102 protein-coding genes, 4 tRNA genes and 1 riboswitch (1 of these 107 running past the window's edge) are annotated in these 112166 nt (G+C 68.1%); of the genes, 51 read left to right on the forward strand and 55 right to left on the reverse strand.

Translation table 11 applies throughout. From position 1 onward, the window contains the following. Positions 1 to 399: 399 nt before the first annotated feature. Positions 400 to 2076: an amidohydrolase gene (locus LHP98_RS10725; RefSeq protein WP_227252538.1), complete on the reverse strand. Its 1677-nt coding sequence runs from the start codon at positions 2074 to 2076 to the stop codon at positions 400 to 402. Between the two features lie 57 nt (positions 2077 to 2133). Then, positions 2134 to 3111 carry an agmatinase gene (locus LHP98_RS10730; protein WP_227252539.1) on the reverse strand — a complete coding sequence of 326 codons (978 nt, stop codon included), beginning with the start codon at positions 3109 to 3111 and terminating at the stop codon, positions 2134 to 2136. Positions 3112 to 3296: 185 nt separating this feature from the next. Here LHP98_RS10730 and LHP98_RS10735 point away from each other — a divergent pair, with 185 nt between their 5' ends. After that, the gene (locus LHP98_RS10735; RefSeq protein WP_227252540.1) at positions 3297 to 3677 is read left to right on the forward strand and encodes a bactofilin family protein; all 381 of its coding nucleotides are present in this window, start codon (positions 3297 to 3299) and stop codon (positions 3675 to 3677) included. A 10-nt stretch (positions 3678 to 3687) separates the two neighbouring features. Here LHP98_RS10735 and LHP98_RS10740 read toward each other — a convergent pair whose 3' ends face one another. Further along, on the reverse strand, positions 3688 to 4113 hold the full coding sequence (locus tag LHP98_RS10740; protein ID WP_227252928.1) for a PaaI family thioesterase: 426 nt from the start codon (positions 4111 to 4113) through the stop codon (positions 3688 to 3690). Between the two features lie 61 nt (positions 4114 to 4174). Between LHP98_RS10740 and LHP98_RS10745 the strand changes: the two genes are divergently transcribed. Continuing rightward, positions 4175 to 4966 (forward strand): enoyl-CoA hydratase, encoded by a 792-nt coding sequence (locus LHP98_RS10745; protein WP_227252541.1) that lies wholly within the window; start codon positions 4175 to 4177, stop codon positions 4964 to 4966. 74 nt (positions 4967 to 5040) lie between these two features. On the opposite strand, the gene LHP98_RS10750 is transcribed toward LHP98_RS10745, so the two are convergent. After that, positions 5041 to 5205, reverse strand: a complete 165-nt coding sequence (locus LHP98_RS10750) for a hypothetical protein (protein ID WP_227252542.1) — start codon at positions 5203 to 5205, stop codon at positions 5041 to 5043. A 174-nt stretch (positions 5206 to 5379) separates the two neighbouring features. Next, positions 5380 to 5628: a hypothetical protein gene (locus LHP98_RS10755; RefSeq protein WP_227252543.1), complete on the reverse strand. Its 249-nt coding sequence runs from the start codon at positions 5626 to 5628 to the stop codon at positions 5380 to 5382. A 205-nt stretch (positions 5629 to 5833) separates the two neighbouring features. On the opposite strand from LHP98_RS10755, the gene LHP98_RS10760 reads away from it, so the two are divergent. Further along, the gene (locus tag LHP98_RS10760) at positions 5834 to 6010 is read left to right on the forward strand and encodes a hypothetical protein (RefSeq protein WP_227252544.1); all 177 of its coding nucleotides are present in this window, start codon (positions 5834 to 5836) and stop codon (positions 6008 to 6010) included. Here LHP98_RS10760 and LHP98_RS10765 read toward each other — a convergent pair. The 12 genes from LHP98_RS10765 to LHP98_RS10820 form a co-directional block, all read right to left on the reverse strand. After that, positions 6007 to 7194: an MFS transporter gene (locus LHP98_RS10765; protein WP_227252545.1), complete on the reverse strand. Its 1188-nt coding sequence runs from the start codon at positions 7192 to 7194 to the stop codon at positions 6007 to 6009. The genes LHP98_RS10760 and LHP98_RS10765 overlap by 4 nt on opposite strands. Further along, positions 7191 to 8669, reverse strand: a complete 1479-nt coding sequence (locus LHP98_RS10770; RefSeq protein WP_227252546.1) for a carboxypeptidase M32 — start codon at positions 8667 to 8669, stop codon at positions 7191 to 7193. The genes LHP98_RS10765 and LHP98_RS10770 overlap by 4 nt, the downstream gene beginning before the upstream one ends. Continuing rightward, the gene (gene ctaA, locus LHP98_RS10775; RefSeq protein WP_227252547.1) at positions 8670 to 9857 is read right to left on the reverse strand and encodes a heme A synthase; all 1188 of its coding nucleotides are present in this window, start codon (positions 9855 to 9857) and stop codon (positions 8670 to 8672) included. A gap of 83 nt (positions 9858 to 9940) precedes the next feature. Beyond that, positions 9941 to 11179: a lytic murein transglycosylase gene (locus tag LHP98_RS10780; RefSeq protein ID WP_227252548.1), complete on the reverse strand. Its 1239-nt coding sequence runs from the start codon at positions 11177 to 11179 to the stop codon at positions 9941 to 9943. Between the two features lie 82 nt (positions 11180 to 11261). Then, complete coding sequence (gene mraY / locus LHP98_RS10785) at positions 11262 to 12344, reverse strand: phospho-N-acetylmuramoyl-pentapeptide-transferase (RefSeq protein ID WP_227252549.1); 1083 nt, start codon at positions 12342 to 12344, stop codon at positions 11262 to 11264. Beyond that, positions 12345 to 13787 (reverse strand): UDP-N-acetylmuramoyl-tripeptide--D-alanyl-D-alanine ligase, encoded by a 1443-nt coding sequence (locus LHP98_RS10790; RefSeq protein ID WP_227252929.1) that lies wholly within the window; start codon positions 13785 to 13787, stop codon positions 12345 to 12347. Then, positions 13784 to 15262 (reverse strand): UDP-N-acetylmuramoyl-L-alanyl-D-glutamate--2,6-diaminopimelate ligase, encoded by a 1479-nt coding sequence (locus LHP98_RS10795; RefSeq protein ID WP_227252550.1) that lies wholly within the window; start codon positions 15260 to 15262, stop codon positions 13784 to 13786. Before LHP98_RS10795 ends, LHP98_RS10790 begins: the two co-directional genes overlap by 4 nt. 13 nt (positions 15263 to 15275) lie before the next feature. Further along, positions 15276 to 17066, reverse strand: a complete 1791-nt coding sequence (locus tag LHP98_RS10800; protein WP_227252551.1) for a peptidoglycan D,D-transpeptidase FtsI family protein — start codon at positions 17064 to 17066, stop codon at positions 15276 to 15278. A gap of 1 nt (position 17067) precedes the next feature. Beyond that, entirely contained in the window at positions 17068 to 17466 is a 399-nt protein-coding gene (locus LHP98_RS10805) for a cell division protein FtsL (RefSeq protein ID WP_227252552.1), read from the reverse strand. Beyond that, complete coding sequence (rsmH, locus tag LHP98_RS10810; RefSeq protein WP_227252930.1) at positions 17466 to 18464, reverse strand: 16S rRNA (cytosine(1402)-N(4))-methyltransferase RsmH; 999 nt, start codon at positions 18462 to 18464, stop codon at positions 17466 to 17468. Before rsmH ends, LHP98_RS10805 begins: the two co-directional genes overlap by 1 nt. A gap of 4 nt (positions 18465 to 18468) precedes the next feature. After that, complete coding sequence (locus LHP98_RS10815) at positions 18469 to 18981, reverse strand: division/cell wall cluster transcriptional repressor MraZ (protein WP_227252553.1); 513 nt, start codon at positions 18979 to 18981, stop codon at positions 18469 to 18471. 631 nt (positions 18982 to 19612) lie between these two features. Next, the gene (locus LHP98_RS10820; RefSeq protein ID WP_227252554.1) at positions 19613 to 20686 is read right to left on the reverse strand and encodes an Mrp/NBP35 family ATP-binding protein; all 1074 of its coding nucleotides are present in this window, start codon (positions 20684 to 20686) and stop codon (positions 19613 to 19615) included. Between the two features lie 143 nt (positions 20687 to 20829). Here LHP98_RS10820 and LHP98_RS10825 point away from each other — a divergent pair, with 143 nt between their 5' ends. Further along, positions 20830 to 21138 (forward strand): DUF1127 domain-containing protein, encoded by a 309-nt coding sequence (locus tag LHP98_RS10825; RefSeq protein WP_227252555.1) that lies wholly within the window; start codon positions 20830 to 20832, stop codon positions 21136 to 21138. Between the two features lie 480 nt (positions 21139 to 21618). Beyond that, positions 21619 to 22770, forward strand: a complete 1152-nt coding sequence (locus tag LHP98_RS10830) for a benzoate/H(+) symporter BenE family transporter (protein ID WP_227252556.1) — start codon at positions 21619 to 21621, stop codon at positions 22768 to 22770. On the opposite strand, the gene LHP98_RS10835 is transcribed toward LHP98_RS10830, so the two are convergent. Then, the gene (locus LHP98_RS10835) at positions 22767 to 25283 is read right to left on the reverse strand and encodes an ATP-dependent helicase (protein WP_227252557.1); all 2517 of its coding nucleotides are present in this window, start codon (positions 25281 to 25283) and stop codon (positions 22767 to 22769) included. The two genes, LHP98_RS10830 and LHP98_RS10835, sit on opposite strands and share 4 nt — an antisense overlap. Before the next feature lie 154 nt (positions 25284 to 25437). On the opposite strand from LHP98_RS10835, the gene LHP98_RS10840 reads away from it, so the two are divergent. Next, positions 25438 to 25974 carry a hypothetical protein gene (locus LHP98_RS10840; RefSeq protein WP_227252558.1) on the forward strand — a complete coding sequence of 179 codons (537 nt, stop codon included), beginning with the start codon at positions 25438 to 25440 and terminating at the stop codon, positions 25972 to 25974. 152 nt (positions 25975 to 26126) lie between these two features. After that, positions 26127 to 29567 carry a pyruvate carboxylase gene (locus LHP98_RS10845; protein WP_227252559.1) on the forward strand — a complete coding sequence of 1147 codons (3441 nt, stop codon included), beginning with the start codon at positions 26127 to 26129 and terminating at the stop codon, positions 29565 to 29567. Positions 29568 to 29614: 47 nt separating this feature from the next. On the opposite strand, the gene LHP98_RS10850 is transcribed toward LHP98_RS10845, so the two are convergent. Then, positions 29615 to 30136, reverse strand: a complete 522-nt coding sequence (locus tag LHP98_RS10850; protein ID WP_227252560.1) for a PhnA domain-containing protein — start codon at positions 30134 to 30136, stop codon at positions 29615 to 29617. Between the two features lie 164 nt (positions 30137 to 30300). Between LHP98_RS10850 and LHP98_RS10855 the strand changes: the two genes are divergently transcribed. The 3 genes from LHP98_RS10855 (at position 30301) to hisH (ending at position 31717) form a co-directional block, all read left to right on the forward strand. Continuing rightward, a tRNA-Gly gene (locus tag LHP98_RS10855) sits at positions 30301 to 30375 on the forward strand. Between the two features lie 116 nt (positions 30376 to 30491). Then, the gene (gene hisB / locus LHP98_RS10860; RefSeq protein ID WP_227252561.1) at positions 30492 to 31079 is read left to right on the forward strand and encodes an imidazoleglycerol-phosphate dehydratase HisB; all 588 of its coding nucleotides are present in this window, start codon (positions 30492 to 30494) and stop codon (positions 31077 to 31079) included. After that, positions 31076 to 31717: an imidazole glycerol phosphate synthase subunit HisH gene (hisH, locus tag LHP98_RS10865; protein WP_227252562.1), complete on the forward strand. Its 642-nt coding sequence runs from the start codon at positions 31076 to 31078 to the stop codon at positions 31715 to 31717. The genes hisB and hisH overlap by 4 nt, the downstream gene beginning before the upstream one ends. A 165-nt stretch (positions 31718 to 31882) precedes the next feature. Here the strand turns inward: hisH and LHP98_RS10870 are convergent, their stop codons facing one another. From LHP98_RS10870 to LHP98_RS10880, 3 genes are all read right to left on the reverse strand, one after another. After that, entirely contained in the window at positions 31883 to 32290 is a 408-nt protein-coding gene (locus tag LHP98_RS10870; protein ID WP_227252563.1) for a VOC family protein, read from the reverse strand. Positions 32291 to 32322: 32 nt separating this feature from the next. Further along, positions 32323 to 32547, reverse strand: coding sequence for an Ada metal-binding domain-containing protein (locus LHP98_RS10875; protein ID WP_227252564.1), 225 nt, complete (start codon positions 32545 to 32547; stop codon positions 32323 to 32325). 72 nt (positions 32548 to 32619) lie between these two features. Further along, positions 32620 to 33006, reverse strand: coding sequence for a DUF2147 domain-containing protein (locus LHP98_RS10880; protein WP_227252565.1), 387 nt, complete (start codon positions 33004 to 33006; stop codon positions 32620 to 32622). Positions 33007 to 33144: 138 nt separating this feature from the next. On the opposite strand from LHP98_RS10880, the gene hisA reads away from it, so the two are divergent. After that, complete coding sequence (gene hisA / locus LHP98_RS10885; RefSeq protein ID WP_227252566.1) at positions 33145 to 33861, forward strand: 1-(5-phosphoribosyl)-5-[(5-phosphoribosylamino)methylideneamino]imidazole-4-carboxamide isomerase; 717 nt, start codon at positions 33145 to 33147, stop codon at positions 33859 to 33861. Between the two features lie 4 nt (positions 33862 to 33865). Here the strand turns inward: hisA and LHP98_RS10890 are convergent, their stop codons facing one another. Beyond that, positions 33866 to 34741, reverse strand: coding sequence for a hypothetical protein (locus tag LHP98_RS10890; RefSeq protein WP_227252567.1), 876 nt, complete (start codon positions 34739 to 34741; stop codon positions 33866 to 33868). A gap of 128 nt (positions 34742 to 34869) precedes the next feature. Here LHP98_RS10890 and hisF point away from each other — a divergent pair, with 128 nt between their 5' ends. The 5 genes from hisF to LHP98_RS10915 all read left to right on the forward strand — a co-directional run bounded on the left by hisF (position 34870) and on the right by LHP98_RS10915 (position 38256). After that, positions 34870 to 35631 carry an imidazole glycerol phosphate synthase subunit HisF gene (gene hisF / locus LHP98_RS10895; RefSeq protein ID WP_227252568.1) on the forward strand — a complete coding sequence of 254 codons (762 nt, stop codon included), beginning with the start codon at positions 34870 to 34872 and terminating at the stop codon, positions 35629 to 35631. Continuing rightward, a complete protein-coding gene (locus LHP98_RS10900) occupies positions 35628 to 35945 on the forward strand; it encodes a phosphoribosyl-ATP diphosphatase (protein WP_227252569.1) in 318 nt (105 codons plus the stop codon). Before hisF ends, LHP98_RS10900 begins: the two co-directional genes overlap by 4 nt. A gap of 123 nt (positions 35946 to 36068) precedes the next feature. Next, entirely contained in the window at positions 36069 to 36497 is a 429-nt protein-coding gene (locus LHP98_RS10905) for a hypothetical protein (protein ID WP_227252570.1), read from the forward strand. A 37-nt stretch (positions 36498 to 36534) separates the two neighbouring features. Beyond that, positions 36535 to 37929: a DUF692 domain-containing protein gene (locus LHP98_RS10910; RefSeq protein ID WP_227252571.1), complete on the forward strand. Its 1395-nt coding sequence runs from the start codon at positions 36535 to 36537 to the stop codon at positions 37927 to 37929. A 33-nt stretch (positions 37930 to 37962) separates the two neighbouring features. Further along, positions 37963 to 38256 (forward strand): DUF6958 family protein, encoded by a 294-nt coding sequence (locus tag LHP98_RS10915; protein WP_227252572.1) that lies wholly within the window; start codon positions 37963 to 37965, stop codon positions 38254 to 38256. An 8-nt stretch (positions 38257 to 38264) separates the two neighbouring features. Here LHP98_RS10915 and LHP98_RS10920 read toward each other — a convergent pair whose 3' ends face one another. Together LHP98_RS10920 and rlmB are read right to left on the reverse strand one after the other, a co-directional pair. Next, positions 38265 to 38684 (reverse strand): CoA-binding protein, encoded by a 420-nt coding sequence (locus LHP98_RS10920; protein WP_227252573.1) that lies wholly within the window; start codon positions 38682 to 38684, stop codon positions 38265 to 38267. A gap of 167 nt (positions 38685 to 38851) precedes the next feature. Next, positions 38852 to 39628: a 23S rRNA (guanosine(2251)-2'-O)-methyltransferase RlmB gene (gene rlmB / locus LHP98_RS10925; RefSeq protein ID WP_227252574.1), complete on the reverse strand. Its 777-nt coding sequence runs from the start codon at positions 39626 to 39628 to the stop codon at positions 38852 to 38854. Positions 39629 to 39774: 146 nt separating this feature from the next. Between rlmB and LHP98_RS10930 the strand changes: the two genes are divergently transcribed. The 4 genes from LHP98_RS10930 (at position 39775) to LHP98_RS10945 (ending at position 42021) form a co-directional block, all read left to right on the forward strand. Continuing rightward, a tRNA-Tyr gene (locus tag LHP98_RS10930) sits at positions 39775 to 39858 on the forward strand. A 136-nt stretch (positions 39859 to 39994) separates the two neighbouring features. After that, positions 39995 to 40783 carry a dimethylarginine dimethylaminohydrolase family protein gene (locus LHP98_RS10935; RefSeq protein WP_227252575.1) on the forward strand — a complete coding sequence of 263 codons (789 nt, stop codon included), beginning with the start codon at positions 39995 to 39997 and terminating at the stop codon, positions 40781 to 40783. A gap of 28 nt (positions 40784 to 40811) precedes the next feature. Continuing rightward, positions 40812 to 41795 (forward strand): hypothetical protein, encoded by a 984-nt coding sequence (locus LHP98_RS10940; protein WP_227252576.1) that lies wholly within the window; start codon positions 40812 to 40814, stop codon positions 41793 to 41795. 82 nt (positions 41796 to 41877) lie between these two features. Next, positions 41878 to 42021, forward strand: a complete 144-nt coding sequence (locus LHP98_RS10945) for a hypothetical protein (protein ID WP_227252577.1) — start codon at positions 41878 to 41880, stop codon at positions 42019 to 42021. 18 nt (positions 42022 to 42039) lie between these two features. On the opposite strand, the gene LHP98_RS10950 is transcribed toward LHP98_RS10945, so the two are convergent. Continuing rightward, positions 42040 to 42639 (reverse strand): LysE family translocator, encoded by a 600-nt coding sequence (locus LHP98_RS10950; protein WP_227252578.1) that lies wholly within the window; start codon positions 42637 to 42639, stop codon positions 42040 to 42042. A gap of 299 nt (positions 42640 to 42938) precedes the next feature. Between LHP98_RS10950 and LHP98_RS10955 the strand changes: the two genes are divergently transcribed. Then, positions 42939 to 44228, forward strand: coding sequence for an O-acetylhomoserine aminocarboxypropyltransferase/cysteine synthase family protein (locus LHP98_RS10955; RefSeq protein WP_227252579.1), 1290 nt, complete (start codon positions 42939 to 42941; stop codon positions 44226 to 44228). 4 nt (positions 44229 to 44232) lie between these two features. Here LHP98_RS10955 and LHP98_RS10960 read toward each other — a convergent pair whose 3' ends face one another. The 3 genes from LHP98_RS10960 to LHP98_RS10970 form a co-directional block, all read right to left on the reverse strand. Then, positions 44233 to 45063: a hypothetical protein gene (locus LHP98_RS10960; protein WP_227252580.1), complete on the reverse strand. Its 831-nt coding sequence runs from the start codon at positions 45061 to 45063 to the stop codon at positions 44233 to 44235. Then, entirely contained in the window at positions 45063 to 46247 is a 1185-nt protein-coding gene (locus LHP98_RS10965; protein WP_227252581.1) for a hypothetical protein, read from the reverse strand. The genes LHP98_RS10960 and LHP98_RS10965 overlap by 1 nt, the downstream gene beginning before the upstream one ends. Positions 46248 to 46356: 109 nt before the next feature. Continuing rightward, complete coding sequence (locus tag LHP98_RS10970; RefSeq protein ID WP_227252582.1) at positions 46357 to 47073, reverse strand: SIMPL domain-containing protein; 717 nt, start codon at positions 47071 to 47073, stop codon at positions 46357 to 46359. 173 nt (positions 47074 to 47246) lie between these two features. Between LHP98_RS10970 and LHP98_RS10975 the strand changes: the two genes are divergently transcribed. Both LHP98_RS10975 and LHP98_RS10980 read left to right on the forward strand, forming a co-directional pair. Then, a complete protein-coding gene (locus tag LHP98_RS10975; RefSeq protein ID WP_227252583.1) occupies positions 47247 to 50345 on the forward strand; it encodes a hypothetical protein in 3099 nt (1032 codons plus the stop codon). 131 nt (positions 50346 to 50476) lie between these two features. Beyond that, on the forward strand, positions 50477 to 52492 hold the full coding sequence (locus tag LHP98_RS10980) for a cation:proton antiporter (RefSeq protein ID WP_227252584.1): 2016 nt from the start codon (positions 50477 to 50479) through the stop codon (positions 52490 to 52492). Here the strand turns inward: LHP98_RS10980 and LHP98_RS10985 are convergent. The 3 genes from LHP98_RS10985 to metZ form a co-directional block, all read right to left on the reverse strand. Then, the gene (locus LHP98_RS10985; protein WP_227252585.1) at positions 52410 to 53858 is read right to left on the reverse strand and encodes a TrkH family potassium uptake protein; all 1449 of its coding nucleotides are present in this window, start codon (positions 53856 to 53858) and stop codon (positions 52410 to 52412) included. The two genes, LHP98_RS10980 and LHP98_RS10985, sit on opposite strands and share 83 nt — an antisense overlap. A gap of 47 nt (positions 53859 to 53905) precedes the next feature. Beyond that, positions 53906 to 54997: a GTP cyclohydrolase FolE2 gene (folE2, locus tag LHP98_RS10990; RefSeq protein WP_227252586.1), complete on the reverse strand. Its 1092-nt coding sequence runs from the start codon at positions 54995 to 54997 to the stop codon at positions 53906 to 53908. Between the two features lie 151 nt (positions 54998 to 55148). After that, positions 55149 to 56330 carry an O-succinylhomoserine sulfhydrylase gene (gene metZ, locus LHP98_RS10995; protein WP_227252587.1) on the reverse strand — a complete coding sequence of 394 codons (1182 nt, stop codon included), beginning with the start codon at positions 56328 to 56330 and terminating at the stop codon, positions 55149 to 55151. A 46-nt stretch (positions 56331 to 56376) separates the two neighbouring features. Further along, positions 56377 to 56454, reverse strand: a riboswitch (SAM riboswitch). Between the two features lie 126 nt (positions 56455 to 56580). On the opposite strand from metZ, the gene LHP98_RS11000 reads away from it, so the two are divergent. After that, positions 56581 to 57948: a tetratricopeptide repeat protein gene (locus tag LHP98_RS11000; RefSeq protein ID WP_227252588.1), complete on the forward strand. Its 1368-nt coding sequence runs from the start codon at positions 56581 to 56583 to the stop codon at positions 57946 to 57948. Between the two features lie 36 nt (positions 57949 to 57984). On the opposite strand, the gene LHP98_RS11005 is transcribed toward LHP98_RS11000, so the two are convergent. The 6 genes from LHP98_RS11005 to LHP98_RS11030 all read right to left on the reverse strand — a co-directional run bounded on the left by LHP98_RS11005 (position 57985) and on the right by LHP98_RS11030 (position 63055). Further along, positions 57985 to 58623 (reverse strand): hypothetical protein, encoded by a 639-nt coding sequence (locus LHP98_RS11005; RefSeq protein WP_227252589.1) that lies wholly within the window; start codon positions 58621 to 58623, stop codon positions 57985 to 57987. Between the two features lie 93 nt (positions 58624 to 58716). Further along, positions 58717 to 59343 carry an inner membrane-spanning protein YciB gene (locus LHP98_RS11010; protein ID WP_227252590.1) on the reverse strand — a complete coding sequence of 209 codons (627 nt, stop codon included), beginning with the start codon at positions 59341 to 59343 and terminating at the stop codon, positions 58717 to 58719. A gap of 3 nt (positions 59344 to 59346) precedes the next feature. Then, positions 59347 to 60246, reverse strand: a complete 900-nt coding sequence (locus LHP98_RS11015) for an EamA family transporter (RefSeq protein WP_227252591.1) — start codon at positions 60244 to 60246, stop codon at positions 59347 to 59349. Further along, positions 60243 to 61190, reverse strand: coding sequence for a hypothetical protein (locus tag LHP98_RS11020; RefSeq protein WP_227252592.1), 948 nt, complete (start codon positions 61188 to 61190; stop codon positions 60243 to 60245). The genes LHP98_RS11015 and LHP98_RS11020 overlap by 4 nt, the downstream gene beginning before the upstream one ends. Continuing rightward, on the reverse strand, positions 61187 to 62383 hold the full coding sequence (gene ftsY / locus LHP98_RS11025) for a signal recognition particle-docking protein FtsY (RefSeq protein ID WP_227252593.1): 1197 nt from the start codon (positions 62381 to 62383) through the stop codon (positions 61187 to 61189). Before ftsY ends, LHP98_RS11020 begins: the two co-directional genes overlap by 4 nt. 51 nt (positions 62384 to 62434) lie before the next feature. Then, positions 62435 to 63055 carry a lysoplasmalogenase gene (locus LHP98_RS11030; protein ID WP_227252594.1) on the reverse strand — a complete coding sequence of 207 codons (621 nt, stop codon included), beginning with the start codon at positions 63053 to 63055 and terminating at the stop codon, positions 62435 to 62437. Between the two features lie 214 nt (positions 63056 to 63269). Here LHP98_RS11030 and LHP98_RS11035 point away from each other — a divergent pair, with 214 nt between their 5' ends. The 3 genes from LHP98_RS11035 to LHP98_RS11045 are packed head-to-tail and all read left to right on the forward strand — an operon-like array spanning position 63270 to position 65332. After that, complete coding sequence (locus LHP98_RS11035) at positions 63270 to 64460, forward strand: alkane 1-monooxygenase (protein WP_227252595.1); 1191 nt, start codon at positions 63270 to 63272, stop codon at positions 64458 to 64460. A gap of 57 nt (positions 64461 to 64517) precedes the next feature. Then, the gene (locus LHP98_RS11040; RefSeq protein ID WP_227252596.1) at positions 64518 to 64922 is read left to right on the forward strand and encodes a hypothetical protein; all 405 of its coding nucleotides are present in this window, start codon (positions 64518 to 64520) and stop codon (positions 64920 to 64922) included. Then, positions 64922 to 65332, forward strand: a complete 411-nt coding sequence (locus tag LHP98_RS11045) for a hypothetical protein (protein ID WP_227252597.1) — start codon at positions 64922 to 64924, stop codon at positions 65330 to 65332. The genes LHP98_RS11040 and LHP98_RS11045 overlap by 1 nt, the downstream gene beginning before the upstream one ends. Positions 65333 to 65403: 71 nt before the next feature. On the opposite strand, the gene xseA is transcribed toward LHP98_RS11045, so the two are convergent. The 3 genes from xseA to LHP98_RS11060 all read right to left on the reverse strand — a co-directional run bounded on the left by xseA (position 65404) and on the right by LHP98_RS11060 (position 67846). Then, complete coding sequence (xseA, locus tag LHP98_RS11050; RefSeq protein ID WP_227252598.1) at positions 65404 to 66981, reverse strand: exodeoxyribonuclease VII large subunit; 1578 nt, start codon at positions 66979 to 66981, stop codon at positions 65404 to 65406. 46 nt (positions 66982 to 67027) lie between these two features. After that, entirely contained in the window at positions 67028 to 67417 is a 390-nt protein-coding gene (locus LHP98_RS11055) for a peptidoglycan-binding domain-containing protein (protein WP_227252599.1), read from the reverse strand. Positions 67418 to 67525: 108 nt separating this feature from the next. Then, positions 67526 to 67846 (reverse strand): hypothetical protein, encoded by a 321-nt coding sequence (locus LHP98_RS11060; protein ID WP_227252600.1) that lies wholly within the window; start codon positions 67844 to 67846, stop codon positions 67526 to 67528. 80 nt (positions 67847 to 67926) lie between these two features. Here LHP98_RS11060 and purD point away from each other — a divergent pair, with 80 nt between their 5' ends. Beyond that, the gene (gene purD, locus LHP98_RS11065; RefSeq protein WP_227252601.1) at positions 67927 to 69189 is read left to right on the forward strand and encodes a phosphoribosylamine--glycine ligase; all 1263 of its coding nucleotides are present in this window, start codon (positions 67927 to 67929) and stop codon (positions 69187 to 69189) included. Between the two features lie 10 nt (positions 69190 to 69199). Here the strand turns inward: purD and LHP98_RS11070 are convergent, their stop codons facing one another. Continuing rightward, the gene (locus LHP98_RS11070) at positions 69200 to 69775 is read right to left on the reverse strand and encodes a flavin reductase family protein (protein ID WP_227252602.1); all 576 of its coding nucleotides are present in this window, start codon (positions 69773 to 69775) and stop codon (positions 69200 to 69202) included. A 78-nt stretch (positions 69776 to 69853) separates the two neighbouring features. On the opposite strand from LHP98_RS11070, the gene LHP98_RS11075 reads away from it, so the two are divergent. Next, entirely contained in the window at positions 69854 to 70342 is a 489-nt protein-coding gene (locus LHP98_RS11075; protein ID WP_227252603.1) for a GNAT family N-acetyltransferase, read from the forward strand. A 38-nt stretch (positions 70343 to 70380) separates the two neighbouring features. Next, entirely contained in the window at positions 70381 to 71151 is a 771-nt protein-coding gene (locus LHP98_RS11080; protein ID WP_227252604.1) for an EcsC family protein, read from the forward strand. 455 nt (positions 71152 to 71606) lie between these two features. On the opposite strand, the gene LHP98_RS11085 is transcribed toward LHP98_RS11080, so the two are convergent. Together LHP98_RS11085 and ptsP are read right to left on the reverse strand one after the other, a co-directional pair. Beyond that, positions 71607 to 71807 (reverse strand): hypothetical protein, encoded by a 201-nt coding sequence (locus tag LHP98_RS11085; RefSeq protein ID WP_227252605.1) that lies wholly within the window; start codon positions 71805 to 71807, stop codon positions 71607 to 71609. A gap of 567 nt (positions 71808 to 72374) precedes the next feature. Next, positions 72375 to 74618, reverse strand: coding sequence for a phosphoenolpyruvate--protein phosphotransferase (ptsP, locus tag LHP98_RS11090; protein ID WP_227252606.1), 2244 nt, complete (start codon positions 74616 to 74618; stop codon positions 72375 to 72377). A 243-nt stretch (positions 74619 to 74861) separates the two neighbouring features. On the opposite strand from ptsP, the gene LHP98_RS11095 reads away from it, so the two are divergent. After that, a complete protein-coding gene (locus LHP98_RS11095) occupies positions 74862 to 75254 on the forward strand; it encodes a GFA family protein (RefSeq protein WP_227252607.1) in 393 nt (130 codons plus the stop codon). Positions 75255 to 75260: 6 nt separating this feature from the next. On the opposite strand, the gene LHP98_RS11100 is transcribed toward LHP98_RS11095, so the two are convergent. Further along, a complete protein-coding gene (locus LHP98_RS11100) occupies positions 75261 to 76517 on the reverse strand; it encodes an aspartate kinase (protein WP_227252608.1) in 1257 nt (418 codons plus the stop codon). 302 nt (positions 76518 to 76819) lie between these two features. Between LHP98_RS11100 and LHP98_RS11105 the strand changes: the two genes are divergently transcribed. From LHP98_RS11105 to LHP98_RS11115, 3 genes are all read left to right on the forward strand, one after another. Next, entirely contained in the window at positions 76820 to 77452 is a 633-nt protein-coding gene (locus tag LHP98_RS11105) for a helix-turn-helix transcriptional regulator (protein ID WP_227252609.1), read from the forward strand. A 439-nt stretch (positions 77453 to 77891) separates the two neighbouring features. Then, entirely contained in the window at positions 77892 to 78773 is an 882-nt protein-coding gene (locus LHP98_RS11110) for a hypothetical protein (protein ID WP_227252610.1), read from the forward strand. A 113-nt stretch (positions 78774 to 78886) separates the two neighbouring features. Then, positions 78887 to 79858 (forward strand): PQQ-like beta-propeller repeat protein, encoded by a 972-nt coding sequence (locus tag LHP98_RS11115; protein ID WP_227252611.1) that lies wholly within the window; start codon positions 78887 to 78889, stop codon positions 79856 to 79858. 50 nt (positions 79859 to 79908) lie between these two features. Here LHP98_RS11115 and LHP98_RS11120 read toward each other — a convergent pair. Then, positions 79909 to 79996: transfer RNA gene (locus LHP98_RS11120), tRNA-Ser, on the reverse strand. A gap of 304 nt (positions 79997 to 80300) precedes the next feature. Here LHP98_RS11120 and LHP98_RS11125 point away from each other — a divergent pair. From LHP98_RS11125 to LHP98_RS11155, 7 genes are all read left to right on the forward strand, one after another. Beyond that, positions 80301 to 81272, forward strand: coding sequence for an SPOR domain-containing protein (locus LHP98_RS11125; protein ID WP_227252612.1), 972 nt, complete (start codon positions 80301 to 80303; stop codon positions 81270 to 81272). Positions 81273 to 81277: 5 nt separating this feature from the next. Next, on the forward strand, positions 81278 to 82447 hold the full coding sequence (locus LHP98_RS11130) for a D-alanyl-D-alanine carboxypeptidase family protein (RefSeq protein ID WP_227252613.1): 1170 nt from the start codon (positions 81278 to 81280) through the stop codon (positions 82445 to 82447). Between the two features lie 3 nt (positions 82448 to 82450). Continuing rightward, positions 82451 to 83071 (forward strand): dTMP kinase, encoded by a 621-nt coding sequence (tmk, locus tag LHP98_RS11135; RefSeq protein ID WP_227252614.1) that lies wholly within the window; start codon positions 82451 to 82453, stop codon positions 83069 to 83071. A 224-nt stretch (positions 83072 to 83295) separates the two neighbouring features. Beyond that, positions 83296 to 84423 (forward strand): DNA polymerase III subunit delta', encoded by a 1128-nt coding sequence (locus tag LHP98_RS11140; protein WP_227252615.1) that lies wholly within the window; start codon positions 83296 to 83298, stop codon positions 84421 to 84423. A gap of 4 nt (positions 84424 to 84427) precedes the next feature. Beyond that, complete coding sequence (locus LHP98_RS11145) at positions 84428 to 85249, forward strand: TatD family hydrolase (protein WP_227252616.1); 822 nt, start codon at positions 84428 to 84430, stop codon at positions 85247 to 85249. Position 85250: 1 nt separating this feature from the next. After that, positions 85251 to 86054, forward strand: coding sequence for an MBL fold metallo-hydrolase (locus LHP98_RS11150; protein ID WP_227252617.1), 804 nt, complete (start codon positions 85251 to 85253; stop codon positions 86052 to 86054). After that, positions 86051 to 86989 carry an AEC family transporter gene (locus LHP98_RS11155; protein WP_227252618.1) on the forward strand — a complete coding sequence of 313 codons (939 nt, stop codon included), beginning with the start codon at positions 86051 to 86053 and terminating at the stop codon, positions 86987 to 86989. The genes LHP98_RS11150 and LHP98_RS11155 overlap by 4 nt, the downstream gene beginning before the upstream one ends. Before the next feature lie 97 nt (positions 86990 to 87086). Here LHP98_RS11155 and LHP98_RS11160 read toward each other — a convergent pair whose 3' ends face one another. From LHP98_RS11160 to LHP98_RS11190, 7 genes are all read right to left on the reverse strand, one after another. Continuing rightward, positions 87087 to 88058, reverse strand: coding sequence for an ABC transporter permease (locus tag LHP98_RS11160; RefSeq protein ID WP_227252619.1), 972 nt, complete (start codon positions 88056 to 88058; stop codon positions 87087 to 87089). A gap of 13 nt (positions 88059 to 88071) precedes the next feature. Further along, entirely contained in the window at positions 88072 to 89325 is a 1254-nt protein-coding gene (locus LHP98_RS11165; RefSeq protein ID WP_227252620.1) for an ABC transporter permease, read from the reverse strand. 60 nt (positions 89326 to 89385) lie between these two features. Beyond that, positions 89386 to 90453, reverse strand: a complete 1068-nt coding sequence (locus LHP98_RS11170) for an ABC transporter substrate-binding protein (RefSeq protein ID WP_227252621.1) — start codon at positions 90451 to 90453, stop codon at positions 89386 to 89388. Positions 90454 to 90518: 65 nt separating this feature from the next. Further along, entirely contained in the window at positions 90519 to 91619 is a 1101-nt protein-coding gene (locus LHP98_RS11175; RefSeq protein WP_227252622.1) for an ABC transporter ATP-binding protein, read from the reverse strand. Positions 91620 to 91799: 180 nt separating this feature from the next. Further along, positions 91800 to 98180, reverse strand: coding sequence for a Hint domain-containing protein (locus LHP98_RS11180; protein WP_227252623.1), 6381 nt, complete (start codon positions 98178 to 98180; stop codon positions 91800 to 91802). A gap of 316 nt (positions 98181 to 98496) precedes the next feature. Continuing rightward, positions 98497 to 98583, reverse strand: a tRNA-Leu gene (locus LHP98_RS11185). Positions 98584 to 98675: 92 nt separating this feature from the next. Then, entirely contained in the window at positions 98676 to 100424 is a 1749-nt protein-coding gene (locus tag LHP98_RS11190) for a peptidoglycan-binding domain-containing protein (RefSeq protein WP_227252624.1), read from the reverse strand. Between the two features lie 102 nt (positions 100425 to 100526). On the opposite strand from LHP98_RS11190, the gene lipB reads away from it, so the two are divergent. The 4 genes from lipB (at position 100527) to LHP98_RS11210 (ending at position 104199) form a co-directional block, all read left to right on the forward strand. Next, complete coding sequence (gene lipB, locus LHP98_RS11195) at positions 100527 to 101201, forward strand: lipoyl(octanoyl) transferase LipB (protein WP_227252931.1); 675 nt, start codon at positions 100527 to 100529, stop codon at positions 101199 to 101201. 131 nt (positions 101202 to 101332) lie between these two features. Continuing rightward, positions 101333 to 101746, forward strand: a complete 414-nt coding sequence (locus tag LHP98_RS11200; RefSeq protein WP_227252625.1) for a c-type cytochrome — start codon at positions 101333 to 101335, stop codon at positions 101744 to 101746. A gap of 206 nt (positions 101747 to 101952) precedes the next feature. Further along, complete coding sequence (gene ctaD / locus LHP98_RS11205; RefSeq protein ID WP_227252626.1) at positions 101953 to 103623, forward strand: cytochrome c oxidase subunit I; 1671 nt, start codon at positions 101953 to 101955, stop codon at positions 103621 to 103623. A gap of 90 nt (positions 103624 to 103713) precedes the next feature. Continuing rightward, complete coding sequence (locus LHP98_RS11210) at positions 103714 to 104199, forward strand: DUF2244 domain-containing protein (RefSeq protein ID WP_227252627.1); 486 nt, start codon at positions 103714 to 103716, stop codon at positions 104197 to 104199. 16 nt (positions 104200 to 104215) lie between these two features. Here the strand turns inward: LHP98_RS11210 and LHP98_RS11215 are convergent, their stop codons facing one another. Beyond that, positions 104216 to 104674: a GatB/YqeY domain-containing protein gene (locus tag LHP98_RS11215; RefSeq protein WP_227252628.1), complete on the reverse strand. Its 459-nt coding sequence runs from the start codon at positions 104672 to 104674 to the stop codon at positions 104216 to 104218. A 175-nt stretch (positions 104675 to 104849) separates the two neighbouring features. On the opposite strand from LHP98_RS11215, the gene carA reads away from it, so the two are divergent. Together carA and LHP98_RS11225 are read left to right on the forward strand one after the other, a co-directional pair. After that, the gene (carA, locus tag LHP98_RS11220) at positions 104850 to 106004 is read left to right on the forward strand and encodes a glutamine-hydrolyzing carbamoyl-phosphate synthase small subunit (protein ID WP_227252629.1); all 1155 of its coding nucleotides are present in this window, start codon (positions 104850 to 104852) and stop codon (positions 106002 to 106004) included. A gap of 261 nt (positions 106005 to 106265) precedes the next feature. Continuing rightward, positions 106266 to 107963 carry a glycosyltransferase gene (locus tag LHP98_RS11225; RefSeq protein ID WP_264473763.1) on the forward strand — a complete coding sequence of 566 codons (1698 nt, stop codon included), beginning with the start codon at positions 106266 to 106268 and terminating at the stop codon, positions 107961 to 107963. 84 nt (positions 107964 to 108047) lie between these two features. Here the strand turns inward: LHP98_RS11225 and LHP98_RS11230 are convergent, their stop codons facing one another. Then, on the reverse strand, positions 108048 to 108683 hold the full coding sequence (locus LHP98_RS11230; protein ID WP_227252932.1) for a GntR family transcriptional regulator: 636 nt from the start codon (positions 108681 to 108683) through the stop codon (positions 108048 to 108050). A 99-nt stretch (positions 108684 to 108782) separates the two neighbouring features. Here LHP98_RS11230 and LHP98_RS11235 point away from each other — a divergent pair, with 99 nt between their 5' ends. From LHP98_RS11235 to LHP98_RS11250, 4 genes are all read left to right on the forward strand, one after another. Further along, on the forward strand, positions 108783 to 109433 hold the full coding sequence (locus LHP98_RS11235; protein ID WP_227252631.1) for a pyrimidine 5'-nucleotidase: 651 nt from the start codon (positions 108783 to 108785) through the stop codon (positions 109431 to 109433). Positions 109434 to 109561: 128 nt separating this feature from the next. Next, a complete protein-coding gene (locus tag LHP98_RS11240; RefSeq protein ID WP_227252632.1) occupies positions 109562 to 109777 on the forward strand; it encodes a hypothetical protein in 216 nt (71 codons plus the stop codon). 87 nt (positions 109778 to 109864) lie between these two features. Next, a complete protein-coding gene (locus tag LHP98_RS11245; RefSeq protein ID WP_227252633.1) occupies positions 109865 to 111064 on the forward strand; it encodes a UbiH/UbiF family hydroxylase in 1200 nt (399 codons plus the stop codon). Positions 111065 to 111131: 67 nt separating this feature from the next. Next, positions 111132 to 112166 carry the 5' portion of an aldehyde dehydrogenase family protein gene (locus LHP98_RS11250; RefSeq protein ID WP_227252634.1) on the forward strand. The gene runs 339 nt beyond the window's last position, so only the first 1035 of its 1374 coding nucleotides appear in the window; its start codon is at positions 111132 to 111134; the stop codon falls past the right edge of the window.

Below are 112166 nucleotides of genomic sequence, written 5' to 3' on the forward strand. Positions count from 1 at the left end.
ACAAGACAGTGAAGCTGACACCTAGATCATCGGAACCGAAATCCCTACTAGGCCGATATGCGCGTTAGACGCCGATGCGCCCAAACCGCCCGCATATCCCTTCATTTCATAGCAATGTCAAAGAGCGTGGACACAAAACAAGCAGCACGCTGAAACTTCCAGCGTAACCACCGCCTTGCCTCCGGATCTTGTCTGCGAGGGTCTTCGCCTTCGCTTCCGCAACGTTCGAAACCGCGTTTCCGCGCTGCCGTCCGCTTCGGTGAGGGGCTATTTACGTCTGCCTGCCGAAGCCCGCAAGAGGAAAATCGTTCCGTGTGACGATTTTTTGTCAGACCCCCCGTTTTCCAGCGGTTTCCAGCCTCCGCTGCCCTGCTCAGGGCAACGGAGCCTGTGGAAAAGTCAGGCGAATCCCGGCGCTTGGTGGGTGACCCGGCCGCCAGCGACAGTCAGGGCGATTCCCGTCGCCCCGATTCCCATCGGCGCAATCGACTCGAGGTCGCCGTCGACCAGCACCAAGTCGGCGGCCAGCCCAGGTTTCAGCGTGCCGGTCAGGTGGTCCAGGTGCGCGGCCCAGGCCCCTCCGGCCGTATAGGCGTGCAGCGTCTCCATCAACCCCACCCGTTCGTCCGGACAACCCGCGAAGGGCACCCGCGTCAGCGCGGCCTGGATGCCCCGCATCACGTTGACGTCCGTCACCGGCCAGTCTGACGCATAGGCCAGCGGCGCGCCGGCGTCGGCCAGCGTCTTCCACAGATAGGCGTCCTTCCACCTGTCGCGATGAAACACCGTCTCCATCGTCGACATCGGGAATTCCATCGCGCCGGGCGGGTGCGGCGGCTGCACGCTGGCGGTGATGCCCAGCGCCCCCAGCCGCGGCACGTCGGCCCGGTCGATCAGTTCGATATGCTCGATCCGGTGGCGGCTGTCGCGCGGCCCGTTGGCCCGGCGCGCGGCCTCGTAGCCGTCGATGGTCACACGAACCGCCCCGTCGCCGATGGCATGGACGGCGATCTGCAACCCCCTCCGGTCGATCTCGATGCAGATCTCCTTGAACCGCTCGGGCGGAAACAGCGGCTCGCCCCGCTCGCTGGTCCCCGGATAATCGTTCAGCATATAGGCCGTGCGGCTGTCCACCACCCCGTCCTGGAACATCTTGACGAAGCCCGAGCGCACCCAGTCGCCGGTGAACTCGGCCGCCATGGCGCTGGCGCGCGACAGTTCCGACAGCGGCATCTGCGGCTTCATGTGGAAGGGCACCACGACACGCGCGGTCAGCCGGCCCTCTTCCTCCATCTCTTTCAGCAGCGCGCAGGTGTAACGGTTGCCGTCCATGTTCACCATGCTGGTGATGCCATGGCGCGCGCAATGCGCCAGCCCCGCCGCGATCTTGTCCTTGTCGGCCGCGCGCGTTGCAGCGTCGGGCCAGGGCTCCGGCTCGCCCCCGGTGGCGATGCCCAGCTGCAGATGCGCCTCGCCGCCCAGGGCGAGGACCGGCCCGAAGGCCTCGAACTCGCGCAATTCGCCGGTGGCTGTGCCGTCGTCGCCCATCACCACCACATGCCCCGGCGGCGTCTCTGCGCCATGCAGAATCCCCGCCGCTGCCAGCGCCGCCGTATTGGCCCAGACCGTGTGATGGTCAGGGGCCGTCATGGCAATCGGCCGGTCGGCAATCACCGCGTCCAGATCGTGCCGCGTCACCGGATGGTCCAGGATTTCATACGAAGCCCCCTGCGCCAGCAGGATCGGCCGGCCCGGGTTGGCCGCCGCATAGCCTGCAAAGGCCGCCTTCAAGGCCTCGATCCCTTGCACTTCACCCAGTTGCAGTTGCGCCAGCTCCAGCCCGCCCAGCACAAGATGCAGATGGCTTTCCACGAACCCCGGCAGCAGCGTCCGCCCGCTGGCGTCGATCACCCTGCACCCCGGCCCCGCCAGCGCCGCCACCTCGGCCGCCGACCCCACCGCCAGAATGCGCCCGCCCGCCACCGCCACCGCCTCGGCCCTGGGCCGCTCGGGGTCCATGGTCAGAACCCTGGCATTGCTGATGATCAGAACCGGCCGCACGTCATCTTCCTGCATTTCATCTGTCTCCAAATATCCCGCGGGGGTCCGGGGGCGCGAAGCCCCCGGCGACCCTCACCGCTGCGCGACCTGCTCGGCCATCACGCAAAGCATCTCGAACATCAGGCTGATGCCCAGCCAGGCCGTCCCGCCCGAAGGATCGAAGGGCGGCGAGACCTCGACCAGGTCCGCCCCGACCACGTCCAGCCCCCGCAACCCCCGCGCCACCTGCAACGCCTGCCAGGAGTTCGGCCCGCCCACCTCGGGCGTGCCCGTCCCCGGCGCAAAGGTCGGGTCGACGAAGTCGATGTCATAGGTCACGTAGACCGGCCCCAAGCCGACGATCTCGCGCGCTTCCGCCATCACGTCCTCGGCCCCGCGGGCATGGAATTCCGCAATCGGAATGATCCGGATGCCGTTGGCGGCCGCGAAATCCCAGTCCTCGCGCCCGTAGGCCGTGCCGCGGATGCCGATCAGGCAGTAGCGCTTGGGGTCCACCAGTCCCTCTTCCACGGCGCGGCGGAAGGGCGTGCCGTGGTTGTACCGCGAGGTGCCGAAATAGATGTCATTCAGGTCGGTGTGGCTGTCGAACTGGATCAGGCCCACCGGCCCCGGACTTGGCCGCGCCCTCGCCACCGCCCGCAGGATCGGCAGGCTGCACAGATGGTCCCCGCCCGCCGTCAGCGGCCGCACCCCGGCCGCCACCACGCGGGCATAAAACGCCTCCATCCGCGCCATCGAATCCATCAGATCGGCCGGGTTCGGCGCCACGTCGCCCAGGTCGGCACAGCGCGCCAGATCGAACGGCGCCACCCAGGTCGCCCCGTTCACCGCCCGGATCATCGTCGACAGATCGCGCAACTGCCGGGGTCCGTGCCGCGGCCCCGGCCGGTTGGTCGTGCCGCCGTCCCAAGGCGCGCCGATCAGGCCGATCTGCACCTCGGCAAAACGCGGATGATCGAAGGTCACATGCGGCAGCCGCATGAACGTCGGCACCCCCGCGAATCGTGGCAGGTCAAAGCCCGAAACCGGCCTGAAGAACGCTTCCGACATCCGGGCCTCCTGTCCAACGGCGCGATTCGAGCGTCATAGAACCACCCCGTCCACGGCCTGTCAGGCCCGCCTGCGACATCGCAGAGCGGGTTTTCCGCCGGCAGGGCCTCCGGACACTCGCCTCCCCCTTGACCGCCGCCCGCCGATTTCACCTTATCAGGGCAAGCCAGACAGGGATTGCCCAGATGTTCTCCAAGACCGCCGATCCGACCGCTGCGCCGCCGCCGTCGCCGCGCCCCACGTCCGGAACGAACGCCAGCCGATCCGTCCTTGGCACCGACCTGCGGATCACCGGCGAGATCAGCGCAGCCGGCACCATCGAGATCTTTGGCGAGATCGACGGCAACCTGACCGCCGACACGCTGATGGTGGGCCAGGAGGGGCGAATCTCCGGCTCGGTCACCGCGCAGGCAGTCGAGGTCAAGGGCCGGCTCGACGGCAAGGTCGACAGCGGCAGCTTCACCATGCGCTCGACCGCCCAGGTGGCGGCGGATGTGGTCTACACCACGCTGGTCATCGAAAGCGGCGCCCATATCGAGGGCCGGTTCTCGCGTCCCAAGGTCTGATGGCCCGGCATCAGCCGCGGGTCGGCGGAATCGAATAGGTCAGGCTGGCCCGCGCGACGGGTTCGGCGTGGCCCTCGCTGACGATCATCGCGTCGCCCACCGCAAGCGCGCGGCCCAGCTTCAGCAGCCGCGCTTCGGCCATCAGGTCATAGCCCGCAGACGGCTTGCGCATGAAGTCGATGGCGCAGTTCGTGGTCACCGCCAGCGCCACCGGGCCGATGCGGCTGAGAATCGCCAGGTACATCGCCACATCGGCCAGCGCGAACATCGACGGGCCGCTGACCGTGCCGCCCGGGCGCAGGTGCCGCTCGGCCACCTTCAGGCGCACGCGCACCCCCTGCTGATCGGCCCGTTCCACCGCGAAATCTGCCGCCACTTGCCCGAAATCGCGCTTGAGGAACACCTCCAGCGCGCGCGCATCCATCCTCAGTTCCACCAAGGCGCTTCCCCTTGCCGCGTCCCGCCCCTACCCTGCCGCGAAGCCAAGGGGGGACGCAATGACCGAGCCGCTGATCCTGCGCACCGACGATGCGGGTGTCGCCACGCTGACGCTGAACGCGCCGGCAAGCCTGAACGCGCTGTCCGATGCCATGCTTGCCGCGCTGGCCGATGCCTTCACGGAGCTGGCGCGCGACGCCGCCACCCGCGTGGTCATCCTGAGGGGGGCGGGGCGGGCGTTCTGCGCCGGCCATCACCTGAAAGAAATGCAGGCTGCCCGCGCTGCCGCCGACAAGGGCGCGGCCTATTTCGCCGACCTCTTTGCCCGCTGCGCCGCGGTGATGCAGGCCATCCCGGCCCTGCCGCAACCGGTCATCGCGCAGGTCCACGGGCTGGCCGCTGCCGCCGGATGCCAGCTTGCCGCCTCCTGCGATCTGGTCACCGCCGCCTCGGATGCACGATTCGGGGTGAACGGGATCAACATCGGCCTGTTCTGCTCGACACCGATGGTCGCGCTCACCCGCAAGGTGGCCTCCGGCGTGGCCTTCGAGATGCTGACGACGGGCGAATTCCTCCCGGCCGGGCGCGCGCGCGAGGTGGGCCTGGTGAACCGCGTCGCCCCGCCGGATGAGTTGGACCAGGTCACCCAGGAGCTTGCCCGCACCCTGGCGGCCAAGCTGACCGCCGCCGTCCGGATCGGCAAGCGGGCCTTCTACGACCAGCTTGGCCTGCCGCTTGACCTGGCCTATGCCCGCGCCGGCGCTGCGATCGTCGAGAACATTCTCTGGCGCGACACCGAAGAAGGCATTGCGGCCTTTCTGGAGAAGCGCGCGCCGGACTGGCACACGTAGTGCGGCAAGGGGGCTGCACCGACCCCGGGGTCACAGGGGCCGGGCAAACCTTGCCCGGCCATCATCGTCACATGTCACTCGGCCGGCACCGCAGCCGCCGCCGCCAGCTTCTCGCGCTCGCGCCGCGCGCGGGAGTCGCGCAGCAGGCGCTCGGTCTGCCGCATGTTCACATAGGCGAAGGCCATGACGAACCCGAGCGTTCCGAGGGCCAGGATCATCTTCAGAGTGATTACAGACATCAGTCAGCTCCCTTGGAGGAATGGTTGATCGTGCAAGGTTTACGCGGGCATTGAAAAAACGGATCATCTGCGATTCAAGATTTTTGCAGGCCAGCACCTGACCCCGCCGGCCACTCTGGCCGGACCGAGCCAACGCTTTGAAGCGACTTCAAGAAGCGACAGAAACGACAGGCGTCAGTTGACCACCAGGATGACCAGCAGCAGGAATGCCAGCATCCCGACCACCCCCGCCTGCGCAAAGACCAGGCTGAGGAGGAACAGAGCAGCCAGCGTCGCCAGCACCACCCCTGCCTGCTCGCGCGGGGCAAGCGCCGCAATCCACGCCTCGACCTCTTCCGCCTTGTGGCGGCGCGTTATGCCGGCGATCAGTGCACTGGCCACGCGCCGTGCGCTGCGTCCCATGGCATTCAGCGGGCTGCCCATCCTTGCTCCTCGTGTCGGCCTGTTTACAGCCGGTAGATATTGCAGAACTTCGCGTCGAGATAGTCAAGCAGCGGTTCGGCCGTCGGTTCGAACCCGCAGGCCAGCGCGATAAGCCCGCGCCGGGTCATCTGCGCCGTCCCGCTGCACTGTCTTGCGCAGACACATGGTCGCGGGCGAGGGGCCACCGCCGGCCGTCCGATCGTCCATGTCCGGCAGGTCCGCCGGCCACATCGGCAAGCGCGCTTTCCGTGACCAGCCAGGCGAAAAGCCTGACCAGTCCTATTCCCGGGCCAGGCGGGTGATGCAGGAGAACATGCTCTGGGACGACACCACCGAAGGCGCCGTGGCCTTGCTCGAAAAGCGCAAGCCCGACCGGGCCTAGCGGCGCGCCAGCAGCCAGACTGCCAGCGCCAGCCCGGCCAGGGCCATCGCCAGGCAGGCAGCATAGACCAGCCCCGGCCCGCCCGCGGTCAACAGCGCCGCGCCAACCGAGGGCGCCGCCGCCGCCGCCAGGATCGGCGCCACCGCCACCGCGCCGGATACCGCGCCAAAGCCGGTCCGCCCCAGCACTTCGGCAATCAGCACCGGCCGCAGGATCGAGACCAGCCCGATCCCCGCCCCCTGCACCACGGCAAAGGCAAAGATCAGCGGCATCGCCAGCCCGGCCAGCCACAGCAGCGCCCCCGCCACGACGATTGCCGCCAGCGAGGCGCGCGTCGCCTGCGCGGTGCTGACCCGCGGGCCGGCCAGCAGCAGCGCCAGCCGCCCCGCCACCTGCGCCGGGCCGATGCAGGCCGCGGCCAAAGCGGCCAGCCCCGCCCCCGCGCCGCGGTCGACAAACAGCGGCAGGACATAGGTGATCAGCACGCCATGGTTCAGGTAGATCAGCCCGAAGGCCGCCGCGATCATCCAGAACTCGGGCCGCCGCATCGCCGCCCGCGCCGCCCCCGGCGGGTCGGGCGGCAGGCCCAACCCGGCAGCGCGCGCCTTGCCGCGCAACCGGCGGACCGCCAGTGCGTTCACCGGTACAACGCCGACCAGGATGATCGCGGCAAAGACCACCAGCGCCCCCTTCCCGCCCAGCGCCTGCCCCAGGGCATGGCCCAGCGGAAAGGCCAGCGTCCCGGCGAACCCCGCCACCAGCGTGACGCGGGTGATCGCCGCCCGCGCGCCGGTGCCCAGCCGCCGGGTCAGGAAGGCAAAGCAGGTCTCGTAGAGGCACCCCGCCTGCCCCAGACCGATCACCGCCCAGGCCGCTAGCCACCCCAGCGGCCCGCCCGCCATCCCCAGCGCCGCCACGCCCGCCGCTGTGACGGCCGCGGACCAGACCAGTACCTCGCCGCCCAGGCCCCGGTCGACGAGCCGCCCGGACAGGGGCGTCAGCGCCGCCATCACCACGAAGGCCAGCGTCGGCCCCGCCGCCAGTTGCGCCTTGGTCCAGCCGGTCTCGGCCTCAAGCGCCGGCAGCAGCGCAGGGAAGGCATAGTAGCTGCCGGCGTAGACCAGCGTCTGGCCCAACGCCAGCAGCCAGACCGCCGCCGCATCGTCGCTGGCTGACGCCGTCACACGCCGTAGATCCCGCCGAACTTGGCCTCGAGGTACTCCAGCAGCGGCCCGGGAGACGGTTCGAACCCGCAAGCCTGCTCGATCACCTCGCGCGGGGCCATCAGCGCGCCGTGCCGCTGCACCTTTTCGCGCAGCCATTCGGTCGCCGGCGAGGGGTCGCCCCTGGCCATCCGGTCGTCCAGATCCGGCAGGTCGGCCCGCAGCGCCTTGTGCAGGCAGCCGGCATAGACATTGCCCAGAGTGTAGGTCGGGAAGTAGCCGAACAGGCCCACCGACCAATGCACATCCTGCAGCATCCCGTGGCTGGGCCGGTCCACCGCCACGCCGAAATCGGCCAGGAACCGGTCGTTCCACGCCGCCTCAAGATCGGCCACCTCCAGCGCGCCCCGCATCAGCGCGCGCTCCAGATCGAACCGCATCATGATGTGCAGGTTGTAATGCACTTCATCCGCCTCGGTGCGGATGAACCCCGGCCGCACCCGGTTCACCGCGCCGTAGAACCCTTCGGCCGAGCCGATGCCGAAAGCGCCGAAGCGGTCGCGCATCTCGGCATAAAGCCAGCCGGTGAAGGCGGCGCTGCGGCCCAACTGGTTTTCGTAGATCCGGCTCTGGCTTTCATGCACCCCCATCGACACGCCCTGGCCGATTGGCGTCAGCAGATAGTCGGGATCGACGGACTGTTCATAGGCGGCGTGGCCGACCTCGTGGATGGTGGAATAGAGGCAGTTGAACGGGTCGGATTCCGACACCCGCGTGGTGATCCGCACATCCTGCCCAGACCCTGACGAGAACGGATGCACCGCGATGTCGATCCGCCCGCGGCTGAAGTCATAGCCGAAGGCGGCGGCCACATCTCGCGACAGGCGCAACTGCGCCTCGGCGCCGAAACTGCCGTCAAGTGCCACCGGCTGCCGGGCCGCCCCCAGCAGCCGCGCGCGCAAGGCCACCAGCCGCGGCCGCATCGCATCGAACATCGCCGCAATGTCGGCGCCGGTCATGCCCGGCTCATAATCATCCACCAACGCGTCATAGGCGTCGCCGCCCTGCGCCAGTGCGGCCCCCTCCTCGCGCTTCAGCCTTATCACCTCGGCCAGCGTGGGCAGGAAGGCCGCCACGTCATCGGCCGCCCGCGCCTCGGCCCAGATGCCCTGCGCCACGCTGGTCACCCGGGCGATTTCCTGCGCCAGTTCGGCCGGCACCTTGGTCGCACGGCTGTGCGCCCGCGCCACCCGCGCCACCTGCGCCTTGGCGACGGCGCCCTCAGGCTGGACCGCGTCCAGCCATTCGGCCACCCGCTCGTCAGTGCGGCGGCTGTGCAGCACGCCCTCCATCGCCGCCATCTCCTCGCCGCGTTGCAGGGCGGCGCCGCGCGGCATCACGGTTTCCTGGTCCCAGCTCAGTCGGCCGGCGACCGACTCCAGCGCCGCCGTTTCGCGCGCATGCGCCAGCAGCGCCTCATAGGCATCGTTCCGCATCTATGCCGTCCCTTTCCGGATCGACCCCGCCACGGGGAATTTCGCCAGATGCCGGGCCCGCAGGATCAGCACCCAAAGGACCACCGCGCCGATCTGGTGGGTGATCGCCACATGCAGCTGCGCCGCGGTCAGCACCGCCATGATGCCCAGGCCGACCTGCGCCAGCAGCATCAGCAGAACCATGTGGAAGGCGAACCGCGTCTGGCCATGCGCCGACTTGCGGCCCATCGCCCAGGCCACGATGCCGAAGACGAACAGCAGATAGCCCGCCATGCGGTGCAGGAACTGCACCAGGCCGGGATTTTCAAAGAACGCATGCCAGGCCGCCTTGGTGCCGCCCTGCCCGTCCGGGACGTAGAAGGCATCGGCGGGAAAGAAGCTGTCGCCCATCAGCGGCCAGGTCGGAAAAGCGCGGCCGGCGTCGATGCCGGCGACCAGTGCGCCCAGCAGGATCTGCAGGAAGGCAAAGTGCATCAGCCCGGTCGCCAGCCCGGCCAGCTTCGCCTCGCGCCCGCGCCGGGCGGTCATCAACTCGGCCTCGCTGCGGCCCAGCAGCAGGACATAGGTCGCCAGCAGACCCAGGATTGCAAAGCCGAGGCCAAGATGGATCGCCAGCCGGTAGGAGGCCACATCAACCATGTCCCCGGTCAGACCGGAGCGGACCATCCACCAGCCAACCGCACCCTGAACGCCGCCAAGAAGGCCGACGCCCAGCAGCCGCCCGGTCCAGCCGGTCGGAATCGAGCGCCGCACCAGAAACCACAGGAACCCCACCGCCCAGACCAGCCCGATCAGCCGGCCCAACTGCCTGTGCCCCCATTCCCACCAGTAGATCGTCTTGAACTCTTCTATGGAAATCAGGCTGTTCTGCAGCGCGAATTCCGGCGTCGCCTTGTACTTATCGAACTCTGCCGTCCAATCGGCCTCGCTCAACGGCGGCACCACGCCGGTCACCGGCTTCCATTCGGTGATCGACAGCCCGCTGTCGGTCAGCCGGGTCAGCCCGCCGACCAGGATCATCGCCGCGACCAGCACGAACAGCACCATCAGCCAGCGCCGGATCGCCCCGCGCGCGCCCTTCGGGCGGCTGTCGATCAGCCCGCCGCCACCCGGTCCCGCCTTCACCGGCTTCGGCGGCGGCGGCGTCTGGTCCGAGACCTCTTCGAAGATGCTGCGTTTCTGGGCCATGCCGCCCCCCTGTTCGTTCGGCCCGGACACTAGGCCCCCGGTCCGGCCCCTTCAAGGCCCTGCGGCAAGTGGCCCATCGCCGGTCAGCGCCGCAGCAGGGCCAGCAAGGCGGGCGTAGCGGTCCCGGTCATCGGCAGGCCCCGGCTGGCCTCGAAGGCCTCGATGGCGGCCTTGGTCTTGGCCCCCATCACTCCGTCGCTGCCGCCGGTGTCATGGCCTTTCGCCGTCAGCAGGCGCTGGATCTCTTGCCGGTCGGCCTTGGTCAGGCCGCTGGCATCGGGGCCAAAGTTGCCCCGGATCGCCTCGCCGCCACGAATCCGGTCGCTCAGGTGGCCGACGCCGATGGCGTAGTTCTCGGCGTTGTTGTAGCGCAGGATGACGGCGAAGTTGCGGGTCAGCAGGAAGGCCGGGCTGCCCAGACCCCCCGGCGCAACGATACTGCCGCTTGCCATACGTTCGCCAGACGCGGGCCGTACGCCAAGCATACGCCAGTCGTCGGCCGATTTCGCCTTGCCGCGGCCCAGCAGACCGGTCGGAAAGCCGGCCGGCAGGGTGACCTCCATCCCCCAGGGCAGGCCCTTCTGCCAGCCGGATTTTGCCACGTAGTTGGCGGTCGAGGCCAGCGCGTCCGAGGGGTCCTCCGACCAGATGTCGCGCCGCCCGTCGCCCGTCCAGTCGGCGGCATAGGCCAGGTAAGCGGTTGGAATGAATTGCGTATGCCCCATGGCGCCGGCCCAGCTGCCGGTCATCCGGTCAGCCGCGATGTCGCCGTTCTGGATGATCTTCAAGGCCGCCGTAAGCTGGCTTTCGAAGAACTCCGCCCGCCGCCCGTCAAACGCCAGGGTGGCCAGCGCCGAGATCACCGGCACATTGCCCCGGCGCGTGCCGAAGTAGGACTCCATCCCCCAAAACGCAGCAATGACATGGGCTTCCACCCCGTACCGTGCCTCGATCTGAGCCAGCAGCCCGCCCAGCGAGGCGAATTTCTGCCGTCCCATCGCCACCCGCTCGTCCGAGGCGGCGATGGACAGGTAGTCCTCCAGCGTGCGCTTGAACTCGGTCTGGTTCCGATCCTTTTCAACCACTTGCGGCAGGAACCCCGCCCCGCGGAAAGCCGCGTCCATGGTGCTGCGGGAAATCCCCCGCCCCGCCGCCCGGTCACGATAGGCCGCGACCCAGGCGTCGAACGCCGGGTTCGGCACCGGCCGCGGCGGAGCCGCCTCGCCGCCCGCGCCGCGCGCACCCCCGCCCGACCCGCCGCCGATGCAGCCCGAAAGCAGCGCCCCCAGCGCCGTCAGCCCCAATGTCCGCCGTGTGATCATCTGCCCGCCCGCCCGTGTTCTGGTCTTGCCTGCGGCCAGACTAGACCAGGACACCTGCCGGTCAAACCCCGGCCACGCCCGGTCAGCGGAGTTTCAGCGTGGCCAGGCCGACCATCGCCAGGATCAGCGAGATGATCCAGAACCGGATCACGATCTGAGGTTCGGCCCAGCCCTTCTTTTCAAAGTGATGGTGGATCGGCGCCATCAGGAAGATGCGCTTCTTGGTGGCCTTGTAGTACAGCACCTGGATGATCACCGACAGCGCCTCGACCACGAACAGCCCGCCGACGATCGCCAGCACGATCTCGTGCTTGGTGCAGACCGCCATCGCGCCCAGTGCGCCGCCCAGCGCCAGCGATCCGGTGTCGCCCATGAACACTGCCGCCGGGGGGGCGTTGTACCACAGGAACCCCAGCCCCGCGCCGAACAGACCTGCGGCGAAGATCACCAGTTCCGAGGTTCCGGGCACGTAGTGAACGTCGAGATACTGGGTGAAGTCCACCCGGCCCACCGCATAGGCGATCACCCCCAGCGTGCCGCAGGCGATCATCACCGGCATGATCGCCAGCCCATCCAGTCCGTCGGTCAGGTTCACCGCATTCGCCGCGCCGACGATGACGACCATGCCGAAGGGCACGAAGAAGACACCCAGGTTCAGCAGCGCGTCCTTGAAGAACGGAAAGGCCAGCTGGTTGGTCAGATCATCGGGGTGAAACATCGCGGCGGCATAGGTTGCCAGACCTGCGATCAGCAGCCCAAGCAGGAAACGCACCCGTGACGAGACCCCCTTGGTGTTCTGCTTGGTCACCTTGGCGTAGTCGTCAGCGAAACCGATCAGCCCGAAGGCCAGCGTCACCAGCACCACGATCCAGACATAGACATTGTCCAGCCGCGCCCACATCAGCGTCGAGACGAGCAGCGCCGACAGGATCAGCAGGCCCCCCATGGTTGGCGTGCCCGCCTTGGCGAAATGGCTTTGCGGCCCATCGTCACGGATCGGCTGGCCCTTGCCCTGCTTTCTGCGCAGAAGGTTGATCAGCGGCCGGCCGAACAGGAACCCGAAGACCAGCGCGGTGACGAAGGCGCCGCCCGCCCGGAAGGTGATGTAGCGAAACAGGTTGAAGACGTCGCCGCCATCTGAAAATCCGGTCAGCCAATACAGCATTCACTCGGTCCCTTCTGCCGTCGGCGCGGCTTGGCCCATTTTGCGCAGGGCGTCAACGACCAGACTGACCTTCGACCCCTTCGATCCCTTGACCAGCACGATATCCCCCGCGTCGAACAGGCTGCGGGCACGGGCCGCCAGTTCCGGCGCGGTCTCGACCCAGTCGCCCCTTTGCGCCCGCGGCAGCACCTGCCACAGGTTCTTCATCCGCGGGCCGACGCAATGGATGATCGACACCGCCGCCAGCCCCGGATGTCGGGCGATGTCCAGGTGCATCGCGGTTTCGTCCGGACCCAGTTCCAGCATGTCTCCCAGGATGGCGATGCGCCGCCCGTTGCCCACCCGCCCGATGCCGTCGGTGGGCCGGGCGGCGATCAGCACCTCCAGCGCTGCCGCCATCGAGGCGGGGTTGGCGTTGAAGGCATCGTCGATCAGGTCGAAGAAGGTCTCTTCGACCGGGTCCAGCAGGATGCGCTCGCGCGTGCCGCGCCCGGCGGGCGGCACCCAGCGGCCGATGTCGTGCGCGGCGATCATGGGATCGGCGCCCAGCGCCTCGGCCGCTGCCAGGGCGCCCAGCGCATTCATCGCGAAATGCCGGCCCGGCGAAGACACCTTGACCAGGAACGGCAGCCCGCCGCGACGGGCTTGGATGACGGTGGTGTCATCGACGATGCGCGCCTCGATCAGCCGATAGTCGGCCGCCTCGGCCGCGCCGAACAGCACCATGCGGGCGCCGCCAGAGCGGGCGCGGTCCACGATCAGGTGTGTGACCGGCAGGTCGGCATTGACCACCGCCACGCCGCCCGGTTCCAGCCCGTCGAAGATCGCGGCCTTTTCCGCCGCGATGCCTTCCAGGCTGTCGAAGGCCTCAAGATGCGCGGCGGCCACCGTGGTGATCATCGCCACATTCGGCCGCGCCAGCCGCGACAACGGCGCAATCTCGCCGGGGTGGTTCATGCCGATCTCGATCACCGCGAAGTCGGTGTCGACCGGCATCCGCGCCAGCGTCAGCGGCACGCCCCAGTGGTTGTTGTAGCTGGCCTCGGCGGCATGCACCCGGCCCTGGCCGGCGAGGACTGCCCGCAGCATTTCCTTGGTCGAGGTCTTGCCGACCGAGCCGGTGACGCCGACCACCCGCGCCCCGGTCCGCGCCCGACCCGCCGCGCCCAGCCGCGCAAGCGCGGCCAGAACATCGTCAACGATCAGCAGTGGTGCATCCGCGGCCAGGCCTTCAGGCACGCGGGATACCATCGCCGCCGCCGCGCCCTTTGCCAGCGCCTGCGCCACGAAATCGTGCCCGTCGCGCACGTCGGCCAGCGCGACGAACAGATCGCCCGGTTGCAGGCTGCGGGTGTCGATCGACACGCCCTGCGCCTCCCACGCGCGCGTGCTGCGCCCACCGGTTGCCTTTGCGGCCTCGTCCGAGGTCCAGAGCGCCATCAGATCACCCCATCCAGTGCCGCCACCGCGATAGAGGCCTGTTCGACGTCATCGAAGGGGAAAATGTCGCCCTTGATCACCTGCCCGGTTTCATGCCCCTTGCCGGCAATCAGCAGGGCATCGCCCGGCTGCAAGGCATCGACCGCCCGCAGGATGGCCTCGGCGCGGTCGCCCACCTCGTTCGCCTCCGGGCAGGCCGCGAGAATGGCCTTGCGGATATCCCCGGGGTCTTCGCTGCGCGGGTTGTCGTCGGTGACATACAGCACATCGGCATGGGCCTTCGCCGCCGCGCCCATCAGGGGGCGCTTGGTGCGGTCGCGGTCGCCGCCGGCGCCGAAGACGATGATGATGCGGCCCATCACATGTGGCCGCAGGGCGCGAAGTGCGGTCTCGATGGCGTCGGGCGTATGAGCGTAGTCGACGAACACGCTGGCCCCGTTCGCCCGCGTCGCCGCCCGTTCCATCCGGCCGCGCACGCCGGTCAGCCGGGGCAGCACCGCCAGCACTGCCTCAGGGTCATCACCGGCGGCGATGGCCAGCCCGGCCGCGACGGCCACGTTCTCGGCCTGGAAGGCACCGATCAGGCCAAGCCGGGTCTGTACCGCCCGGCCCTGCCACAGATAGCGCACCTCCTGCCCGGTCGCATCGGGTCGGATGCCGCCGATCTGCAGGTCGGCGCCCGGCCCTTTGCCAACGGTCAGCACCCGCAGGCCCCGGTCCAGCGCCAGTTCGGCCACGTCCGAGCCCTTGGCGCCGTCAAGGTTCACCACCGCCACCCCGTCCTCGGGCAAGAGCCGGGTGAACAGCCCCGCCTTGGCGGCGAAGTAGGCCTCCATGGTGTGGTGGTAATCCAGATGGTCCTGCGTCAGGTTGGTGAAGCCGGCTGCGCGCAGCCGCACCCCTTCCAGCCGGCGCTGGTCCAGCCCGTGCGAGCTTGCCTCCATCGCCGCGTGCGTCACCCCTGCCGCCGCCGCCTCGGCCAGCATCTTGTGCAGCGTCACCGGGTCGGGTGTGGTGTGCGATGATGGCGCGGACCAGGCGCCTTCGACGCCGGTGGTGCCGATGTTGATCGCCGGATGCCCCAACTCGGCCCAGATCTGCCGGGAGAAGGTGGCGACCGAGGTCTTGCCGTTCGTCCCGGTGACCGCGACCATGGTTTCAGGCTGTGCCCCGAACCACAGCGCCGCAGCATAGGCCAGCGCCTCGCGCGGGTCGTCGGCGACGACCAGCGCCACCGACGACAGCACCAGCGCCTCGGCGGCGATCACCGCCCCCGTCGCGTCGGTGAGGATCGCCGCCGCGCCGGCCTGCAGGGCCTGCGGGATGAAGTCGGCGCCGTGCCGCGCGCTGCCCGGCAGCGCCGCAAACAACACCCCGGGGCGCACGGCGCGGCTATCTGCGGTGACCCCCGACAGCACCGGATCGCGCCGGTCGCGCGCCTTCAGCCCCAGTTCCGAAAGCCGCTTGCCCTGCGCCATGTTTCGCCCCCGCTCAGTTCTCGGCGGCTGTTAGCGTAGTTCCGGCGACGGGTTCAACCTTGGGCCGCAGCCCCAGCAACGGTGCCACCCGCCGGATCATCTCGGCCGCAACCGGGACCGAGGTCCAGCCCGCGGTCCGCCGCACCGGCGAGATCATCGTGTTGATCGGCTCGTCCAGCGTCACGATCAGCACATAGCGCGGCGCACTGGCGGGGAACATCGCGGCGAAGGTGTTGATCACCTTGTCCTTGTAATAGCCGCCCGACTTCTTGGGCTTGTCGGCGGTGCCGGTCTTTCCGGCCACCTCGTAACCCTCGACCTCGGCAAAGGACGCCGTGCCGTCGGTGACCACGCGGCGCAGCATCTTGCGGGCCTCGGCCGCCACGTCCTCGGACAACACCCGCACCCCCTTCGCCGCCCCTTCCCGCTTCAGCAGCGTCGGTTTGAGGTAGATGCCGCCATTGGCGATGGCCGCATAGGCAGCGGCAAGGTGCATCGGACTGGCCGACATCCCGTGACCATAGGCGGTGGTAATGGTCACGATCTCGGGCCAGCGCTTGGGGATCAGCGGTTTCGCCCCCGGCGCTTCGATCAGTTCCAGTGCGGTCGGTTCGAAGAAACCCATGGATTTCAGGAAGGCCTGCTGCCGCAAAGGGCCGATCATCAGGGCGATATGCGCCGTGCCCACGTTCGAACTCTTGGCGATCACGTCGGTGACCGACAGCAGCGGGCCGTAGTTCTTGCCTTCGAATTCCTTGATCTTGTGCTTGCCCCAGATCATTGGCGCATTGGCATCGACCATGGTGTCCGGGTTCACCAGGCCCAGCTCCATTGCCTGCGCGACGGCAAAGATCTTGAAGGTCGAGCCCAACTCGTAGACCCCCTGAACCGCCCGGTTGAACAAGGGGCTGTCGCCCGCTTCGGCATCCTTGTCGATCAGCGGCGAGGGCCGGTCGTTCGGATCGAACGTCGGGGCCGAGGCCATGGCGACGATCTCGCCGGTCTGCACGTTCATCAGGATGGCCGCGCCGCCCTTGGCGTTCATCATGCCGATGCCGGCGGCCAGCACCTCTTCGACCGTCGCCTGCACCGACAGGTCGATCGAAAGCTGCAGCGGCGCGCCCGCCTGGGCCGGATCGCGCAGGCGCGCGTCCATCGCCTTTTCCACCCCGGCGGTGCCGATCACCTCGGCCGAATGCACGCCCTCGGCGCCGAAGGAATAGCCCCCCAGCACATGCGCGGCGAGGCTGCCGTTGGGATAAAGCCGCATTTCGCGCGGGCCGAACAGCAGGCCGGGATCGCCGATTTCATGCACCAGCTGCATCTGTTCGGGCGACAGCACCTTTCGCACCCAGACAAAGCTGCGGCCGTCGGTGAACCGCCGCTCCAGCGCGGCGGCGTCAAGGTCGGGGAAGATTTCCGCCAGTTTCGCCGCGGTGCCCTTGGGGTCCACCATGTCCTTCGGATGGGCGTAAAGCGCATGCGTGGTCATGTTGGTGGCCAGGATGCGTCCTTCGCGGTCCACGATGTCGGCCCGCTGCGCAACGATTTCGGCGCCCGGCGCGCTGGCCACCGGTTCAACCGGGACCGAGGCCGCAAGGTGGCCCATCCGCACGCCGATGGTCAGATAGGCACAGCCGAAGGCCACAGCCAGCAGCGCCAACCGAGACGAGGCGCGGCCCTGGGTCTTTTCGCGCAGGGCTTCGTGGCGCTGCGCAAGGTTCTCGCGCTCGATCAGGTCGGGGCTCTCGCCGCGCTGGCGCGCCAGCAGGATCCGGGTCAGCGGGCGAAGCGGCGTGCGCATGTCAGAGACCCTCTTCCGGGGCATCGGGGACAGCGACCGGCGAAGCGGCGGCGCCGGCCGCAGCGTCGATCTCACCCTGCACCTGGACCGGCCCGGTGATCGCGGGGATTTCCGGCACCGGATAGGCCACCTGGTCGGCGGCGACGAACTGGCCCGGCTCCATCGGCAACAGGCCAAGGCGGTCGAAGTTCAGCGTGGTCAACTCGCGCAGCCGGTCGGGGCGGTTCAGGTAGGCCCATTCCGCGCGTTGCACCGAGAGCGCCTCGCGCAGGTCGGCGATTTCGGCCTGCAACCCGCGCACCTCGCGCAGGGCGGCCTGGGTGGCGTAATTCTCGCGGTAGGCCCAGAAACCCAGGGCGATCACGGCCAGGAAGGCAACGACGTAGAGGACCGAGCGCATCAGAAGCGTCCTTTCCGGAGAATCTCGGGCAGGCCCAGAGCGGCGGGCGGCAGGGCCAGCGGCGGCGCGTCGGTTCGTTCGCCCACCCGCAGCTTGGCCGACCGCGACCGCGGGTTGCGCGCCACCTCGTCGGGGTCGGCCGCAATGGCCTTGCGGTTGACGAGCCGAAACCGAGGCTGCACCGCCCCCCGAGCCGGGGCGTAGCGGTTTGCCTCCGGCTCGGCGCCGGACGCCAACTGGAAGAACCGTTTCACGATGCGGTCCTCAAGGCTGTGGAAGGTGACGACCGCCAGTTTTCCGCCAGGCTTCAGGATGCGTTCGGCGGCAGCCAGACCCTGGGCAAGTTCCTCGAATTCCGTGTTCACGGCGATGCGCAGCGCCTGGAAACTGCGCGTCGCGGGATGGCTGTCGCCGGGCTTCGGCCGCGGCAGGCAACGCGCGACGATCTCGGCCAGCCGCAGGGTGGTGGCAATCGGCGCATCGGCCCGCGCGGCGACGAGGGCCCGCGCGATCCGGCGCGAGGCGCGTTCCTCGCCATAGTGATACAGGATGTCGGCCAGCACCTCTTCGGGCGCCGTGTTCACCAGATCGGCCGCAGACGGCCCGTCCTGCCCCATCCGCATGTCCAGCGGCCCGTCCTTCTGGAACGAGAAGCCGCGCTCGGGCCGGTCCAACTGCATCGACGACACGCCCAGGTCCAGCACCACGCCATCGACCGGCTCGCCGGCCAGGGTGTCGAGGTCGGAAAACGTGCCGGTCTTCAGCGTGATCGCGGGGAAATCCGGCAGCCAGGCCGCCGCCAGCTTCTGCGCCAGCGGGTCGCGGTCGATGCCGATCACCCGGTCGGCGCCTGCCGCCAGCAGGCCGCGCGCATACCCCCCGGCGCCAAAGGTGCCATCAATCCAAAGGCCCCGCACGGGGGCCACGGCAGCAATCAGCGGAGTCAAGAGAACCGGGATGTGAGGGTCGGGCGCGGGCAGCACGTCGCGGGGTTGCATCACATCAGCCGCCCCTTGCCGAGCGTCCGACCAACGCCAGCGGATCGACGTCCTCGTCCTCGTCATCCGCATCCGCCGCCAGTTCGGCATCATAAACCTTGCGGGAATACAGCCGGAAACGGTTCGTCACCCCGGCAAAGGCCGCCTCGGCGCTGCCCAGGTCGCCGTCCGTGAGCCCGATCTTCTCGCGCACCTTGGGCGGCAGGACGATGCGCCCGTCAGGTTCCAGTTCCACCATGATGGACCGGCTTATCAACTCGCGCTCGGCCCGCATGCGCGCCTTCGAGCCCAGTTCCATGGCGGCGATCTGGTCGGCCAGATCATCCGCGCCGCGCTTGGAATAGCCTTCGACGAAGCTGCGGTTGCGGCCGCCATAGACCAGATAGACGTGGGGTTGTTCCTTGTCGGCCCGGGGCTTGTCGTCGGCATCGAGGATGCGGCGAAAGGCGGCCGGGATCGAGACCCGGGCCTTGGCATCTACCTTCTGGTAGAATTCGCCTCTGAATGCCTCTGCCATGCGCCTTGCGGCCTTCTGTCTGCCCCGGATTTCGTGATTTCACCCGCGCGAAATAAAATGGGCGGATCGGGTTGCTGCCACTACCCGATCCGCCGCTGTCCCATCGCTGGGCGTCCAGCTACGCGCGCCACCTGGGGGAGATGTCTGCTCGCTCGCGCGCCGGATCTCTGTCGTCCGATGAAAGGGGCTGCCTGTATGAACTGCCTTAGTTCGCCTTGTTCGGGGTCTTGCGCCGCCCCTGGCGTCTTGTCTTGCCCGCTTCATCTTCCGTGAGAAAGGGATGACATGGGAACACATGGGCTGGCAAGGGAAAAATTGGGAGAATAGCCCCGACATGTTGTGCAATCGGGTGCCGCAAAGCAGCATCTTGTGCAGATTGAGGCGGAGTGATCGCTATAGATTGGGAAATCTGAAACCGCTTCGCCTAGATATAGTGGCGACGCTGGGAGAACCGAAATTCCCATGGCATCCCGAATTTTTCGAGGGATCCGCGGTTGAAACGGCCAAATGCGGAAAGATCAGCCCAGGAACGCCTGGAATCGAGCCGCAGGCGGCCGGGAATCCTGCCCTAACCCACGCATTCCCAGAGCTTGTGATTCGCTTCCGGCGCCAGGACGGCCCCCGGGGTCGCTCAGGCCATTCCGCCGTCGATCAGCCGATGCGCCAGCCGCGCATAGGCCTCGGAGTTCGGGCCTTCGCCGGCGGCGATGGGGGTGCCGGCGTCGCCAGCTTCGCGCACTTCCAGCGACAGCGGCAATTCGCCCAGGAACGGCAGGTCCAGCCGCGCCGCCTCGGCCGCCACGCCGCCGTGGCCGAAGATATGCGCCTCGTGCCCGCAATTGGGGCAGATGTAGGTGGACATGTTCTCGATCAGGCCCAGGACCGGCGTGTTCAGCTTGGCGAACATGTCGATGGCCTTTCGGGCATCCAGTAGCGCCACGTCCTGCGGCGTGGAGACGATCAGCGCCCCGGTCAACTGGGTGCGCTGGCACAGCGTCAGTTGCACATCGCCGGTGCCGGGCGGCAGATCGACGATCAGAATGTCCAGCGTGCCCCAGTTCACCTGGCCGATCAGTTGCTGGAGCGCGCCCATCAGCATCGGGCCGCGCCAGATCACCGCCTCGTCCTCTTTCAGCATCAGGCCCAGCGACATCATCTTCACGCCATGCGCCTGGGGCGGCTGGATGGTCTGGCCATCCGCGCTCATCGGCCTTGTGGTGACGCCCATCATCTTGGCCTGGCTTGGCCCCAGGATGTCGGCGTCCAGAAGGCCCACCTTCCGCCCTGCCCGCGCCAGCGCCACGGCCAGATTCGAGGACACCGTGGACTTGCCCACCCCGCCCTTGCCGCTGGCCACCGCGATGATCTTCGCCACACCCGACACCTTTTGCGGCCCGCCCTGTTGCGGCGTCGGGTGGCCACCGATCTTGATGTTGGGCGGCGGCGCCTTGGCGGCCGGGCCATGCGCCGTCGTCACGATCTGCACCAGGGTCACGCCGGGCAAGGCCTTCAGCGCCTGCTCTGCAGCGGCCTCGACCGGGGCCAGGGCGCGGGCCTCCTCGGGCGTCGCCGCCTCGATCACGAAGCGCACCGTGCCGGCCTCGACCGTCAGCGCACGAATCAGGTCGCGCGACACCAGAGTGCCCCCGCCGGGCGCCGCGATGCCTGCCAGAACCCCGGTGACCATATCGCGCGTGACCGTCATGCGTTCCTCCGCCGCCCATGCATCGGGCCAGACTCGTCATTCTTTCGGCAAAGGGCAAGGCGGCATTGACCAAGAGATCAATAATTCAGCAAAGATGCTGAAAATATTAACGTTTCCGTAACGCGCAGCCATGCGGCCGCTGCATGGCGGCATTGCTTTCCCCAGCCATTGTGCAGGTGCAGCAATTGCCCCATCTTTCTCTCGACAGCGCGGCAGAACGCTGCCCCGATGGTTTCAGAGGCATGAGTCAGATGGCATACGTCCTGTCCACACGTTCGACTGAACGCCCGTCCGGGCTGTTTGCAGCCCTTGGTGCAGCCTTGGCACGCCGCCGCGTCTATTCCCGGACGCTGGCCGAGCTGAGCAATCTGTCCGATCGCGATCTCGCCGAACTGGGCATCTCGCGGCTGTCGATCGCCGATGTGGCCCGCGAGGCCGCCTACGGCAAATAGGGTTTCTTGCTCGGGCCCCACTCCTCCTCCCTCGGGGTCCATGGCAAACGCGGCGTCGTCTCTCCTCCTCCCTGACGACGCCGCACTTTCTTCCGGGCCTTCTTGCCCGAACACGTTCGGCGGCCCTCTCCTCCTCCCTTGGGCATCCGGAACCAGCGGCGGCGCCTCTCCTCCTCCCTTGGCGCCGCCGCGCTCCTCTTCGGCCCCACGGGGCCAGACGGTTTCGACGGTTCCCGCTCTTCCTCCCTTGGGAACCGGCGAAGCAGGCGGCGGCAGCCACTCATTCTCGCTTGGCAGCCGCCGCGCCTTTGCCTTCCGGACCAATGCGGTTCGAACGTCTTCGGTGGCCCTCTCCTCCTCCCTCGGGCCTCCGGAAACCGCGGCGGCGCCTCTCCTCCTCCCTGGCGCCGCCGCACCCCTCCCCCCCCTTGCCCTTGGCCTTGCGTCCCCCGATAGTCGCCGCCCGGAAGGGCAGGTGACATGCGGGCTTCGCTGATTTCCGCGGCCGTGGTGGCCGCGCTGGTGGGCTACGGCTCGACCATCGCGCTGGTGCTGTCGGCCGCAGCGGCGGTGGGGGCGACGCCGTCGCAGACCGCCAGCTGGGTGCTGGCGATCAGCCTTGCCAAGGCCGCAGGCTCGGCTTTCCTGTCCTTTTGGCACCGGGTGCCGGTGGTGCTGGCCTGGTCCACCCCCGGCGCCGCGCTGATCGCGGCAACCTCCGGCATCGGCATGGCGCAAGCTGTGGGCGCCTTCGTGGTGACCGGCCTTCTGATCGCCCTGACCGGTGCCCTCAGACCCCTCGGCCGCGCCGTCGCATTGATCCCCGATGGCATCGCAGGCGGCATGCTGGCCGGGGTGCTGCTTCCGTTCTGCCTGAAAGGCGCGGGCGCCGCGCAGGCCGCCCCGGTGCTGGTCCTGCCGATGGTCGCCGTCTTCGCGCTGGTGCGGCTGGTGAACCCGGCCCTGGCCGTGCTGTCTGCGCTGGCGCTGGGCCTGGCGCTTTCCTTCACGCTAGGCGAGGCCATCTGGCCCGCCCTCACCCTGCCCCTGCCGCGGCTTGAGTTCATCGCGCCCGCCTTCGACGCCGGCACGATGATCGGCCTGGCGCTGCCGCTGTACCTGGTCACCATGGCGTCACAGAACCTGCCCGGCTTTGCCACCCTGCGCGCCGCGGGGTATGAGCCGCCGGTGCAATCCGCCCTGGGCGTGACCGGGGGGCTGTCGGCCATCTCGGCGCTGTTCGGCGCCCACACCACCAGCATGGCCGCCATCACGGCAGCGATCTGCCTGGGGCCCGACGTGCACCCCGACCGCGACCAGCGCTGGAAGGTCGGCCTTGCCTATGCCGGGGTCTGGGTGGCCCTGGGCCTGTTCAGTCCGGCGATCCTTGCCCTGCTGGGCGCCTTGCCGGCCGAGGTGATGCTGGCGCTGGTCGCGCTTGCCCTGCTGGGCGCGCTGACCGGCGCCCTGACCACCGGCTATGTGGTGCCCGAGCAGCGCTTTGCGGCCTCGCTGACGCTGGTCATCACCGCTGCGGGCGCGCCCTTCCTGGGCATCGGCGCGGCGTTCTGGGGGCTGGTGGCGGGACTGGGGCTTTTCGCGCTGGAGCGGGCCTGGGCGACGCGCCGCTAGAACGGGATCTCGTCGCCGATGTCGGCCGGCATCACGAAGCGGGCGACGATCTTCTTCTCGCCCGCCTTGTCAAAGAGGATGTCCAGCTTGTCACCCTCGATCCCGGTCACCCGGCCATAGCCGAATTTCACATGAAAGACCCGCTCGCCCACTGTGTAGGAGCTTTCCGCTTCAAGGTCGATCGTGACGTTCCTCGCCTCGCGCGGCTGGCTCACGGGGCGCATCCCCTGCCGTTCCTGCAACCGCCGCCAGCCGGGGCTGTTGTAGACATCGGCCTTGGTTGCCCGGTCTTCCAGGCTTGAGCCGAAGGACGCTGCCGCCGCGCCATAGCCGCCGCCCATCAGGCCGGGCGGGGTCAGCACCTCGACATGCGCCGCGGGCAGCTCGTCGATGAAACGGCTGGGCATCTGGCTTTGCCATTGCCCATAGACCCGCCGGTTCGAGGCAAAGGATATCGTGCACAGCTCTTCCGCCCGGGTGATGCCGACATAGGCCAGCCGGCGTTCCTCTTCGATGCCCTTCAGGCCGCTTTCGTCCATGCTGCGCTGGCTGGGGAACAACCCGTCCTCCCAGCCCGGCAGGAAGACCACCGGGAATTCCAGCCCTTTCGCCGCATGTAGCGTCATGATGGAAACCTTCTCGGCCGCGTCCTCGCTGTCGTTGTCCATGATCAGCGCGACGTGCTCCAGGAACCCCTGCAGGCTGTCGAACTGCTCCAGCGCCTTGACCAGTTCCTTGAGGTTCTCCAGCCGGCCCTCGGCCTCGGGCGTCCTGTCGTTCTGCCACATCGAGACATAGCCCGACTCCTCAAGGATCACCTCGGCCAGCCGCACATGGCTGAGGTCGGTCGCGGAAGCGGTGTCGGGGTAAAGCGGCTCGATCACCGCATCGGCCATGTCAGGCTGGGCGTCGCGGATCGCCGCGTGCCAGCGTTCGACCCCGTCGCAAAAGGCGCGCAGCTGGTTCGCCCCCTTGCCGCCGATGCCGCCCGCCGCCAGCAGGCTACGCGCGCCGTCCAGCAGGGTCAGGCCCTGCGATCGGGCCTCGCGCTGGATCGACTGCACCGCCTTGTCGCCCAGGCCGCGCTTGGGCAGGTTCACCACCCGCTCGAAGGCCAGATCGTCGTCGGGCGACACCGCCAGCCGGAAATAGGCCATGGCATCGCGAATCTCCTGCCGTTCATAGAACCGCGGCCCGCCGATCACCCGATAGGGCAGGCCGATGGTCAGGAACCGGTCCTCGAAGGCGCGCATCTGGTGGCTGGCGCGGACCAGGATCGCCTGGCGGTTCAGGCCCACCGGCGCCCAGCCGCGGGTGCCGCGCTGGATTGCCTCGACCTCTTCGCCGATCCAGCGCGCCTCTTCCTCGCCGTCCCAATGGCCGATGAGGCGGACCTTCTCGCCCTCGGTCGCCTCGGTCCACAGCGTCTTGCCCAAGCGGGACGCATTGGCGCTGATCACGCCGCTTGCCGCCGCCAGGATATGCGGGGTCGAGCGGTAGTTCTGTTCCAGCCGGATCACCTTGGCGCCCGGAAAATCCTTTTCGAACCGCAGGATGTTGCCCACCTCGGCGCCCCGCCAGCCATAGATCGACTGGTCGTCGTCGCCCACGCAGCAGATGTTGCGATGCGCCTGCGCCAAGAGCCGCAGCCACAGGTATTGGCAGACGTTGGTGTCCTGGTATTCGTCCACCAGGATGTATTTGAACCAGCGCTGGTATTGCGCCAGCACGTCCGGGTAGGCCTTGAAGATGGCGACACAGTACATCGTAAGGTCGCCGAAATCGACTGAATTGAGCGCCTTCAAGCGGTCCTGATACTGCCGGTAAATCTGCTTCGTCGTAACAACTTCTCTGCCAATTGCACCGCTTTCAGGGTTTCGGCGGTTAAAGTAACGCACTGGCGCAGTTGCGTCTCCCTTTTCAAACACCCGGCCAGCATCGACTTCCACATCGTCCGAATCGGGAACTTGATGCGGAAGACGAGCATTATTCTTCTGTTTCTCAATCCAGCCCGAAAAGAAGCGTGCCGGCCAACGCTTAACGTCGACTCTCGCCGCCTCTATCAGCTGTTTCAGAAGGCGAAGCTGATCGTCCGTGTCAAGAATTGTGAAGCTGGGCTTCAAGCCCACAAGCTCCGCGTGGTGGCGGAGAATTTTGCAGGAGAGGGCATGAAATGTGCCCATCCATTTCAACGGCTCTGGCAAATCAAACGGCGTCTTCGAAAGCCGTTCCTTCATTTCGCGGGCGGCCTTGTTGGTAAAGGTCACCGCCAGAATTTCGTCAGGCCGAGCCAACTCGAGCGTCCGGATGTGTGCAACCCGCGCCATGAGCGCCTTGGTCTTGCCCGTGCCTGCACCCGCCAGCATGAGCAACGGTCCGTCAATGGCTTCAACTGCTGCGCGTTGTGCAGGGTTGAGGTCATCAAGGTATCGTTTGGGCCGCGCCGCCATCGCCTGCCGCGACAGCGGCAGCGCGGCGGCCTCGAAGGCGTCGTTGTCGTTCAGGGGCTCCATAGCTGCGACATTAGCGCCGGATTGTCCCAAGCGGAAGAACTGTTCGGCAAATGTTCCTTGCCGCCGCCACAATGCCGCCGAAGTCCGGGAAAAGAACGGCGCGGCAACCCCTTGCACCTTGTGCTTCACCCCACGACTGACCCTGACAACCAAAATGGACCAGAACACTCTGATCAGCCTCGGGCTGACGATCGCCCTTATGGCGGTCCTGTCGCTGTGGTGCCGCTGGCGCAATCGAAGCGCCATGCCCGTCATCCAGGCCGACGGGCGTGGCTGCCTGAGGCTGCCGCGCGGCCAACTTCTGTTCTACGTGCTGGGCTTTTTCGCAATGGCCGTCATCCTGGCCCAGGCGGCGTCGCAAAGCGGCAGCACCGTCCTGGGCTTCGCCGCCCTTGGCACCGGAGTCTTCGGGGCGCTCGTCCTGCTGACCACGACCCCCGCCTACCATCTGGAATGGGATGAAGACGGCGTGATCGGCCCGTCCGGCTATGGCCTCTTGCCAGTCGGCGCGCGACCGGTCTTCCTGACCTGGGACGAGATCACTTCGGTCCGCGTCGACCGCCTGCGCAGCCATGTGCTGACCGGCCGCAACCGGCGCAGGGTCGTGATCTACAACGCCTATCTGGGCAAGCGCATCTTCCTGCAGATCCTGCACGCCTTTCGCCCGGATCTTGCGGTAACGGCGGACTGACGGTCCGCTGCTCGCCGGAAATCGCTTTGCACTTGCGAACCCTGTCCTGAATATTTCGCAAACTTTGCAGTCCCGTGACAAGCGGCTCTTGCGCCGCACCGCAGCACCCCTAGAGTGTCCGCTTCACAAGCGCCACCGCCGGGAAGATGCCGATGCCCGAATTCAAGAAGATCCTGATCGCCAACCGGGGCGAAATCGCCATACGCGTGATGCGGGCCGCCAACGAGATGGGCAAGAAGACCGTGGCGGTCTATGCCGAGGAGGACAAGCTGTCGCTCCACCGCTTCAAGGCGGATGAGGCCTATCTGATCGGCCAGGGCCTGACGCCGGTAGGCGCCTATCTGTCGATCCCTGAGATGATCCGCGTCGCCCGCATGTCCGGCGCCGACGCGATCCACCCCGGTTACGGCCTGCTGTCCGAGAACCCCGATTTCGTCGAGGCTTGCGACCAGGCCGGCCTCACCTTCATCGGCCCCCGCGCCGAAACCATGCGCGCGCTGGGCGACAAGGCATCGGCCCGCCGCGTCGCCATGGCGGCCGGCGTGCCGGTCATCCCGGCGACCGAGGTCTTGGGCGACGACATGGCGCTGGTCAAACGCCAGGCGGCCGAGGTGGGCTATCCCTTGATGCTCAAGGCCAGCTGGGGCGGCGGCGGGCGCGGCATGCGACCGATCCTGTCGGAAGACGAGCTTGAGGCCAAGGTCCGCGAGGGCCGGCGCGAGGCCGAAACCGCCTTCGGCAACGGTGAGGGCTATCTGGAAAAGATGATCCAGCGCGCCCGTCATGTGGAAGTGCAGATCCTGGGCGACAAGCAGGGCAGCGTCTGGCACCTGTGGGAACGCGACTGCACCGTGCAGCGCCGCAACCAGAAGGTCGTCGAACGCGCCCCTGCCCCCTACCTTACGCAGGCCCAGCGCGAGGACGTCTGCGAAATGGCCCGGCGCATCTGCGCGCATGTGGCCTACGAATGCGCCGGCACCGTCGAATTCCTGATGGATATGGATACCGGCAAGTTCTACTTCATCGAAGTGAACCCCCGCGTGCAGGTCGAACACACGGTGACCGAGGAAGTCACCGGCATCGACATCGTCCAGGCCCAGATCCTGATCGAGGAAGGCCGGCCCCTGCCCGAGGCGACCGGTGTGGCGTCGCAGGCAGAGGTGAAGTTGAACGGCCACGCCCTGCAATGCCGGGTGACGACCGAAGACCCGCTGAACAGCTTCATCCCCGATTACGGCCGCCTCACCGCCTATCGCTCGGCCACCGGCAACGGCATCCGGCTGGACGGCGGCACGGCCTATGCCGGCGGCGTGATCACCCGATACTACGACTCGCTCCTGGTCAAGGTCACCGCCCATGCCCAGACGCCGGAAAAGGCCATCGCCCGGATGGACCGTGCGCTGCGAGAGTTCCGCATTCGCGGACTGGCGACGAACATCGAATTCGTCATCAACCTCCTGAAGCACCCGACCTTCCTGAACGACACCTACACCACCAAGTTCATCGACACGACGCCCGAGCTGTTCCATTTCCGCAAGCGCCGCGACCGGGCGACGAAGATCCTGACCTACATCGCTGACATCACCGTGAACGGCCACCCCGAGACGGTCGGCCGCCCCCGGCCCCCGGCCGAGGCACGGGCGCCAAAGGCCCCGGCGGCGAAGGTCGAACCCGCCATGGGCACCCGCAACCTGCTGGAACAGCACGGCCCGCAGGCGGTGGCCGACTGGATGAAGGCGCAGACCAAGGTGCTGGTGACCGACACCACCATGCGCGACGGCCACCAGTCGCTGCTGGCGACCCGGATGCGCTCGATCGACATGATCAAGGCCGCACCTGCCTATGCCGCCCACCTGCCCCAGCTGCTCAGTGTCGAATGCTGGGGTGGGGCGACCTTCGACGTCGCCTACCGCTTTTTGCAGGAATGCCCCTGGCAGCGCCTGCGCGACCTGCGCGCCGCCATGCCGAACCTGATGACGCAGATGCTGCTGCGCGCCAGCAATGGCGTCGGCTACACCAACTATCCCGATAACGTTGTTCGATCCTTCGTATTCCGGGCCGCCAAGACCGGCGTTGACGTGTTCCGGGTGTTCGATTCCCTCAACTGGGTCGAGAACATGCGCGTTGCCATGGATGCCGTGATCGAGGCCGGAAAGGTCTGCGAAGGCACCGTCTGTTACACCGGAGACCTGCTGGACCCCGCCCGCGCGAAGTATGACCTCAAGTACTATGTTGCCCATGCCAAAGAGCTGAAAGCCGCCGGCGCCCATGTGCTGGGCCTGAAGGACATGGCCGGCCTCTTGAAGCCCGCCGCCGCGCGCGTCCTGATCAAGGCGCTGAAGCAAGAGGTCGGCCTGCCGATCCACTTTCACACCCATGACACGAGCGGAGCCGCCGCCGCCACCGTGCTGGCCGCCTGCGATGCGGGGGTGGATGCCGTGGATGCCGCGATGGACGCCTTCTCCGGCGGCACCTCGCAGCCCTGCCTTGGCTCAATCGTCGAGGCCCTGCGACACACCGAGCGCGACACCGGCCTCGACATCGGCGCGATCCGGAAGTTGTCCGACTACTGGGAAGCCGTTCGACGCCAGTACGCCGCCTTCGAGAGCGGCCTGCAGGCCCCGGCCTCCGAGGTTTACCTGCACGAGATGCCGGGCGGGCAGTTCACCAATCTCAAAGCCCAGGCCCGCAGCCTTGGCCTCGAGGAACGTTGGCATGAGGTCGCCCAGGCCTATGCCGACGCAAACGCCATGTTCGGCGACATCGTCAAGGTCACGCCCTCGTCCAAGGTGGTGGGCGACATGGCGCTGATGATGGTGGCCCAGGGGCTGACCCGGGCGCAGGTGGAAGACCCGGCAGTGGATGTGGCCTTCCCCGACTCGGTCGTGGACATGCTGAAAGGCAACCTCGGCCAGCCTCATGGCGGTTGGCCGAAGGGCATCCTGACCAAGGTGCTCAAGGGCGAAAAGCCGCTGACCGAGCGCCCTGGCAAGTCGCTGCCGCCGGTGGATCTTGAGGCGACGCGGGCCAGGGTCTCGGCCGAACTGAACGGGTTCACCGTCGATGACGAGGACCTGAACGGCTATCTGATGTATCCCAAGGTCTTCCTCGACTACATGGGCCGGCACCGCGCCTATGGACCCGTACGCACCCTGCCGACGCGGGCCTTCTTCTACGGCATGCAGCCCGGCGAAGAGATCGCGGTCGAGATCGACCCGGGCAAGACTCTGGAAATCCGCCTGCAGGCGGTGGGCGAAACCACCGAGGACGGCGAGGTGAAGGTGTTCTTCGAGTTGAACGGCCAGCCGCGGGTGATCCGCGTGCCAAACCGTGCGGTGAAGGCAAAGTCCGCGGCAAAGCCCAAGGCGCAGGAGGGCAATCCCGGCCACATCGGCGCGCCGATGCCGGGCGCCGTGGCCGCCGTCGCGGTCAAGCCGGGCCAGAAGGTCCGCGCCGGCGATCTCCTCCTGACCCTGGAAGCGATGAAGATGGAGACCGGCCTCCACGCCGACCGCGAGGCGACGGTGAAGGCGATCCATGTTCATCCCGGAACCCAGGTTGAGGCAAAGGACCTGCTGGTCGAACTGGAATAGGCGGCAAGGCCAGAGCGATTTCTTCGAAGGAGTCGCTGCCCGCCGGTTCAGCGCTTCTTGACGAACTCGGTCAGGATGACGATGCGCTGGCCTTCGACCCGGCCCTCGATCTGGGCCGCATTGTCGGGCACCAGCGAGATGCCGCGCACCGCCGTGCCGCGCTTGGCGGTGAAATTCGCGCCTTTCACGGCCAGGTCCTTGATCAGCACCACCGTATCACCCTGCGCCAGCAGCGCGCCGTTCGAATCGCGATGCTCCAGCGCAGCCGGTGCGTCGGCCCAGGCCTGCACCTCGGGGCCAAGCTGCATGCCCTCGCGAGCCTCGGTGGCCCAGGGTTCGCCCAGGGCACCCAGCTTGCGCCAGACCGCCAGCTGCACCACGGGAACCTCGCTCCAGGCCGCACCTTCCAGCGCGCGCCAATGCGCGGCGGGGGCCTCTTCGTCGCCCCGGCAGAGCGGGCACAGCAGCACCTCGCCTGCCGGCGGCACCTCGACCGGCTCAAGCCCCGCGCCCGCGCCGCAGAATTCGCACAGGCCGCCCGACCGGGCCATCAGATCCGCCACCGCCATCGCCGGGCCTCCTTTGCTTGCGCGCCTGGCCTAAGCCAGGCGGCCGGCCAAGACCAGCCCCTTCCGGCCGGCCCGCCAGCGCGCGGGAGAATCTTCGCCCCTTGCGCAATTTCCCTCTTGCGGCTGCGCCCGGGTCTTTATACATCCCCCCTCGTCCAACCGGCGCGGGCGTAGCTCAGGGGTAGAGCATAACCTTGCCAAGGTTAGGGTCGTGAGTTCGAATCTCATCGCCCGCTCCAGTCGGACCTGCTGCAAGGGCGCCCATCGGGCGCCCTTTCGCATTTCCGCCCCCGCCATTCCGCTTGGAATTCCGCTCCCGCGCGCCTACAACGCCGGCGTGAATGCGGAGGGCAACATGCGCGAGGCCAGGGTCAGCCGGAAAACGGCGGAAACGGCAATAGAGGTCACGGTGAACCTTGATGGCACGGGGCAGTATGACTGCCAGACCGGTGTGGGGTTCTTCGACCACATGCTGGACCAGTTGGCCCGCCACAGCCTGATGGACCTGACCGTCCGCGCGAAAGGCGACACCCACATCGACGATCACCACACGGTGGAAGACACCGGCATCGCGCTGGGGCAGACCCTGACGCAGGCGCTGGGCGACAAGCGCGGCATCCGCCGCTACGGCCAGTTCCGGCTGGCGATGGACGACGCACAGGTCGCCTGCGCGCTGGACCTGTCGGCCCGGCCCTATCTGGTGTGGAATGTCCCCTTCCCGACGCCCAAGATCGGCACGTTCGACACCGAACTGGTGCGCGAATTCTTCCAGGCCCTGTCCACCCACGGCGGCATCACCCTGCACGTCGACCTGGTCCATGGCGTAAACAGCCACCATATCGCCGAGGCCGCCTTCAAGGCCGTGGCTCGCGCCCTGCGGGAGGCGGTCGAGCCTGACCCGCGCATGGCCGGTGCGCTGCCCAGCACCAAGGGCGCGCTGTGAGCCTGACGGTCCTGGTCGACTACGAGTCGGGGAACCTCCACTCGGCCGAGAAAGCCTTCCAGCGCATGGCGACCGAGACCGGCGCCGGCCGGGTGATCGTGTCTTCGCGTCCCGAGGACGTGGCGCGGGCAGACCGCATCGTGCTGCCCGGCGACGGCGCCTTTCCGGCCTGCCGGCGAGCGCTCGGGTCGCATGGCGGCCTTTTCGATGCCATCGACGAGGCCGTCACCCGCCGCGCCCGGCCGTTCTTCGGAATCTGCATCGGCATGCAGATGCTGGCCGACCGGGGACTGGAATACGAACCCACCCCCGGCTTCGGCTGGATCGGCGGGCAGGTCGAACACATTGCCCCCGCCGACCCGTCGTTCAAGGTGCCGCACATGGGCTGGAACGACCTGGTCATAGACCACCCTCACCCGGTGCTGGCCGGCATCGCAACCGGCGACCACGCCTATTTCGTGCACTCCTACCATTTCCGCGTCGCCGACCCGGCGCACCGGCTGGCGCATGTCGATTATGCCGGCGAGGTGACCGCCATCGTCGGCAAGGGCACCATCTTCGGCACCCAGTTTCACCCCGAGAAATCCTCGGCCACCGGCCTGCGCATCATCGCGAACTTCCTGACCTGGGCGCCCTGAGTCCTCCAAGGCGCCTCTCCTGGGGTCCTCCGGCAAGGAGTGGGAAAGGGCGCTACGCACCTGCCGCAGCGAAGGCCGCATCGAACGCTTGGTCCTGCTGGCCCCAGTGAACCAACAGCCCTTCGTGCGTTTCGATGGGTGTCCGGCGGGCGACCCGATTCCGACCTATTCTGCCCAGAGCCTCTGCTCGGCGAATTCCGCCGAATTGCCGGCCGGATCACGAACATACAGTGACCGCGCGCCGTTCGGCCAATCGAACTCGGCCTCGATCGCCACGCCGGCAGCGGCCAGCCTGTCACGCCAGGTGGCGATCTCGTCCCGACTGGCCGCAAAGCACAAATGCCCCGGCCCGCGCGCGCCGTGGGTCGGCACCGGAAGACGGGCGGCGGGTTCGGTCACCTCGGTCGCCGCCGGGTCGAAGACCAGAAGGATGCCCGCGCCGACGCGAAAGAACACATGCCGGCCCGGCTGGCGCAGCACCACGGGCAGGCCCAGCAGGCCGCCGTAGAAGGCCTCGGCCGCCGGCAGGTCGTCCGCGTAGATCGCGGTCTCCAGGATTGCCTCGGGTCGCATGGCCCAAGCCTGCGCCTCCGCCCGCACCGCCGTCAACCGCCGCCACAGCGCCGGCAGGCGCGGAAACCTGCCGCCTCGGCCTGCGCGCGGCTGTCGAACACCCGCAGGTTTGCCCGCAGACAAGGCCGCGCCGGGCACCCGTCGCGACAGTGGATGCCGGTCGAGGCGACGGCCCAGACCAGGCCCGTCGCGCCCCTGGCCACAAAGGCCTGCCATTCGGCATCGCTCGCCGGTCGTCCGGTGTGGTGCAGGCGCATCAAGGGCCTCCGTCGCGGGTCACGCGGCCAGAGTGCCCCGATCCGCACCCGCAGGCGACCCGATCCTTGCGCCTATTTCACCCGCGCCCAGTTCTGCTTGGCGCAGATCAGCCCGCCCGCGACGCAGCCGCGCAGCTTGAGCTTGTTGCCGCTGAGTTCGATCGTGCCGTAATAGGTCTTGCCGTTCGAGGGACGGAACACCGAGCCTTCGTAGTTGCCGTCGCCCTGCGGGATCATGTCGATGACGATCTTCTTGCCCACGTTGTCGGATTTGACCGGCGTGCCCGCGGCGTCGAAGCTTTGGGTGATGGTGCCGCAATAGGCGGTTGCGCAGGGCGAGATGGTGACATGCGCGTACCGCTCTTCGTCCAGCTCGGTCTGCCAGACGCCTTCCAGCGGATCGGCCGCCGCCGCGGCGCCAAGCACCGCCAGCGCCGCGGCCAGCATCATCGTCTTCATTCGGGGTCCTCCTCCCACAGAGATGCGAAATTCTTTGCCGCCCCCGGTCCGCCGATCAAGCGTGACGTGGGGTCGCGCGCCCCTTCCCATCGCGCCCGCCCCGTGGCAAACGGCGCCCAAAGTCAGTGGAGCCGCGCCATGATCCTGTATCCCGCCATCGACCTGAAGAACGGCCAGTGCGTCCGGCTGCTGCGCGGCGAGATGTCGGCCGCCACCGTCTTCGGCGACGACCCGGCGGCGCAGGCGGCCAAGTTCGTCGCGGCGGGCTGCGAATGGCTGCATCTGGTGGACCTGAACGGCGCCTTCGCCGGTGTGCCGGTGAACGCGGCGGCGGTCGAGGCGATCCTGGCCCGCGTCAATGTCCCTTGCCAACTGGGCGGCGGCATCCGCGACATGGCCACCATCGAGGCCTGGTTGTCCAAGGGCCTTGCCCGCGTCATCCTGGGCACCGTCGCGGTCGAGAACCCGGCTCTCGTCCGCGAAGCCGCCCGCGCCTTCCCCGGCCGCGTCGCCGTCGGCATCGACGCCCGCAAGGGCCGTGTCGCCACCAAGGGCTGGGCGACCGAGACCGACATCCTGGCCACCGACCTTGCCCGCAGCTTCCAGGACGCCGGGGTGGCGGCGATCATCTACACCGACATCGACCGCGACGGCGCCATGCAGGGCCCGAACACCGAGGCGACCGAGGCCCTGGCGCGCGCCGTCTCGATCCCCGTCATCGCCTCGGGCGGGGTCTCGCGCCTGGCCGACTTGCTGGCCCTGCGCGACACCGGCGTGATCGCCGGCGCCATCTCGGGCCGCGCGCTTTATGACGGGGCCATCGACCTGGCGCAGGCTCTGGCCAGCTTGCGCTGATCCTTCAGCGTCGGAGGCCGCGCAGGGCGATTTGGGCCATCAGGCCCAGCCCGGCCACGCCCGCGGCAACCGCGAAGGGCAGGCTGACGTCGACCGCCCCCAGGATCGCCCAAAGCGACGGGGCGCCGAAGGCCACCATCACCGGCACGATCAACACCGGCAAATGCCGCCACAGCGGTTGCCGCACGGCCCATTGCCCCGGGCCAGCCCGCCGCATCAGTCCCCAGAGCGCCAGCAGCAGGACCGGCAGCACGGCCCGCAGCGGAGTTGGAAACGTCACGGCCTGAATCACGCCCACGGCCAGTGCCATCGTCGGCGCGACCCACAGCACCCAGCGGCGCGGCGCGGGCCGCCCGAGCCGACCGACCAGCCAAAGCGCCACCACGACCCCCAGCCCCGGCAACGCCAGATAGACCAGCAGCCCGTCCGGCCCCGGCAGCACCGGGCGCTCCAGCGGCCAGAACAGCGACCAGACCGTGAACAGCCCGCCGGCCGCCAGCCACAGAAGCATCCGCCGCCGCAGCGACAGCGGGGCAAGGCCGCCGCCCAGGATCAGCCCGCCGGTGATCAGGGCGTGCCAGGCGACCGGCGTCCAGACCAGCTGGAACGGAAAGGCGTCGTAGATCGTGCCGACCACGATGCCTTCCAGCAGATAGCCCAGCACCGCCCCGCCCAGGAACGCCGCCGCCCAGCCGCCGGCCCCGGTCCACAGCACCATCGACAGCGCGCAAGCCGCGGCGATGGAATAGGCGACCCAGGTCATCAGCCAGTCCGGGACCGAGGTGCCATCGGGCGGGACGATCCAGAACAGGTTCTCCGAGGCCCAGGTGGCGATGAATCCCAGGGCCAGGGAAACGGCCATGTAGCGCAGTCCCTGCATGGGCCGGATGCTGGCACGTGGCCTGCGCCTGGGCCAGTCCGCGCTGCACAGGCAAGCGGAAATCGCCAGCCACGGCCCTCCGGGGGTCGGGACTGGCCAAATGCCTTGCCCCGCGCTAAGACCGCCCCATGCTGAAAACCCGCGTCATCCCCTGCCTGGACGTCGCCGATGGCCGCGTGGTCAAGGGCGTGAACTTCGTCAATCTCGTGGATGCGGGTGACCCGGTCGAGGCCGCGAAGGCCTATGACCGCGCCGGCGCCGACGAGATCACCTTTCTGGACATCCACGCCACCCACGAAAACCGCGGCACCATGTTCGATCTGGTCACCCGCACCGCCGAGCAGGTCTATGTGCCCCTGACCGTGGGCGGCGGGGTGCGCAGCCACCGCGACGTGCGGGCGCTGCTGCTGGCAGGGGCCGACAAGGTGTCGTTCAACTCGGCCGCGGTGGCTGACCCCAACGTGGTGGCCGAAGCTGCCGACCGCTTCGGGTCGCAATGCATCGTCGTCGCCATCGATGCCAAGACCGTGGCGCCGGGCCGGTGGGAGATATTCACCCATGGCGGGCGCAAATCGACCGGCATCGACGCGGTCGAATTCGCCCGCACCGTGGCGGCCAAAGGCGCGGGCGAAATCCTGCTCACCAGCATGGACCGCGACGGCACCAAGGCCGGGTTCAACCTGCCATTGACCCGCGCCATCGCCGACTCGGTGGCAATTCCCGTGATTGCAAGCGGCGGCGTCGGCACGCTGGACCATCTGGTCGAAGGCATCACCGAAGGCCATGCCAGCGCCGTGCTGGCGGCCTCGATCTTCCACTTCGGCACCTTCACCATCGGCCAGGCCAAGGCCCACATGGCCAAAGCCGGCATCCCCGTGAGGCTGACATGACCGCGCACCCGCTGGACCGCCTTGCCGCCACCATCGCCGCCCGCAAGGGTGCGGACCCCGACACCAGCTGGACCGCCAAGCTTCTGGCCAAGGGTCCCGAGAAATGTGCCCAGAAGTTCGGTGAAGAGGCCGTCGAGGCGATCATCGAGGCCGTCCGCGGCGACCGCGCCAAGCTGACCTCCGAAGCGGCGGATGCGCTGTATCACCTGCTGGTCATGCTGACCTCGCGCGATGTGACGCTGGCCGAGGTGCTGGCCGAACTGGAACGCCGCGAGGGCACCTCAGGGCTGGCCGAAAAGGCCGCCCGCCGCTGATTGGCCGGCAGGCGCGCCATTGACGCCGCGCTGACGCCGAATTCACGCTCCGGTTGTTGCGCGACCCGGCAACTTGCCCGATCCTGAAGGGACGTTTCACCTATCCCTTTTCAGGAGACGACCATGAAAGACACTGCCATTTCCGCGCAGGCCGTTCGCGTTTCCATTCCCGCCTCGGTCGCCGGCAACATCGACGGGCTGAAGAAATCCATCGCCACGGTCCTTGGCAAGCTGGGCTGTCCGGCCTGCTGCTCGGGCTTTGACATCCGCATGGAACTGCAGCGCGAGCTGGCGCTTGCCAAGTCGTTCAGCGACACCGCCCGCGTCGGCGGCTGGGCGGGCATCCGGCGCGAGATTCCCAGCGTCGCGGTGGGCGTGAAACCCTCGGCCGTGGCGAAGCTTGCCGACGTCAACGCCATGATCGACCGCATCGCCGACATGACCGGCCACCCGGCCTGTGCCACCGGCTGCGACCTGTTCTTCCAGATGGAAGAGCTGTTCGTCATCGACCAGGCGATGAACGTCGAAGCCCCGGTGATGCGCCTTGGCTGACGCATCCCGCTTCCAGCCCCCCCGGCTTGGAATCGGCATGATCTTCTCTCCGGCGCTTCGCCCGTTTCTGGAGCGCCGGCCAGACGCGCTGGACGTGCTTGAAATCGAGCCGCAGACGCTTTGGCTTGCCGATGACGCCTTCACCGGCCCGTTCTATGAATTCGGCCCGGGCATCGACCTTTTCCAGGCCCTGCCCGGGCACAAGCTGGTGCATTCCGTCAGCCTGCCGCTGGGCGGCACACGGGTGCCCGACCCGGCGCAATGCGCGCTGATCCGCGCCACCGCGGACAGGCTGGCCAGTCCCTGGGTCAGCGAACACCTGTCCGTGGGCGGCACCCCGCACCAGGCCTCGGGCTTCTTCCTGCCGCCGTTGCAGACCGAAGCTTCGGCCGAGGTTGCCGCGGCCAACATCCGCGCCTTCGCCGGCCTTGTCGGCCGCCCAGTCGCGGTGGAAACCGGCGTGGCCTATCTGGCACGCAAGCCGTTCGAGATGACCGATGGCGTCTGGCTGGCCGAGGTCGCCGCCCGCGCTGATTGCGGCATCCTGCTCGACCTGCACAACCTTTACTGCAATGCCCGCAACGGCCGGCTGGATCTGGACGATTTCCTGCGCGCCCTGCCGCGGGAAAGGGTCTGGGAGGTGCACCTCGCCGGCGGAATGGAAATGGACGGCTTCTGGCTGGACAGCCATTCCGGGCCGATCCCGCCCGACCTCAAGGCGATGGCGCGCGAGGTGCTGACAGACTTGCCCAACCTCGGCGCGCTGAACTTCGAGATCTACGACAGTTTTCTCGAACGCACCGAAGAGAGGGTGCTGGACGACACCGTCGAAGACCTCCGCAGCCTCTGGGCTGTTGCCGGGCGCAGCACCTCGGACGCCCGCCCGCGCGACCTGGCGCCTGCCCTTCTGGCCGGGGCCCCCAGCCCCGCGTTGTGGGAGGCCGCGCTGACCGAAGCCATCTGGAAAGCCGACCCGGAGGCCCATCCGCACCCCGAGGACAAGGCCGCCCTGGCGCTTTACGCGCGGCTTGCCCGATCGTTCCGCGGCTCGATGCTGGCGCGCACCCTGCCGCGCGCGATCCGCTACTTGATCCTGCGCGAACGCGCCGCAGTCGAGGCCCTGCTCGACACCTTCTACTCCGCCGTCTCGGCCCGCCTCTATGCGCCGCTGGAGGCTGAGGCCTTTGCGGCCTGGGCGGCCACCGACCCAGACCGTCTGCTCCAGGGACTGCTGGACTATGACCTCGCGCTGCTGCGGACCCTACGCAATGGCAAGCCGCAGATCGTGCGCTTTCCCGGCAACCCCGGCCCGGTCTTCGAGGCCCTTGCCGACCGTCGGCTGCCCATCTGCCCACCGCCGCCGGAGTGGGAACTGGAGATCCTGCCCGACGGCCCGGCGCTTGCCAGCGGGGCGCCATCGGTGGCAGCATGACGCCGGCAGTGATCGCCGATGGGGTCGCCAGGCATGTCGAAGACTGAAATCCTGAATGTCTTGCAGCCGGGCAAGTCCTATCGGGTGGATGCCGCGAAGTTTGCCGAGATGCGACGCGCCGTGCTGGCGGCCCTGCCTGCGGTGGCGCCGGGGATCACGCCCGAGGCCTTGATCACCGCGGTCAAGACTGCCTTGGACCCCGCGCTGTTCCCGGGCGGGGAAAAGGCCGGCTGGTGGGTCAAGGCCGTGCAACTGGACCTTGAGGCGCGCGGCATCGTTTCCCGGGCCGAAAAGCCGCCGGTGCGGCTGTGGAAGACCAGCGCCTGAGCCGCGGGTCAAAGCCCCAGGCGGGGGATTTCAATCGCCGGGCAGCGGTTCATCACCGCCTTCAGGCCCGCGTCCCGGGCGCGGGCGAAAGCCTCGTCGTCGATCACTCCAAGCTGCAACCAGACCGCCTTGGCGCCCACGGCGATGGCCTCATCCACCACTGCGCCCGCCTCTTCGCTGCGGCGGAAGATGTCCACCAGGTCGATGGGGCCGTCTTTTTCCACCACCTCGGCCAGCGAGGCGCGCACCACCTGCCCCAGCGCCGCCTGCCCGGCGTGGCCGGGGTTCACCGGAATCACCCGATACCCCCGCCGCGCCAGAAAGGCCGCCACGCCATGGCTTGGCCGGTCGGGTTTCGGCGACCAGCCCACCACCGCGATGGTGCGGGCCCTGGTCAGGATTTCGCGGATCAGCGCATCATCATGCATCGGGGGCCTCCCCTCAGGTCAGAAAAACGCGCCCGTGCCGGAGGACACGGGCGCGCAAGGTGCGGAACGAGGGACAGTGCAATCAAGGACGGGGGTTCCGGTCCCGCCTTCCCTTGATCAATTGGGGACCGCGACGGCACGTTAAAGACACCGTCGCGCATTCGTGATCACCGGGTCACAGCCGCGTAAAGCGCCACCGCGGCCGCGTTCGACACGTTCAGGCTGCCGAACCGTCCTGCCGCCGGAATGCGCGCCAGGACATCGCAGGTCTCGCGGGTCTTTTCCCGCAGGCCCGGCCCCTCGGCCCCCAGCACCAGCCCCACCGGGCGGCCCTTGGCGCCGGCCAGCGCCTCGGCCAGCGGCATGTCGACCGCGCTGTCGAGGCCGATCAGCACGTATCCCGCGTCCTTCAGCTGCTGCATCGCCTCGGACAGGTTGGTCACCCGCAGGTAGGGCTGCCGCTCCAGCGCGCCGCTGGCGGTCTTGGCCAGCGCGCCGGTTTCGGGTGCCGAATGGTGGCGCGGGGCGATCACCGCGCGGGCGCCGAAAACCTCGGCACTGCGCAGCACGGCGCCGGCATTGTGCGGGTCGGTCACCCGATCCAGAAGCATCACCAGAGGTCCCCCCTCGCCCGCAACCGCCACATCGACCAGGCTGCCCCAGTCCAGCGGCCGCGCCTCCAGCGCCGCGCCCTGGTGCACCGAACCGGGGTCGAGCGGCGCTTCGAAGCGGCGGGCATCCACCACCTCGGGCTCGATCCCGGCCTCGGCCACCGCGTCCTCAAGTCGGTCGAGCGCGTTCTTCGTCACGATCAGCCGCAGCTTTTCGCGCCGTGGGTTCAAGAGCGCATCGCGCACCGCGTGCAGGCCGAAAAGCCAGATCGTCTCTTTCGCCTCGATGCGCTTGACGCGCTCTTTCTCGACCACCCAGGTGGGTTTCTTCATCGCCCAAAGCCCTTTGTCACAGGCCACGATCAAGGCGCCAAATCGGCCGCTCGCGCAAGTCCGAAACGGGACGGAAACGCCCCCGGAAGCGCGCCCGGAAACGCCCTTGACGCCCTGCCCCCCCTTGGCTACACCCCGCGGCCAGTGGGCGACGAGCTGCAAGGTGCGGCAGCGGACTGTAACTCCGCCGGGGCGACCCACGCCTGGTTCGATTCCAGGGTCGCCCACCAGGCTTTCTGCAAGGGAAGCGCAACACAGGGCCGGTCCTTCGGGGCTGGCCCTTTGCTTTTGCCCCCCAGCTTTTGCCCCTGCCCTTTTGGCCCGGGCTGCGCCATGTTGGCCGCGCCCAAAGCCCGGACCCTCGCCATGCGCTCCTGCCACTTCACCCATGCCATCGCCCGCCGCCCCGCGGCCTCGATCACCCGGGGCCTGCGCGCGGTGGATACCGGCACACCCGACCTTGGCCTCATGCAGTCCCACCATGACGCCTATTGCGCCGCCCTGCGGGGCACCGGCGCGACGGTGACCGTGCTTGACCCGCTCGACGCCTATCCCGACAGCGTCTTCGTCGAGGACACGGCGCTCTGCCTGCCCGAAGGCGCCGTGATCATGCGCCCCGGCGCGCCATCGCGACTGGGCGAGGCGGCCGAGATGCAGCCGCACCTGCGCGCACTTTACAGCCATGTCCGCCGCATCGAGGGCGAGGGCAGCTTCATCGAAGGCGGCGACATCCTGGTGACCGAAACCGAAATCCTGGTCGGCCGCAGTGCCCGCACCAATGCCGCCGGCATCGCCGAACTGACCCGCCTTGTCGCCGACTGGGGCCACCCAGTGCGCGAAGTCCACACGCCCCCCGGCGTGCTGCACTTCAAGACCGACTGCTCGCTGATGGACGGCGACACCATCCTGTCGACCGACCGCCTCGCCGCCTCGGGCTGTTTCCAAGGCTACCAGGTGATCCCGGTGGCCCCGGGCGAGGAAGCTGCCGCCAATGCCATCCGCTTCAACGCCGCGGTTCTGTTCCCCGCAGGCTTTCCGCGCACCCGCGACCGGCTGGTCGAGGCGGGCTTTGCGGTGACCGAGATCGGCAATTCTGAATGCGCCAAGCTCGATGGCGGCATGTCCTGCCTGTCGTTGCGCTTCAGCCCCGGCTGACCTATCGTCGGCGCAAACAGGCAAGCCCATGGCCCCCCCCTTCAACATCATCGCGGTCGTGCAGAACGGCCGCCTCGGGTTCGAGGCCCTGCTCCTGGCCGCCTCGCTGCGCGCCACCAACCCGAGCTTTGCCGGCCGCCTGATCCTGGCCGAACCGCAGCCGGGCCCCCTGTGGCGGGACGACCCCCGGCTGCCAGAAGGCCCCCTGCGCGACCGTCTCCTGGACCTGGGCGCTGACTTCCTGCCCTTTGACGCCGCGGTCTTTGGCGCCGCCTACCCCCAGGGCAACAAGATCGAGTGCCTGCTTTCGGCCCCCGACGCGCCCTTCCTTTTTCTCGACACCGACACCCTGGTCACCGGTCCGCTGGACAACCTGGCCTTCGATTTCTCCAGACCCTCCGCCTCGATGCGCCGCGAGGGCACCTGGCCCACAGTCGAACTCTATGGCCCGGGCTACACGGAAACCTGGAAATCGCTCTACGACCACTTCGGCCTGGATTTCGAAAGCTCGCTCGACCCCGGCCACCCGGACGAATACTGGCAGCGGTACCTTTATTTCAACGCCGGCTGGTTCTTCCATGCCAGCGCCCCCGCCTTCGGCCACCGCTTCCTGGACTATGCGCGCCAGATCCGCGATGCTCGCCCCGAGGCGCTGGTCTGCCAGGAAATCTATCCCTGGCTCGACCAGATCGCCCTGCCGCTGGTGATTCATTCCTTCGGCGGCGGGCGGCCCGGACCGGGCCTGCAGGGCCTCGACGGCGACGTGACCTGCCACTACCGCACGCTGCCGCTGCTCTACGCCAAGGAAGGCGACCGTGCTGTCACGGTGCTGGAACAGGTCGCCGAGACGAAGGAGAACCGCCGCATCCTGCGCGACTGGCCACAGGTCAAGCAGATGGTCTACCTGAACGGCGGCAAGCGGGCACGGGTCCTGTTCGACCAGGCGAACCTGCCCCACCGCGAACAGGCCATCCGAAACAGCTTGAAACGCAACGGCCTCTGGCTGCGCTAGGACCTGCGGGAAAACTGATCGTCGGATGCGTGTTTCATGCTAGGATCGGCGCATTGAGCTTTCAGGAATTGGAGGTTGGCCGATGCGTTTCCTGGTTTGCGTTGTTCTGCTTGCATCCTTCCCGCTGTCCGGCTGCGCCGTTATTCCCGGCCAGTCCGAGGGAGACAACACCTGGGGTGACGAAGACCGCGGCGGAGACGATGGCGGCGGCGGCTACTCTCGCTGATCGCATCCTGGCTGCGCTTCAAAGCTCCATCGTCACGACCGGATAAAGCGACGCGATCAGAAGCGTCGCCATGGTCCAGTTGAAGGCGCGCAACCGCGCGGGCGCCTCAAGCCAAAGCCGCAACCCCTGCCCGGCCGCCGCCCAAAGCGAAACCGAAGGCAGGTTCACCAGCGAGAAGGTCGCAGCCACCGCCAGATATGCCCCGACCGAGGGCGAGGTGACATAGGCCGCAACCGCGCCCAGCGCCATTGCCCAGGCCTTGGGGTTCACCCACTGGAACGCTGCCGCCTGCAGAAAGGTCATCGGCCGCGCCCGCGTGCGCCCGTCGCCCGGCGCGTCGGCCCGCGCGATCTTCCACGCCAGCCACAGCATGTAGCCCACCGAGGCGACCTTCAGCCCGCTCAGCGCCGGCGGCCAGGCCTTGAACAGCCCGGCGATCCCCAGTCCCACCAGGAACACCATCACCGAATGCCCCACCGAGATGCCCAGCATATGCGGCACCGTCCGACGAAAACCGAAGTTCACACCGCTTGCCAAGAGCATCATGTTGTTCGGTCCCGGCGTGACCGAGGTCACGAAGGCAAAGCCCAGCAGGGCCAAGAACAGATCGAATGTCACGCGCGCTCCCACAGCTGTCGCGGACCCATCCTGCACGGAAACCCTGCAGAGTCCCGCCCGCAAACGACGGCCCGGCCGGAAAAACCACGCGGCACCGAAGGCGCCGGTTCCTTCGTCCCGCCCGCCGCGCGAACGAAGCCGGCCGTGCGCGCACTGGCGCCCACGCTTCGTTCCGCCCCTGCGCAAGCGGCAGGACCGGCGTTCTTTTTCGCGCGCTCGGCTGTCCGGCACGGCCGTGGCGATTGCCCAAGGCCCCGGCCTCGCCTAGCCTGCCGCCAGAAAAAGATCCGGAGGACCCCATGACCGACAGACCCCAGGGCTTTGACACGCTGGCCATCCATGCCGGCACCGCGCCCGACCCCGCTACCGGCGCGCGTCAGGTGCCGATCTACCAGACCACCGCCTATGTCTTCAAAGACGCCGACCACGCGGCGCGGCTCTTCAACCTGGCCGAGGTCGGCTACATCTATTCCCGCCTGACCAACCCCACCGTGATGGCGCTGGCCAACCGGGTTGCGGCGCTGGAAGGCGGCGCGGGGGCCATCGCCTGTTCGTCCGGCCATGCCGCGCAGATCATGGCGCTGTTTCCGCTGATGGGGCCGGGCAAGAATATCGTCGCCTCGTCACGACTTTACGGCGGCACGATCACCCAGTTCAGCCAGACCATCAAACGCTTCGGCTGGTCGTGCAAGTTCGTCGATACCGACGATCTGGGCGCGGTGTCCAAGGCCATCGACAAGAACACTCGCGCGCTGTTCTGCGAAACCATCGCCAACCCCGGCGGCTACATCACCGACATCCCGGCGCTGGCCAAGATCGCCGACCGCAAGGGCATTCCGCTGATCGTGGACAACACCACCGCCACACCCTGGCTGTGCAAGCCCATCGAGATGGGCGCCACCCTGGTCGTGCATTCGGCCACAAAGTACCTGACCGGCAACGGCACCGTCACCGGCGGCATCGTGGTCGATTCGGGCAAGTTCGACTGGTCGGCCTCCGACAAGTTCCCCAGCCTGTCGCAGCCCGAGCCGGCCTACCACGGCCTGGTCTTCCACCCCACCCTGGGCAACATGGCCTTCACCTTCCACTCCATTGCCATCGGCCTGCGCGACCTGGGCATGACGATGAACCCGCAAGGTGCACACTACACCCTGATGGGGATCGAGACGCTGGGCCTGCGCATGGAACGCCACGTGAAGAACGCCCAGCAAGTAGCTGAATGGCTTGAGAAAGACCCGCGCGTGGAATACGTCACCTACGCCGGGCTGAAATCCAGCCCCTACGCCAAGCGGGCGAAGAAGATCGTGCCCAAGGGGGCGGGTGCCCTGTTCACCTTTGCGCTGAAAGGCGGCTATGACGCCTGCGTGAAACTGATCGACAACGTCAAGCTGTTCAGCCACGTCGCCAACCTCGGCGACACCCGCAGCCTGATCATCCACTCGGCCTCGACCACGCACCGGCAGCTGTCGCCCGAACAGCAGGTCGCCGCCGGGGCGCCGCCCAACGTGGTAAGGCTGTCGATCGGCATCGAGGACGTGGCCGACATCATCGCCGACCTGGATCAGGCGATGGCCAAGGCCACCGCGTAGGCGATCAGTTCAGCGGCGGGGCCGGATACAGCCCCGCCGGCATCGGCGCCAGCCAAGCCAGCCAGACCTGTGCCGAAGCGCCGTCTTCACTTTCCTGATCGACTGAGACCGACAGGATGCGGCACTGCGGCAGCTCTGCCCCGTCCTTCTGGCAAAGGTCCTGTGCGGCCTTGGCAAAACCGTCAAGCACGGTCGAACCGGCGAGCGCCGCCCCGTCCGTCTCGGGCACCACGGTCACGGACTCCTCGCGCAGCACGACGGCGGAAAGGTCGGGCAGCGGAGTCGCGGACGGCGCCAGGGCATAGGCGACCACGATCTGGAATTCGGCCGTCCCCGCGGCGGCATCGACGCTGCCTTCCTCGACCCCGGCCGACACCATCTCGCAGCGCGCAGCGAAGCCTTGCAGCAGAGCGGCACATTCCCGGTCGGCCAGAACCTGGGCGCGGATGTCCGCAAAGGCCTCCAGGAACGGCGTGCCCGGCAGTTGTTCGCCTTCAGAAAGCAGGTCGCTCAGCGGCGCGCGCCTTATGACAGTGGCCAGCCGTCGCTCGACAAGCCGGTCCTGTGCCAGATAGGCCGCCACGGTGGGCCGGTCGACCAGACCACCGCCGGGCGTGATCAGCCAGTTCTGTGCCGGCTCGGGCTGCGCGGCAGGCGTGGCGGCGCCTTGGTCCTGCGCGGCCACCGGCTCTGCTTCCGCTTCCCCGGCGTCTTCTGCACCGCGAAGAAAAGCCAGAGGCTCGATCCCGCGGCTTTCCAGAACCTGCCAGCCGGCAGCGCCGCCCGCCAGCAAGACCAGCGCAATGCCCAGGAACAGGATGATCCGCACCAGCATCAGAACTTCACTCCCGGCTTCAGGTTCTTCAGGTCGCCCCAGGCAAAGGCGGTGGCGATGGCCTCGACCTTCGAGGCGAAATCGGCGCCCTCGGCCTCAAGGCCCGGATGGTGGACATACTGGTCGACCGTCATGCGCACGGTGGCGCCGGCGTAGGGCGTCCAGACGGCGCGCGCCTCGGGCGTGGCGGGCACCGGGCCGGCAAGGGCCAGCGTGCCCTCGTCCCAGCCGCCGATCAGCGTCTCTGCCGCACCGGCGCCGAACATCGCCCGGAAGGCGGCGTCCCACTCGGCCTCCAAGCGGGCGAATTCGGCCAAGCGGGTTTCAAGCTCCTCGCCCTGAATCGCGCCGTTCTCGACCGACTGGAAGAACAGGTGATTGGGGTTCAGCGGATAGAACGGACGCAATCCGCAGGCCTCCATCTCGGCGTCCCGCATCACTTCGACCGGCACGCCTTCGGGCAGGTTCGCAACGCCCGCCTGCTCGCCTCCCAGCAGCACCACGCGCTCAAGCTTGGCACCCGGGGCCAGATGCAGGTTCAGAATGCGCAGCCCCTGGGGCACCTCCAGCACCAGATAGACGGGCCTTTCCGTCTCGGTCACCGCCACGTCGTAGGCGGTGAAGACCACCCCGGCCAGAAGGGGTTTGCGCTTGGTGCCGGTCGTCCGCAGGGTCCGGGCGAAGGCTTGTGCTGCCGCGGCCAGATCCGCGTCGTCATAGGTCGCCAGATCCAGCGGGATGCTGGACGAGACGCTGGCCCGGACATGCGCCAGGAAGGCCGTCGCCGAGGGCGGCGTCGGCGCGCAGCCGGCCAGCGGCTCAAGCGTTTCCGCCTTTGCCGCAGCCTCTCCGTTTCCGCGTTTGCGATAGTCTGCGAAGGCTGCGTCGATGAACACCGCACCACCGCCCGCCGCCGCGGCGATCGGTCCGTTCGCTTCCCAGCCTTCCGAGGTATCGGACAGATAGTCCAACGGGTTGCTTGAGGCATCGCCACCACCGTCCGGGCTGCCCGCCCAGCCACCATCGGCCGAGACCATGCCCGGCTCGCCGCCGAAGGTTTCAAGCCAGACGATGGCGCTTTCCGGCAGCACCTTCTCGAACACCCGCGGCCCGCCGGCGACCAAAGCCAGCATCGCCAGCATGATCAAGCCGACAATCGCCAAACTGACCGGACCACGAACCATCGGCTACCCCCGCCTACACCTGCGCCTTTGGCGGGGGGATACGCAGGGATTGGGGCAGAAACGGGCCGGAATGACGATGCTTTGGGGGAAATCCCGGCCCACGGCAGGATTACGGCGCGATTTCGTAGACGATGGTCACGCTGGCCGAATAGCTGACTTCGCCCTGCTGCACCGGCACCGCGGCCATGGCCGTCTCGGCCTTGTACATCGGGATCGGTGCGCCGTAGCCGCCGCCCTCGCTGATGCTCATCACCCGACCCAGCGATACACCGGCGGCGGCAGCGATAAGCTCGGCCTTGCCACGCGCATCCAGCACCGCGGCCTTGCGCGCCTCGTCCATCGCCGGGCGCGGGTCGGCCAGGCCGAAGCTCAAGCCGTTCAAGGTGTTGGCCCCGTCGGCCACGGCCGCATCCAGAATCTGGCCGAGCCCGCCCAGGGCGCGGATGCGGACTGTCAGGATGTTCGACGCGGTATAGCCGGAGATCTCGCCGTTGTAGGAACTGCTCTTGCTGTTGTCCCAGTTGGGATTGACCGACAGGCCGGTGGTCTGCAGGTCGCGGTCCTCGATTCCGGCGGCCTTCAGCCGGTCGATCACCGCCTGCATCGCTGCCGAATTGCCGTCCAGTGCGGCCGCGGCGGTCTCGCCCACCGTGGTCACGCCAATCGACAGCGTCGCCAGGTCCGGCACCGCCTCGGTGCTGGCTTCACCGGTGATGGTAATTGTCGCGGGCGGTGCGGCGGTTTCGGCCGCCGCCGCAAGCGGAGCCAGCGGCAGGGCCAGCGCCAACGCCAGGCCAGCCGGGAAACGGATCGGGGGGATGCGCATCAGGGGTCTCCTTTGCTTTGCCGCAACCTTTCTCCGCTATGACGCTGTCCACAAGACAATCCTTGGGCAGATCACGGGCGTTTTCCTTCCTTTCGGCAAAATCCTGCTGTAGAAGAGGAATTGGTCCGAGGGGTGCGTTTCCGGGCCCCAGCCCAATATGCTAGATGCGCGGCATGAAACCGAATTTCGCCCTGAACTTCACCGACACCAGCATCTCGCTTCTGCACCGCACCGCGAAGGGTTGGGTCCAGGTCGGCGAGACTCCGTTCGACGCCCCCGACCTGGATGAGGCGCTGGACTACCTCCGCAACACGGCCCTCGGCATGGCGCCCGGCGGGTTCTCCAGCAAGCTGGTAATCCCGAATTCTCAGTTGCTTTACGCCGAAATCGAGGCCCCGGGACCCTCGGAGGAGGAACGTCGCGCCCAGATCGTCGCCGCGCTTGAGACGCGCACTTCGCTCAAGGCCGACGAGATGGTGTTCGACTGGTCGGGCAAGGGCAAGACGGTCAAGGTGGTCGCCGTTGACCGAAATACCCTGACCGAGGCCGAGGCGTTCGCCACCCAGCACCGATTCGATCCGGTCTCGTTCGTGGCGATCCCAGAGCCCGGCAGCTTCACGGGCGAGCCCTGGTTCGGTCCGGCCGGCGCCGCCGCCGCGTTGCCCGCCGACAAGGCCGCCGCGCTGCGCGACAAGTCCACGATCAGCATCCTCGACGCCCCCAAAGGCGCGCGCAAGCCGGCCCGGGCCAGCCTGCCCGAAGCCGCGGCCGAAGCCCAAGCCGATCTGACGCCCGAGGAACCTTCGCCTTTCACGCCCGAGGAACCTTCGCCAACGTCCGGACCCGTGATCGGGACCGCGATGACGGCAGCCCCGCTGGCCGACGAAGCGCCGTTGCCGCCCGTGCCGCCGCGGGACATCCCTGATGCCGCGCCCTCCGCCTTGCCTGAGGCCGCGCCCGAGGCCGACGCCCCCCGCGTTGCCGGCAACGACGCCTGGCCCGAGACCGAGGGTCCGCGATCCCCGCCCGAGGACCTGTTGTCCAGTCTCCGGGCCGAAGCAGGACCGGACGCCGCACCGCAGCCGCCGGCCTTCCGTGCCTCGGGCGACGATAACATCCTGCCGAGGTCGGACGGGCTGCCGCCGCTGGTTTCGGCCCCTCCGGCGGCCGCCGAGGTGGACGAGGCGCCCTTTGCCCATGTGACAGATCCGATGGCCTTCCCCGAGGCCGAGGACGACATCGCGCCGCCGCCGTCCACGGCTGCGGTGCGCGCGGATGCGCGGCCCTCGGTACTGGATGCGCCGCCCGAGACCGACCTGCCACCCGCGCCTTCGGCGGCAGCGATGATGGCTTTTGCCAGCCGCCGCGCCGGCGAGACCGAGCCGGATTCCGCGCCCCGCGTGGCCCCGCCGCTTGGCGCCGCCACGCGCCCCGATGCGGCTACCCTGGCCCGCGCGGCGCGCGGCAAGCCGGTGGAAGATCTGCCACCGATGCCGCGCCCGCCGCAGGCCGGCGCGCGGCCGGCCATTCCCGGCGCCAAGTCGACCGCGTTGCGCGGCCCGACGGCGCTGGTAACGGCACCGTCGATTCCCGGCACGCGCAGGGTCAAGGCCAAGCCGCAGCCCCAGTTCAACGTCACCGGTTCTGGCGCTGCCTTGCAGACGGCCGCCTCACCAGCCGATGCGGCCCGCTCGCTGGGGCGCAGCCCGTTTGCCGGCCGCCCGGCCCAGCGCGGCAGGCTGCGCCACCTGGGTCTGGTTCTCACCGTTATCCTGCTGGTCTGCCTGGCCCTGGTGGCCGCCTGGTCGTCGTTCTACCTCACGTCCCGCGACCCCGAGCCGGCCGAAACGGGCGTGGCAACCGGAACCACGACGCCCGCGGTCGAGGACGAGATGCTGGCCGATGGCGAAGATCCCGCCGCTCTGGCCACAGGGGACGACGTTCTGGCGCTTGCCGAACCGGCGGTGGACCCGGCGGCCGAAGCCGAGACCACCGTCGAAGCCGACATGGAAGCTGCCGATGGTGCGGACGCAACACCCGCTCCCTTGCCCGAACCCGCGCCCGAGACCGGCGCAGGAACGGGGGATGGACCGGTCGCCAGCGCCCTGCTTGACCAGCAAGACGAGATCTTCCTGGCCGCAAACGACGCGCCGCCGCCGGCCTTCGACGCCCTTGCCCTGCCGCTCGTCGATGCCACGGCCGACAACCTGCCGGCGCCACCGATGCCACCGCCGGCTTTCGGCACGGTTTACCGCTTCGATGCAAACGGCCTGCTCGTACCAACGCCCGATGGGATTCTCAGTCCCGAGGGCGTTCTGCTTTATGCCGGCAAGCCGCCGCTGGTGCCGCCGGTGCGCAGCGCCGTGGCCGAGGCGGCTGCGACCGAGGCGCGCTCGGCCGTCGCCCCTGCCCCGGATGCGGCGGCCCAGGGCACAGCGCTGGTTGAAGGCTTGCCCCTGCCCGCTGCGGACGTCGAAACGGCGGACGGTGCAGCCCCGGCGGCCGAAGCCGCCGCTGAAGCCGCACCGCCGGCTGCCCAGCCGAACCCCGACCTCGCCGATCGGCGCCCGCGCGCCAGGCCAGAAAGCCTGCTCCCGGCCAATCCCGACGATGCGGCGCTGGATGCCGACCCGGCGACCGTTGTCACCAGCCTGCGGCCTCGTGGCCGCCCGGTGACCGTTCTGGCCGCGGGCGAAAAGGCCCGGGCCGAGACCGCAGGCGCCTCGCTGGCCGCTCCGGCCGATGTGGGCGCATCGGTGACAGCGGCCGCAGCCGCCGCGGCCGATGCCGCGAACCCCTCCCTGCTGTCCATCTCGCGCCGCCCGGCCGAGAAGCCCAAGGATTTCAGCCGCGCTGTCGAGGCCGCCGTGGCCGCAGCCGTGCGCATGCCCGAGCCGGCGGCCGCTGCCGCGCCGAAGAAGAAATCGGCCGCGAAGGACGATGGCGCGGCACCCGACCTCAAGCCGGAAGAGCAGGACGAGATCGACCAGCCCGAGGTCGCCGCCAGTGCCTCGCCAAAGATCCCGACCAAGGCGAGCGTTGCCAAGCAGGCCACCTTCACCAACGCGATCAACCTGTCGAAGACCAACCTGATCGGCGTCTACGGCACCCCGTCCAAGCGCTATGCGTTGATCCGCCTGTCGACCGGCAAGTACAAGAAGGTCAAGGTCGGCGACCGCATCGACGGCGGCACGGTGCAGGCGATCACCCAGTCCGAGGTGCGCTACCAGAAGGGCGGCCGTCTGGTCACGCTGAAAATGCCCAAGGGCTAGGCCGCTCGGCCGGCAATCAGACGAATCTGCGGCCGCGCGACGACATTCCCTTGCGTCCCGGAGTGGATTCGACTGCCCATCGCGCCTAGGCTGCGCGAGACACCCCTCAGGCCCCGACATCCCCGCCCGTGATGGAATCCTTCCTCTTCCAGGCCAGCCTCTATCTTGGCGCCGCCGTGCTGCTGGTGCCGCTGGCGGTGCGCCTGGGCCTGGGCTCGGTGCTGGGCTATCTTGCCGCCGGCATCCTGCTTGGCCCGGTGTCGGGCCTTGCAGGTGCGGAAAGCCAGGGCCTTCAGCACGTTGCCGAATTCGGCGTGGTGATGATGCTGTTCCTGATTGGGCTGGAACTGGAACCGCGCATCCTGTGGGACATGCGTCACCGGCTGCTGGGCTTGGGCGGGGCGCAGGTGGTGGCCACCACGGCGGCCATCACCCTGATTCTGGCACTGGTCGGCCTGGACGTCCGCTCTGCGCTGACCATCGGGCTTCTGTTGTCGCTGTCCTCGACCGCCATCGTGCTGCAGACCCTGGCGGAAAAGAACCTGATGCGCGGCCCCGGCGGGCGCGCGGCCTTTTCGGTGCTGCTGATGCAGGACATCGCGGTGGTGCCGATCCTGGCCGTTATCCCGCTGCTGGCGCTGCCCGGCATCGTCGGCCCCACCGCCGATCTTTTCGGCATCGTCAATCCGCAGGATCCGGCGGCCGAATCCGCCCTGCCCGCCGCCGAGCCGTTTCTGACCTTCATCCAGTCGCTGCCGTCCTATGCCGCCACCCTGATGACCTTGGCCCTGGTCGCTGCCATCATGCTGGCCGGGCACTTCCTGTCGCGTCCGGTGTTCCGCTTTGTCCACGCCTCGCGCCTGCCCGAGATGTCGACTTTCGTCTCGCTGCTGATCGTTCTGGGCATCGCCTTCCTGATGATGCTGGCCGGCCTGTCACCCGCGCTTGGCACCTTCGTCGCCGGCGTGGTGCTGGCAAACTCGGAATTCCGCCACCAGATCGAGGCCGACATCCGGCCGTTCAAGGGCCTGTTGCTGGGCCTGTTCTTCACCACCGTCGGCATCGGCATCGATTTCGACGTTTTCCTCCGCGCACCTGGACTGATCGTTGGTGCGGCACTGGGGCTGATCGCGCTCAAGGCGGCGCTGCTGTTTGGCCTGGGCATGCTTTCGGGACTGAAAGGCAAGGATCGCTTCCTGTTCAGCCTGGCGCTGGCGCAAAGCGGCGAGTTCGGTTTCCTGATCGTCGGTTTCGCCCGCAGCGAAGGCGCCCTCAGCCTGGGCACCGGCCAGGTGGTGATGCTGGTCATCAGCCTTTCCATGCTGGTGACACCGCTGCTGTTCCTGCTTTACGATCTGATCGCCCGGCAGATCGTTCCTGGCGGTCCCGCGCGCAAGCCGGATGCCATTGACCAGACCGGCCGCGTGCTGATCGCCGGCATCGGCCGCTTCGGCCAGGTGGTGAACCGGCTGGTGCGCTCCTCCGGGGTGTCGACGGTGGTGCTGGATTCCGACATGGCCGTGATCGAGCAGATGCGCCGCTTCGGGGTGAAGGGATTCTTCGGCGACCCGTCACGCCCCGAGTTGCTGGAGGCCGCGGGTCTGGCCACGGCAGAGGTGCTGGTGGTGGCGGTCGGCGACCGCGACAACGTGTTGAAGATCGTCCGCCACGCCCGCAGCCTGCGGCCCGACCTGCACATCGTGGCACGCGCCCGCGACCGGGTGCATGTCTACGAATTGTATCAGGCCGGGGCCAATGACATTGTCCGCGAGACCTTCGACTCGTCCGTGAGAGCCGGGCGATATGTGCTTGAGAACATGGGATTTACCGAATACGAGGCGTCGCAGCTTTCGCAGACCTTCTGGCGCCTCGACCGGGCCGGGATGCGCGACCTTGCATCGCTCTGGGTGCCCGGCCAGCCCAGCCATCTGAACCCGGCCTATGTGGCCCGTGTGCGCCAGCTGGACGACGAACTGGCCAGCGCCCTGGGGCTTGAACTTGAACAGACCCGCCCCGCCGCCGGGGCCAGCGCCGAGGTGCAGACCGAGACGAAGGCCAACGCCCCTAGCGCCGCCAGAACGTCGGCAGAAGCAGCACCAGGATCGCCAGCAAGCCCAGCCGGCCCAGGATCATGGCAAGAGTCATGATCAGGATCGCGCCATCGGGAAAGTCGATGAAGGTGCCGGTCCGCGCCACCAGCGGGCCAAAGCCGTAGCCGACATTGCCCAGCGTCGTCCAGACCGCGAACAGCGCCGATTCCAGGTCCACCCCCAGGAGACTCATTGCCACGCTGAGAACGCCCAGGATGACGATGAAGCTTGAGATGAACATGATCAGCGCGTGGATCACGTCCTCTTCCACCGTCCGGCCGTCGTATTTCACCGGATCCACCGCCGAGGGGTTGGTGATCTGCCGCACTTGCCGGCGGACCACCGCCATCGCCACCTGCACCCGAAAAACCGACAGGCCCGCTGCCGATGACCCCGAACAGGCGCCGCAGACGCCGATGACGAAGGCCACGATCAGCATCAGCCCGCCCCAGCCGGGGAAACTGCCGGAAAAGAACCCGGTCGAGGACATGATCGAGGTCAGGTTGAACAGGCTTTCACGGAACGCCGGCTCGACGGCCATGTCCGAGGTCAGCACCCGCCAGACCGTGACGATCAGCACCGCCGTCAGCAGCCAGCGCGCATAGGCCCGCACCTGGCTGTCTCTCCACAACGGCGTGGCCTGGCCATTGAGCAACTGCACGTATCGGATGTAGGGCAAGCTGGCCAGAAACATGAACAACGCGCCGAAATATTCACCGGCACCCTGAAAGCCCCCGAACGAAGTGTCGTAGGGCGAGAATCCCCCGGTCGCGATTGTGGCAAAGCCATGCACCACGGCGCCCAGCGGCGGCATCCCGATCGCCGAATAGACTGCGATACAGGCCACCGTCAGGATGGCGTAGACATACAGCAGCTGCCGCGCGATGTCGGTCGCCCGCGGCAGCGCCTTGCCAAAGGTGTCGAACCCTTCGGTGCGAAAGAACTGCATCCCGCCGATCCGCATCAGCGGCAGGAAGATCATCGCGATGAAGGCGATGCCGAGGCCCCCCAGCCAGTTGGTCATGCCGCGCCACAGGTTCATCCCATCGGGCAACTTGTCCAGACCGTAGATCACCGAGGCGCCGGTGGTGGTCAGGCCCGAGGTGGCCTCGAAGAAGGCGTCGATGAAGCGCAGGTGCGGCTCGCCCAGCATGAAGGGCAGGCCGGCAAAGACCGGCAGCACCGTCCAGATCGCCGCCGTCAGCAGATAGGCCTGCCGCACGTCCAGCTGGGTGGCCAGCGCATTGGTCGTGGCCATCGACACCGCCGCGCCGACAAAGCCGGTGATGACGGCAGCCTTGGCGATGGCAAAGCCGTTCGGATCGCCGGCGCGCCAGTCGACGATGGCCGGCGCCACCATCAGGATGGCCAGGACGATCAGGATTCTTCCGATCACATAGGCGACAGGGCGCAAGTCGATCATGGCCGCAAGGCTTAGGGCCTTGGGCGGGTCAGGTCAAACCCGCCCCTTCACCCGGCGTGGATCAGGCTGGCAAACAGCCGCGGTTCCAGGCTTTCCTGCGCGAAGGTCTCGCCTTCGGTCAGCAGGCTGACCGCGTCGTGGCTGTGCAAGGATTCCTGATGGCTGGCCACCACGCGGAAATCTCCCACCCGGCGATCGGCCTTCAGCGCCTTGCAGAAGCTGCGTGCCGCGTCCTCAACGAAGATCGGGTTGGCCGCGTTCAGTTCCGCAAAGGCCTGCTCGTCCTCGCGCTTGACCATCACCTGCGTCTCGGTCGGCACGCCCTCGCGGGCAAGGTCGATCAGGTCTTCGAACCACAGGCACGCCGCGCCCACCAGTTCCACCGAAATCCGCGCCACCGAGCGCTGCGAATGCGGCGTCGCCAGCTGGCCACGGGTCATCCGGGCGTGCTCGCTCAGTTCCAGGCTGCAAGGGCAGGTGCTTGAATAGACATAGTCGAGGTGCATGATCTTCTTGCGCACCCCGGCCGCTTCGACCAGTTCCAGCGCGATGTCGTAATATTGCCAGCCCATCAGCCCCGACCGCAAGCTGGCCACCTTCACCGGGAAGGAAAACCGCATCTGGATGCGCGCGTCGAACGACCCGAGGTCGCGCTTGTAGTCGTCCAGCGCGTGCTCGATCACCGCGAAGGAAAAATCCTTTTCGGAATGGGCATAGAACGACCGCATGATGCGGCTCATGTTGATGCCCTTCTTTTCCGCCTCAAGGCTGACGGTGCCGGTGACCGAGGTCTCCAGCGTCAGGTCGCCGTTGTCACGGGTGTGATAGCGGATCGGCAGGCGGAAGTTCGAAATCCCGACGTGCTGGATCGTCTGCTTCTCGCCCACGATCAGGCTTGCGGGGCCGTTCTGCAAATCGGGCAGGCTGGCCTTGTAGGCCTCATCCGCCACGAAATCCGCCGGATAGACGCGGTTCAGCACCGGATAGGCCTGCCCCGGCAGCAGGTTGCCCACCACCGGATCCAGCCGCGCGATCTCGTCATCGCTGGACTTGCCCGCCCATTGCCGCAGAACGGCCAAGGCAGCTTCCGCTTCTTCGCGCGAAGGCTTGCGGTCGATCTCGGGGGTGTGGACGTTCATCAGGGCGTTCCTTTCGGTTCGGGCAAGCGGTGCTGCCGTCAATTTCCGGAGAGTCTTACGGGCCATCCCCGCCGCCGGATCACTCTGGTCCGCAGCAGGCTGTTCATCAGATAGGCATTCGCGCCCGAATCACAAGCGCCGTTTGCGACCCTTACGCCGCCGCCAGCGCCTGGGTCAGGTCGGCGATCAGGTCGTCCGTGTCTTCAAGCCCCACCGAAAGCCGGATCAATCCCGGCGAGATACCCAGCGCGTCCTTCATCTCTTGCGGCAGGCGCTGGTGGGTGGTGGTCGCCGGATGGGTGGCGATGGTCTTGGCATCGCCCAGGTTGTTCGAGATGCTGGCGATGGTCAGCGCGTTCAGGAACCGGAAGGCGGCGTCCTTGCCGCCCGCCACCTCGAAGCTCACCAGCGTGCCCCCCGACCCCATCTGCGCCATCGCCAGCGCGTGCTGGGGGTGCGAGGCAAGGCCCGGATAGATCACCTTGGCCACATTCGGGTGGCCTTCCAGCGCCTCGGCGATCCTGGCCGCGCTGTCGGCCATGGCCCTGCAGCGCAGGTCCAGCGTGGCCAGCCCGTTCAGGTGCATCCAGGCGGTGAAGGGGCTCATGCTGCCGCCGGTATGCTTCATGTAGGGCTCGGCGACCTTGCGGATGAAGTCCCTGGTGCCGCAGATCACGCCGCCCAGCGCGCGGCCCTGGCCGTCAATGTGCTTGGTGGTGGAATAAACCACCACATCGGCGCCCTGCTCCACCGCGCGCGAAAAGACCGGCGTGGCAAAGACGTTGTCCACGATCACCGTGGCGCCCACACTGTGCGCGATCGCGCTGACGGCGCGGATGTCCACCAGCTCAAGCGTCGGGTTCGACATCGACTCGAAGAAAACCGCCTTTGTGCCTGGAATGACAGCCTTTTCCCACTGCGCCAGGTCGGCGCCGTCAACGAAGGTGACGCGCACGCCGAAGCGCCCCAGAACCTCCTCAAGGATGTAAAGGCACGATCCGAACAGCGCCCGAGCGCTGACCACATGGTCGCCGGCTTTCAGCATCGACACCAGCGCCCCGTTCACCGCCGCCATGCCGCTGGCGGTGGCGAAGGCGTCTTCCGTGCCCTCAAGCGCGGCGATGCGATCCTCGAACATCCGGGTGGTGGGGTTGCCGTAGCGGGCATAGATGAACTCATCTTCGCCCGCCTTGATGAAGCGCGCCTCGGCCGCCTCGGCGCTGTCGTAGGCGAATCCTTGCGTCAGGAAGATCGCCTCGGCCATTTCGCCATACTGGCTGCGGCGGATACCCTCATGCACCAGCTTCGTGCGCGTCTTCCAGTCCTTCGTCATCACGGCCCCCCAAGGCCAAGGAAAAACCCCGAAACCGATCAAGGCTCCGGGGTCACCCGTCCCCTCTTTAGCGGAATGTTTAACGTGGCCCGCAATCCGGTCACAAAGCGCCACGGAAGCGGGGCATACGACTTCCAACCGTTGCGGTCAACCGCAGGGCCCCGGATGGCCCCGGATGGCCGCACTTGATTTTCCGGACGGTCTGGCCAAGGCTCCGGGTCAATTCATTTTCTCCATCCCGGGGTGTCCGATGCCTTTGCGCCTGTCGCTTTCTCTCATCGCCCTGGCTGCCGTGCTGGCCAGCCCGGCCGCCGCCGCCTGCTCCGACCCGGATGAAGGCATCGACCTCAACCAGCGCCTGGCCGATTGCGAGGCCGAACTGGGCCAGATCTGGGACCGCTCGGGCGCGGCGCATCTGGTGTTCAACCAGGGCCGCACCCTGCGCCTTCTTGGCCGCCACGAAGAGGCCCTGCCGGTTCTGCACGAGGCCTTGCGATACAACCCGGAACGCGGCCTTTACTGGGCCGAACTGGCGCGGCTCTATCTGGCGCTTGGCGAACCCGGAACGGCGGCGGCGATGTTCGGCCAGGCCATGGCGCAGGAACCGCAGGACCCCTATGCCCGGGCGGACCGGGCCGAGGCGTGGTTCAACCTTGGCCGCGAGCAGGCCTGTATCGAGGATCTCGACGCCAGCCTGCCCCAACTCAAGGGCATGCAGGATGAGGCCTGGTTCCTGAACCTTCAGGGTCGGTGCCAGCACGCGGCCGGCAGGCAGGACAAGGCCATGCAGGCCTTTGACGCAGCCCTTCAGGTCTTTCCGGACTATATCGACGCGCTTGGCAACAAGGCCTTCGCCCAGTTCGCGGCGGGGCAATACGACGCGGTGCTCGCAACTTCCGACGGCTTGCTCGACGCCCAGCGGTTCCCCGACCTGGCACCGGGCTGGGAAATCTCGCTGCGCGGGCTGCGGATCGAGACGCAGGACTTTCTCGGCCGCCCGGCCGCTGAGGCCGCCGCCGAAGTCGCGGCCCTGAAGGCCAAGTTTCCCGACGACCTGCAGGTGACCAATCTCGACGCCTGGCAGAAGTTCCTCGCCGGCGACCTTGCCGGGGCGGACACCGCAGCGCAGCCCTTGCGCGACAGCCCGGATGCGCAGGGCTTCATGCTGGACACTGCCGCCCAGATCGACCTGGCTCTTGGCCGCAGCGATGTCGCCCTCGACACCTTCTACAAGGCCGCCTGGATCGACCCCGGTGTGGCATCGGGCTGGGTGCCCGCGCTGGCCGCGCAGGGTTATCTGCCGCAGACCCGTCTGGCCGATGCTGTCCTGCTGTCCTTGCGCCGATGCGTTCAGGACAAGGGGGCGGACTGCAGCCTGCGGCCGCTGCCGGTCACTGCGCCGCAGATGGTGACGATTGCCCGGCCTGCTGACCCGGCGCCGGTCCCCGCGCCCGAACCCGCCGGCCCGCCCAGCACCACGCCCGGCGCGCCCGGCGGCGAAGGTCCGGGCTTTGACCCGGCCCCCGCTCAGCCGGCCGGAGGCGCCGCGGCTGACGAACCCGCCCCCGAACCGCCGGCGCTGGGTCGCGCGCCGGGGTCTGTCCGCGCCGCACCCTGAAGCGGCTTGCGGTGTGGAAACGGCAACGCCGCGCCGTCAGGCCGTGGCGTCGCGGTCGTCGTCCAGGTTCAGGACGGTCTCGGCCAGCGCGGCCAGCACGGCGTGCGACAGCACCGGCAGCAGCACCCAGAACAGCAGCCAGTGCGACGGCTCGACCGTATGGATCAGGGTTTCGTTCAGCAGCAGGAAGGCCAGGTTAAACAGCACCATGACGCGGGTCATCGTCGGCAGGTGCCGGCGCATTTCGGGCCAGGGCCAGAACCGCTCGGCCATGTCATTGCGGCCGGCCATCATGTCGGACAGGAACATCGCTCCGAAGATGATGTAATAGGCTGACTGCAGCCGCTGGCACCACAGCGAGTCATCGACCGTGGCCAGCAGCAGAAGCGGCGTCAGCGCCGCCACCAGCGCCATCATGGCCGTTTCGCTGCGCCCGAACCGCGCCCGAAGCTGGGCCACGAGATCCTCGAACCGCACCGCGATCCGCACCGCCAGCGCCAGCAGGAAGGCCGTCACGAAGGCCTGGCCCTCGGACCCGGTGCCGAACAGCACCGACATCAGCGGATAGGCCAGAATCAGCACGATGCCGGGCAGAAAGGTCCAGCGCGGCAGGGGCGGCAGATCCTGAAACAGTTGCAGGAACAGGCGAAGCGATTCGATGAAATGGCGCAGCATGCTTGTCGGCCCCAAGAACGTCTTGGTCTTGCGTATCGGCGAAAAACGGCAGGGTTGGGGCAGAAGCTTGCCGGTTGCGCGGCATCCGACGGATCAACCCTGCGGCGGCTTGTCCTTGGCCGGGTCGGCTGGCTCGATCACATAGCGGCTCAGCGCCGAGATCTGCAGCACCAGGAACAGGAACAACGCGATCGGGAAGGCGAAAGTTTCCAGCTTGACCCAAAGCTCGGTCGACTGGGTGCGCCAGACCACCTCGTTCGCCACCGCCAGCAGGGCAAAGCCAAGGGTCAGCCGGCGGGTCAGGATCATCCATCCCTCGGGCTGCATCGGCAGGGCCTCGGACAACACGAACTGCAAGTAGCTGCGGCCGCGCAGAAGGCCGATGCCAAGCAGCAGCGCAAAGCTGCCGTAAACCAGCGTCGTCTTCATCTTGAAGAAGCGCTCGTCGTTGAACCAGGCGGTCAGCGCGCCGAAGAACAGCACCGCAAGGCCGGTGAAGATCTGCATCCGCGACAGCTTGCCGGTCAGCGCCCAAAGTGCGGCGATCGAGATCAGCAGGATCGGGATCAGAACCAGCGCGGCAATGATGAAGCCAGAGTAGTCGGTGCCGGCGATGCGAAAGCTGTCGTCCTTGATCCACATGTAGATCACGAAGAACAGGATCGTCGGCCCCAGTTCCAGGACCTGTTTCAAGATCGGATTGATCCGCCGTTCCGCCATGCCTTACCCCATCGCCTCGATCAGCACCGCGCCTGCCGCGATCACACCCATCAGCGCGGTGCGGACAGGCCCCACCTTCTCGCCCAGAACCAGCCAGCCGATCAAGGCCGCAAACACGGCAGAGGTCTCGCGCAGAGTGGCGGCCTCGCCGACCTTGTCCAGCCTTGTCGCCAGCATGATGGCGCCGAAGCTGAAATAGGCCACGAAGGCGCCGAGGAGGCCGCGTTTCAGCAGGGGGAGCATGTCGGCCACCGCCAGCGACCGCCAGCGGCGGTGGGTGACGACCGGAATGAAGATGCCGTCCAGCATGAAGAACCAAGCCAGGAAGGTGAAGGGGTCGGCGGTGGCGCGGATGCCGTAGGCGTCATAGGTGGTGTAGCCGGCCACCAGCGCGCCGGTGACGAAGGCAAAGCCCAGCGCCGGGCCAAGGCTGGCGCGGCCCTCGGTCAGGTGCAGGGCATTGTAGACGCCAAGGCCAAGGATGCCGGCGCTGAGCAGCGCCAGGCCGGCCCATTGGCCGGGGGCGTAGGTTTCGCCGAAAACCACGCCAGCGGCGGCGAAGGTGAACAAGGGGCCGGTGCCACGCACCACCGGATAGACCACGGTATAGGCGCCGCGGGTGTAGGTCATCGCCTGCAACACCTTGTAGACGGCGTGGATGACGAAGGCCCCGGCGAAGATCGGCCACATGTGCGGCTCGGGCCAGGGCACCACGAACAGTGCGAAGGGCAGCGCGATCAGGCCGTAGCTGGCGTCGATGGCGGCGCGGGACAGCCAGGGGTCGTGACGGCCCTTCTGCAATGCGCCGAACAGGGCATGCAGCACCGCCGCCATCAGCGCAAGCGCCAGCGCAAGCTCATGCCCGGCGGGCGTGCCTTCCAGCGTCCGCAACCACTCGCTCACTCCGACGCGGCCTCATGCGTCCACTCGGCCTCGACCGTGACCCCCTGGAACAAGGGTGCCGCCTCGGCCATGGACTTCGGAACCCCCGTCAGGGCAAAGCCCGCAAAGCGCACCGGGCCGAAACCCGGATTGGCGTGAAACGCCAGGTTCAGCCGGCCGGCGGGTCTGGGCAGTTCCTGAACCAGTCGCGAGAGGGCATCCTTCGTGGCATCGGGGAAGCTGTCCGCGGGCAGGTCGGCAATTGTGGCCAGGGCCTGGACCCGCAGCGCCTCGGCCGCAGCCCCGACATCGTCCTCGCCTGGCACCACCGCCAAGGCCATCGCCGGCAACAGGTGGGTCTCGAACATTCCGTGGCTGGTGATCGAAAGCCGCGCCTCGGTCACCGCCAGACCCAGGGCCTCCGGCGGCGAGAACAGGCTTGCCAGACCTTGTCCGCCGGAAAGCGTGGCGAAGAGCGCGATGTCGTTCTCGCCCGGCAGGTCCAGCGTCAGTTGCTCGACCTCGATCAGCCGGGCCTCTGCGTCCCAGCGCAGCGACACCGCCATGTCGATGGTCTTTGGCCAGACCTGCGCCTTGGGTCCGTCGTCCACCAGACCATTGTCGGCAACCAGCCGCAGACCCGTGGCGGTCAGTTCCAGAGCGCCGGGAGCGCCTTCCGCACCGGTCAGCCAATCCACCATCCCGCCCCGCACGGAGAGGCGGTCGATGTGCACGTCGGGCTGGTGCGCCCCGGGCAGGTCCAGGACCAAGCGGGTCACCCGGCACCAGCCATCGTGCGCGGGCTGCCGCATGCCCGAAACTATGGTCTCGGCTGTGGTCTCCATCCGCGCGGAAAGCTGCGCCCAGGCCAGGCGGCAGGTCTGGTCGGTGACCTCGGCGCGGGCGGGTGCTGCAAGCAGCGTGACCGCAGCACAGGCCACAAGGCCAAAGGCCGGGCGGTTCATGCCGATTCGAGCCCCACCAGGGCGCGGGCGAAATCCTCAGGGTCGAAGGGCGACAGGTCGTCGATCTGCTCGCCCACGCCGATGGCATGGATCGGCAGGCCGAACCGGTCGGCCAGCGCGACCAGAACGCCACCCTTTGCGGTGCCGTCAAGCTTGGTCATCACCAGCCCGCTGACATCGGCGATCTTGCGGAAGATCTCGACCTGGGTCAGCGCGTTCTGCCCGGTGGTGGCGTCCAGCACCAGAAGCGTGTTGTGCGGCGCCGTCGGGTCCACCTTGCGGATGACGCGGACGATCTTGGCCAGTTCCTCCATCAGGTCGGCACGGTTCTGCAACCGCCCCGCGGTATCGATCATCAAGAGGTCGGCGCCCTCGGCTTGCGCGCGGGTCAGCGCATCGAACGCCAGCGAGGCCGGATCGCTGCCTTCCGGCGCGGTCAGCACCGGCACGCCGGCGCGGGTGCCCCAGATCTTGAGCTGGTCCACCGCCGCGGCGCGGAAGGTGTCGCCCGCAGCGATGACGACCGATTTGCCAGCGGCCTTGAACTGGCTGGCCAGCTTGCCGATCGTGGTGGTCTTGCCGGACCCGTTGACCCCCACCACCAGCACCACTTGCGGCCGCTTGGGGTAGATCGGCAGGGGCCGGGCCACCGGCGTCATGATCCGCGCCACTTCCTCGGCCAGCGCCTGGCGCAACTCGCGGGTGCTGATCTTGCGGCCGAACCGGCCCTCGGCGATGTTGGCGGTGACGCGGGCGGCGGTTTCCACCCCCATGTCGGCCTGGATCAGCAGATCCTCCAGGCTTTCCAGCATGGCATCGTCCAACACCCGCCGCGGCTCGTCGGCCGCCGCGCCGCGCCGGAACAATCGGCCCAGAAAGCCGGCCTTCGCCGCACCCGGAGCGGCGGTGACCGCCACCGAGGCCGCTTCAAAGGCCCGGTATTCCGGCGAAACCTCGTTCGGAAGCTCGTCGGGATAGGTGCCCGGTGCCTCCGCCGGCCCCTCGTCGGGCGCTTCTTCCGGCTGTTCGTCCGGCAGTTCGCCCGGCTGGTCGTCCGGCAGGTCCTCGGGCAGGTCCCAAGGTTCCTCGACCGGCGGCGTGTCGGCGCCTTCCGCAACCAGCGCTTCCAGCCCCTCGCCGATCTTGTCGGATGACCGGAACAGCCGGACCTTGAGTTTGCCGAAGAAGGACATGCCCGCCTCCTGAGCCCTTGGGATGCCCATCACCTAATCACTTTGCCCCGGTTAGGAAAGGCCGGTCGTCCCGCCCCAGAGAATCAGCGCCTGCCCGGAACAGTAGCAGACCCAGACCGCCCGGGAGGCCAGGCGAACCGGATTGCCGGCGACGAACTTTTCCCAGGCCAGCAAAGTGTCGGACAGCAGGAACAACCCCACCCCGGCCAGCACCGCCGAACCAGACTGGCACAATGCCGCCACGCCCATGGCCGCGATCAGCCCGACATAGGCCCGGACCGGCCATCGCATCGGTCGCGGTACCCGAGGCGCCAGCCAGACCTCGGTGGACCCGGCCAACGCCAGCACCGCGCCGACCGCCCACCAGGGGCCGGGATCGCCCGTCCAGAACGCCATCGCATAGGCCAGGTGACCGGCGCCGAAAGCCGCCATTCCGGCCAGGAAGGCCCGTTCGCCCGGCCGCGCCAAGGCGAAATCGCCCAACGCGCCAAAGGCAAGGCCGGCCACGATCGCCGCCGGCGCGCCGGCGACCAGGCCGCCCAAAGCCAGAAGAGCGGTCGAGGCGGTCTTGACCAGGGCGGCGGCCAGGCCCGGCTGCGGCGGCCGTCCGGCGTGCCACAGAAGGTAGACCAGCGCGGGAATCACCGCCATCACCAGCACGCCCGCAAGCATCCGTTCCCCCCTGGGCAGCAGCCGTTGCGCGCCCCGAAGGTCGCCCGCTGCGCCGCATGGCATCCTGCCTTTGCCGTGCCGGATCGCAAGCCTGCCGTTGCGGCCGAGGCCACCGGCCGATTTCCGCGCTGTGGCAGCAGGCTGCGGCGCAGCGTCACTGGCCCTCGGCACGCCACATGATAGAATGCAACACAAGCAGAAAGGTGCCTCTGGAATGATGGATATCCTCAAGAAATCTGCCCGCCCCGTGCCGATGATAGCCTTTACTCTGGCGACGGTGCTGCCGGCCGCCTTTCTGGCCATCGGCGCGTCGCAAGGCGGGATGTGGCTGTGGCTCGCCTTCCTCTACATGGCGGCGATCACCATCGTGGTCGATCAGGTCCTCCCCTTCGGCACCGCGGACGCGCCCGAGGGACAAGAGGTGCTTGCGGCTGACAATCTTCTCGTCGGTCTCGGCGCTGCCGCGCTGGTGCTGATGATGATCGCCACCTGGGCGATCGCCGGCAGTTCTTCGCTGTCGTTCATCGAACGCCTCCTCATGCTGCTCGGCACCGGCCTCTGGCTGGGGCAGGTCGCGCATCCGGCGGCGCACGAGTTGATTCACCGCACCAACAAGCCGATGTTCCACCTGGGCCAGGCGGTCTATTCGGCAATGCTGGTCGGCCATCACGCCAGCGCCCACCGGCTGGTTCACCACCGCCACGTCGCCACCGACCAGGACCCGAACTCGGCGCGCGAGGGCGAAACCTTCTACCAGTACCTGCAGCGCGCCTGGAAGGGCAGCTTCGACGCCGGTCTGAAGGCCGAGAACGAAATGCGGGCACGCTCGAACGGCGGACTTACCGACCCGCACCCCTACCTGATCTACATCGGCGGGGCGGTGCTGGCGTTGATCGTGGCGATCTGGATCGCCGGGGTGCTGGGCCTGTTCGTCTGGCTGCTGCTTTCGGCCCATGCCACGGTGCAGATCTTTCTCTCCGACTATGTCCAGCACTACGGCCTGCGCCGGGCGGTTCAGGATGGCCGGACGGCGCCGGTGGGGCTGGAGCACAGCTGGAACACCGCGCATTGGTTGTCGTCGGCGACGATGCTGAACGCGCCGCGCCATTCGGACCACCACGCCAACCCGACGCGGCCTTACCCGCTGCTGCGGCTGCCGGCGCCGGATGTGGCGCCGCAGCTGCCCTGGCCGCTGCCGATGGCCTGCACCATGGCGCTGTTCCCCACCACCTGGAAGGCCCGGATGGAGCCGCTGCTGGCGCGTTGGCGCACCCTGCACGGCAACGCCACCGTTCCGCCGGAAACCGCGCCTGACAGCCCGGCCCCGGCAGCGACCATGGCCGCCGACACTGCAGCCGACACCTCGCCGGCCGCAGGCAATCACGACGACGTCACGCCGACCTGACTGGCGCGGCCTTTCGGTCTCTGGCAGGTTGGCGACAACCTGTCCGGAGACCGCCCTATGCGCCGCCTTGCTCTTGTCCTGAGCTTCGCCCTTTCGGCCCCCCTGCCAGCGGGGGCCGGCGACGTTCCGATGACCGCCGCCGAGTTCGACGCCTATGTCACCGGCAAGACCCTGACCTATTCGCAGTTCGGCTCGGTCTTCGGGATCGAGGAATACCTGCCCGGCCGCAAGGTGCGCTGGAAGTTCACCGCGGACGACTGCCAGTATGGCAGCTGGTACGAAAAGGAAGGGCTGATCTGCTTTACCTACGAATATGATCCGGAAGACCATTGCTGGACCTTCTGGCAAGACGGCGAGGGGCTTCGGGCGCTGTCGGTGAACGATGCGCCGGGGTCCGAACTGTCCGAGGTGGCACAAAGCAGCGAGGGCCTGAATTGCCCCGGCCCGGACGTCGGCGTGTGATGCGGCTCGGGCTCGCGCTGCTTGCCTTTGCCCTGGCCTTGCCTGCCGCGGCCGAGACGCCCGCCAATGACCCGCCGCTGTCGGCCAAGGCCTTCGACGCGCTGACGCGCGGCAAGACCATGGACACCCACGATGCTGAACTTGGCCTTTATGGGGTCGAGACCTTTCTCTCCGGCCAACGGGTGATCTGGCGCGACAGCGACCGCTGCATCCACGGCACCTGGGAACAGGTCGGCGCGCAGATCTGCTTTCAATACGAAGACAAGCCCGATGATCCGGTCTGCTGGAGCTACCACGACCGCGGCGGCTGGATCATGGGCTGGTTCCAGGGCGACCGCACCACGGTTCCGATCATGCTCTACCCGTCGAAAGACGGCCCGATCGGCTGTGAGGGATTCCTCGGGGTCTGAAGAAGCCGGAATTCGCGCGAATTCCGTCCACGATTTCCGGTCGGAAATCGCCTTCGTCCGTCATCGTCCGGTCAGAACAGGCGGCCCTGCCCGCCGTCGCCCTTGTCCTTCGGGCGCTTCGCGGTCCCCGGTCCGGCCGCCCCATCGCGCTGCACCGCCAACCGGCCATCCGCGAACTCGATTTCCAGCGCCGAAGCGCCCTCGGCTTCAGCGCGCCGCGTGACGACGTGCCCGCCGGCCCGCACCACCGCGAACCCCCGCTTGAGCGTCGCGGCATGGCCCAAGGTCAGCCGCGTCCGGTCCACCGACTCCAGCCGGCGCGACAATTCCGCCAGCCGCCGCCCGGGCGCCGCGTCCAGCCGTTGGCCCAGGGTCTCCAGCCGTGTCTTTCCCTCGGCGCCCTTTCGGGCTGCATCGGCCAGCAGCCGGTACAGCGCCGGGGCCAGCCGCGAGGCCCATTTGTCCAGCCCCAGATGCGCCAGTTCCACCCGCCTGGCCAGCCGCGCAGACAAGGCCTCGCCGCGCGCCGCCAGCGCATCGCGCCGCCGCGCCACCAGCCCCAGCAGCAGGTCCGGCCGCATCCGCCCGGCGCGCGCGTCGAACGCGCCGCGCTTGCGGGCCACCATCAGCCCCAATGCGCCGGACAACCGCCCCGCCGCCATGTCCAGCCGCTGCGCCGCACTGCCGGTCAGCGCCTCCAGCCGCGGCAACCCGCGCGCCAGGTCCGACAGCCGCAGTCGCCGCCGTTCCATCGCCGTGGCCAGCGCCCGGCTCTGTCGCGCCGCCAACCCGTCGACCGCCGCCACCAGCTCCAGCCGCACCGGCACCGCCAGCTCGGCCGCCGCCGTCGGCGTGGGCGCTCGCAGGTCGGCGGCAAAGTCGATCAGCGTCGTGTCGGTCTCATGCCCCACCGCGCTGATCAGCGGAATGACCGACGCCGCCGCCGCCCGCACCACGATTTCCTCGTTGAAGCCCCAAAGGTCTTCAAGGCTTCCACCGCCGCGCGCCACGATGATCACATCCGGCCGCGGCACCGGCCCGCCCGGCGCGATGTCATTGAACCCGCGGATCGCCGCCGCCACCTCGGCTGCACATTTCTCGCCTTGCACCGCTACCGGCCAGATCAGCACATGCCGCGGAAAGCGGTCGCGCAGCCGGTGCAGGATGTCGCGGATCACCGCCCCGCTGGGAGAGGTGACAACCCCGATCACCCCGGGCAGGAACGGAATGGGCTTCTTGCGGGCCGGATCGAACAGCCCCTCGGCCCCCAAGGCGGCGCGGCGCTTCTCCAGCATCGCCATCAGCGCGCCCGCGCCAGCTGGCGCCACGTCCTCGACGATCAGCTGATACTTCGACTGGCCGGGAAAGGTGGTCATCCGCCCGGTGGCAATGACCTCCATCCCCTCCTCGGGCCGCACCTGCATTTTCGCGACCTGGCCCTTCCAGCTGACGGCATCCAGGCTGGCCCGGTCATCCTTCAGCGCGAAATACAAGTGCCCCGAGGCCGGACGGCTGACCCGCCCCACCTCACCCCGCACCCGCACAAGCCCGAACTCGGCCTCGATCACCCGCTTCACCGCGCCCGAAAGCTCGGACACGGTGTATTCCGGCTGGTTGCCGGGCGGGGGGCCGTCATCGATCAGGTCCATGCGCCCTGTTTGCCCGATGCGCCCTCGCCGGGCAAGCGCGCTGCGGTCAGCAGCCGTCGCACTCTCCGCCCTCGCCGTAAAGCCAGGCCGAATGGGCCCCTTCGGCAAGGCCGCGGACATAGGCCGAGGCTTCGGCGGCGTTGGTCAGGTCGACGACCACCTTGCCGCGTGAATTGTCGCGCATGAACGCGGCCCCTGCGATCAGCGCGGCTTCAGTGCCGCGGCCATAGCGGCCATCGATCGCGCCTTGATATACGCCGGCGAACCGCAGCTCGGTCTGGGCGGTGGTGCGCCCGATCGCGGACAAGCCCTCGAGGGCCTGTTGCAGCGCGGCGCGATCCTGCGCGGCAGCCGGACCGGTACCCAGCGAAGGCAGGCACAGGGTTGCGGCCGCGCAGGCCAGAGCGAAAGACCTCAGAAAGACTAGGCGATTCATGCACATACTCCGTGTTGCAACAACGCGGTAAGCGTGTCCCGCGAACCTGTCACAACCATGGCGCGAAGGTGGACAGGCCACGGCTGACCACCCGGTCTTGCCCGAAGCTCAGTCGCCACCCCCGCCGCCGTCACCGCCACCCCCCCCGCCGCCGTCGCTTCCGCCGTCGCTGCCCGCCGCGCAATCGCCGGTGTCGCGGGTGCTCTGGCCGTCTTCAGCGGCCCGGCAGTCCTCGCGTGCGGGCGGCGGGTCGCCGCTGCGGTCCTCGGCAAGCGGCAGGCCGGCGCCTGGACTGCCGGTGTCGTTGTTCATCCAGGGGCTGCTGTCGTCTCGGCCGGGCCGCGCCCGCCGCTGGCGGCGTCGCCGGGTCGCCACCAGGCGCGCGGTCGCCACGACCACGATCGCCCCCACCACCACTGGCACCCACATCTCCGGCCTCCGCAACCTTGTCACGCCGCGCCGCGGACCGTAGAACGCCCGCAGGGCCCGGCCAAGGGGGGAAAGCCGCCATGAACATCCTGATCCTCGGCTCTGGCGGGCGCGAACATGCGCTGGCCTGGGCGGTGAAGCAGAACCCCAAGTGCGACCGGCTGATCGTCGCCCCCGGCAATGCGGGCATCGCCCAGATGGCCGAGGTGGCCGGCATCGACATCCTCGACGGCGCCACCGTGGTCTCCTTCTGCGAAGAGAACGCCGTCGATTTCGTCATCGTCGGCCCCGAGGCGCCGCTGGCCGCCGGCGTCGCCGATGCCACCCGCGCGGCCGGTATCCTGACCTTCGGCCCCTCCGCCGCGGCGGCACGGCTTGAGGCCTCGAAAGCCTTCACCAAGGAAATCTGCGCGGCCTGCGGCGCGCCCACCGCCGCCTACGCCCGCTTCACCGATGCCGCCGCCGCCCGCGCCCATGCCACCGCCCAGGGCGCGCCCATCGTGATCAAGGCCGACGGCCTGGCCGCCGGCAAGGGCGTGATCGTGGCAATGACCGCCCCCGAGGCGCTTGCGGCCATCGACGACATGTTCGGCGGCGAGTTCGGCGCCGCCGGGGCGGAAGTCGTGATCGAAGAGTTCATGGCCGGCGAGGAAGCCAGCTTCTTCGTGCTGACCGACGGCACAACCGCCCTGCCGATCGGCACCGCGCAAGACCACAAGCGGGTGGGCGACGGCGACACCGGCCCCAACACCGGCGGCATGGGCGCCTATTCCCCCGCCCCGGTGCTTACGCCCGAACTCCAGGCCCGGGCGCTGGATCAGATCGTCCTGCCGACGATCCGCGAGATGGCCCGCCGCGGCACGCCCTACCAGGGCGTCCTCTACGCCGGACTGATGATCGAAAATGGCCGCGCCAGGCTGGTGGAATACAACTGCCGCTTTGGCGACCCAGAGACCCAGGTGCTGATGATGCGCCTGGGCGCGCAGGCGCTGGACCTGATGCTCGCCTGCGCCGAGGGTCGGCTGGCCGAGGCACGGGTGAACTGGGCCGAGGACCACGCCCTGACCGTGGTGATGGCCGCCAGGGGCTATCCGGGCGCCTACGAAAAAGGCTCCGTCATCCACGGCCTGAGCCGCCTGCCCGAAGACAGCCGCCACATGGTGTTTCACGCCGGCACCGCCGAGAAGGGCGGCCAGATCGTCGCCAACGGCGGCCGCGTGCTGAACGTCACCGCCCGCGGCGACACCCTGGCCGAGGCCCGCAACCGGGCCTATGCGATGATCGACCACCTGACCTGGCCCGAAGGCTTCTGCCGCTCGGACATCGGCTGGCGTGCGCTCTGACCGACCTGCGTCACTCTGGCCGGTCCAGGCTGCGCACCTCGCGGACAAAGGCATAGTCCTTGTAGCCCAGCCGCGCGACCGGCACATAGGCGGTGACGTCGAACCGGCCGTCCCGCAGACAATCGTCGCGCAGATGAATGCCGGTGACCCGGCCGATCACCATGTGGTTGTCGCCCGGCAGCACCAGGTGCCGCTCCAGCACGCATTCCAGCGTGGCGGGGGCGTCGGCCACCCGCGGGCAGTCGATGGTGGTGCATTCCGCCTTGGCCACGCCGCACAACACGAATTCGTCCACCCCCCGCGCGACCCGGGCCGAAGTGGCGTTCATCTTCCGCCAGGTGGCTTTTTCCACAATGTTCACGGCAAAGACCCCGGCTGCGCAGGCGTTGGTGATGCTGTCGTTCGGGTCGCCGGCAAACATCACCAGCGGCGGGCTGTCGCCCACCGCGTTGAAAAAGGAATAGGGCGCAAGGTTGTCGCCCAGCCCCCCCACGCGAGTGGAAATCCAGCCGATCGGGCGCGGGCTGACCACCGCCTTGAACGGGTTGTGCGGCAGGCCGGAACCGGCCTCTGGGCGGTAGAACATCGGCCACCTCGCGGACATTTGCCCCTGACACAATCGCATGTTACGCGGCGTTTCCAGCAGATTCGGGAAAGGGCGCCCGTGGCCTACCGGCTTGAAGAGGAAACCGAAGCCGACTGGTGGGAGGTCGAAGCGCTCTACGACCTGTGCTTCGCGCCGGGCCGGACGGCGCTGTCGTCCTACCGTCTGCGCGACGGCGTGCCGACCGTGGCGCCGCTCTGCCTGACCTTGCGCGACGACGACGGCACCCTTGCAGGCGCGATCCGCTACTGGCCCGCGCTGGTCGGCGAAGACGACATCCTGCTGCTTGGCCCGGTCGCGGTGCACCCCACTCGGCAAGGCGAGGGCCTGGGCGGCCTTCTCATCAACGAAAGCCTGGCCGAGGCGCGGCGTCTGGGCTGGGAACGGGTGCTGCTGGTGGGCGACGCGCCCTATTATTCGCGGTTCGGCTTTGCCCGGCTGGAGGGGGTAGAGATGCCGCCCCCGACCAACCCCGACCGCGTGCTGGGATTCGAACTGAAGGCCGGCGCCTGGAAAGGCGTCACCGGCAAGGTCGCCCGCGCCACCTGAGGCTTGCGCGGGCCGGCCGGCCACCCATATCGAAGGACATGGACCAGACCCTCCCCGCCCTTCCGGCCGCCCTGCCCCCGGACCCCTCGCCCGAGATCGCGGCCCTTGCCGCACGGTGGAAACGCGCCAACGGGCCGGTGATGGCGCTGGTCAACCGGCTGGGAGGCACGCTGGAGGGCCAGTTCACCCTGTTGCCACATGCGCTGCGTACCCGGATTGAAGACATCACCGCTCGGGCGCTGGAAACCTCTTACGGCTTGTCGGGTGCCGGCGCCCGGCTGCCCGACCCCAAGGGCCGCACCACGTTGGCCGCGGCGATGGCCACCGGTGCTGTGGGTGGGGCGGGCGGACTGGCCACTGCGCTGGCCGAACTGCCGCTGACCATCACCGTCCTTCTGCATGCAATCCGGCGCGAGGCCGTTGCCGCCGGCTATGATCCGGACGACCCGTGGATCAAGGCCGAAGCCTTGCGCACCTTCGGCTCAGGCAGCCCTGCTGCGGCGGACGACGGCATCGACACCAGCTTTCTGTCGGCCCGTCTGACCCTGACCGGCCCGGCGCTGCAGAAACTGATCGCCACCGTCGCGCCGAAACTCGCCGCCGCCTTGGGCCAGAAACTCGCCGCTCAGACCGTGCCGGTGCTGGGCGCGGTCTCCGGTGCGGCGCTGAACGCCGCCTTCCTGAACTACTACCGCGAGACCGCCGCCATCCGCTTCGCGCTCTTGCGCCTGGCCGAACAGCACGGCGCCGAACCCGTGCTTTCGGCCTTCGCAGCAGCCACCGCACCTGCCTGCATCACCCGGTCCTGAGACCGGCTCTGATCCATAAGGAGCGCCCGCGCAAGCGCGGTCGCATGCCTTTCCTCTCGCCTCTGCGCGCAAGCGCGCAACCGGCTCGGCCGCCCCGCCGCACCGCGACGCTTCTGCTGGGGCGGGGCTCCCGGCATCAGCCGGGTATGCCTCCGGCGGGGATATTTGAGCCAAGATGAAGCGGCATGGACTTCATCTTGGCCCAAATACCCCGGGGGAGTCTTCGCGGCACGCGAAGACGGGGGCGGCGCCCCCCGCCGGCGAGGAGGAGCCTGTTCCCCTGCCAAGGCAACGGCGCCCGCGGTGTGATGCCTGATCTGTGCCGCGGTCTCCGGTGCCATCTTGCCCGGATCGGTTCGGCGCTTGCCGCAGGCAAGAGCAAGCCTGACCTGAGATTTCACCTGTTCTTCGGGGTTGCGGTCCAGCCACAGAACGCGACCTTGCGCCTCATCCGGTCACCAGGTTGTCAGCGGGCAGACCCATTTGATGACACGGCCGGTCTGCGCCAGCAGCCAGGCCGGATCAGTGCGCCGCGGCGAAAAGCGGTGGTCCTCAAAGACCGGCGCCACCCCGGCCACCGGCAAGCCGCCCGCGGCCAGCATCGCACAAGCGAGCGACGTGCCGCACCGCCCGAAACCCGCAACGAAGCCGATCAATCGTCACGCCTCTTGGTGATCAGCCTGCGGCCTGTGTCGTGTTCAATCTGAAACGGCTCCAGGACGGAAATGACTTCGGCAGATATGCAGCAGACCTTGAGCATCATGCTCGGGACAGGATTCTGGTCAAGGATGCCAGAGTCGGAGCGCGGTCAATCGTGGACTTCACCGAGCTTGTGCTGCTTCACTTCGCTATCAAGGACAGACTCCTTGAGGGCCTCAACCTCGATAGCTTCCGCACCATGGATGAACTGCTGGACCGATCATGAGATTGACCGGGTCGGCCCCCTTGTCGGCGCGTGCGATGGGCGGTTCTTCCCGCACCGTCTGTTGCGGAGCCTGCGATTTAAAATATTGATTTCATTTCATTTTCTATTGAAACCAGAGTTTGCACACGACGAAACCCCCGCCATTCCGGCCGGATTTCGCCAGAGCCTCTGATCAGCCCACGCGCTAAATCATTGAAGAACAACGCGCCGTTTTCGCGCGGTCCTCAGACCTTCTGATCGCGCTCACTGAAAGGCGACGACGAGGCAAGAAGCCTGCGCCGGAAGGCGCTCTGCTGGATCATCCCGCCTGGGTCGCGAGCCAGTCCATCAGGGCGGCCCTTGCGGTCTCAGCCCCGCGCGCCCTCGCGGCCTCGATCACCTCCCGGGCCTCGACCAGGTTGACCCGTCGGATCAGCGCCTTGACCGGCCCGATCGAGGCCGGCCGCATCGACAGACGGCGGAACCCCAGCGCCGCAAGCGCCACCGCTTCGACCGGCCGGCCGGCATCCTCGCCGCAGAACGACAGCGGCGTGCCCGCCTCGGCCGCGCGGGCGACGATGCCCTCGAGGAACCCCAGGAAGCTGAGGTTCAGCGTGTCATAGCGCCGCCGCACCCGTTCGTTTTCCCGGTCCGCCGCAAAGAAGAACTGCTTGAGGTCATTGCCGCCGACCGAGATGAAATCGGCCAGTTCGAAGAACGCCCGCGGCGCGAAGGCCAAGGACGGCGTCTCGCACATCGCGCCGATCTCCAGCCGTTCGGGCGCCGGGTGGCCGAGTGACCGCTCGCGGTGCAGCTCGCGCAGCACATGGGATCGCGCCTCGGCGAACTCGGCGTGTTCGGCCACGAAGGGGAACATGATGGTCAAGGGCCGCCCCGCCGCCGCCCGGATCAGCGCCTGCACCTGCATCCGCAGCACGCCCGGCTTGTCCAGGCCCACCCGGATCGCCCGCCAGCCCATCGCCGGGTTCGGCTCGTCCGAGGGCTTCATGTAGGTCAGCACCTTGTCCGACCCGATGTCGAGGGTGCGGAACACCACCCGCTGGCCCTGGGCGGCGTCCATCACCCGGGTGTAAAGCGAGGCCAGTTCCGCCCGTTTGGGCATCTTGTTGCGGATCAGGAACTGCAATTCGGTGCGGAACAGGCCCACCCCTTCGGCGCCCGAACTGTCCAGGCTGGGAAGGTCGGCCATCAGGCCGGCGTTCATGTCCAGCGCGACCACCGTGCCGCAGGTGCCCTGCGCCGGCAGGCCCCGCAGGCTGGCATAGCGCTTCTGCGCCTCGGCCTGCATGGCGATCTTGTCGCGGAAGGCGCGGGCCACGGTTTCCTCGGGGCGCAGGTGCACGATGCCCTGATCGCCATCGACCAGGATCGCATCACCGTTCAGCGCCTCGCCGCTGATCCGCTCGGCATGGATCACCAGCGGGATTGCCAGGGCGCGGGCGACAATCGCCGCATGGCTGCCGACGCTGCCTTCCTCAAGCACCACGCCGCGCAGCCGCCGGCCGTATTCCAGCAGTTCCGCCGGGCCGATGTTGCGCGCCACCAGAACCGGGTTGTCGGGCATCTCGGCGCCGGTGTCGCGGCCCTGCCCGGTCAGGATGCGCAACAGCCGGTTCGACAGGTCGTCCAGATCATGCAACCGCTCGCGCAGGTAGGCGTCGGCCACCTGCTCCATCCGCGCCCGCGCCGCCGACTGCTCTTTTTCCACCGCCGCCTCGGCCGAGAGGCCGCGCATGATGTCTTCCTCCATCCGGCGCAGCCAGCCGCGCGAATGGGCGAACATCCGGTAAGCCTCGAGAACCTGCTTCTGGTCCTTGTCCAGCTCCTGCGCCTCCAGGAGATCGTCGATCGAGACGCGCAGCACCCCCACGGCCTCACGGATGCGGTCGATCTCGGTCAGCGGATCGTCGGCCACCGGGTTCGTGACCACCACCCGCGGCTCGTGCAGCCAGACCCGGCCCTCGGCCGCGCCTTCCTGGCCTTGGGTGCCGCGGAACATCACCGGCTGGCGGTGCAGGGCCTTCATCGCGCCGTCGTCGCCGGTGAAGGCGCCCAGTTCCGTCATCTCGGCCAGCACCATGGCCACGACCTCGACGGCATAGACCTCGTCTTCGGAAAACCCCCGCGCCTCCTTCGACTGCACCACCAGCACGCCCAGCTTTTCGCCCACCCGCTGAATCGGCACGCCCAGGAAGCTGGAGAAGATCTCCTCCCCGGTTTCCGGCATGAAGCGGAAACCGCGTTCGGCCGGTGCATTGGCGGTGTTGACCGGCGCACCGCCACGGGCCACGCGGCCGACCAGACCCTCGCCCAGCTTCATCCGGGTCTGGTGGACGGCTTCCTTCTTCAACCCCTCGGTGGCGCACAGCTCCAGCGTTTCGGGATCGCGAAACAGATAGATCGAGCACACCTCGGTGCCCATCGAATCCGCGATCAGATGGGTGATGCTGTCCAGCCGGTCCTGGCCCTTGCCGGGCACCGCCAGCACGTCGCGCAGACGGCGCAGCAGCTTGCGGCTTTCGCTCTCGGTGCGTTCCGGCATCGGCATGGCTCCCCCTTGGCCTCTCTATAGGAAAGCGGCAGGCACTTGGCGAGGGGGCACTGCCCCGAACCCCCACCGCGCGGGGCCGGCGGCCGCAAAACGGGCAAGTCGCGGCAAGGACGGTGCGCTTTGTGGCAGTCCCGATGGGCGCTGCGGCCTGCCTGCGGGAAGGTGCTTCCTTGTGGACGCCCGGCAATCGTCACGGCAGACTGCCCGCCCAAGGTCACGGCAAGGAGACGCGGCATGGACCAGGTCACCGGCGGATGCCTTTGTGGCGCACTGCGCATCACCGCCACCGGGCAACCCTGGCGGGTGGGCCTCTGCCACTGCCTCGATTGCCGCAAGGCCCACGGCGCGCTGTTCCACGCCTCGGCGATCTTTCCGCAGGGTGCCGTGACGGTCACCGGCGAGACGCGCAGCTACAACGGCCGCCACTTCTGCCCCACCTGCGGCTCTCACGTCTTCGGCCGCAGCGGTGACGAGGTCGAGGTGAACCTCGGCGCGCTGGACGCCCCCGACCAGTTCATCCCCAGCTACGAGCTGTGGACGCTCCGCCGCGAAACCTGGTTGCCGCCGTTCCCGCTGGCGCGGTCCTACAAGCGCGACCGCGAGGGCACGGGACGCTTCGAGCCCTGATCGTGCTCAGGCCTTTTCCAGTTCGAACGCGTCGTGCAGGGTCTGCACCGCCAGTTCCAGGTACTTGCGGTCGATCAGCACGCTGATCTTGATTTCGCTGGTGGCGATGACCTTGATGTTGATGTTCTCTGCCGCCAGCGCCGCGAACATCTTGGCCGCCACGCCAACCTGGCTGCGCATGCCGATACCCACCACCGAGACCTTGGCCACGTCGGTATCGGTGATCAGGTCGTCATACCTGACGATGCCCGCATCCAGCGCGTCCTGCATCGCCTTCTGCGCCCGCGCCACCTGGTTCACCGGCACCGAAAAGGTCATGTCGGTGACCGCCCCGGTGTGGGTGCCATAGTTCTTTTCGGAAATGTTCTGGACGATCATGTCCACGTTCACCCCGGCCTCGGCCAGTGGCCCGAAGATGGCGCTGGCCACACCCGGCCGGTCCTCGACGCTGACCAGCGTCATCTTCGCCTCGTCGCGGCTGTAGGCAACGCCCGAGACCACTTTGGATTCCATGATTTCCTCCTCGTCGCAGACCAGGGTTCCCGATGTCTCGTCCGTATCCTCGAATGAGGACAGCACGCGCAGCCGCACCTTGAAGCGCATCGCCAGTTCCACGCTGCGGGTCTGCAGCACCTTGGCGCCAAGCGAGGCCAGCTCCAGCATCTCCTCGAAGGCGATCTTGTCCAGCTTGCGGGCCTTGGCGGTGATCCGCGGGTCGGTGGTATAGACGCCGTCCACATCAGTGTAGATGTCGCAACGCTCGGCACCGAAGGCGGCCGCGAAGGCCACCGCCGTGGTGTCGCTGCCGCCGCGTCCCAGCGTGGTGATCCGCCCTTCGGCGCTGACGCCCTGGAAGCCGGCCACCACCGCCACCTTGAAGCCTTCGGCGAACTTGGCGTCGATATGGTCGCGCGGGATCGACACGAACCGGGCAGAGCCATGGGCCGATGTGGTGTTGATCGGCACCTGCCAGCCCTGCCAGGACCGCGCCGGCACGCCCATCTCTTGCAGCCGCAAGGCCATCAGCCCCGCGGTGACGTTTTCGCCGCTGGCCACGACCGCGTCGTATTCGCGCGCATCATACAGCTTCGAGGTGGTCTCGACCCATCCCACCAGCTCATTGGTCTTGCCCGACATCGCGCTGACGATGACGATCACGTCATAGCCGCGCTCGACCTCCAGTTGCACCTTCTTTGCTGCATTCTCGATGCGGCCAAGGTCCGCCACCGAGGTGCCGCCGAATTTCATCACCAGAAGCGGCATCAAAGCCCTCCCAAGGCCCTCGAACCGCGCGCTTCCTACCCGCCCCCGCCCCCGCGCGCAAGGGCGCCCGCATTCGGACAGGGCCAGATCGCGAAGACGGACGTCGCAACCGGAATGGACTGTCAACGGACCTCGAAGACCGACGAAGCGGACCACGTCGACCATGCGCCCTGCAGCGGCATCGGCGTCCGGCGCTGAACGGTCTCGACGATCGTGACTGCGCGCGGCGGAGCTGCCGAGCCTTGCCAATCTCGTGTCCGGACATACACCCAATAGCAGGCGTCGAAACGCTGGCATTGAAGATGGAATTGCGCCACGACTCAGGCAATTTCGGGCATACCCGTCGGAACCGCAAAGAAGGGAGACAGATGCGTCGCCTGAAACCACGCACCATGATGCGGGTCATGCAGATGACTTGCGTGACCTTTTTCACGTTGGACGTGGCCTATGACATGTCTGAGATGGCTCAGACGGGAACCATGCCCGAAGCCGCGGAAGTCCTGCACATGGGGTTTGAAAGCCTGGCTGTCGGGTTTCTGGTGTTCAGCCTGTGGATGGGGCTGGATTATGAGCGGGCGCTGCGCAGCCTGGGAGACGACAAGGACAGCACGCTCTCGGCGCTGCGCGCGTGTTTCGATGACCTGATCAATGCCAGGTTCGACCAATGGTCGCTGTCGCAAGCCGAGCGCGATGTCGCGCTGCTGGCTTTTCGCGGATTGCGGATTTCGGAAATCGCGGCCTTGCGCGGCACCCGCGAAGGCACGGTCAAGGCGCAGATGAGTTCGGTCTTCCACAAGGCCGGCGTGACGACTCGCGCCGAATTCCTTGCCCTGTTCATGGATGAGTTCCTTGACTTCGGCGTGGCCTCTGTGGCCCCGGGCAGCGACGCGGAAGCCGATGCGTTTCGAGCCGATGCCCGGAGCGGTCGGGCCTGAACCTCGCAGATGGCCAAAAGAACGGGCCATATCACTTTGGTTTATGCGGGCGCATCGGCCTTCTGCTTATGGCGCTCGGCCGGCTTTCCAAGACGGGAGTCCGACCAGCCAGAAGGCGCAGGGGATCGATTTTAACTCATGTATTTCAATATCTTGAGCCAGAAGTGGGCGACCGACACTGACCGCCAAGGCATGACCAAAAGGCAATTCGGATATGCACCAGGCGCAATTCTTATCAAATGATATAGCGACGATTCATATAATTTTCCATTGCCATTCAATGGCCTGAAGGGCGTGCAATCTATGATTGTGCCACAATCGAATATCTTGACACAAAAACCCCTGATCGCCTCAGCTTTGAGCGCGGTTCCTCTTGGCTCGTTGACCTTTCGTCGCTGTGTGGCCGCAAGAATGGAATGGGGATTTAGGGAGGAAACGGATGACGAATTACATGGCCCTTTTGCGAACACCGGCGGTTCTGGCCTTGTGCGCCACCGTCGGCTGGACGGCGGTCGCACAGGCCGAACAAGCCGAAGATGACGGCAAGCGCACCTTGTCCGAACAACTGGTCCTGGACATGAAGGCCGGGGGCGAGGCCTTCGAGGCCGACAACGCGGTGGTGCAGGAACTGATCATCAATCGCGGACTGCCGATCCCCTTCAGCTACATCAACCTGCTGATGCACACCCCCAACTCGTTCGGTCCCGGCCCGGCCTGCGTGGTCTGCCATTCCAACAACGACCCGGCCAAGAGCTATCGCGGACTGGACCTGTCCACCTGCGAAGGCATGCGCACCGGCTCGACCGAGGCGCCGGCGCGGGCGATCTTCACGCCGGGCGCCGACCCGAAGCGCGAAATCCTTGGCCGGCGGTTGCGCAACAACCGGATGCCGTTCGGCACCGGCTTCCACGTCCCGACGGACTCGCCGAATGTCGCCCTGCTTGAAGCCTGGATTCTGGACGGTGCCAAGGACGACCAGCACTTCAAGGACGCCATCCTGCCGCTGTTCGCAACCGAAGGGGCCTTCGGCCCCGACGCGCCGGCCTGCATCGAATGCCACATGTCCAACCAGGAACCGCCCAGCTTCCACGAAATGGACCTGACCTCTTACGCAGGCATCATGCTGGGGGCGGATTCGGTGGCCAAGGGCGTGGAAAACGCGGTCAAGGTCGTGATCCCCGGCAAGCCCGAAGACAGCGCGATCCTGCAGCATCTGGTCGAGAACCGCATGCCGCCCGGCATCAGCCCGCTCGAGGACCGGGATCACCCGAATACCCAGATCCTGTTCGAATGGGTCCGGCAAGGGGCTCTGTGCGAGTGAACCTCAGCCGACGCAGCGTCCTGGCCGGGCTGCCGCTGGGATTGCTTTTGGGCAGAGAGGCGGCGGCCGCGCCGCCTCTCGCGCCTTTGCGCATCTGGCAGACTGGAAACGCCGTGCTCCGGCCACCCGCCTTTGACGACGGCCTGATCTACTTTTGCGGCGATGTGACGGTGGGCTGTGTTGACCCTGACAGCGCCGCGCCGGTCTGGCAGCATCCGCTCGATCTGCCGCAGACGGCCGCTTTCCGGCCAAGGATCCTGGACCGGCACGTGATCGTCGGCGGCCGCGGCGGCATCGCCTGCCTGGCACGCGACAGTGGCGCTGAACTCTGGCGCTACCCGGCCCGGATCCAGACCGGCTTGCCGACGCTGGGCGCGGGCCTCGTGGTCCTGGGCGACGGGCACGAGATCGTTGCGATCGAGCTTGCGACCGGCGCGGAACGGTGGCGCTTTGCCGGCGTGCCGGACACGCTTGCCGCCTACGCCCCCAGCATCCTCGGCGACCGGGTTTTCGCCGGGCCAGGCGATGGCCGTCTTTATTGCCTTGACCTTGCCGAAGGCCGGCTGATCTGGTCACACGACCGGCGCGGCTACTGGCAATACCTGCGCCAGATCCACGCCGCCGACGGCCTGCTTGTCGCGGGCAGCTACAAGGAACAGCTGCTGGGCATCTCGCCCACCGATGGCGACGTCCTGTGGGAATTCGTGGCCGGCAACTTCATCAATTCGCATCACCTGGCGGGGGATGTTGCCTGCCTGTGGTCTCCAACCGGCTGGATCTATGCGATCGACATTGCCACCGGCGCGGTGCGCTGGCGGCATCAGACCACCGACTATGTCCCCGGCGGCGACGACTGGGCCTCGCTGATGGCCGAATTGACCAGCCGCGCCGGCCTGCTCTACACGCTCGACATGGACAACACCCTGCGTCTTCTGGACCTTGCCGACGGCAGCCTGAAGGCGCAGGGCGGCATTCCGGGCGCGGTGCGCCATGCAGTCCTGCCCATCGACGGCGACAGGGTCGTGCTTCCGATGATGGACGGAAGCCTGCACATGACAATGCTGCCGCTGGCCGCCGCGGATTGACCCGTCCCGCCCCGGGCCGGGACGACCGTGCGCAGACAGGCAAGAGGGCCTGGCGGAAGGGGTGGGATTCGAACCCACGGATGCTTGCGCATCGCCGGTTTTCAAGACCGGAGCAATCGACCGCTCTGCCACCCTTCCGACATCGGACATCGGCGCCCTTCCGGCCCGTCTGCCGGCCCGTCTGCCGGCCCGCCTGACCTTGCAGCCCGGGCCGCCTGGATTTAGGGCCTGAAGGGTGATTCTGAAAGGACATACCGGCGGCGAAATCCGCTGATCGTGATGCCGGGCCCCGCCCTGTGCCCTTTCCTTGCGGGGTTCCGGCCGATATGATCCCGCGCGAGACCGGGTGTGCGACATGCCCGCAGGTCCAGAGGCAGGCACGCCGGTCACCGGCGAAGAACAACAGCGCGGCGGTGTAACGACTGCGCAGATGAGGGCAGAGATGACAGCAAGGTCAGTCCGGCGACTTCTTCTTCTTTCCGCGGCGGCATGGGCCCTGCAGGCCTGTGAACCGGGCACCGGTCCCTTTGCGGCCAGGCCCCCGGCCGACAAGGCTGCGGCCGAAGCAACCGCCAAGCCGCAGCGCTCGACCAAGCTCGTCGACCGCGATGTCGAGGCGCCAGAGGTCTTCCAGGTCACCGACTCTGCGCTGTGGGATGGACGGCCTTCGCTGGGCGGGGTCTGGGTCGCGTCGCCCGATACCAAGGACCCCGAGCGGGTGATCATGCGCAACCCGGCGAACGGCAAGTTCGTGATCGGCGCCCTGTTCAAGCGCGAGGTCGAGAACCCCGGACCGAAGCTGCAGATCTCCTCGGATGCGGCCGAAGCGCTGGGGCTGCTTGCCGGTCAGCCGGCCACGCTTTCGGTGACCGCACTTCGGCGCGAGGAAGTGGCCGATGAGGCGCCCGTCGCCCCGATGCTGGATACCGCCGAAACCCTGGACGCACCGGCCGCGCCTGGGGCGATCGACGCCGGCGGGGTCGAGACCAAGCCCCTGGACGCCGGCCCCGAAGCGCCCGCTGTCCCCGCCGCCGACAGCAAGAAGAAGGTTAGGAAATCCAAGAAGGCAACGGAAACGGCTGCCGCGGCCACGGCCGCCCTGGATGCCGCCGAGGGCAAGTCCGCCCCCGACGCGGCCCCCGCAGCCGCACCCGCAGACGCACCCGCAGACGCACCGGCAGCCGCACCGGCCGCGGCCGCTTCCGGTGGTCGGCCGATCCAGATCGGCTTCTTCTCGGTCGAAGCCAATGCCAAGCGCGCCGTCGACACGCTGGCCAAGTCCGGCATCGCCGCCGAAATGCGGGCCGAAAGCGCCAAGGGCAAGTCCTACTGGTCGGTCATCGCCCGCGGCGACGCTGCCTTGCTGAAGAAGATCAAGGCCGCCGGCTTCGCCGACGCCTATCTGCTCAAGTAGAAAGGATGCGCATGCTCCGGATGCTCCGTTTCGTGGTCTTTGCCCTGATCCTGGGCGCTGCCCCCGCCCGCGCCTTCGAAACGCAGGCGACCGCGGCCTGGGTCTACGACATGACCACGCATACGGTGCTGATGGACAAGAACGCTGACCAGCCGTTGCCGCCGGCCTCGATGTCGAAGCTGATGACCATCAACATGCTGTTCGAAGCGCTGCGCGATGGCCGGGTGCAGATGGACACCACCTTCGGCGTGTCGGACAAGGCCGTGCAGATGACCAAGGCCGGCGGCTCGACCATGATGTTGCAGCACGACGACCGGCCCACGGTCGAGGACCTGATCCACGGCATGATCGTGAACTCGGGCAACGACGCCTGCGTGGTGGTGGCCGAAGGCCTGGCCGGCACCGAAGAAGCGTTCTCGGCGCAGATGACAGAGCGCGGGCGCGCGCTGGGGATGACCGCCTCGGTCTTCACCAATTCCTCTGGCTGGCCCGGCCCGGACCACCGCATGTCGATGCGCGATCTCGGCATTCTGGCTCAACGGCTGATCGAGGAATTCCCCGAGTATTACCCGATCTTCGCCGAAACCGAATACACCTACAAAGGCCGCTCTCCCGACAACCGTTTCAACCGGAACCCGCTTCTGAAGATGGGGATCGGCGCCGACGGGCTGAAGACCGGGCACACCTCCGAGGCCGGTTACGGTCTGGTTGGCAGCGCCCGGCAAGGCGAGCGGCGGATCATCTTTGCGATCACCGGCCTGTCGTCCGAGGCTGCCCGCGCCGAAGAGGCCGAGCGCATTGTCGCCTGGGCCTTCCGCCAGTTCGCCGAGAAGACGGTGGCCAAGGCGGGCACCCGCGTCGCCGAAGCCGAAGTGTACATGGGCGAGGCCGAGACCGTGGGCCTGATGCCCGCCGAGGACCTGCGCCTGCTGGTCCCGGCCCTGGTCCAGGAAAGCGTCGAGGCCGAGGTTGTCTACAACGGGCCGCTGATTGCCCCGGTCAAGGCCGGCACTCCGGTGGCCGAACTGATCGTCCATGTTCCCGACCTGCCCGATCACCGCGTCGCGCTTGTCGCCGAAGCCGACGTTGCCAAGGCCGGCTTTCTGCGCCGGCTGACCACCGCGGCCGGCTTCCTGTGGCAGACCTACCTGGGGGACGAGGCGCCTGCCTCGTAACGCATGCCGGGTCTGTTCCTCTCGCTGGAAGGCATCGACGGTTCGGGCAAAAGCACGCAAGGCCAGATGCTTGCCCAGGCGCTGCGCAGCCGCGAACATGCGGTGACGCTGACGCGGGAACCCGGCGGCAGCCCGGGCGCCGAGGAAATCCGCCGGCTGGTGCTGGAGGGCGACCCCGACCGCTGGTCGGCCGAGACCGAGATCCTGCTGTTCACCGCGGCCCGGCGCGACCACTTGGAAAAGACCATCCGCCCGGCCCTGGCGCGCGACGAGGTGGTGATCTGCGACCGCTTCGCCGACAGCACCCGCATCTTCCAGGGCGTCACCCGGGGCGACCTGCGCCAGACGGTCGACCGCCTGCATGCCCTGATGATCGGCGTCGAACCCGACCTGACGCTGCTCTTCGACCTTGATCCCGCTCTGGGCCTGGCACGGGCAACGGCCCGCAAGGGCAGCGAGATGCGGTTTGAAGACATGGGGCTTGGCTTCCAGACCCGCGCCCGCGCCGGCTTCCTGGACCTTGCCCGCAGCCATCCCGCGCGCTTTCGGGTGATCGACGCCGCACCTGCCGCCGAAGATGTGGCTAGGTCCGTCCTCGCCGCCGTCCTGCCTGCCCTGCGCTGAATGGCGCGGCCGACCCGTCCTGGCCAAAACAAACCGGCATTCCTTTCATCTGTCCCCAAATATCCCGGGGGAGTCTTCGCGGCACGCGAAGACGGGGGCAGCGCCCCCCGCCCGAGGAGACGCCCGTAAGGCGACGACAAGACAACAGACACGCCCCCGCAGGCGGGCGCTCCGCCGGATCGCCCCCCTTTCCCTTGCCCCTGCCCCTGTGCAATCTGGCGCCCATGGCCGAAGACCTGCCCGAACCCGACCGCATCCCCGGCGCGCCGCATCCGCGCGAGACGCTTCGGCTGTTCGGCCAGGGCAGCGCCGAGGCCGATTTCCTCAGGGCCCATGCGCTGGGGCGGCTGCACCATGCCTGGATGCTGACCGGGCCAAAGGGCATCGGCAAGGCCACTCTGGCCTGGCGCATCGCACGATTCCTGCTGGCCGCCCCGCCCGACGACGGTGCCCTGTTCGGCGCCCCTCCGCCACCCTCGACATTGGACACCCCCGAAGACCACCCGGTCGCCCGCCGCCTGCGCGCCTTGGCCGAACCCCGCGCCTGGCTTCTGCGCCGCGGGCCGAACGAAAAGGAAACCGCCCTCTCGCAGTTCATCACGGTGGACGACGTGCGCCGGATGAAATCCTTTTTCTCCCTCTCCGCCGCCGACGGCGGCGCCCGCGTCGCCATCATCGACGCGGTGGACGAGATGAACACCGCCGCCGCCAATGCGCTGCTGAAACTGCTGGAAGAACCGCCCGCCGGAGCGGTCTTCCTGCTGGTCGCCCACCAGCCCGCGCGGCTTCTGCCAACCATCCGCTCGCGCTGCCGCGAGTTGCGGCTGTCGCCGCTTTCGCCCGACGACCTGGCGCAGGCCCTTGCCCAGGCCAGCGGCGCGGTTGCGCCCGAGGCGGCCACCGCGCTGTCGGAGCTGGCCGCCGGCTCGGTGGGCGAGGCGTTCCGGCTGACCAACCTCGACGGCCTGGAAACCTATGCCGACCTTGTCGCGCTGTTCTCCACCCTGCCCCGGCTGGACCGGCCGCGCGCCCTGGCGCTGGCCGAGACCGCCGCCGCCCGCGGCGCGTCCGAGACCTTCGATCTGATCCTGTCGCTGATCGACCTGTTCCTCGCCCGGCTGGCCCGCGCCGCCGCCACGCGGGCCACCCCGCCCGAGGCCGCTCCCGGCGAGGCCGCCCTCTTCGCCCGCCTTGCCCCCGGCCCGCAAGCCGCCCGGCCCTGGGCCGACCTGGCCCAGACCCTGTCCTTGCGGGCCCGGCGCGGCAAGGCGGTGAACCTTGACCCGGCCGCCCTTCTCATGGATACCCTGCTGAAGATCGACGAGACGGCGGGCCTCCTCGCCGCAAGGTGAGGCGATGCATCCCCAGGACACCGGTCCCCTTCCGGACATCGTGGACAGCCACTGCCACCTGGATTTCCCGGATTTCGAGGGCGAACTTGACGCCATCGTCGCCCGCGCCCGCGCCGCCGGCGTGCGCCGGATGCTGACGATCTGCACCCGACGCGCCAGCCTGCCCCGGGTGCAAGAGATCGTCGCCCGCTACGACGGACTCTCCTTTGCCTTCGGCATCCACCCGATGAGCGCGGCCGAACAGGCGCCGATCACCGTGGCCGAACTGGTCGACGCCGCACAGCACCCCAAGATGGTGGCGATCGGCGAGACCGGCCTTGACTATCACTACACCCCCGACAGCGCGACGCTGCAGCAGGCAAGCCTGCGGCGCCACATCGAGGCGGCGCAGGAAACCGGCCTGCCGCTGGTGATCCACGCCCGCGCGGCCGACGAGGATATGGAGGCAATTCTCGCAGAAGGCTTCGCGCGCGCGCCCTACGCTTGCGTGATGCACTGCTATTCTTCCGGGCAAAGGCTGGCCGAGGCGGCGCTGGAGATGGGCTTCTACCTGTCGATGTCCGGCATCGCCGCCTTTCCGAAAAGCCAGGATCTGCGCGACATCTTTGCCCGCGCGCCACTGGACCGCATCCTGGTGGAAACCGACAGCCCCTATCTCGCCCCGCCGCCGTTCCGGGGCCGCCGCAACGAGCCCGCCTATGTGGTGCATACCGCCCGGGTCGGCGCCGGCCTCTTTGGCCTGGGAGAGGCCGAGTTCGCCGCCGCCACCACGGCAAATTTCGACCGCCTGTTCACCAAGGCCGCTCGCCTGGCCGATGCCGCCTGACATGGCCACCCTGCGCTTCACCATCCTCGGCTGCGGTTCTTCGGGCGGGGTCCCTCGACTGGGCGGCGACTGGGGCGACTGCGACCCGACGAACCCCAGGAACCGCCGCCGCCGCTGTTCGCTACTGGTCGAGCGGCTGGAGCCAGCGGGTGCCACCCGGGTTCTGATCGACACCTCGCCCGACATGCGCGACCAGTTGCTGGATGCCGGCGTGGGCACGCTGGACGGCGTGGTCTTCACGCACTCCCATGCCGACCACACCCACGGCATCGACGACCTGCGCCAGGTGGTCTACAACCTCCGCCGCCGGCTGCCGGTCTGGGCCGACGGCCCGACGCAGGACGCGCTGCTGTCGCGCTTCGGCTATGCCTTCGTGCAGCCGGCGGGCAGCCCCTATCCGCCGATCCTGGAATTGAACACCATCGCCGGACCGATCACCGTCGAGGGCGCGGGCGGCGCGCTGACGCTGACCCCTTTCGCGGCCGAACACGGCGCGATGGATGCGCTGGGCTTCCGCATCGGACCGCTGGCCTATCTGCCCGACGCGGTGGACATCCCGGCGGAAAGCTGGCCGCTGCTGATGGGGCTGGACTGCTGGGTGGTCGATGCCCTGCGCCGCAAGCCGCACCCGACCCATGCGCATCTTGAAATGACGCTGGACTGGATCGCCCGGGCGCAGCCGCGGCGCGCGGTGCTGACCAACATGCACCTCGACATGGACCATGCGACCCTGGTCAGGGAACTGCCGCCCGGGATCGAGCCAGCGCATGACGGGATGGTGATCAGCTTCGAGACCGACGTGTGAGCGCGCTTCTCGACGTCATCCTTCCGGTCTTCGTGGTGATCGGCTTCGGCTATGCGCTGACGCGGGCGAAGCTTCTGGACGACACCGCGGTCGATGCGCTGATGCGGTTCGCGCAGAACTTTGCGGTGCCGCTCTTGCTGTTCCGGTCGATCGCGCATCTGGACCTGTCCTCGGCCTATGACGCGGGGCTGATGGTCAGCTTCTACGCCGGCGCCTTTGCCAGCTTTTCGGTCTGCTTCATCGGCGCCATGCTGGTGTTCGGCCGGCCGATGCCGGACGCGGTGGCGATCGGCTTCGCCGGGCTTTTCTCGAACTCGCTTCTCCTCGGCCTGGCGATCACCGAGCGCGCCTATGGCACGGCGGCGCTGGCGGGGAACTACGCGATCATCTCGCTGCACGCGCCCATGCTCTACGGCTTTGGCATCGCCTTGATGGAATGGGCGCGGACGCGGGGGCGGGGGTTGTCGGGGGGGACGCTGGGGCGGCAGATCGCCCGGGCGATCCTGACGCAGTCGCTGGTGATCGGCATCCTGGCCGGGTTCGCGGTGAACCTGGCGGGCGATCCCTTGCCGGGGGTGGTCTGGTCGGCGGTGGACATGATCGCCGGCTCGGCCATCCCGATTGCCCTGTTCGGCCTGGGCGGCGTGCTGGTGCGCTACCGGATCGAGGGCGACATGGGCACGGTGGGGATGATCACCGCCGGCTCGCTGCTGCTGCACCCGGCCGTCGCCTATGGGCTGGGGCGTTGGGTGTTCGAGCTGGAGGTGCCGGCGCTGCGGTCGGCGGTGGTGACGGCGGCGATGGCGCCGGGGGTCAATGCCTATATGTTCGCCCACATGTATGGGGTGGCGAAAAGGGTCAATGCCAGCGCGGTGCTGGTGGCGACGGCGGTCTCGGTCGGCACCGCCTGGGTCTGGCTGGCGCTGCTGCCTTGAGGGTGTCCCATGATGGGACACCAAACGCCGCAAAGGATTCCAAGGGCTTGGCGGCGCGTTTTAGGGATTTGTTAATGAATGCCCGCCTCGCCCGGCCTTAGCGGCCCGTGACACCGCGCAGGCGGTCCGACCGCCGCCGCAACAGCTCGACCACCGTCAGCAGGGCCACCGAGAAGATCACCAGCAGCGTCGCCACCGCCAGGATGGCGGGCGAGATCGCCTCTCGGATGCCGTTGAACATCTGCCGCGGGATGGTCTGCTGTTCGGGGCCGGCGATGAACAGCACCGCCACCACCTCGTCGAACGAGGTGCCGAAGGCAAACAGCGCGCCCGAGATGATGCCGGGCAGGATCAGCGGCATGATGACCTTGAAGAAGGTCGTCCGCGGGTTCGCCCCCAGCGAATGCGCCGCCCGGATCAGCGACTGGTCAAAGCCCGACAGCGTGGCCGTCACGGTGATGATGACGAAGGGAATGCCCAGCACCGCATGGGCCACGATCACGCCCAGATAGGAATTCGCCAGACAGCCCTTGGTCGACAGCACCAGCCCCGCCACCGCCCCCACCGCACTGTCGGGCGCGATGCAGGCCTTGGCGTAGAAGAAGCTCATCCCGACGGCGATGATGATGATCGGAACGATCATCGGGCTGATCAGCAGCGCCATGATCAGCCGCCGATAGGGCATTTCGGGCCGCGACAGGCCCAGCGCCGCAATGGTGCCCAGCGTGGTGGACAGCACGGTGGCCCAAAGCCCGACCCAGAGCGAGTTCTTTGCGGCCTTGACCCAGGTCGCATCGGCCCAGGCGGTGTTCCACCAGGTGCTGTCGCGCGGGCCTTCGGGTGCCGGATGGCCCAGCGTCAGCAGCGTGTCATACCAGCGCAAGCTGTAGCCCGCCGGATCGAAGGCCAGCATCTTTTCGGTGAAGGTGAAGTAGGGCTCGACGTTGAACGACAGCGGAATGACGATCAGGATCGGCGCAATCAGGAACACGAACACCAGCGCGCAGATCACCAGATAGGTGTAGTGCCAGGTGCGTTCCAGCGGCGAGGCATAGGTGGGAAGGGCCATCTGTTGCGCTCCTTTAGCCGAACTTCAGCCGGTCGATGCCGATCAGCCGGTCATACAGCCAGTACAAGAGCAGGATCGCCACCAGCAGCATGGCGGCAAGTGCCGCGGCAAGCGACCAGTTCGACTTGGACATGTGGAAGCTGACGAGGTTCGAGATCAGCTGGCCATCGGCGCCGCCGACCAGCGCGGGGGTGATGTAGTAGCCCACGGCCAGGATGAAGACCAGAAGCGAGCCGGCGGCGATGCCGGGCAGCGTCTGCGGCAGGTAGACCCGGCGGAAGGTGGTCCAGCTGGTGGCGCCAAGGCTGCGCGCGGCACGGGCATAGCTGGGCGGGATCACCCGCATCACCGAATAGAGCGGCAGGATCATGAACGGCAGCAGCACATGCGTCATCGCGACGATGGTGCCGGTCATGTTGTACATCATCGACAGGCGGTCGTCGTCGCTGACCAGCCCCAGGTTGACCAGCGCGCCGTTGATGATGCCCTGTTCCTGCAACAGCGCGATCCAGGCTGTGGTGCGGACCAGAAGCGAGGTCCAGAACGGCAAGAGCACCAGGATCATCAGCAAGGACGACTTGCCCATCGGCAAAGTGGCCAGCAGGTGCGACACCGGAAAGGCCAGCAGAAGGCAGATGAAGGTGATCAGGGCCGAGACCAGGAAGGTCTTGAAGAACAGATACAGGTAGATGCGTTCCTTGTCGCCGCCCTTGGCCCAGCCCTCATCGGTCAGCTTGCGGTCGGCGGCGACGTAGTAGAAATCGGCGGTGTACTTGCTGGCAGCATCCTGCATCCCGCGCCACAGAACGGGCTTGCCCCATTCGGCATCCAGCGCCAGCAGCGCCTCTCTGTAAGGCGGGGCCAGGTCCTTGGCGGCGCGGGCGCCGGCCTTGAACAGGCTGATGGTGCCGGGAACGGTATAGTTGATGCGGGTGCCGACCATGCCTGTGGTCTTGTCCACCTGCATCTTCGCCAGGTCCTGCACCAGCGCGGCATAGGCGGTTTCGGGCGGGTTGGCGGGGTCGAAGCCGGGGTTCTCGGCGAACCAGGCCACCATCGCGGGGGCATTGGCGGCAAAGCCGTCATGCTCGAACGAGCGCTTGAGCATGTAGCCGATCGGAATGAGGAAGGTGAACAGCACGAAGACCAGAAGCGGCACCACCAGCAGGAAGGCCCGCCGGCGCGAGCGCGCCTGCGCGGCGGCCAGCGCCGCCTTGAGCGGGCGGCCATCGGCGGTGGTCAGAAGTTCGGGCGCGGCCTCGGCCATCGGCACATCCTTGAAAGGTGCGGGCGCGAGGGTTGCCCCCCGCGCCCGTCAGGCGTCAGATCACTGCGACAGCCAGGCCTGGAAACGCTCATTCAGTTCCGAGTCGTGGTCGACCCAGAAATCCGCCGAGGTTTCCAGCGCGTTGCCCATGTTCTCGGGCGCGGTCGGCAGGTGCGGTGCCATCACCGTCTTGCCGTCCTTGAAGATGATCTCTTCCAACATCGACGACTTGCGCGCCGGGCCATACGAGATCTGCTGGGCCGAGGCGCGCAGGCCCTCGGTCGTGGTGGCGAACTTGATGAATTCCATCGCCTGTTCCAGGTTCGGCGCACCCTTCGGCACGACGAACATTTCGTTTTCGTAGATCTGGCCATCCCAGACGATCTGGAAGGGTTTGCCTTCGTTCTGGGCGGCGGCGAAGATGCGGCCGTTGTAGGCGGTGGTCATGGCGACCTCGCCGTCGGCCAGAAGCTGCGGCGCCTGGCTGCCGGCTTCCCACCAGACGACTTCCGACTTGATGGTGTCGAGCTTGGCGAAGGCACGGTCGACGCCCTCGGGGGTGTTCAGCGTGGCGTAGACCTCGGCCGCGGGCACGCCGTCCGCCATCAGCGCCAGTTCCAGAACCGCCTTGGCGCCCTTGCGCAGGCCGCGCTTGCCGGGGAATTTCTCGAGGTCGAAGAAGTCGGCGACCTTGGTCGGGCCTTCGGGGAACTTGGTGGTGTCATAGGCGAAGACGTTCGACCAGATGTCGGTCGAGACGGCGCATTCGGTCACGGCGCCGGGCAGGAAGTCGTCGGCGGCCGGGGTGCCGTCGGCGCCCGGGGGCAGGGTGGAAATGTCGATCGGCTCCAGCACGCCTTCGTCACACAGGCGGATGCCGTCGGCGTATTCGACCGAGGCGACGTCGATGGTGACGTTGCCGGCTTCGACCATGGCCTTGATCGCCGGGGCCGGGTTGTCGCTGTCGACCATGATGGTCTTGACGCCGGTCGCGGCCATGAACGGCTTGACGAAGGCTTCGGTCTGGGCCTCGCCATAGGCGCCGCCCCAGGACATGACCGTCACGTCGGCGCTGGCCGAGAAGGCAAGACCGGTGAGGGCGGTGGAAAGGATGAGGATTTTCTTCATGCGTCAGCTCCCTGTTTTGGAACGCGTTTGTCTTCGTCTTGGCCGCCACTTGCCGGCGGCGGGCATCAAGGATCCAGCGCGCGGGCATCCTGCGGATGCCAGCCCACCTTGATCTTCTGGCCGGGGGTCAGTTTCGTCTGCCCCAGCGTGTTGCGCATCTTCATGACAAAGTCGTCGGACCCCGCCACCCGCAGCACCGCGCGCAGGATGTCGCCCATGTAGATCACCTCCAGCACCTCGGCGCCGATGGTGTGGGCGCCGGCCGGCATCATCTCGGGCTTGAATTCCACCCGCTCGGGGCGGATCGAGACCAGCGTCTGCTGGCCCTTTTCCTTGATGTTGACCGCGGTGGCGTCGATCAGCTCTCCGGTCGCCAGGCGCACCAGGGCCTTGTCGCCCTCAAGCTCCTGGATGGTGCCGGGCAGCTTGTTGTTCTCGCCGATGAACTGGGCGACGAAGCTGTTGTCGGGGCGTTCGTACAGGTCGGACGGGCTGGCCAGTTGCTGGATGCGGCCGTCGTTGAAGACGGCGATGCGGTCGGACATGGTCAGCGCCTCGCCCTGGTCATGGGTGACGTAGACCACGGTGATGCCAAGGGATTCGTGCAGGTGCTTGATCTCGAACTGCATGTGTTCGCGCAGCTGCTTGTCCAGCGCGCCGAGGGGTTCGTCCATCAGGACCAGCGCCGGGTCGAACACCAGCGCCCGCGCCAGCGCGATGCGCTGCTGCTGGCCGCCGGACAGTTGCGCCGGGCGGCGGTTGATGAAGCTGCCCATCTGCACCATGTCCAGCGCGCGCTTGACCTTGGCCTCGCGGTCGGTCTTGCCCATGCCGCGCACTTCCAGCGGGAACGAGAGGTTCTCGCCCACCGTCATGTGCGGAAACAGCGCGTAGTTCTGGAACACCATGCCGATGCCGCGCTTGTGCGGCGGGACCGAGTTGATCGGCACCCCGTCCAGCCGGATCTCGCCATGGGTCGCGGTCTCGAACCCTGCCAGCATCATCAGGCAGGTTGTCTTGCCGCTGCCCGAGGGGCCCAGCATGGTCAGGAATTCGCCCTTGGCGATGGACAGGTTCAGGTCCTTCACGACCAGCGTGACGCCATCGTAGCTTTTCTGCACATGCTCGAATGCGACATAAGCGTCGCTTCGGGTCTCTGAAGTCACCCGCGTCTCCCTGAGGCTTCGGCAGGCGATCCTGCGCTCTTGTTGCTGAGACGTAAGCAAATGGCGTCGGGCAATGCAACGGCCAAGTGACAGCGACCGGCACGGCGTCGGATTGCTTGACCGATCAGTCAGGATTCCTGCCGCAACAACGGGCAAACATGTCGCATTTGCATCATGTCTTCAGACGCGCCCCCGAGCCTGCGACCGCAGCACCCGCACCGGCGCGACCCGGCCGGGCCGGCCGCAGGCCGCATCGGCGGCAACGGGGGAATCGGGCAGTGCGGCCGGACGCAGGGCGGGCAGCGCCCGCAGTTGGGCGCCACTCAGCATCGGGCCAAGCTGCGGACCGTAGACCGTGGACAACAACCCCGGCACCGCCAGGCCGGGCGCCAGCGACGGCAGCGCCGCGACAAGTTCCGCCGGCGCCGAAGGCCCCAGCGCCGCCAACCCGCGCGGCCCGGGCCAGAGCGATTCCGTCCACAGGCCGTTGCAGCAGATCAGGCTGTGGCGCGGCAAGAGCAGGTGGTGCCAGGCCATGCCGCGGCAGCCGTCCTGCACCCGGAAGGCGCCCCGGCCCAGCTTGGCCAGTTGCCCCGCCCGCGCCAGCGCCGGCGCCCCGTCCGGCCCGGCCAGCAGCACGGCGTGTTGCCGCGACACCGCCAGCGGCAGGTCGTTGCCCAAGGCCCCCGCCCGGATCAGCACCGGCTTCAGCGAGGGCTGGCGGGCCATCTCGTCCTGCCCGACCACCCGACGCCCGGCCCAGAGCACCGGCCCCGGCCCGTCGGGGGTCACGACCAGATCGCCGGGCCGCAGGGTCTCGATCCGGCGCCGCCCGCCCGGCGTGTCGATCAGCGTGCCCGCCGCCAGACAGGGCAGGCCCATGGTCACGGCGGTTTGCTTGTCGATCAGCGCGGGAGCGACGCCAAGCAGCGTGACCGTCTCGCCCTCGGGGAAGAACAGGACAGTGTTGCCGCTGCCGTCGTCCGCGACCGTCACATCCTGCCAGCGCAGCGGGCTGCCATCGGGGTTGGTCAGGTCTGAAACGTCCAGTTGGTCCAGCGTGCGGCCATCGACGATGTTCATGTCGAAATCATCGACGGTATCGCTGCCGCCGCCCTGGTCGAACCCGAACAGGTCGGCGCCGTCGTTGCCGATCAACGAGTCGTTGCCGGCGCCGCCGCGCAGGGTGTCGTCACCGTCGGCGCCATCCAGCAGGTCGTCGCCGGTGCCGCCCGACAGGCTGTCATCCTCGTCACCGCCGAAAAGACGGTCGATGCCGGCGCCGCCCAGCAGGATATCGTCGCCGCTGCCACCGACGAGGGTGTCGTCGCCCAGGCCGCCATCCAGCGTGTCATCGCTGCCTTCGCCGGCCAGGCTGTCATTGCCCTGCCCGCCAAGAACGCTGTCTGCGCCGAACCCCGCCCGAATGGTCAGGTCAGAGGCGGAAGCGGCGCCATCGACGCTGTCGCCGCCATCCGAAAGCACGATGCCTTCGATCTGCGAGAAGCTGGCCGTCGCGCCGGTGGCGGCAGAGACCAGCTGGCCCGCCTCGCTGCCGGTGAAGGTGACGCTGTAGCCGCCCCCGTCATCATAGACATAAAGCACGTCCTGATCGGTGTCGGCGGCGTCTTCGCCCCCGACCAGGGTATCGCTGCCGTCGGTGCTGCTGAAATACAGCGCGTCCGACCCGGTCCCGCCCGAGACGGTGTCGTTGCCTTCGGCCCCGAGCAGGGTATCGTTGCCGGAGCCGCCGAGAAGCTGATCGTCGCCCAGGCCGCCGAACACCTGGTCGTCGTCATCGCCACCGTCGACCAGATCGTTGCCATCGCCGGCTTCGATGAAATCGTTGCCGGCGCCGCCATAGATCTGGTCGTTGCCCGCCCCGCCGTCGGCACCATCGGCGCCGGTGCCGCCATACAGCGTGTCGTTGCCGTCGTTGCCCGAAATCCAGTCGCTGCCGGCGCCGCCGGCGATCCAGTCGGCCCCGCCGCCACCGTCGATCGCGTCGTCGCCGGCGCCGCCGATGACACTGTCGGCGCCGCTGCCGCCGTTGAACGTCATGCCGTCGGTATCGGCCGAGGCGTCCAGGGTGTCGCCGTAGGCGGTGCCGTTGATGGCCTCGACCCCGGTGATCGTGCCCGAAGCGAGACCGCCGCTGAAGGCATAGCTGACGGAATCGGTGCCGCTGTAGGTGATGGACACGCCCGCGCCGCCGGGCGAGGCGACGAAGGTCGCGGTGTCCCAGTCGTCGATGCCTTCGCCCAGGTCGACGACATCGGTGCCATCGGTGTCTCCGATGGTGACGGCATCATCGCCGGTGCCGCCATAGACGAGGTCATTGCCCGCGCCCGAGGCCAGCATGTCGTTGCCGCCGCCGCCGTCCAGCGTGTCGGCGCCCGCGCCGCCGGTCAGGCTGTCGTTGCCGATGCCGCCGAAGACGGAATCGTTGCCAGCGCCGCCGAGGAAGCTGTCGGCGCCGCCGGCGGTGTTGAAGACGACGCCCTGCGTGCTGGCCGAGGCATCCACGCTGTCGGCGGCGGCGGTGCCGTCGATCCGCTCGATCTCGGTGAAACTGCCGCTGCCGGTGGTGGCATAGGCGTAGGTCCCCGCCTCGGTGCCGGTGTAGGTGACCGAGACGCCCGAGGTGCCGGTCCAGGTCGGGTCGAAGGCCAGGGTGTCGTCATCGGTGCCGCCGGCGCCGCCGGTGATGGTGTCAATGCCCTCACCCGCGGCGACGTAGATGACGTCGGCGCCGGTGCCGCCGTCGATCTGGTCGTTGCCGGTGCCGGCCAGAAGCGTGTCGTTGCCGTCACCGGCCAGAACAGTGTCGTTGCCGGTGCCGCCATCCAGCCAGGAGGCGCCGGACATGTCCGACAGGTAGTCGTTGCCGGCGCCGCCATAGGCGATGTCGTTGCCCGCGCCGGTCAGCAGCCAGTCGTCGCCGTCGCCGCCGGTCAGGCTGTCGTTGCCGGCATCGCCGTTCAGCGTGTCGTTGCCGGCGCCGCCGCTGACCGTGTCGTTGCCGTCGCCGCCTTCGAACCCGTCGGCGCCGCTGCCGCCGGTCAGGCTGTCGTCGCCCGCTTCGCCGCGCAGATGGGTGGCGGTCGTGACAGCAGAGGCATTGATGGTGTCGTTGCCGGCGGTGCCCGACACGTCTTCGATCTGCGCGAAGGAGCCGACGCCGCCGCCCGCGAAGGTGTAGATGCCGCCTTCCTCGATGGTGAAGGTGACGTTGACGCCGCCGCCGACCGGCGCGGTGGTGAAGTCCAGATAGTCGTAGTCGGCGCCGGTTTCGCCGCCGAAGGCGGTATCGGCGCCTTCGCCCGCGCCGATCTGGAACAGGTCGGAATCTGCGCCGCCATCCATGTAGTCGTTGCCGCCGCCGCCGGTCAGCGTGTCGGTGCCGGCATCGCCCGTCAGGAAGTCGTTGCCCAGCCCGCCGTTCAGCACGTCGGCGCCGTCGCCGCCAGAGGCCGTGTCGTTGCCGTCGCCACCGTTCAGGATGTCGTTGCCGGCGTCGCCGCGCAGGCTGTCGTCTCCGGTGCCGGCTGCGACCGTGTCATTGCCGTCGCCAAGCAGCAGGGTGTCGTTGCCCGCGCCTGAGGAGACGATGTCGTCGCCGGTTCCCGCGTCGATGCTGTCGGCGCCCGAGCCGCCGGTGACGTTGTCGTTGCCGGCGCCGGTGGCGTAGGTCATCCCCCAGGTGTCGGCGGCGCCGTTGATGGTGTCGGCATAGGCGGTGGTGTTGATCGCCTCGATCTCGGAGAAGTTCAGCGTGTTGCCGCTGCTGGTGGCCGTGCCGGTGCCGTTGCCGGTCAGGGTGACGCTGGCCGCGGTCGGGATGGTGGTCAGGTTGAGAGTGTCGAAATCATCGCCGCCCTCGCCGCCGACCACGCTGTCGCCGGCGCCGGCCAGGAAGGTGTCGCGCCCGTCGCCGCCGTAAAGCGTGTCGTTGCCCCCGGTCAGGTCGTAGCTGGTGGTGATCGTGTCATTGCCGGCGCCGCCATAGACGATGTCGTTCGAGGACCCGCCGGTGATGTTGATGCTGTCGTTGCCGAGGCCGCCGTCGATGGTGTCGGACAGGCTGTCGCTACCGGTCATCGTCAGCCTGTCGTTGCCGTCGCCCAGGGTGATGCTGTCGGCCCCGGCGCCGCCAACCACGACATCGGAGCCATAGCCCGCGTCGATGGTGTCGTTGCCGCCGCCGCCGGTCAGGCTGTCGTCGCCGATGCCGCCGAAGACCGAATCCGCGCCGGCCCCGCCGACGAAGGTGTCGTTGCCGCCGCCGGCGTTGAAGGTCGTTCCGGTCGTGGCGACCGATGCATTGACGCTGTCCGATGCGGCCGTGCCATCCAGACGCTCGATATCCGTGAAGGTGCCGCTGCCGGCGCCGCTGGCGTAGGCGTAGCTGCCCGCCTCATTGCCGGTAAAGGTGACGTTGACCCCGATGCTGCCGGTCCAGTTCGGGTCGAAGGACAGGGTATCGGAGTCCAGCCCGGCCGAGCCGCCCAGGATCGTGTCGACGCCCTGGCCGGCAGCGATGTAGAAGGTATCGGCCCCGGCCTCGCCCGACAGGCTGTCGTTGCCGATGCCGCCATCCAGCGTGTCGTTGTCCAGGCCGCCGAGAAGGGTGTCGTTGCCCGCCCCGCCATCCAGCCAGGAGGCCCCCGAGACATCGGTGACCTGATCGTCGACGAAATCGTCCCCGTCGCCGCCATAGACCGTGTCATTGCCGGCGCCGGTCCAGATGGTGTCGTTGCCGGCGCCGCCGTCGATCAGGTTGCTGCCGGACTCAAAGCCGCCACCGATGTCGTCGATACTGTCGGCGCCGTCGCCGCCATAGACGGTGTCGTTGCCGCTGCCGAAATAGATGATGTCGTTGCCGGCGCCGCCATCCAAGACATCGGACCCGGCCCCGCCGCCGATCCAGTCGTTGCCGGTGCCGCCATAGATCGTGTCGGCCGCGCCTTCGTCGACCTGGACGCCGGTGCCACCCGTGCCCAGGTTCATCGCGTCGTAGCCGACCAGCGTGTCGTCGCCGTCGCCGCCGTCGATGCTGTCGGCACCGCCCGCACCCTCGATGCGGTCGTTGCCGGCCTCGCCCAGCAGGGAATCGCTGCCGGTGCCGCCCAGCAGCGTGTCGTTGCCGTCGCCGCCGTAGGAGGCGTCGTTGCCCGAGGTATTGCTCAGTTGGTCGTCGCCGGCCTCGCCCCAGAGCGTGTCGCTGCCGGCCGCACCGTTGATGATGTCGTTGCCGGTGCCGCCGAGAAGCGCGTCGTTGCCCGAGCCGCCGGTGATGCTGTCGGCGCCGCCCAGGCCAAGGATGGTTTCGCCGTTGGTGTCGGCCGAGGCGTTCAGCGTGTCGTTGTAGTCGGTGGCGGTGATCTTCTCGATGCCGGTGAACTGGCCCGAGGCATAGCCGCCGGAAAAGGCATAGCTGCCCGCATCCGCGCCGGAAAAGGTGACCGAGACGCCGTTGGTCGAGGCGTAGTTGCCGAACCACAGTTCATCCAGATCGCCGCTCTCTTCGCCGCCGTCGATGGTGTCGGTCTGGTGGTCGTCGGTGATGATGAAGGCATCGTTGCCGGTGCCGCCGAACAGGCTGTCCGACCCGACGCCGCCCGACAGGATGTCATCGCCGGCATCACCGTAAAGCGTGTCGTTCTCGCCGCCGCCGATGAGGATATCGTTGCCGTTGCCGCCATAGGCCAGGTCGTTGCCGGCTTCGTTGGACCAGTCGCCAAAGCTGTCGTTGCCATCGCCCAGTTCGACCCGGTCGTTGCCGAAATTGCCGATGACCGTGTCGTCGCCCGCACCGCCATAGATCAAGTCGCTTTCGGTGCCGCCGTCGATGCTGTCGTTGCCGTAGTCGCCGTAGATCGTGTCGGCGCCCTGCCCGCCGGTGATGGTGTCGTTGAAGTCGTTGGTGAAGTTGAAGCTGGTCTGGGTGCCGACTTCGTAGATCGCCAGCTTTTCCCCGGTGGCGGCATCGGTCAGATAGAAGAACTGATCGGAGTAGGTGTCACCGCTCAGGGACTGGCCGGGCGAGAGCGTGCCGGCATACAGCGACACGCCGCTCTGGTCGATCGAATAGGCGTCCAGCGTCAGGGTCGAGTTGTTGGTGAAGGTGATCGTCACCGGATTTATGCCCGGCCCCGAGGGGTAGGCCGCCGGGTCGAAGGTGCGGATGTCGCCGCGGATCAGGTCGGCGCCGTCGTTGCCGATCAGGCTGTCCGATCCCTGGCCACCCTGGACGGTATCGTTCTCGGTGCCGCCATCGACGGTGTCATTGCCATCGTCGCCGGCGATGGAATCGGTCCCCGCGCCACCGTTGACCAGATCGTTGCCGGTGCCGCCGACCACCGTGTCGGATCCGTTCTCGCCGTAAAGCGTGTCGTTGCCCAGGGACCCCTTGACCGCGTCGTTGCCATCGCCGGCATAGACCAGGTCATCCCCCGCGCCCGCCGAGATGCTGTCGCTGCCGGCGTTGGCATAGAAGCTGTCGTTGCCGGCGGTGCCGGTGAGCGTGTCGTTGCCGGTGGTGCCGCTATAGGTGGCCAAGGGTCACCTCCGCAGCCGGCTGCAAGGCACGACCGGGCTGACGGATCCGGCACCCGCCGTTCCGTCGTGCCTGGAACCCAACACCCCGCGCCCGATCCTTGCCCGGCATTCCTTGCTTCACCGCCTTGACGGGCACCGTGCGCCCGCTTCCGTCCAGATTTGGCGGAGAGCCGCTAAGTCTCGGTTAAGCGTCGAATTTGATTTGAATTGTCAGGGAATGACGTGGCCGGATCGGCAACCGGTCCTGCGACCGCACAGGAAACCGCACTGGGAACCGCACAGAGAAAGGCCCGGCGCCTGTGAAGGCCCGGGCCGGTGGTGCGGATGAAAAGACTCGAACTTTCACTCCGGTTAAGGAACAGCGACCTCAACGCTGCGCGTCTACCAATTCCGCCACATCCGCAACGATCCGGCTTCCGGGTGGCAGCTAGATAGCGACAGTCGCAGGCGAAGGGAAGGGGCTTTTTGCGCCCCTTCCAGGGGGATCGGGGCGGCTTAGAAGCCGACCGCGAAGATCATCAGCGGCGCGCGCGCCAGGCCCATCGCCACGTCCGATCCGATCTGCATCAGTTCGGGATTGGGGTTGGACATCGGCTGGGTCGCGGCCAGAGCCGGCGCGGGTTCGACCGCCTCTGGCAGTGGCGCGGGTTCGACCGGCGGCGCCTCGACGACGGCTTGCGCCACCGGCTCGACCGGTGCCGCGGGGGCGGGGTCGGCCTCGGGCACGGCCACCGCGGCCACCGCTGCGGGCGCCACCGGCGCCGTCTCTTCCGGCACCGCCGCGACGGCGGTCTCGGGCGCCTCGGGCGTCACCGCAAAGGACGGCAGCGCGGCCTCTTCGATCTTGGGCTGCGGCGCCAGTTCCCAGGCCCGGCCGGCGATGCTGAACGAGGCCTTGCGGATCAGGTCGTCGCGGCCGGACATGCCGGGGGCGAAGACATCGGTGCCGCCGTCCAGCGTCTTGAGCGCCATCTCATACCAGCCGATCGCCAGGTCGGGCCGCTGGGTCGCGCCATAGCCCTGGGCCAGGTGGTGGCCCAGCAGTTCGGCATAGCCGGTCTCGCCCATTGCGGTCAGCATCAGCGCCGAGCCGATGGCAATGTCCATCTGGTCGGCCTTGTAGCCGACGCTCAGGCAGACCTTGGCGGTGCCCGACAGTTGCGCCGGCGACATGCCGGATTGCAGGATGAAGGCCTCGACCCCGGCCAGCACCTCATCGGCGGGCCGCATCGACAGCGCGGCGACCTGGTCCTTCAGCACCGGCCCGAAGCCGGCGCATTGCGCGGCGATCTGGTCGGGGGTGAAGCCTGCGACCTTGGCCGCCAGCGCATCGCCGGTGGCAATCGCCGCGGCGCGGGTCAGGCAGAGCTGTTCGGACAGCGCGGCGTTGGCGTCGGTCATCGTCTCGGCGGTGGCATAGCCGCCGTTGGTGCCGGCGGCCAGCGTCACCGCGTTGCAGTTGGACGACAGCGCGCCCTTGCCGCCGTTGGGGTCCATGAACGAGGGCAGTCCGGGTTCGGCCGCGGCCACCTCGGGTTCGGGGTCGACCACGGGGGCCGGTGCGGGCGCCGGTTCGGTCGCCACGGTGATCGGGGCGGGGGCCGCAACGGGGGCCGGAACCGGCGCAGGCGGCGGTGCGTCGGACACGATGGCGCCGGCCACCGTCGCCCCGACGACCGACCCCTGCGCCGGCGCCGTCGGCGCAACGGCGGCGGTGACCGGACCCGAGGCCCGCATCTCGTCGCGCTGCGCCAGCAGCACGCCCTTCATGCCGTAGGGGCTGCCCGAGACGATCTCGGCGATGGCCGAGCCGCCGGCTTCGGCCCGGACATGCGAGGTGACCAGGACGGTGCGCTCTTCCTCGGTCAGCTGGCCGGTCGCCGGGTAGCCCAGGAAGGCCTGGTAGTCCGAGATCGCGGCGCGGCTTTTCGGGCCGATGGCGCCGTCGGCGGTGCCGACCGGCCAGCCGAAGTAGTTCAGCGCCTGCTGCACCTCGATGTTGGCCGCCTTCTGTTCGGCCGAGATGCCGCTCGACTTGGACTTGCTCGACTTCGATTTCGCCTTGCCGGAGGATTTCTTCTTCTTCTTCGATTCCTCGTTGATCGCGGCACCGATGATGCCGCCGACGATCAGCCCGGCGATCACGTCCTTGCCGTCCGCATGCGCGGGCGCGACAAAGGGCGACACCGGGGCAAACGACAGCGAGGCGACGAGGGCGCTGGTTGCAAAGGCCTTGGTCTTCATTGCATCACTCCAACGGATGAGCAGAGGGAAATCTGCGTCGATGCTACCACGGCGCGCGGGCCTGAAAAGGCCGGATTTCCTGATCCGCAGGCGAAAGGGCCGATAATTTTGGTCGAATGGACGCATATTCCGGGGCTGGCACCCTATGAAGCCACGCTGGCCGCGATGGAAGCGCGGGCCGAAGCCATCGCGCAGGGCGCGGCGGACGAGGCGATCTGGCTCCTGGAGCACCCGCCGCTTTACACCGCCGGCACCTCGGCGCGCGCGGCGGACCTGATCGATCCGGGCCGATTCCCGGTCTACACCACCGGGCGCGGCGGGCAGTATACCTATCACGGGCCGGGGCAGCGGGTGGTCTATGCCATGCTGGACGTGCGTGCGAGAGGCGGCGACGTGCGCTGTTTCGTGCGCGCCCTGGAGGACTGGGTGATCGCCGCGCTGGCGCAGTTCAACGTCCGCGGAGAAATCCGCCCGGGCCGCGTCGGCGTCTGGGTGGTGCGGCCCGACCGCCCGGCAAATGCCGACGGCAGCCCGGCCGAGGACAAGATCGCCGCCATCGGCATCAAGCTGCGGCGCTGGGTCAGCTTCCACGGGTTGTCGATCAACGTCGAGCCGGACCTGAGCCATTTCGCCGGCATCGTGCCCTGCGGCATCCGCGACCACGGGGTGACCAGCCTGGTCGATCTTGGCCTGCCGGTGACGCTGGCCGACCTCGACGTGGCACTGCGGTCCAGCTTCGACAAGGTCTTTGCCGAAGGACCCGCCTGCCGGCGCTAAGTCCTGCCTGCCGGCGCTGATTTCGGATATCAGGCCAAAGCTGCAGGCCTGCTATTGCATAGCAACCCCCCCTCGCCCCATGTTGCGGGCACGGTGTCGAAGCCTCGGCACCATCCACGATGAGGACCACCATGACCAAGTTCACCCTGCTGGCCGCCACCTTTGCCGCCCTTGCCGCGGCCCCCGCGCTGGCGGGCGACCCGGCCGCCGGCGAGGCCGAATTCAAGAAGTGCAAGGCCTGCCATTCGATCGTGGCCCCGGACGGGACCGAGATCCAGAAGGGCGGCAAGACCGGCCCGAACCTTTACGGCGTGGTCGGTCGCCCGGTCGCCTCGGACCCCGACTTCAAGTATGGCGACGGCATCAAGGCCGCCGGGGCGACCGGCGCGGTCTGGGATCAGGCCGCCATCGCGGCCTATGTCGTGGACCCCGCGGCCTGGCTCAAGCAGGTCTCGGGCGACGACGGCGCCAAGTCGAAGATGTCGTTCAAGCTGGCGGCCGGCGGCGAGGATGTCGCGGCCTATCTGGCCTCGGTCGCCCAGTAACCGTCACGGCGCCCATCCGTTCCTCCCTTCGCCGCGGCCGGTGCCCCCACCGGCCGCGGTTTCGTTTTCCCGCCCCAATCAGATTTGATCTGGGTCAAATCGCGGATTGAATGCCGCAACGACGAAGGCTAGAGTCACCTTATCAAGGGAACCGGGTCTGCGGAGCCAACCGCCGGCCGTGACCGGACGAGTGAACGGGAGAGGCCATGGCCGACGCAGCCATCCACGGGCATGACCATGAGGCGCGAAGCTTCTTTTCGCGCTGGTTCATGTCGACGAACCACAAGGACATCGGCATCCTCTACCTCTTCGTGGGCGGGTTCGTCGGCCTGATCTCGGTGGCCTTCACCGTCTACATGCGCATGGAACTGATGCACCCGGGCGTGCAGTACATGTGCCAGGAGGGCATGCGCCTGACCGCTGCCGCGGTCGAGGACTGCACCCCGAACGGCCATCTGTGGAACGTGATCGTTACCGCGCATGGCATCCTGATGATGTTCTTCGTGGTGATCCCGGCGCTGTTCGGCGGCTTCGGCAACTACTTCATGCCGCTGATGATCGGCGCGCCGGACATGGCCTTTCCGCGGCTGAACAACCTGTCGTTCTGGCTGTATGTCGCCGGCACCTCGCTGGCCATCGCCTCGGTCTTTGCGCCGGGGGGCAACGGGCAGGCCGGCTCGGGCGTCGGCTGGGTGCTGTATCCGCCGCTGTCGAACCGCGAGGACGGCTTTTCGCTGGATCTGGCGCTGTTCGCGGTGCACCTGAGCGGCGCCTCGTCGATCCTGGGTGCGATCAACATGATCACCACCTTCCTGAACATGCGCGCGCCCGGCATGACCATGCACAAGGTGCCGCTGTTTGCCTGGTCGATCTTCGTCACAGCCTGGCTGATTCTGCTGTCGCTGCCGGTGCTGGCCGGCGCGATCACCATGCTGATCACCGACCGCAACTTCGGCACCGCCTTCTTCAAGCCCGAGTTCGGCGGCGACCCGATCCTGTACCAGCACATCCTGTGGTTCTTCGGCCACCCCGAGGTCTACATCATCGTCATTCCGGCCTTCGGGATCATCAGCCACGTCATCTCGACCTTCTCGAAAAAGCCGATCTTCGGCTATCTGCCGATGGTCTATGCCATGGTCGGGATCGGTGTCTTGGGCTTCGTGGTCTGGGCGCACCACATGTATACCGTGGGCCTGTCGCTGACCCAGCAAAGCTATTTCATGCTGGCGACAATGGTGATCGCGGTGCCCACCGGCATCAAGGTGTTTTCCTGGATCGCCACGATGTGGGGCGGCTCGGTCGAGTTCAAGACGCCGATGCTGTTCGCCTTCGGTTTCCTGTTCCTGTTCACCGTCGGCGGCGTGACCGGCATCGTGCTGAGCCAGGCGCCGATCGACCGGGTCTACCACGACACCTACTATGTGGTGGCGCATTTCCACTATGTGATGAGCCTGGGCGCGGTCTACGGAATCTTCGCCGGGGTCTATTACTGGATCGGCAAGATGTCGGGCCGGCAATACCCGGAATGGGCGGGGCAGGTGCATTTCTACCTGATGTTCATCGGCAGCAACCTGACCTTCTTCCCGCAGCATTTCCTGGGCCGCCAGGGCATGCCGCGCCGCTACATCGACTACCCCGAAGCCTTTGCCTTCTGGAACTATGTCTCGTCGATCGGCGCGATGATCGCCTTCGCCTCGTTCGTGCTGTTCCTTGGCATCGTGTTCTACACCCTGTTTGCCGGCCGTCGGGTGACCCAGAACAACTACTGGAACGAATACGCCGACACGCTGGAATGGACCCTGCCCTCGCCGCCGCCCGAACACACCTTCGAGCAGCTTCCCAAGCGCGAGGACTGGGACAAGGCCCACGCACACTGAGCGCCCTCAGGCGCGGTCGGGCCCAAGGCCCCGGGCTTGCGCCCGGGGCCGTTTGTTTTGGGCAAGGACACCCGCGATCCCGGACATTCCATGCCCTATGAATGGCATCCCCCGCAGGACCGGACCCAACGGCTGCGACTCTGGCCGCACCGCTCGCTGTCGTCGCGCGGGTTCGTCTGGTTCATCGGGCTGACCGCGCTGCTGATCGGCGTGCCGCTGCTGGCGGTGATCGGCAGCCCCGTGCTTTGGGGGTTGCTGCCCTTTGTGGCGGCGGCGGTCTGGGCGATCTGGGTTGCGTTGCGCAAGAACGGCCGCGACCGCGCCATCGTCGAAGTCCTGTCCTTCAGCGAAACCGAGGTCACGCTGGTCCGCCACGGGCCGCATGGGCGGCGGCAGGAATGGCGGGCAAACCCGCATTGGCTGCGGCTGACCCTGCATGAAACCGGCGGGCCGGTGCCGAACTACCTGACGCTTGGCGGCGCCGAGCGCGATGTCGAACTTGGCCGCTTCCTGTCCGAGCCAGAGCGCATCGCGCTGTATCGCGATCTCCGCGCCCGGTTGGCGGCGCTGCAGTGACCTGCCCGGATCGGCCCTAGCCGAAGCGCGCCTTGACCAGCGCGCCGACGGCGCCGAAATCCATCTGGCCGGCGTGGCGGGCCTTCAGCGCCGCCATCACCTTGCCGACATCGCGGATGCTGGCGGCGCCGGTCTCGGCCATCGCGGCCTCGACGGCGGCGGCGACCTCGTCCGCACTCATCTGCCGGGGCAGGAATTCGTGGATCACCACGATTTCCGCCAGTTCCTTTTCCGCCAGTTCCAGCCGGCCACCCTCTTCATAGGCGCGGGCCGATTCCTGGCGCTGCTTGACCATCTTGCCCATGATCGCGGTGATGTCGGCATCCGACACCATCTCGGGGCCGCCATCGCCGCGGCTGGCGATGTCGCGATCCTTGATCGCGGCATTGATCAGCCGCAGGGTCGACAGCCGGTCGGCCTGCCGTTCCTTCATCGCCTCTTTCAGCGCCGTCTGCAGACGGTCCCGCAAAGACATCTGGCCTTGCCCCCTGGTTTCCCGCTGCCCACGTTATCGGATGCCGATTCCCGGCGCAACCCGGCGTCGCGGCCCAACCCCTTGTCAAAAAACGAAATTCCTTTTCCGCCAATGGCTTGACCCTGCCGCGCCCCGCCTTTAGGTTCGCGCCCATCCAGCACCCGGAGGATCGCCCATGCCTGCGCCGCAGAACGCCACCGCCTGCCTTGCGCTTGCCGACGGCACGCTGTTCTACGGCCAGGGCTTCGGCGCCGTGGGCGAGACGGTGGCGGAACTGGTGTTCAACACGGCGATGACCGGCTACCAGGAAATCATGACCGACCCCAGCTATGCGGGCCAGGTGGTGACCTTCACCTTCCCGCATATCGGCAATGTGGGCGTCACCCCCGAGGATGACGAGACCGCCACCCCCGCTGCCGCCGGCATGGTGGTCAAGTGGGACCCGACCGAGCCGTCGAACTGGCGCGCCACGGGCGAATTGACCGACTGGCTGGCAAGGATCGGGCGCATCGGCATGGGCGGCGTCGACACCCGCCGGCTGACCCGCGCCATCCGCCAGCAGGGCGCGCCGCATGTCGCGCTGGCGCATGACCCGGCAGGAAGGTTCGACATCGAGCGTCTGGTCGCCAAGGCCCGCGCCTGGAAGGGCCTTGTCGGCCTGGACCTGGCCAGGGACGTCACCTGCGCGCAGTCCTACACCTGGGACGAGATGCGCTGGGCCTGGCCGCAGGGCTATGCCCGCCGCACCGAGCCGGGGTTCAGGGTCGTCGCGGTGGATTACGGCGCCAAGCGCAACATCCTGCGCTGCCTGGCATCGGCGGGTTGCGACGTGACCGTGCTGCCCGCCACCGCCACCGCCGAGGAGGTGCTGGCGCACCGGCCGGACGGGGTGTTCCTGTCGAACGGCCCCGGCGACCCGGCCGCCACCGGCGAATATGCGGTGCCGATGATCCAGGGCGTGCTGAAGGCCGACCTGCCGCTGTTCGGCATCTGCCTCGGCCACCAGATGCTGGCGCTGGCGCTGGGCGCCCGCACCCGCAAGATGAACCACGGCCACCACGGCGCCAACCACCCGGTCAAGGACCTGACCACCGGCAAGGTCGAGATCACCAGCATGAACCACGGCTTCACCGTGGATGCCGACACCCTGCCCAAGGGCGTGGTGGAAACCCATGTCAGCCTGTTCGACGGCACCAACTGCGGCATCGCCATGACCGGCCGGCCGGTCTTCAGCGTGCAGTACCACCCCGAGGCCAGCCCCGGCCCGCAGGACAGCTATTACCTGTTCGAGCGCTTTGCCGCCGCCATGCAGGCCCGCCGCGCCGCCTGATCCGGGCGCCGCGTTAAGCTTCGATTAACGCGCTGTTAACCTTCCGGTCGCATGCTGGCGCGTCAGGATTGGACGGTGACGGCGGTGCATGCTCCAGACCCTTTCCGGCGGGCCGCCCGCCCGGCTGATCCCGGCCTTGCCTCTGGGGCCGCATGCGCACGCAGGGCGGCGAAATTTCACTTCGCCCTGCTGCGCGAGGGCCTGCTGAAACCCGAAGACCTGGCGCATGCCCTGACCTTTGGCGAAGGCCGGTCCGACCGCATGCTGCCGCGCGGCGCGGTGGCCGAAGACCGGCTGCTGGAAGCCGCCTCGCGCCACTTTGCCGTCGCCGAAGTCGATCCGCTGGCGCCGCTGCCCGACCCGGCCCTGATCGACCGCGTCGGCGCGCAGGATTGCCTGCGCTACGGCCTGGTGCCCTGGCGCAGGGCCGGCTCGGCCACCGTCGTGGTGACCGCGCGGCCGGACACCTTCGACCGCCTGCGCCCGATGCTTGAGGCGCGGCTTGGCCCGGTGTTGATGGCGCTGGCGCCGATCTCGCGGATCGAACAGGCGATCCATGCCCGTCGCGGCGCCCGGCTGGCGCAGATTGCCGAACAGCGCGTGACCGCCGCCGAAAGCTGCCGCAACTGGAGCCAGATCGAAGCCCTGCCCTGGGTCGTGTCAGGCCTGCTGCTGGCCGCCGCCCTGCTGTACTCGGCGCCATTGCTGGTGTTCCGCCTGGCGCTGGCGGCGGCGGTGATCTCGCTGGTCCTGTCGATGGCGCTGAAGATCGCCGCCGCCGTGGCCGCCCTGCGCCCTGCCCCGCCCGAGCCGCCGGCGCCGATCCTGGCCCAGTTGCCGCAGGTGTCCGTCATCGTGGCCCTGTACCGCGAAAGCGACATCGCGCCCCGGCTGGTGCGCCGGCTGTCGCGGCTGGACTACCCGCGCGACCGGCTGGACGTGATCCTTGCGGTCGAGGCCGACGATGCCCGCACCCGCGAGGCATTGGCCAGCGCCGACCTGCCGCCCTGGATGCGGGTGGTGGTGGTGCCGGCGGGCCAGGTCCGCACCAAGCCGCGGGCGCTGGACCTGGCGCTGGACCATTGCCGCGGGTCGATCATCGGCATCTACGATGCCGAGGACGCACCCGAGCCGGACCAGATCCGCAAGGTGGTGGACCGCTTCCACCGCCGCGGCCCCGATGTGGCCTGCCTGCAGGGCGTGCTGGATTATTACAACCCGCGCACCAACTGGCTGTCGCGCTGCTTTACCATCGAATACGCCAACTGGTTCCGGCTGATGCTGCCGGGTGTGGCGCGGCTGGGCCTGGTCGTGCCGCTGGGCGGCACCACGCTGTTCTTCCGCCGTGCCGTGCTGGAGGAGCTGGGCGCCTGGGACGCCCACAACGTGACCGAGGACGCCGATCTGGGCGTGCGCCTGGTGCGCCACGGCTACCGGACCGAGGTGCTGGACACCGTCACCGGCGAAGAGGCGAACTGCCGGGTGCTGCCCTGGATCAAGCAGCGCTCGCGCTGGATCAAGGGCTACATGCTGACCTGGGCGGTCCACATGCGCTCACCGCTCTTGCTGTGGCGGCAACTGGGGGCCTGGCGCTTTGCCGGGTTTCAGGTGATGTTCCTGGGCACCATCCTGCAGTTCCTGCTGGCGCCGGTCCTGTGGTCGTTCTGGGCGGTGCCGCTGGGCCTGGGGCATCCGCTGGGGCAGGTGCTGACGCCCGTCGGCACGCAGGTGCTGATCTCGGTCTTCCTGCTGACCGAAGCCGTCAACGCCGGCCTTGCCCTGATCGCGTTGCGCCGCAGCCGCCACCAGCTGTCGCCGCTGTGGATCTTCACTCTGGCCGCCTATTTCCCGCTGGCCGCCTTTGCCGCCTACAAGGGGTTGTGGGAAACCCTGCGCCGGCCGTTCTACTGGGACAAGACCCACCACGGCCTGTTCGACGCCGCCGATCTGCCGGGCTGACCGCGCCAGGAGGACAGGCCGGCGGCCTTGCCCGTTGGGCGGCTTTGGCGGATCAGTGCCGGATCGGTGCCGATCCGTGCCGGTTCAGCGCAGCTTGATCTCGCCGGCATCGACTCGCAGCCGGGTCTCGAAGGCACGGCTGATGTGGGTCTTCAGCGCCTGATAGGCCGCATCGCCGTCACCCGCCGCGATCGCCGCGACGATCTGCTCATGCTCCTGGATGGCCGCCTCGTCGCGCCCCTCGGCGGCAAAGGAGGTGTTGGCCATCAGCGCCATCGAGCGGTGCACCAGGTCCAGCTGCTGCACCAGAAAGCGGTTGTGGCTGGCCAGGTGAATCAGCTTGTGGAACCGCTTGTTGGCCCGGCTCAGCGCCCGCGGGTCGCCGCCGACCAGAGCGCGATCCTCGGCCACCATGCTTTGCAGCACCCGGATCTCTTCTTCGGTCGCCTGGCGCGCCGCCAGCCGGGCGGCCAGGCCCTCCAACTCGCTGCGCACCGCATAAAGCTCGGCCAACTGGTTGTGGTCCAGCGAGGCGACGATCAGGCTGCGCCCGTCGCGCGTCAGCATCGCCTGGGTTTCCAGCCGCTGCAGCGCCTCGCGAACCGGCGTGCGGCTGACCCCCAGCCGCTCGGCCAGCTCGCTTTCGACCAGCCGGTCGCCCGGCTTGTAGGTTCCCGCCTCAATCGCCTCAAGGATCAGCGTATAGGCATCTTTCTGCACCAAGATCGGCCCCTTCCGTCCCCCGCTGCGCACCCTACCCCCCGGCCCCGGCCCGATCAACCCTTCCCAAGGCCACCGCGCCGGCCTAGAACCGAAGCCATGCCACGCGCCGAATTCCACCACGTCGAGACCTGGGTGTTCGACCTCGACAACACGCTTTACCCGCCTCAGATGCGGCTGTTCGACCAGATCGAGCGGCGGATGACCGACTGGGTGATGACCCGCCTGAACGTCAGCCGCGACCGGGCCGACCACCTGCGCCGGCACTACTGGGCGCTGTATGGCACCACCCTGGCCGGGCTGATGCACGAACATGCCATCGAGCCCGGCGACTATCTGGCCGCGGTGCACGACATCGACTTCTCGGCGCTGACGCCCGACCCGGACCTGGCCGCCGCCATCGCCGCCCTGCCCGGCCGCCGCATCGTCTATACCAATGCCGACACGCCATATGCCCACAAGGTGCTGGCCGCCCGCGGCCTGAGCGGCCTGTTCGACGCGGTCTATGGCGTGGAACATGCCGGCTACCGCCCGAAACCCCAGCGCGAGGCCTTCGAGACGGTATTCGCCCAGGACGGCCTGACCCCGACCCGCGCCGCGATGTTCGAGGACGATGCCCGCAACCTGGCCGCTCCGCATGCGATAGGCCTGCGCACCGTCCATGTCGCCCCGGCGGCCGAGCCGGCGCCGCACATCCACCACCATACCAGCGACCTTGCCGCGTTCCTTTGGCCGTTGGCCCGGCGCTGAGCCGACCGTCACGACGGGCGGTGACGGGCGGTGACGGGCGGTGAAAAAAATGCCGCACTGCGGCAAATCGCCACTTCCGCCGGTCGCGAAAAGCGATATGTGAACCTCACGAAACAGAGGACACTGTCATGACCCTTGCCGCCGACATCGACCCGCCCCACGCCGCCCCGTCGCATCACGACACCGACACGTCCGGCGCCGAGATGGTGTTCTGGGCCCTGCCGACCGTGCTTCTGGCGCTGGTGCTGGGCGTCAAGACCTGGGGCCTGGTGGCACTGACGCTGCCGGCGCTGGTGATGGTGGCGGTGATGTTCGTGATCATCATCTGGATCACCCTGCCCTGACCTGCCGACCGACTGCATCGCCTGTCCGGGCGATCTGCGCTCTGGCGCCCGCCCGGCCCAGCCCCTAGGTTGGCCGCGGAGGCCCCGATGACCCGTGAATCCACCGATATCCTGATTTCCGGCGGCGGCCCCGCCGGCCTGACCGCCGCGGCCGCCTTCGGTTCGGCCGGGTTCTCGGTGATCTGCGTCGATCCCGCCCCGCCGGTGACCGAGGCCGATGCCGAAGGCGCCGACCTGCGCACCACCGCCTTCCTGCACCCCTCGCGCGCGGTGCTGCAGGCCGCGGGCCTGTGGGACCGGCTGGAACCCCAGGCCGCGGCGCTGCAGGTGATGCGCATCGTCGATGCCGGCGGCCCCACGGCGGAGCCTCGCATCGTCAAGGACTTTGACGCCGCCGACATCTCGGACGAACCGTTCGGCTGGAACTTCCCCAACTGGCTCTTGCGGCGCGAGATGGTCGCCCGGCTGGCCGACCTGCCCACCGTGTCCTTCCGCCCCGGCCTTGCCGCCACCGGCCTGTTCACCCGCCAGACCGAGGCCCGGGTGACCCTGTCCGACGGCAGCACTGTCGCCGCGCGGATGGTGATTGCCGCCGATGGCCGCGCTTCCACCATCCGCCAGGCCCTTGGCATCGGCGTCCGCACCCTGCGCTATGGCCAGAAGGCGCTGGCCTTCGCCGTCACCCACCCGGTCCCGCACCAGAACGTCTCGACCGAGATCCACCGCTCGGGCGGTCCCTTCACTCTGGTCCCCCTGCCCGACCGCGACGGCCAGCCCGCCTCGGCCGTGGTCTGGATGGAGACCGGCCCCGAGGTCGCCCGTCTGGCCGCCCTGCCGGTGCCCGAGTTCGAGGCCGCGATGAACGCCCGGTCGTGTCAGATCCTGGGGTCGCTGAAACTGGCCACCCGGCGCAGTGTCTGGCCGATCATCAGCCAGATCGCCGACCGCATGTCGGGCGAGCGCACCGCGCTGATGGCCGAGGCCGCGCATGTGGTGCCGCCGATCGGCGCGCAGGGGCTGAACATGTCGCTGGCCGACCTGGCCGTGCTGCTGGACCTGGCCGAGGCCGACCGCGGGGCCCTGGGCGAGGCGAAGATGCTGGACACCTACCACCGCCGCCGCCACCTTGAGGTGCAGGCCCGCGTCGCCGGGATCGACCTGTTGAACCGCGCGTCGATGATGGGCGGCCAGACCTTCCGCAACCTGCGCGCCGGCGCGCTGGACGCGATGTATTCCGTCGCGCCCGTCCGCCGCACCCTGATGCGCGCGGGACTGGGCGTGCGATAGCCAAACCCCGCCGCGCGACCCCGCGTCACGCTTGCGTGCGGCGCGCGCCGGGGCCAGCCTGCCCGGCATGGACGAGATTCTGCCCGACCTTGCCGCCCTGCGCCTTGCCTTGGCCGCCCGCCCCGCGGGGCTGCCGGTCAGCGAACGCCGCGCCGCGCTGGACCGGCTGCACGCCGCCGTCCGCGCCCGCGAGGCGCCGCTTGTCGCGGCCCTGAAGGCGGATTTCGGCAAGGGCGCGGTCGAGGTCCGGCTGACCGAACTGCTGCCCCTTTATCAGGAGCTGCGCCTTGCCCGCCGCCGCCTGCGCGCCTGGGCGCGCGGCCGGCGCGTGTGGCCCGACCTGGTGATGCTGGGCACCTCGGCCCGCGTCATCCCGGAACCGAAAGGGCTGTGCCTGATCTTCGGGCCGTCGAACTATCCCTTCATGCTGACCCTTGGCCCCTTGGTCTCGGCCATCGCGGCGGGCAACCGGGTCGTCGTGAAGCCCTCGGAACTGACGCCGCACACCGCCGCCCTGCTGGCCGATCTCATCGCCGAGGCCTTTGCGCCCGACCACGTCGCCGTGGCGCAGGGCGGGCCGGAGACCGCGCAGGCGCTGCTGGCGCAGCCCTTCGACCACGTCTTCTTCACCGGCAGCACCGGGATCGGCAAGCAGGTCATGGCCGCCGCCGCGCCGCACCTGGCCAGCGTGACGCTGGAGCTGGGCGGGAAAAGCCCGGTGATCGTCGGCCCCGGCGCCGACATCGCCAAGGCCGCGCGGATGGTCGCCTGGGGCAAGCTGTCGAACGGCGGACAGGCCTGCGTGGCGCCCGATCACCTGTATCTCGCCGCCAGCATCGCCGCCCCCTTCCTGACCGCGCTGACGGCCGAACTTGCCCGCATGGCGCCCGACATGGCCGGCTCGATCACGCCGCGCCACGCCGCCCGCATGCAGGCGCTGCTGGACGACGCCGCCGCAAAGGGCGCCCGCCTTCTGCCGGCGGGCCAGCAACCGCCCGGCGCGGTGCAGCCCATTGTCCTGACCGGAACCACCGCCGGCATGGCCGTGATGCAGGAGGAAATCTTCGGCCCCCTCCTGCCGGTGATCGAGTACGACGACCTG

This window comes from Rhodobacter sp. Har01, assembly GCF_020564565.1.
In the GTDB taxonomy this organism is placed as follows: Bacteria; Pseudomonadota; Alphaproteobacteria; order Rhodobacterales; family Rhodobacteraceae; genus Pseudogemmobacter.

Bases quoted from the DNA above. Each gene is read 5' to 3' on its own strand.
- LHP98_RS10725 (WP_227252538.1), bottom strand. From the start codon at position 2,076: ATGCAGGAAGATGACGTGCGGCCGGTTCTGATCATCAGCAATGCCAGG.
- LHP98_RS10730 (WP_227252539.1), bottom strand. From the start codon at position 3,111: ATGTCGGAAGCGTTCTTCAGGCCGGTTTCGGGCTTTGACCTGCCACGA.
- LHP98_RS10735 (WP_227252540.1), top strand. From the start codon at position 3,297: ATGTTCTCCAAGACCGCCGATCCGACCGCTGCGCCGCCGCCGTCGCCG.
- LHP98_RS10745 (WP_227252541.1), top strand. From the start codon at position 4,175: ATGACCGAGCCGCTGATCCTGCGCACCGACGATGCGGGTGTCGCCACG.
- LHP98_RS10750 (WP_227252542.1), bottom strand. From the start codon at position 5,205: ATGTCTGTAATCACTCTGAAGATGATCCTGGCCCTCGGAACGCTCGGG.
- LHP98_RS10755 (WP_227252543.1), bottom strand. From the start codon at position 5,628: ATGGGCAGCCCGCTGAATGCCATGGGACGCAGCGCACGGCGCGTGGCC.
- LHP98_RS10760 (WP_227252544.1), top strand. From the start codon at position 5,834: ATGTCCGGCAGGTCCGCCGGCCACATCGGCAAGCGCGCTTTCCGTGAC.
- LHP98_RS10770 (WP_227252546.1), bottom strand. From the start codon at position 8,669: ATGCGGAACGATGCCTATGAGGCGCTGCTGGCGCATGCGCGCGAAACG.
- ctaA (WP_227252547.1), bottom strand. From the start codon at position 9,857: ATGGCCCAGAAACGCAGCATCTTCGAAGAGGTCTCGGACCAGACGCCG.
- LHP98_RS10780 (WP_227252548.1), bottom strand. From the start codon at position 11,179: ATGATCACACGGCGGACATTGGGGCTGACGGCGCTGGGGGCGCTGCTT.
- mraY (WP_227252549.1), bottom strand. From the start codon at position 12,344: ATGCTGTATTGGCTGACCGGATTTTCAGATGGCGGCGACGTCTTCAAC.
- LHP98_RS10795 (WP_227252550.1), bottom strand. From the start codon at position 15,262: ATGGCGCAGGGCAAGCGGCTTTCGGAACTGGGGCTGAAGGCGCGCGAC.
- LHP98_RS10800 (WP_227252551.1), bottom strand. From the start codon at position 17,066: ATGCGCACGCCGCTTCGCCCGCTGACCCGGATCCTGCTGGCGCGCCAG.
- LHP98_RS10805 (WP_227252552.1), bottom strand. From the start codon at position 17,466: ATGCGCTCGGTCCTCTACGTCGTTGCCTTCCTGGCCGTGATCGCCCTG.
- rsmH (WP_227252930.1), bottom strand. From the start codon at position 18,464: ATGCAACCCCGCGACGTGCTGCCCGCGCCCGACCCTCACATCCCGGTT.
- LHP98_RS10815 (WP_227252553.1), bottom strand. From the start codon at position 18,981: ATGGCAGAGGCATTCAGAGGCGAATTCTACCAGAAGGTAGATGCCAAG.
- LHP98_RS10820 (WP_227252554.1), bottom strand. From the start codon at position 20,686: ATGACGGTCACGCGCGATATGGTCACCGGGGTTCTGGCAGGCATCGCG.
- LHP98_RS10825 (WP_227252555.1), top strand. From the start codon at position 20,830: ATGGCGGCATTGCTTTCCCCAGCCATTGTGCAGGTGCAGCAATTGCCC.
- LHP98_RS10830 (WP_227252556.1), top strand. From the start codon at position 21,619: ATGCGGGCTTCGCTGATTTCCGCGGCCGTGGTGGCCGCGCTGGTGGGC.
- LHP98_RS10835 (WP_227252557.1), bottom strand. From the start codon at position 25,283: ATGGAGCCCCTGAACGACAACGACGCCTTCGAGGCCGCCGCGCTGCCG.
- LHP98_RS10840 (WP_227252558.1), top strand. From the start codon at position 25,438: ATGGACCAGAACACTCTGATCAGCCTCGGGCTGACGATCGCCCTTATG.
- LHP98_RS10845 (WP_227252559.1), top strand. From the start codon at position 26,127: ATGCCCGAATTCAAGAAGATCCTGATCGCCAACCGGGGCGAAATCGCC.
- LHP98_RS10850 (WP_227252560.1), bottom strand. From the start codon at position 30,136: ATGGCGGTGGCGGATCTGATGGCCCGGTCGGGCGGCCTGTGCGAATTC.
- hisB (WP_227252561.1), top strand. From the start codon at position 30,492: ATGCGCGAGGCCAGGGTCAGCCGGAAAACGGCGGAAACGGCAATAGAG.
- LHP98_RS10870 (WP_227252563.1), bottom strand. From the start codon at position 32,290: ATGCGACCCGAGGCAATCCTGGAGACCGCGATCTACGCGGACGACCTG.
- LHP98_RS10875 (WP_227252564.1), bottom strand. From the start codon at position 32,547: ATGCGCCTGCACCACACCGGACGACCGGCGAGCGATGCCGAATGGCAG.
- LHP98_RS10880 (WP_227252565.1), bottom strand. From the start codon at position 33,006: ATGAAGACGATGATGCTGGCCGCGGCGCTGGCGGTGCTTGGCGCCGCG.
- hisA (WP_227252566.1), top strand. From the start codon at position 33,145: ATGATCCTGTATCCCGCCATCGACCTGAAGAACGGCCAGTGCGTCCGG.
- LHP98_RS10890 (WP_227252567.1), bottom strand. From the start codon at position 34,741: ATGCAGGGACTGCGCTACATGGCCGTTTCCCTGGCCCTGGGATTCATC.
- hisF (WP_227252568.1), top strand. From the start codon at position 34,870: ATGCTGAAAACCCGCGTCATCCCCTGCCTGGACGTCGCCGATGGCCGC.
- LHP98_RS10900 (WP_227252569.1), top strand. From the start codon at position 35,628: ATGACCGCGCACCCGCTGGACCGCCTTGCCGCCACCATCGCCGCCCGC.
- LHP98_RS10905 (WP_227252570.1), top strand. From the start codon at position 36,069: ATGAAAGACACTGCCATTTCCGCGCAGGCCGTTCGCGTTTCCATTCCC.
- LHP98_RS10910 (WP_227252571.1), top strand. From the start codon at position 36,535: ATGATCTTCTCTCCGGCGCTTCGCCCGTTTCTGGAGCGCCGGCCAGAC.
- LHP98_RS10915 (WP_227252572.1), top strand. From the start codon at position 37,963: ATGTCGAAGACTGAAATCCTGAATGTCTTGCAGCCGGGCAAGTCCTAT.
- LHP98_RS10920 (WP_227252573.1), bottom strand. From the start codon at position 38,684: ATGCATGATGATGCGCTGATCCGCGAAATCCTGACCAGGGCCCGCACC.
- rlmB (WP_227252574.1), bottom strand. From the start codon at position 39,628: ATGAAGAAACCCACCTGGGTGGTCGAGAAAGAGCGCGTCAAGCGCATC.
- LHP98_RS10935 (WP_227252575.1), top strand. From the start codon at position 39,995: ATGCGCTCCTGCCACTTCACCCATGCCATCGCCCGCCGCCCCGCGGCC.
- LHP98_RS10940 (WP_227252576.1), top strand. From the start codon at position 40,812: ATGGCCCCCCCCTTCAACATCATCGCGGTCGTGCAGAACGGCCGCCTC.
- LHP98_RS10945 (WP_227252577.1), top strand. From the start codon at position 41,878: ATGCGTTTCCTGGTTTGCGTTGTTCTGCTTGCATCCTTCCCGCTGTCC.
- LHP98_RS10955 (WP_227252579.1), top strand. From the start codon at position 42,939: ATGACCGACAGACCCCAGGGCTTTGACACGCTGGCCATCCATGCCGGC.
- LHP98_RS10960 (WP_227252580.1), bottom strand. From the start codon at position 45,063: ATGCTGGTGCGGATCATCCTGTTCCTGGGCATTGCGCTGGTCTTGCTG.
- LHP98_RS10965 (WP_227252581.1), bottom strand. From the start codon at position 46,247: ATGGTTCGTGGTCCGGTCAGTTTGGCGATTGTCGGCTTGATCATGCTG.
- LHP98_RS10970 (WP_227252582.1), bottom strand. From the start codon at position 47,073: ATGCGCATCCCCCCGATCCGTTTCCCGGCTGGCCTGGCGTTGGCGCTG.
- LHP98_RS10975 (WP_227252583.1), top strand. From the start codon at position 47,247: ATGAAACCGAATTTCGCCCTGAACTTCACCGACACCAGCATCTCGCTT.
- LHP98_RS10980 (WP_227252584.1), top strand. From the start codon at position 50,477: ATGGAATCCTTCCTCTTCCAGGCCAGCCTCTATCTTGGCGCCGCCGTG.
- LHP98_RS10985 (WP_227252585.1), bottom strand. From the start codon at position 53,858: ATGATCGACTTGCGCCCTGTCGCCTATGTGATCGGAAGAATCCTGATC.
- folE2 (WP_227252586.1), bottom strand. From the start codon at position 54,997: ATGAACGTCCACACCCCCGAGATCGACCGCAAGCCTTCGCGCGAAGAA.
- metZ (WP_227252587.1), bottom strand. From the start codon at position 56,330: ATGACGAAGGACTGGAAGACGCGCACGAAGCTGGTGCATGAGGGTATC.
- LHP98_RS11000 (WP_227252588.1), top strand. From the start codon at position 56,581: ATGCCTTTGCGCCTGTCGCTTTCTCTCATCGCCCTGGCTGCCGTGCTG.
- LHP98_RS11005 (WP_227252589.1), bottom strand. From the start codon at position 58,623: ATGCTGCGCCATTTCATCGAATCGCTTCGCCTGTTCCTGCAACTGTTT.
- LHP98_RS11010 (WP_227252590.1), bottom strand. From the start codon at position 59,343: ATGGCGGAACGGCGGATCAATCCGATCTTGAAACAGGTCCTGGAACTG.
- LHP98_RS11020 (WP_227252592.1), bottom strand. From the start codon at position 61,190: ATGAACCGCCCGGCCTTTGGCCTTGTGGCCTGTGCTGCGGTCACGCTG.
- ftsY (WP_227252593.1), bottom strand. From the start codon at position 62,383: ATGTCCTTCTTCGGCAAACTCAAGGTCCGGCTGTTCCGGTCATCCGAC.
- LHP98_RS11030 (WP_227252594.1), bottom strand. From the start codon at position 63,055: ATGCTTGCGGGCGTGCTGGTGATGGCGGTGATTCCCGCGCTGGTCTAC.
- LHP98_RS11035 (WP_227252595.1), top strand. From the start codon at position 63,270: ATGATGGATATCCTCAAGAAATCTGCCCGCCCCGTGCCGATGATAGCC.
- LHP98_RS11040 (WP_227252596.1), top strand. From the start codon at position 64,518: ATGCGCCGCCTTGCTCTTGTCCTGAGCTTCGCCCTTTCGGCCCCCCTG.
- LHP98_RS11045 (WP_227252597.1), top strand. From the start codon at position 64,922: ATGCGGCTCGGGCTCGCGCTGCTTGCCTTTGCCCTGGCCTTGCCTGCC.
- xseA (WP_227252598.1), bottom strand. From the start codon at position 66,981: ATGGACCTGATCGATGACGGCCCCCCGCCCGGCAACCAGCCGGAATAC.
- LHP98_RS11055 (WP_227252599.1), bottom strand. From the start codon at position 67,417: ATGAATCGCCTAGTCTTTCTGAGGTCTTTCGCTCTGGCCTGCGCGGCC.
- LHP98_RS11060 (WP_227252600.1), bottom strand. From the start codon at position 67,846: ATGTGGGTGCCAGTGGTGGTGGGGGCGATCGTGGTCGTGGCGACCGCG.
- purD (WP_227252601.1), top strand. From the start codon at position 67,927: ATGAACATCCTGATCCTCGGCTCTGGCGGGCGCGAACATGCGCTGGCC.
- LHP98_RS11070 (WP_227252602.1), bottom strand. From the start codon at position 69,775: ATGTTCTACCGCCCAGAGGCCGGTTCCGGCCTGCCGCACAACCCGTTC.
- LHP98_RS11080 (WP_227252604.1), top strand. From the start codon at position 70,381: ATGGACCAGACCCTCCCCGCCCTTCCGGCCGCCCTGCCCCCGGACCCC.
- ptsP (WP_227252606.1), bottom strand. From the start codon at position 74,618: ATGCCGGAACGCACCGAGAGCGAAAGCCGCAAGCTGCTGCGCCGTCTG.
- LHP98_RS11095 (WP_227252607.1), top strand. From the start codon at position 74,862: ATGGACCAGGTCACCGGCGGATGCCTTTGTGGCGCACTGCGCATCACC.
- LHP98_RS11100 (WP_227252608.1), bottom strand. From the start codon at position 76,517: ATGCCGCTTCTGGTGATGAAATTCGGCGGCACCTCGGTGGCGGACCTT.
- LHP98_RS11105 (WP_227252609.1), top strand. From the start codon at position 76,820: ATGGAATTGCGCCACGACTCAGGCAATTTCGGGCATACCCGTCGGAAC.
- LHP98_RS11110 (WP_227252610.1), top strand. From the start codon at position 77,892: ATGACGAATTACATGGCCCTTTTGCGAACACCGGCGGTTCTGGCCTTG.
- LHP98_RS11125 (WP_227252612.1), top strand. From the start codon at position 80,301: ATGACAGCAAGGTCAGTCCGGCGACTTCTTCTTCTTTCCGCGGCGGCA.
- LHP98_RS11130 (WP_227252613.1), top strand. From the start codon at position 81,278: ATGCGCATGCTCCGGATGCTCCGTTTCGTGGTCTTTGCCCTGATCCTG.
- tmk (WP_227252614.1), top strand. From the start codon at position 82,451: ATGCCGGGTCTGTTCCTCTCGCTGGAAGGCATCGACGGTTCGGGCAAA.
- LHP98_RS11140 (WP_227252615.1), top strand. From the start codon at position 83,296: ATGGCCGAAGACCTGCCCGAACCCGACCGCATCCCCGGCGCGCCGCAT.
- LHP98_RS11145 (WP_227252616.1), top strand. From the start codon at position 84,428: ATGCATCCCCAGGACACCGGTCCCCTTCCGGACATCGTGGACAGCCAC.
- LHP98_RS11150 (WP_227252617.1), top strand. From the start codon at position 85,251: ATGGCCACCCTGCGCTTCACCATCCTCGGCTGCGGTTCTTCGGGCGGG.
- LHP98_RS11160 (WP_227252619.1), bottom strand. From the start codon at position 88,058: ATGGCCCTTCCCACCTATGCCTCGCCGCTGGAACGCACCTGGCACTAC.
- LHP98_RS11165 (WP_227252620.1), bottom strand. From the start codon at position 89,325: ATGGCCGAGGCCGCGCCCGAACTTCTGACCACCGCCGATGGCCGCCCG.
- LHP98_RS11170 (WP_227252621.1), bottom strand. From the start codon at position 90,453: ATGAAGAAAATCCTCATCCTTTCCACCGCCCTCACCGGTCTTGCCTTC.
- LHP98_RS11190 (WP_227252624.1), bottom strand. From the start codon at position 100,424: ATGAAGACCAAGGCCTTTGCAACCAGCGCCCTCGTCGCCTCGCTGTCG.
- LHP98_RS11200 (WP_227252625.1), top strand. From the start codon at position 101,333: ATGACCAAGTTCACCCTGCTGGCCGCCACCTTTGCCGCCCTTGCCGCG.
- ctaD (WP_227252626.1), top strand. From the start codon at position 101,953: ATGGCCGACGCAGCCATCCACGGGCATGACCATGAGGCGCGAAGCTTC.
- LHP98_RS11210 (WP_227252627.1), top strand. From the start codon at position 103,714: ATGCCCTATGAATGGCATCCCCCGCAGGACCGGACCCAACGGCTGCGA.
- LHP98_RS11215 (WP_227252628.1), bottom strand. From the start codon at position 104,674: ATGTCTTTGCGGGACCGTCTGCAGACGGCGCTGAAAGAGGCGATGAAG.
- carA (WP_227252629.1), top strand. From the start codon at position 104,850: ATGCCTGCGCCGCAGAACGCCACCGCCTGCCTTGCGCTTGCCGACGGC.
- LHP98_RS11225 (WP_264473763.1), top strand. From the start codon at position 106,266: ATGCTGCCGCGCGGCGCGGTGGCCGAAGACCGGCTGCTGGAAGCCGCC.
- LHP98_RS11235 (WP_227252631.1), top strand. From the start codon at position 108,783: ATGCCACGCGCCGAATTCCACCACGTCGAGACCTGGGTGTTCGACCTC.
- LHP98_RS11240 (WP_227252632.1), top strand. From the start codon at position 109,562: ATGACCCTTGCCGCCGACATCGACCCGCCCCACGCCGCCCCGTCGCAT.
- LHP98_RS11245 (WP_227252633.1), top strand. From the start codon at position 109,865: ATGACCCGTGAATCCACCGATATCCTGATTTCCGGCGGCGGCCCCGCC.